99 protein-coding genes and 5 tRNA genes are annotated in these 99,093 nt (G+C 67.2%); 62 read left to right on the top strand and 42 right to left on the bottom strand.

Annotation, left to right across the window (positions count from 1 at the left end; translation table 11 throughout):
• Positions 1 to 104: 104 nt before the first annotated feature.
• Genes ACTIEW_RS11950 through ACTIEW_RS11930 form a run of 5 tightly spaced genes read right to left on the bottom strand, consistent with a single transcriptional unit; the run spans position 105 to position 5,406 of the window.
• Positions 105 to 632 (bottom strand): Pycsar system effector family protein, encoded by a 528-nt coding sequence (locus ACTIEW_RS11950; RefSeq protein ID WP_439478124.1) that lies wholly within the window; start codon positions 630 to 632, stop codon positions 105 to 107.
• Positions 629 to 1,555, bottom strand: coding sequence for a TIR domain-containing protein (locus tag ACTIEW_RS11945; RefSeq protein WP_439478123.1), 927 nt, complete (start codon positions 1,553 to 1,555; stop codon positions 629 to 631). The genes ACTIEW_RS11950 and ACTIEW_RS11945 overlap by 4 nt, the downstream gene beginning before the upstream one ends.
• Before the next feature lie 11 nt (positions 1,556 to 1,566).
• Positions 1,567 to 2,115, bottom strand: a complete 549-nt coding sequence (locus ACTIEW_RS11940) for a Mov34/MPN/PAD-1 family protein (RefSeq protein WP_439478122.1) — start codon at positions 2,113 to 2,115, stop codon at positions 1,567 to 1,569.
• Positions 2,093 to 3,826: a ThiF family adenylyltransferase gene (locus ACTIEW_RS11935; RefSeq protein ID WP_439478121.1), complete on the bottom strand. Its 1,734-nt coding sequence runs from the start codon at positions 3,824 to 3,826 to the stop codon at positions 2,093 to 2,095. The genes ACTIEW_RS11940 and ACTIEW_RS11935 overlap by 23 nt, the downstream gene beginning before the upstream one ends.
• Positions 3,823 to 5,406 (bottom strand): adenylate/guanylate cyclase domain-containing protein, encoded by a 1,584-nt coding sequence (locus ACTIEW_RS11930; protein WP_439478120.1) that lies wholly within the window; start codon positions 5,404 to 5,406, stop codon positions 3,823 to 3,825. Before ACTIEW_RS11930 ends, ACTIEW_RS11935 begins: the two co-directional genes overlap by 4 nt.
• Positions 5,407 to 6,322: 916 nt before the next feature.
• On the opposite strand from ACTIEW_RS11930, the gene ACTIEW_RS11925 reads away from it, so the two are divergent.
• On the top strand, positions 6,323 to 7,168 hold the full coding sequence (locus ACTIEW_RS11925; protein ID WP_439478119.1) for a ParB/RepB/Spo0J family partition protein: 846 nt from the start codon (positions 6,323 to 6,325) through the stop codon (positions 7,166 to 7,168).
• A gap of 213 nt (positions 7,169 to 7,381) precedes the next feature.
• Here ACTIEW_RS11925 and ACTIEW_RS11920 read toward each other — a convergent pair whose 3' ends face one another.
• Positions 7,382 to 8,890: a pyridoxal phosphate-dependent decarboxylase family protein gene (locus tag ACTIEW_RS11920; RefSeq protein WP_439478118.1), complete on the bottom strand. Its 1,509-nt coding sequence runs from the start codon at positions 8,888 to 8,890 to the stop codon at positions 7,382 to 7,384.
• 1 nt (position 8,891) lies between these two features.
• Positions 8,892 to 9,980 carry a PLP-dependent cysteine synthase family protein gene (locus tag ACTIEW_RS11915; RefSeq protein ID WP_439478117.1) on the bottom strand — a complete coding sequence of 363 codons (1,089 nt, stop codon included), beginning with the start codon at positions 9,978 to 9,980 and terminating at the stop codon, positions 8,892 to 8,894.
• Positions 9,981 to 10,068: 88 nt separating this feature from the next.
• Here ACTIEW_RS11915 and ACTIEW_RS11910 point away from each other — a divergent pair, with 88 nt between their 5' ends.
• The 3 genes from ACTIEW_RS11910 to ACTIEW_RS11900 all read left to right on the top strand — a co-directional run bounded on the left by ACTIEW_RS11910 (position 10,069) and on the right by ACTIEW_RS11900 (position 13,341).
• Complete coding sequence (locus tag ACTIEW_RS11910) at positions 10,069 to 12,093, top strand: BTAD domain-containing putative transcriptional regulator (RefSeq protein WP_439478116.1); 2,025 nt, start codon at positions 10,069 to 10,071, stop codon at positions 12,091 to 12,093.
• Between the two features lie 164 nt (positions 12,094 to 12,257).
• Complete coding sequence (locus ACTIEW_RS11905; protein WP_439478115.1) at positions 12,258 to 12,623, top strand: hypothetical protein; 366 nt, start codon at positions 12,258 to 12,260, stop codon at positions 12,621 to 12,623.
• 211 nt (positions 12,624 to 12,834) lie between these two features.
• Positions 12,835 to 13,341, top strand: a complete 507-nt coding sequence (locus ACTIEW_RS11900) for a cupin domain-containing protein (RefSeq protein ID WP_439478114.1) — start codon at positions 12,835 to 12,837, stop codon at positions 13,339 to 13,341.
• 392 nt (positions 13,342 to 13,733) lie between these two features.
• Here the strand turns inward: ACTIEW_RS11900 and ACTIEW_RS11895 are convergent, their stop codons facing one another.
• Positions 13,734 to 15,845, bottom strand: a complete 2,112-nt coding sequence (locus ACTIEW_RS11895; RefSeq protein WP_439478113.1) for an ATP-binding protein — start codon at positions 15,843 to 15,845, stop codon at positions 13,734 to 13,736.
• A gap of 773 nt (positions 15,846 to 16,618) precedes the next feature.
• On the opposite strand from ACTIEW_RS11895, the gene ACTIEW_RS11890 reads away from it, so the two are divergent.
• From ACTIEW_RS11890 to ACTIEW_RS11880, 3 genes are all read left to right on the top strand, one after another.
• Entirely contained in the window at positions 16,619 to 16,876 is a 258-nt protein-coding gene (locus tag ACTIEW_RS11890) for a DUF7662 domain-containing protein (RefSeq protein WP_322259401.1), read from the top strand.
• A 366-nt stretch (positions 16,877 to 17,242) separates the two neighbouring features.
• Complete coding sequence (locus ACTIEW_RS11885; protein ID WP_439478112.1) at positions 17,243 to 17,605, top strand: response regulator; 363 nt, start codon at positions 17,243 to 17,245, stop codon at positions 17,603 to 17,605.
• 11 nt (positions 17,606 to 17,616) lie between these two features.
• Positions 17,617 to 20,868 (top strand): PAS domain S-box protein, encoded by a 3,252-nt coding sequence (locus ACTIEW_RS11880; protein WP_439478126.1) that lies wholly within the window; start codon positions 17,617 to 17,619, stop codon positions 20,866 to 20,868.
• Between the two features lie 112 nt (positions 20,869 to 20,980).
• On the opposite strand, the gene ACTIEW_RS11875 is transcribed toward ACTIEW_RS11880, so the two are convergent.
• Together ACTIEW_RS11875 and ACTIEW_RS11870 are read right to left on the bottom strand one after the other, a co-directional pair.
• A complete protein-coding gene (locus ACTIEW_RS11875; protein WP_300465541.1) occupies positions 20,981 to 21,232 on the bottom strand; it encodes a helix-turn-helix transcriptional regulator in 252 nt (83 codons plus the stop codon).
• A 236-nt stretch (positions 21,233 to 21,468) separates the two neighbouring features.
• Positions 21,469 to 21,543, bottom strand: a tRNA-Asn gene (locus ACTIEW_RS11870).
• A 70-nt stretch (positions 21,544 to 21,613) separates the two neighbouring features.
• Between ACTIEW_RS11870 and ACTIEW_RS11865 the strand changes: the two genes are divergently transcribed.
• Together ACTIEW_RS11865 and ACTIEW_RS11860 are read left to right on the top strand one after the other, a co-directional pair.
• Complete coding sequence (locus tag ACTIEW_RS11865; RefSeq protein ID WP_439478111.1) at positions 21,614 to 22,417, top strand: TrmH family RNA methyltransferase; 804 nt, start codon at positions 21,614 to 21,616, stop codon at positions 22,415 to 22,417.
• A gap of 89 nt (positions 22,418 to 22,506) precedes the next feature.
• Positions 22,507 to 22,629 (top strand): hypothetical protein, encoded by a 123-nt coding sequence (locus tag ACTIEW_RS11860; RefSeq protein WP_284223410.1) that lies wholly within the window; start codon positions 22,507 to 22,509, stop codon positions 22,627 to 22,629.
• A gap of 22 nt (positions 22,630 to 22,651) precedes the next feature.
• Here the strand turns inward: ACTIEW_RS11860 and ACTIEW_RS11855 are convergent, their stop codons facing one another.
• The 4 genes from ACTIEW_RS11855 to ACTIEW_RS11840 all read right to left on the bottom strand — a co-directional run bounded on the left by ACTIEW_RS11855 (position 22,652) and on the right by ACTIEW_RS11840 (position 24,316).
• Positions 22,652 to 23,086 carry a hypothetical protein gene (locus ACTIEW_RS11855; RefSeq protein WP_439478110.1) on the bottom strand — a complete coding sequence of 145 codons (435 nt, stop codon included), beginning with the start codon at positions 23,084 to 23,086 and terminating at the stop codon, positions 22,652 to 22,654.
• Positions 23,087 to 23,103: 17 nt separating this feature from the next.
• Positions 23,104 to 23,451 (bottom strand): hypothetical protein, encoded by a 348-nt coding sequence (locus ACTIEW_RS11850; protein ID WP_439478109.1) that lies wholly within the window; start codon positions 23,449 to 23,451, stop codon positions 23,104 to 23,106.
• Positions 23,452 to 23,482: 31 nt separating this feature from the next.
• Positions 23,483 to 24,115, bottom strand: coding sequence for a LuxR C-terminal-related transcriptional regulator (locus ACTIEW_RS11845; RefSeq protein WP_439478108.1), 633 nt, complete (start codon positions 24,113 to 24,115; stop codon positions 23,483 to 23,485).
• A gap of 127 nt (positions 24,116 to 24,242) precedes the next feature.
• A tRNA-Cys gene (locus ACTIEW_RS11840) sits at positions 24,243 to 24,316 on the bottom strand.
• Between the two features lie 139 nt (positions 24,317 to 24,455).
• On the opposite strand from ACTIEW_RS11840, the gene ACTIEW_RS11835 reads away from it, so the two are divergent.
• The 5 genes from ACTIEW_RS11835 to ACTIEW_RS11815 all read left to right on the top strand — a co-directional run bounded on the left by ACTIEW_RS11835 (position 24,456) and on the right by ACTIEW_RS11815 (position 31,228).
• On the top strand, positions 24,456 to 25,085 hold the full coding sequence (locus ACTIEW_RS11835) for a protein-L-isoaspartate O-methyltransferase family protein (RefSeq protein WP_439478107.1): 630 nt from the start codon (positions 24,456 to 24,458) through the stop codon (positions 25,083 to 25,085).
• 129 nt (positions 25,086 to 25,214) lie between these two features.
• The gene (locus ACTIEW_RS11830) at positions 25,215 to 26,720 is read left to right on the top strand and encodes a TolC family outer membrane protein (RefSeq protein ID WP_439478106.1); all 1,506 of its coding nucleotides are present in this window, start codon (positions 25,215 to 25,217) and stop codon (positions 26,718 to 26,720) included.
• A gap of 175 nt (positions 26,721 to 26,895) precedes the next feature.
• Complete coding sequence (locus tag ACTIEW_RS11825; RefSeq protein ID WP_439478105.1) at positions 26,896 to 27,537, top strand: DUF2497 domain-containing protein; 642 nt, start codon at positions 26,896 to 26,898, stop codon at positions 27,535 to 27,537.
• An 87-nt stretch (positions 27,538 to 27,624) separates the two neighbouring features.
• Positions 27,625 to 30,360 carry a valine--tRNA ligase gene (locus ACTIEW_RS11820; RefSeq protein WP_439478104.1) on the top strand — a complete coding sequence of 912 codons (2,736 nt, stop codon included), beginning with the start codon at positions 27,625 to 27,627 and terminating at the stop codon, positions 30,358 to 30,360.
• A gap of 136 nt (positions 30,361 to 30,496) precedes the next feature.
• Entirely contained in the window at positions 30,497 to 31,228 is a 732-nt protein-coding gene (locus ACTIEW_RS11815; protein WP_439478103.1) for a TlyA family RNA methyltransferase, read from the top strand.
• Between the two features lie 85 nt (positions 31,229 to 31,313).
• Here the strand turns inward: ACTIEW_RS11815 and ACTIEW_RS11810 are convergent, their stop codons facing one another.
• The 3 genes from ACTIEW_RS11810 to ACTIEW_RS11800 all read right to left on the bottom strand — a co-directional run bounded on the left by ACTIEW_RS11810 (position 31,314) and on the right by ACTIEW_RS11800 (position 33,504).
• The gene (locus ACTIEW_RS11810) at positions 31,314 to 31,769 is read right to left on the bottom strand and encodes a DDE-type integrase/transposase/recombinase (RefSeq protein WP_439478102.1); all 456 of its coding nucleotides are present in this window, start codon (positions 31,767 to 31,769) and stop codon (positions 31,314 to 31,316) included.
• A 68-nt stretch (positions 31,770 to 31,837) separates the two neighbouring features.
• Positions 31,838 to 32,554, bottom strand: a complete 717-nt coding sequence (locus ACTIEW_RS11805; RefSeq protein ID WP_439478101.1) for an IS6 family transposase — start codon at positions 32,552 to 32,554, stop codon at positions 31,838 to 31,840.
• 263 nt (positions 32,555 to 32,817) lie between these two features.
• Positions 32,818 to 33,504, bottom strand: coding sequence for a glycine zipper 2TM domain-containing protein (locus ACTIEW_RS11800; RefSeq protein WP_439478100.1), 687 nt, complete (start codon positions 33,502 to 33,504; stop codon positions 32,818 to 32,820).
• A 151-nt stretch (positions 33,505 to 33,655) separates the two neighbouring features.
• Here ACTIEW_RS11800 and ACTIEW_RS11795 point away from each other — a divergent pair, with 151 nt between their 5' ends.
• Positions 33,656 to 34,900, top strand: coding sequence for a class I SAM-dependent RNA methyltransferase (locus ACTIEW_RS11795; protein ID WP_439478099.1), 1,245 nt, complete (start codon positions 33,656 to 33,658; stop codon positions 34,898 to 34,900).
• Positions 34,901 to 34,902: 2 nt separating this feature from the next.
• On the top strand, positions 34,903 to 35,301 hold the full coding sequence (locus tag ACTIEW_RS11790) for a hypothetical protein (RefSeq protein ID WP_439478098.1): 399 nt from the start codon (positions 34,903 to 34,905) through the stop codon (positions 35,299 to 35,301).
• Here ACTIEW_RS11790 and ACTIEW_RS11785 read toward each other — a convergent pair.
• The 3 genes from ACTIEW_RS11785 to ACTIEW_RS11775 all read right to left on the bottom strand — a co-directional run bounded on the left by ACTIEW_RS11785 (position 35,298) and on the right by ACTIEW_RS11775 (position 38,340).
• Complete coding sequence (locus ACTIEW_RS11785) at positions 35,298 to 36,365, bottom strand: PA0069 family radical SAM protein (protein WP_439478097.1); 1,068 nt, start codon at positions 36,363 to 36,365, stop codon at positions 35,298 to 35,300. The two genes, ACTIEW_RS11790 and ACTIEW_RS11785, sit on opposite strands and share 4 nt — an antisense overlap.
• Positions 36,366 to 36,492: 127 nt before the next feature.
• Positions 36,493 to 36,577: transfer RNA gene (locus ACTIEW_RS11780), tRNA-Leu, on the bottom strand.
• Between the two features lie 98 nt (positions 36,578 to 36,675).
• The gene (locus tag ACTIEW_RS11775) at positions 36,676 to 38,340 is read right to left on the bottom strand and encodes an amino acid permease (protein ID WP_439478096.1); all 1,665 of its coding nucleotides are present in this window, start codon (positions 38,338 to 38,340) and stop codon (positions 36,676 to 36,678) included.
• A gap of 157 nt (positions 38,341 to 38,497) precedes the next feature.
• Between ACTIEW_RS11775 and hrpB the strand changes: the two genes are divergently transcribed.
• The 4 genes from hrpB (at position 38,498) to ACTIEW_RS11755 (ending at position 44,926) form a co-directional block, all read left to right on the top strand.
• Positions 38,498 to 40,942 (top strand): ATP-dependent helicase HrpB, encoded by a 2,445-nt coding sequence (hrpB, locus tag ACTIEW_RS11770; protein ID WP_439478095.1) that lies wholly within the window; start codon positions 38,498 to 38,500, stop codon positions 40,940 to 40,942.
• 154 nt (positions 40,943 to 41,096) lie between these two features.
• Positions 41,097 to 42,044 carry a 30S ribosomal protein S2 gene (gene rpsB / locus ACTIEW_RS11765; RefSeq protein WP_439478094.1) on the top strand — a complete coding sequence of 316 codons (948 nt, stop codon included), beginning with the start codon at positions 41,097 to 41,099 and terminating at the stop codon, positions 42,042 to 42,044.
• Positions 42,045 to 42,256: 212 nt separating this feature from the next.
• Positions 42,257 to 43,198: a translation elongation factor Ts gene (tsf, locus tag ACTIEW_RS11760; protein WP_439478093.1), complete on the top strand. Its 942-nt coding sequence runs from the start codon at positions 42,257 to 42,259 to the stop codon at positions 43,196 to 43,198.
• Between the two features lie 126 nt (positions 43,199 to 43,324).
• A complete protein-coding gene (locus ACTIEW_RS11755) occupies positions 43,325 to 44,926 on the top strand; it encodes a M20/M25/M40 family metallo-hydrolase (RefSeq protein ID WP_439478092.1) in 1,602 nt (533 codons plus the stop codon).
• Positions 44,927 to 44,968: 42 nt separating this feature from the next.
• Here ACTIEW_RS11755 and ACTIEW_RS11750 read toward each other — a convergent pair whose 3' ends face one another.
• On the bottom strand, positions 44,969 to 45,778 hold the full coding sequence (locus ACTIEW_RS11750) for a TonB family protein (RefSeq protein WP_439478091.1): 810 nt from the start codon (positions 45,776 to 45,778) through the stop codon (positions 44,969 to 44,971).
• A gap of 145 nt (positions 45,779 to 45,923) precedes the next feature.
• Here ACTIEW_RS11750 and mce point away from each other — a divergent pair, with 145 nt between their 5' ends.
• From mce to ACTIEW_RS11715, 7 genes are all read left to right on the top strand, one after another.
• Positions 45,924 to 46,349: a methylmalonyl-CoA epimerase gene (gene mce / locus ACTIEW_RS11745; protein ID WP_439478090.1), complete on the top strand. Its 426-nt coding sequence runs from the start codon at positions 45,924 to 45,926 to the stop codon at positions 46,347 to 46,349.
• Complete coding sequence (locus tag ACTIEW_RS11740) at positions 46,349 to 46,612, top strand: DUF1467 family protein (RefSeq protein WP_439478089.1); 264 nt, start codon at positions 46,349 to 46,351, stop codon at positions 46,610 to 46,612. Before mce ends, ACTIEW_RS11740 begins: the two co-directional genes overlap by 1 nt.
• The gene (locus ACTIEW_RS11735; RefSeq protein ID WP_439478088.1) at positions 46,609 to 46,947 is read left to right on the top strand and encodes a DUF3088 family protein; all 339 of its coding nucleotides are present in this window, start codon (positions 46,609 to 46,611) and stop codon (positions 46,945 to 46,947) included. The genes ACTIEW_RS11740 and ACTIEW_RS11735 overlap by 4 nt, the downstream gene beginning before the upstream one ends.
• Before the next feature lie 92 nt (positions 46,948 to 47,039).
• Positions 47,040 to 48,356 carry a proline--tRNA ligase gene (proS, locus tag ACTIEW_RS11730; protein ID WP_439478087.1) on the top strand — a complete coding sequence of 439 codons (1,317 nt, stop codon included), beginning with the start codon at positions 47,040 to 47,042 and terminating at the stop codon, positions 48,354 to 48,356.
• The gene (locus ACTIEW_RS11725; protein WP_439478086.1) at positions 48,353 to 49,657 is read left to right on the top strand and encodes a lipoprotein-releasing ABC transporter permease subunit; all 1,305 of its coding nucleotides are present in this window, start codon (positions 48,353 to 48,355) and stop codon (positions 49,655 to 49,657) included. Before proS ends, ACTIEW_RS11725 begins: the two co-directional genes overlap by 4 nt.
• Positions 49,650 to 50,372: an ABC transporter ATP-binding protein gene (locus ACTIEW_RS11720; protein ID WP_439478085.1), complete on the top strand. Its 723-nt coding sequence runs from the start codon at positions 49,650 to 49,652 to the stop codon at positions 50,370 to 50,372. Before ACTIEW_RS11725 ends, ACTIEW_RS11720 begins: the two co-directional genes overlap by 8 nt.
• Before the next feature lie 23 nt (positions 50,373 to 50,395).
• A complete protein-coding gene (locus ACTIEW_RS11715) occupies positions 50,396 to 50,824 on the top strand; it encodes a hypothetical protein (protein ID WP_439478084.1) in 429 nt (142 codons plus the stop codon).
• A 46-nt stretch (positions 50,825 to 50,870) separates the two neighbouring features.
• Here the strand turns inward: ACTIEW_RS11715 and ACTIEW_RS11710 are convergent, their stop codons facing one another.
• A complete protein-coding gene (locus ACTIEW_RS11710; RefSeq protein WP_439478083.1) occupies positions 50,871 to 50,987 on the bottom strand; it encodes a hypothetical protein in 117 nt (38 codons plus the stop codon).
• A 260-nt stretch (positions 50,988 to 51,247) separates the two neighbouring features.
• Between ACTIEW_RS11710 and dnaE the strand changes: the two genes are divergently transcribed.
• Entirely contained in the window at positions 51,248 to 54,730 is a 3,483-nt protein-coding gene (gene dnaE / locus ACTIEW_RS11705) for a DNA polymerase III subunit alpha (RefSeq protein WP_439478082.1), read from the top strand.
• Positions 54,727 to 55,086, top strand: coding sequence for a GFA family protein (locus ACTIEW_RS11700; protein WP_439478081.1), 360 nt, complete (start codon positions 54,727 to 54,729; stop codon positions 55,084 to 55,086). Before dnaE ends, ACTIEW_RS11700 begins: the two co-directional genes overlap by 4 nt.
• Before the next feature lie 3 nt (positions 55,087 to 55,089).
• Here ACTIEW_RS11700 and ACTIEW_RS11695 read toward each other — a convergent pair whose 3' ends face one another.
• The 4 genes from ACTIEW_RS11695 to ACTIEW_RS11680 form a co-directional block, all read right to left on the bottom strand.
• Entirely contained in the window at positions 55,090 to 56,271 is a 1,182-nt protein-coding gene (locus ACTIEW_RS11695; RefSeq protein WP_439478080.1) for a S41 family peptidase, read from the bottom strand.
• 81 nt (positions 56,272 to 56,352) lie between these two features.
• Positions 56,353 to 57,159, bottom strand: coding sequence for a TrmH family RNA methyltransferase (locus tag ACTIEW_RS11690; protein ID WP_439478079.1), 807 nt, complete (start codon positions 57,157 to 57,159; stop codon positions 56,353 to 56,355).
• A complete protein-coding gene (locus ACTIEW_RS11685; protein WP_439478078.1) occupies positions 57,156 to 58,049 on the bottom strand; it encodes a class I SAM-dependent methyltransferase in 894 nt (297 codons plus the stop codon). The genes ACTIEW_RS11690 and ACTIEW_RS11685 overlap by 4 nt, the downstream gene beginning before the upstream one ends.
• Positions 58,021 to 59,526, bottom strand: a complete 1,506-nt coding sequence (locus tag ACTIEW_RS11680; protein ID WP_439478077.1) for a glycosyltransferase family 2 protein — start codon at positions 59,524 to 59,526, stop codon at positions 58,021 to 58,023. Before ACTIEW_RS11680 ends, ACTIEW_RS11685 begins: the two co-directional genes overlap by 29 nt.
• Before the next feature lie 91 nt (positions 59,527 to 59,617).
• Between ACTIEW_RS11680 and ACTIEW_RS11675 the strand changes: the two genes are divergently transcribed.
• The 4 genes from ACTIEW_RS11675 to ACTIEW_RS11660 are packed head-to-tail and all read left to right on the top strand — an operon-like array spanning position 59,618 to position 62,827.
• Positions 59,618 to 60,253 (top strand): TetR/AcrR family transcriptional regulator, encoded by a 636-nt coding sequence (locus ACTIEW_RS11675; RefSeq protein WP_439478076.1) that lies wholly within the window; start codon positions 59,618 to 59,620, stop codon positions 60,251 to 60,253.
• A gap of 26 nt (positions 60,254 to 60,279) precedes the next feature.
• The gene (locus tag ACTIEW_RS11670) at positions 60,280 to 61,047 is read left to right on the top strand and encodes an ABC transporter substrate-binding protein (RefSeq protein ID WP_439478075.1); all 768 of its coding nucleotides are present in this window, start codon (positions 60,280 to 60,282) and stop codon (positions 61,045 to 61,047) included.
• Positions 61,044 to 62,033: a FecCD family ABC transporter permease gene (locus ACTIEW_RS11665; RefSeq protein ID WP_439478074.1), complete on the top strand. Its 990-nt coding sequence runs from the start codon at positions 61,044 to 61,046 to the stop codon at positions 62,031 to 62,033. Before ACTIEW_RS11670 ends, ACTIEW_RS11665 begins: the two co-directional genes overlap by 4 nt.
• The gene (locus ACTIEW_RS11660) at positions 62,021 to 62,827 is read left to right on the top strand and encodes an ABC transporter ATP-binding protein (protein WP_439478073.1); all 807 of its coding nucleotides are present in this window, start codon (positions 62,021 to 62,023) and stop codon (positions 62,825 to 62,827) included. The genes ACTIEW_RS11665 and ACTIEW_RS11660 overlap by 13 nt, the downstream gene beginning before the upstream one ends.
• Here ACTIEW_RS11660 and ACTIEW_RS11655 read toward each other — a convergent pair.
• Positions 62,776 to 64,866 carry a transglycosylase SLT domain-containing protein gene (locus ACTIEW_RS11655; RefSeq protein ID WP_439478072.1) on the bottom strand — a complete coding sequence of 697 codons (2,091 nt, stop codon included), beginning with the start codon at positions 64,864 to 64,866 and terminating at the stop codon, positions 62,776 to 62,778. The genes ACTIEW_RS11660 and ACTIEW_RS11655 overlap by 52 nt on opposite strands.
• Positions 64,867 to 64,981: 115 nt before the next feature.
• On the opposite strand from ACTIEW_RS11655, the gene dapA reads away from it, so the two are divergent.
• Positions 64,982 to 65,866, top strand: coding sequence for a 4-hydroxy-tetrahydrodipicolinate synthase (gene dapA, locus ACTIEW_RS11650; protein WP_439478071.1), 885 nt, complete (start codon positions 64,982 to 64,984; stop codon positions 65,864 to 65,866).
• Complete coding sequence (gene smpB / locus ACTIEW_RS11645; protein WP_439478070.1) at positions 65,866 to 66,336, top strand: SsrA-binding protein SmpB; 471 nt, start codon at positions 65,866 to 65,868, stop codon at positions 66,334 to 66,336. The genes dapA and smpB overlap by 1 nt, the downstream gene beginning before the upstream one ends.
• A gap of 12 nt (positions 66,337 to 66,348) precedes the next feature.
• On the opposite strand, the gene ACTIEW_RS11640 is transcribed toward smpB, so the two are convergent.
• Both ACTIEW_RS11640 and ACTIEW_RS11635 read right to left on the bottom strand, forming a co-directional pair.
• A complete protein-coding gene (locus ACTIEW_RS11640) occupies positions 66,349 to 66,543 on the bottom strand; it encodes a hypothetical protein (protein WP_439478069.1) in 195 nt (64 codons plus the stop codon).
• 130 nt (positions 66,544 to 66,673) lie between these two features.
• Positions 66,674 to 67,315, bottom strand: a complete 642-nt coding sequence (locus ACTIEW_RS11635) for a uracil-DNA glycosylase (protein ID WP_439478068.1) — start codon at positions 67,313 to 67,315, stop codon at positions 66,674 to 66,676.
• 60 nt (positions 67,316 to 67,375) lie between these two features.
• Here ACTIEW_RS11635 and folK point away from each other — a divergent pair, with 60 nt between their 5' ends.
• From folK to acpS, 6 genes are all read left to right on the top strand, one after another.
• On the top strand, positions 67,376 to 67,933 hold the full coding sequence (folK, locus tag ACTIEW_RS11630) for a 2-amino-4-hydroxy-6-hydroxymethyldihydropteridine diphosphokinase (protein WP_439478067.1): 558 nt from the start codon (positions 67,376 to 67,378) through the stop codon (positions 67,931 to 67,933).
• A gap of 84 nt (positions 67,934 to 68,017) precedes the next feature.
• Complete coding sequence (gene rpoZ / locus ACTIEW_RS11625) at positions 68,018 to 68,377, top strand: DNA-directed RNA polymerase subunit omega (RefSeq protein WP_292124797.1); 360 nt, start codon at positions 68,018 to 68,020, stop codon at positions 68,375 to 68,377.
• A 101-nt stretch (positions 68,378 to 68,478) separates the two neighbouring features.
• Positions 68,479 to 70,665, top strand: a complete 2,187-nt coding sequence (locus tag ACTIEW_RS11620; protein ID WP_439478066.1) for a RelA/SpoT family protein — start codon at positions 68,479 to 68,481, stop codon at positions 70,663 to 70,665.
• Between the two features lie 39 nt (positions 70,666 to 70,704).
• Complete coding sequence (pyrE, locus tag ACTIEW_RS11615; protein ID WP_439478065.1) at positions 70,705 to 71,292, top strand: orotate phosphoribosyltransferase; 588 nt, start codon at positions 70,705 to 70,707, stop codon at positions 71,290 to 71,292.
• A 3-nt stretch (positions 71,293 to 71,295) separates the two neighbouring features.
• Positions 71,296 to 72,081, top strand: a complete 786-nt coding sequence (locus tag ACTIEW_RS11610) for a pyridoxine 5'-phosphate synthase (RefSeq protein WP_439478064.1) — start codon at positions 71,296 to 71,298, stop codon at positions 72,079 to 72,081.
• Positions 72,078 to 72,479 (top strand): holo-ACP synthase, encoded by a 402-nt coding sequence (acpS, locus tag ACTIEW_RS11605; protein ID WP_439478063.1) that lies wholly within the window; start codon positions 72,078 to 72,080, stop codon positions 72,477 to 72,479. Before ACTIEW_RS11610 ends, acpS begins: the two co-directional genes overlap by 4 nt.
• A 5-nt stretch (positions 72,480 to 72,484) precedes the next feature.
• Here acpS and ACTIEW_RS11600 read toward each other — a convergent pair whose 3' ends face one another.
• Complete coding sequence (locus ACTIEW_RS11600) at positions 72,485 to 72,961, bottom strand: hypothetical protein (RefSeq protein ID WP_439478062.1); 477 nt, start codon at positions 72,959 to 72,961, stop codon at positions 72,485 to 72,487.
• A 246-nt stretch (positions 72,962 to 73,207) separates the two neighbouring features.
• On the opposite strand from ACTIEW_RS11600, the gene lepB reads away from it, so the two are divergent.
• From lepB to ACTIEW_RS11580, 4 genes are read left to right on the top strand one after another with little or no spacing between them, the layout of a single operon-like run.
• Positions 73,208 to 73,936 (top strand): signal peptidase I, encoded by a 729-nt coding sequence (gene lepB / locus ACTIEW_RS11595; protein ID WP_439478125.1) that lies wholly within the window; start codon positions 73,208 to 73,210, stop codon positions 73,934 to 73,936.
• Positions 73,936 to 74,652 carry a ribonuclease III gene (gene rnc, locus ACTIEW_RS11590; protein WP_439478061.1) on the top strand — a complete coding sequence of 239 codons (717 nt, stop codon included), beginning with the start codon at positions 73,936 to 73,938 and terminating at the stop codon, positions 74,650 to 74,652. The genes lepB and rnc overlap by 1 nt, the downstream gene beginning before the upstream one ends.
• On the top strand, positions 74,649 to 75,596 hold the full coding sequence (gene era / locus ACTIEW_RS11585; RefSeq protein WP_439478060.1) for a GTPase Era: 948 nt from the start codon (positions 74,649 to 74,651) through the stop codon (positions 75,594 to 75,596). Before rnc ends, era begins: the two co-directional genes overlap by 4 nt.
• A gap of 4 nt (positions 75,597 to 75,600) precedes the next feature.
• Positions 75,601 to 76,827 carry a serine hydrolase domain-containing protein gene (locus ACTIEW_RS11580; RefSeq protein WP_439478059.1) on the top strand — a complete coding sequence of 409 codons (1,227 nt, stop codon included), beginning with the start codon at positions 75,601 to 75,603 and terminating at the stop codon, positions 76,825 to 76,827.
• 128 nt (positions 76,828 to 76,955) lie between these two features.
• On the opposite strand, the gene ACTIEW_RS11575 is transcribed toward ACTIEW_RS11580, so the two are convergent.
• The 4 genes from ACTIEW_RS11575 to ACTIEW_RS11560 are packed head-to-tail and all read right to left on the bottom strand — an operon-like array spanning position 76,956 to position 79,011.
• Positions 76,956 to 77,618 (bottom strand): dihydrofolate reductase family protein, encoded by a 663-nt coding sequence (locus ACTIEW_RS11575; RefSeq protein WP_439478058.1) that lies wholly within the window; start codon positions 77,616 to 77,618, stop codon positions 76,956 to 76,958.
• A 5-nt stretch (positions 77,619 to 77,623) separates the two neighbouring features.
• A complete protein-coding gene (locus ACTIEW_RS11570; RefSeq protein ID WP_439478057.1) occupies positions 77,624 to 78,136 on the bottom strand; it encodes an SRPBCC family protein in 513 nt (170 codons plus the stop codon).
• A 40-nt stretch (positions 78,137 to 78,176) separates the two neighbouring features.
• On the bottom strand, positions 78,177 to 78,680 hold the full coding sequence (locus ACTIEW_RS11565; protein WP_439478056.1) for an SRPBCC family protein: 504 nt from the start codon (positions 78,678 to 78,680) through the stop codon (positions 78,177 to 78,179).
• Positions 78,664 to 79,011, bottom strand: coding sequence for an ArsR/SmtB family transcription factor (locus ACTIEW_RS11560; RefSeq protein WP_439478055.1), 348 nt, complete (start codon positions 79,009 to 79,011; stop codon positions 78,664 to 78,666). Before ACTIEW_RS11560 ends, ACTIEW_RS11565 begins: the two co-directional genes overlap by 17 nt.
• Positions 79,012 to 79,127: 116 nt before the next feature.
• On the opposite strand from ACTIEW_RS11560, the gene ACTIEW_RS11555 reads away from it, so the two are divergent.
• Genes ACTIEW_RS11555 through parC form a run of 4 tightly spaced genes read left to right on the top strand, consistent with a single transcriptional unit; the run spans position 79,128 to position 83,484 of the window.
• Entirely contained in the window at positions 79,128 to 80,072 is a 945-nt protein-coding gene (locus ACTIEW_RS11555; RefSeq protein WP_439478054.1) for a nuclear transport factor 2 family protein, read from the top strand.
• A gap of 52 nt (positions 80,073 to 80,124) precedes the next feature.
• Entirely contained in the window at positions 80,125 to 80,856 is a 732-nt protein-coding gene (gene recO / locus ACTIEW_RS11550) for a DNA repair protein RecO (protein ID WP_439478053.1), read from the top strand.
• Between the two features lie 52 nt (positions 80,857 to 80,908).
• Positions 80,909 to 81,235: a hypothetical protein gene (locus tag ACTIEW_RS11545; protein WP_439478052.1), complete on the top strand. Its 327-nt coding sequence runs from the start codon at positions 80,909 to 80,911 to the stop codon at positions 81,233 to 81,235.
• A 47-nt stretch (positions 81,236 to 81,282) separates the two neighbouring features.
• Positions 81,283 to 83,484, top strand: coding sequence for a DNA topoisomerase IV subunit A (parC, locus tag ACTIEW_RS11540; protein ID WP_439478051.1), 2,202 nt, complete (start codon positions 81,283 to 81,285; stop codon positions 83,482 to 83,484).
• Here parC and ACTIEW_RS11535 read toward each other — a convergent pair.
• On the bottom strand, positions 83,468 to 83,887 hold the full coding sequence (locus ACTIEW_RS11535) for a hypothetical protein (protein ID WP_439478050.1): 420 nt from the start codon (positions 83,885 to 83,887) through the stop codon (positions 83,468 to 83,470). The genes parC and ACTIEW_RS11535 overlap by 17 nt on opposite strands.
• Before the next feature lie 149 nt (positions 83,888 to 84,036).
• Between ACTIEW_RS11535 and ACTIEW_RS11530 the strand changes: the two genes are divergently transcribed.
• Both ACTIEW_RS11530 and ACTIEW_RS11525 read left to right on the top strand, forming a co-directional pair.
• A complete protein-coding gene (locus tag ACTIEW_RS11530) occupies positions 84,037 to 84,615 on the top strand; it encodes a LemA family protein (RefSeq protein ID WP_439478049.1) in 579 nt (192 codons plus the stop codon).
• Positions 84,616 to 84,627: 12 nt separating this feature from the next.
• Positions 84,628 to 85,659: a M48 family metallopeptidase gene (locus ACTIEW_RS11525; RefSeq protein ID WP_439478048.1), complete on the top strand. Its 1,032-nt coding sequence runs from the start codon at positions 84,628 to 84,630 to the stop codon at positions 85,657 to 85,659.
• Here ACTIEW_RS11525 and ACTIEW_RS11520 read toward each other — a convergent pair.
• Both ACTIEW_RS11520 and ACTIEW_RS11515 read right to left on the bottom strand, forming a co-directional pair.
• The gene (locus tag ACTIEW_RS11520; protein ID WP_439478047.1) at positions 85,629 to 86,387 is read right to left on the bottom strand and encodes an arginyltransferase; all 759 of its coding nucleotides are present in this window, start codon (positions 86,385 to 86,387) and stop codon (positions 85,629 to 85,631) included. The genes ACTIEW_RS11525 and ACTIEW_RS11520 overlap by 31 nt on opposite strands.
• Positions 86,388 to 86,510: 123 nt before the next feature.
• Complete coding sequence (locus ACTIEW_RS11515) at positions 86,511 to 87,413, bottom strand: flagellar motor protein MotB (protein WP_439478046.1); 903 nt, start codon at positions 87,411 to 87,413, stop codon at positions 86,511 to 86,513.
• Positions 87,414 to 87,526: 113 nt separating this feature from the next.
• On the opposite strand from ACTIEW_RS11515, the gene ACTIEW_RS11510 reads away from it, so the two are divergent.
• Complete coding sequence (locus tag ACTIEW_RS11510; protein WP_439478045.1) at positions 87,527 to 88,024, top strand: flavin reductase family protein; 498 nt, start codon at positions 87,527 to 87,529, stop codon at positions 88,022 to 88,024.
• A complete protein-coding gene (locus ACTIEW_RS11505; RefSeq protein WP_439478044.1) occupies positions 88,021 to 88,890 on the top strand; it encodes an NAD(P)-dependent oxidoreductase in 870 nt (289 codons plus the stop codon). The genes ACTIEW_RS11510 and ACTIEW_RS11505 overlap by 4 nt, the downstream gene beginning before the upstream one ends.
• Before the next feature lie 71 nt (positions 88,891 to 88,961).
• On the opposite strand, the gene ACTIEW_RS11500 is transcribed toward ACTIEW_RS11505, so the two are convergent.
• Positions 88,962 to 89,807 (bottom strand): trypsin-like serine peptidase, encoded by an 846-nt coding sequence (locus tag ACTIEW_RS11500; RefSeq protein ID WP_439478043.1) that lies wholly within the window; start codon positions 89,805 to 89,807, stop codon positions 88,962 to 88,964.
• Between the two features lie 86 nt (positions 89,808 to 89,893).
• Between ACTIEW_RS11500 and ACTIEW_RS11495 the strand changes: the two genes are divergently transcribed.
• Together ACTIEW_RS11495 and ACTIEW_RS11490 are read left to right on the top strand one after the other, a co-directional pair.
• On the top strand, positions 89,894 to 92,074 hold the full coding sequence (locus ACTIEW_RS11495; RefSeq protein ID WP_439478042.1) for a S9 family peptidase: 2,181 nt from the start codon (positions 89,894 to 89,896) through the stop codon (positions 92,072 to 92,074).
• Positions 92,075 to 92,091: 17 nt separating this feature from the next.
• On the top strand, positions 92,092 to 92,217 hold the full coding sequence (locus ACTIEW_RS11490; protein ID WP_439478041.1) for a hypothetical protein: 126 nt from the start codon (positions 92,092 to 92,094) through the stop codon (positions 92,215 to 92,217).
• Between the two features lie 7 nt (positions 92,218 to 92,224).
• Here the strand turns inward: ACTIEW_RS11490 and ACTIEW_RS11485 are convergent, their stop codons facing one another.
• Positions 92,225 to 92,680, bottom strand: a complete 456-nt coding sequence (locus tag ACTIEW_RS11485) for a response regulator (protein ID WP_439478040.1) — start codon at positions 92,678 to 92,680, stop codon at positions 92,225 to 92,227.
• 189 nt (positions 92,681 to 92,869) lie between these two features.
• Positions 92,870 to 92,943, bottom strand: a tRNA-Gln gene (locus ACTIEW_RS11480).
• A 156-nt stretch (positions 92,944 to 93,099) separates the two neighbouring features.
• Between ACTIEW_RS11480 and ACTIEW_RS11475 the strand changes: the two genes are divergently transcribed.
• Positions 93,100 to 93,176 (top strand) — tRNA-Pro (locus ACTIEW_RS11475).
• A gap of 51 nt (positions 93,177 to 93,227) precedes the next feature.
• Here the strand turns inward: ACTIEW_RS11475 and ilvC are convergent.
• Positions 93,228 to 94,244: a ketol-acid reductoisomerase gene (gene ilvC / locus ACTIEW_RS11470; protein WP_439478039.1), complete on the bottom strand. Its 1,017-nt coding sequence runs from the start codon at positions 94,242 to 94,244 to the stop codon at positions 93,228 to 93,230.
• Between ilvC and ACTIEW_RS11465 the strand changes: the two genes are divergently transcribed.
• The gene (locus ACTIEW_RS11465; RefSeq protein WP_439478038.1) at positions 94,243 to 94,791 is read left to right on the top strand and encodes a DUF924 family protein; all 549 of its coding nucleotides are present in this window, start codon (positions 94,243 to 94,245) and stop codon (positions 94,789 to 94,791) included. The two genes, ilvC and ACTIEW_RS11465, sit on opposite strands and share 2 nt — an antisense overlap.
• On the opposite strand, the gene ACTIEW_RS11460 is transcribed toward ACTIEW_RS11465, so the two are convergent.
• Positions 94,781 to 95,590, bottom strand: coding sequence for a hypothetical protein (locus tag ACTIEW_RS11460; protein WP_439478037.1), 810 nt, complete (start codon positions 95,588 to 95,590; stop codon positions 94,781 to 94,783). The two genes, ACTIEW_RS11465 and ACTIEW_RS11460, sit on opposite strands and share 11 nt — an antisense overlap.
• A gap of 365 nt (positions 95,591 to 95,955) precedes the next feature.
• Here ACTIEW_RS11460 and ACTIEW_RS11455 point away from each other — a divergent pair, with 365 nt between their 5' ends.
• The 5 genes from ACTIEW_RS11455 (at position 95,956) to ACTIEW_RS11435 (ending at position 98,989) form a co-directional block, all read left to right on the top strand.
• Positions 95,956 to 96,828, top strand: coding sequence for a thymidylate synthase (locus ACTIEW_RS11455; protein ID WP_439478036.1), 873 nt, complete (start codon positions 95,956 to 95,958; stop codon positions 96,826 to 96,828).
• Between the two features lie 206 nt (positions 96,829 to 97,034).
• Positions 97,035 to 97,349 carry a phosphoribosyl-ATP pyrophosphohydrolase gene (locus tag ACTIEW_RS11450; protein ID WP_439478035.1) on the top strand — a complete coding sequence of 105 codons (315 nt, stop codon included), beginning with the start codon at positions 97,035 to 97,037 and terminating at the stop codon, positions 97,347 to 97,349.
• A 73-nt stretch (positions 97,350 to 97,422) separates the two neighbouring features.
• Positions 97,423 to 98,094 (top strand): aquaporin, encoded by a 672-nt coding sequence (locus ACTIEW_RS11445; protein WP_439478034.1) that lies wholly within the window; start codon positions 97,423 to 97,425, stop codon positions 98,092 to 98,094.
• A gap of 56 nt (positions 98,095 to 98,150) precedes the next feature.
• Complete coding sequence (locus ACTIEW_RS11440) at positions 98,151 to 98,666, top strand: dihydrofolate reductase (protein ID WP_439478033.1); 516 nt, start codon at positions 98,151 to 98,153, stop codon at positions 98,664 to 98,666.
• Between the two features lie 2 nt (positions 98,667 to 98,668).
• On the top strand, positions 98,669 to 98,989 hold the full coding sequence (locus ACTIEW_RS11435; RefSeq protein ID WP_439478032.1) for a YbjQ family protein: 321 nt from the start codon (positions 98,669 to 98,671) through the stop codon (positions 98,987 to 98,989).
• Positions 98,990 to 99,093: the final 104 nt, after the last annotated feature.

The following is a 99,093-nucleotide window of genomic DNA, read 5'->3' as shown; positions in this document are numbered from 1 at the left end:
CAGATCACCACCGATTTGGGAATCCCGATTCCAACAAAACGGGCCACGCTCTAGGAACCGTCCCGCCGCCCTGCGGTGCGAGGTCTATGGGTTGAAGGGCGGCCTTATGCGATCGGCAGTGCCCCGGATCGGGCGACGCTTAGAGCCAGCAAGGCGAGCCAGAAGGGAACCCCAGCGGCCGTGAGGAGAAAGGCCGACCGTGATCGCCTGAACTTCTTCTCCAGAATCTGGGCGTTGCGCCACACCTGACAAAGGGCGTCGTTCGCACGGTCTTCGGGCGAGGCGTCTCTGACCCGCGCCCGATAATCGTCAGCGGTGAGATTGGCGATATCGGCGAAATAAAGCGCGGACGTTTGTGGGTTCGCCAGGTGAGGATAGAAGGCCGCATAGAGGTTCACGGTGCTGAACCCGAGCAGCGCCGCTGCGATCAGACCGCAGATGTTGGCCGGCGACCAGAGCGTCGCGAGCGGTGTGGCCACCGCGACCGAACCGAGCAGAGCGAGATTGATGCCAAGCAGGAATGACGCCTTGCCCTCAACGCGACCGAAGAAGGCCTGCAACCGATCGAGTTGTGCGAGGGCGGAACTGGTGATCTCGGCGTCGGAGATCTTCGGATCAGGCGTCGCCGTCATTTCGCCTCCGCCAAAGACGAACGTACGCCGAGGTCGGCGATCAGGCCGCTGATCTTGTCGATGACCGGGCCGAGCGCGATCGGAAGGTCGCGCGACGTCTTGCCGATTCGGTAGGGCAGGGGCGTCAGCCCCTTGAAGTCCGACGGAAGTCGCACGTCCTCTGCCTGGGGGATCAGCAGCAGGGTGCGATGGCGGCCCAGGCGCGACATGAAGAAACCGAGCTCGAAAATCACATTGTCCCGCGGCGTGGTCGACAGCCGGTCCCGCGAGAGCACCAGGTCGTCCGGTTCGGCGAGAGCGATGCCGAAATCCGCCAGTCCGACCTGCTCATCGAGCGCCTCGATCGGATAGGAGCCGGGCGCGAAGATCTTGTCGTCGCTCCAGATCACCACCTCGGCGTCGTGCTCAAGCCCTACCCGGATCGCCTTGCCGATGGCCAACGCCTCGGCCGAGCAGATGATGAAGACGCGGGGGCGGGCGTTGACGCGATTGACGAACTGATTGCGTTGCTCGACCCGCTCGGCCAGCACCTGGGCGATGCTTCGCCAGATCACCGGATGTTCGGCACCCACCTCCGCCAGACGCTTGTGCGTGACCTTCCACGCCACGGTCGGCTCCGTGGCTTCGATGGTCGCTGAGCGGCTGATGTGCGGGTTGATCGCCGACATTTCGCCGACGGTGCCGCCCTTCTCGCGCGGGTACAGCCGGACCTGGTTGACGACGACGTGAGTCTTGCCGGCCAGCAGGAAGTAGATCTCCCGATCGGATCCGCCCTGTTCGATAATCGTCTTTCCGGGCGCGAACTCGACCAGCTGGCCTTCCGCCGCCAGGGACGCGGCGATCTCCCGGTCCTCGACAATCCGCTGACCCATCAGGGCGTCGATCAGATCGTCGGATTGTTCAAAACGCGATTTCAGGGACATCAGGGTTCCGATCAAATGAAGCGAATGATGGGTTTGGTCGCCGGGCGGCCGAACCAGCGGGACGCCCAGCTACGCGGCCGCGCGGGGTCGCTTTCGGGTCTGTCCGATACGACGAGCGCCGCTTCTTCGACCGTGTCTCCGCGGAACGCCATCGCCCGCAGCGCCAAGCGACGGTCGGCGTCGAGCCGCACGATCATCAGGACGGCGAAGGGCGGAGCCGACGGTCCATCATTGACGATCTCGTGCATCTGCAGAAGGTCAGTGCCGCTGGGCTCCGTCGAAAACGAGGGATGGGAGTGCCATTCGCCGAGATAGTTGAAGCGGTCATAGGCGTCCCCAGTGCTGGAGAAGAACCGGTCAAGAAAGGCTTTGTGGTCTCCCGGCCGGCGCACGAAACAGGCGGTGTCGCCCCCCTGACGCTGGATCGAGAGGTCGGCGATGCGGAAGGTGTTGCGGTCAAGATGTTCGCCGACCAGCACGCCGCCGATTTCCCGGCGGCCCGCCTGGGCCAGTTCCCGCGCCAGCCGCTTGACCGTGTCAGGATGGATCAGCAGCTTCACCCTGGAGCTCCTTGATCATTTGAACCAGCAAGGCGGCGCCGGCGGCTGAAGCCTCGGCGGAGGGCGAGGCGGCGGCGGCTTCGGGTTGGCCGAGATCGATCGCGCGCGTGTCGAACGGCTGAGTGAAGAGCCATCCTTCGCGCAGGCCGATCATATAGGCGGACTGCGGGAACGCCGAGGGCGATGTCTCCGTCAGCAGGTCGAGAGCCATCCGCGCGGCGTGGGCCGCGATAACCGTCACGTCCGCGTCGTCCGCGATCATCGGCTCGGCTTCGCCATTGGCCTCATACGGCCGATCCGCACGCGGCGGCTTGGCGCCGCTCGAAGCGCACCAGGCTTCGATCTTGGCGCGCGCCGTCTGGGGCGACGGGTCGAGCCCGGGCCGCGACCGGGCGACGAGCCCGCCGATGCCGCCGGCGAAGACTTCCAGCCAGATCAGGGGCTTCCGCGCCGCGCTTACCACGCCGGCGAGAAGATTGAACACGGCGGGTTCCGCGGTGGCGTCGATGATGAGATCGCACTGTTGCAGGCTGTGCAGGACGCCGTCGGCGACGCCGCTCGCCTCCTGCGCGGCGAGGCGCTTGATGTGGGTGTCGATCCGGACACCGGGCGCGGCTAGGTCGGCGCGCCGGGCGACCCCGCGCACCTTGTGTTCGCCCATGACCGTCCAGTCGAGATCGTTGCGGACGAGGTTCTCCGGAAGGAGGATATCGTCGTCAACGAGGATCAGATGACCCGCACCCGCACGGGCCAGGCTAACCGCGATCTTGCTCCCGGCCGAGCCGCAGCCGACGAGGCCGACCGTCTTGTCGGCTAGGTCGCTATACCCGCGCGGCAACCGGCTGGCGGGACGCGCCGCGACGACAGTAAAATCGTAGACGTCGTCCGAATCCTTGCTGAACATCCGCAGCCGCGCGCCGGCGTCGTCCCAGGTCAGAAGGAGGTCGAGCGCGAGCTGGCCGTCGTCAGGCGGGGCGCAATATCCATGCGCCGCCATGAAGGCGCGCAGTTCCGGACCGTCGGCCGAAGGCGGCGCCACAACGCCGTCAGGAAGGCGCCAGACCTTGGCCCCGTACAGGGTGTTGTTCGCCCACAGGGCCTGGGGCGTTGATGGGTCCGTCCATTGTTCACCATCCGCCGTGGTCAGGTGAACCGGCGCGAGCGCATGCTGTTTGTCGTTGTCGGTCCAAAGCAGTTTGGCGTTTCGCGTCGAACCGGGTGCAAGGGACCGCATGTGAGCGGCGAAAGTTTCCGTCACCACCAGGCGGAAGGACTTGAAGCGGAGATCCTGACCAAGGGTGGTGTCATGTCGGCTGGGCACCCGCCCGGGGCGTTCCCCCTCGATTGTCGCCTCGCCCGACAGAAGGCGCTCCGCGCTCTCGATCATGTGCGCGCCCGTCAGTTCGGGCGTCCAGTTGTCCGCGCCCCATTCGAGGCACAGCTCACCGCCGGAACCGTATTGGTGGCCGCTCCATGCTTCTGGCGTCTTCGGCACGACCGAAGGCGGCGAGAAGGGGAAGGTGTGTGGGTAGCGCAGCCGCGCGGCATAGCTCCTGCCGGCCGTGGCGATCTCGACATCGATACAGAGGCGCCCGTTCTCGTCCGGTCTCAGCGCGCCGAGCTCAAGCCAGGACTCCCTGCTTTTCAGGGCGAGCAGGGTTTCATGTTCTTCCGCCAGCCGATATGGCGCGCTGAGATACCAGATGGTCACGCAAAGCCCGCGGGCTTGCTCGGCTCCGTCCGACGATTGGCGAAGGCGTAGTCCGCGGCCGGGGCCGCGGTTGTCTGGACGAGGCCGACCGTCGCGCCGGCGGCGATGGACTTGGCGAGAGCCTTCGACGCCTTGGCGGTTTCATCTAGGTGACCAGCGAGTTCGTCCACCGCAATGTCGTAGACGAGGCCCGACCGCTTGCGGCTCGAACCGAACATCGTCTGAACCGCGCTGGTCGCTTCATCGTAAGCGTTCTGTCCAATGGCCGTCTGATCCCCGGCGCAGCGACGCTGCTCCGCCTCGGACGCCAGCACGTTGCGGCCGACTGCGCACCGGATCATGGAGCCCTTTACCCCGAGACGGGTCAGGGCGATCGGGCCGAGCTCAAAACCGATGGCCAGGCCGAGGCCGTGCCCGTCGGAGAGAATGTCGTCGTCTTCCAAGGCCTCGATGGATTGGTCGAAGCTGCTGCGGATGGCGGCGGCGCACAGGACCGCGGTGCTGACGCTTTCCTCGAGGTCGGTGGTTTGGGCCGTGCCTTCGCCGAGAACCCCGTGCACGCAGTCGCCCACGAAGCGAACCTTCCGGCCTCCGAAGTCCTTATCGAGGACAGCGTCCATTTCGCTGCGGAGCACGTGCAGGACGCGGACGACGTTTCGGGCGGCGTCGTCGTCGCAGACACCCGCGGCCACGAAGTCCGTGAAGCCGTCGATGTCGGCGTAGAGCGAGATTGCATCCTGGCGCCGACTGGCGGAGGGCGACAGAAGTTCGAAGTCCAGGTTCGAGAACGGTGGGGTGTGCCCCGAGAAGCCGAACTTCCCGATCGGATTGGCCTCCAGGTCGGCCCGCCAAGCCTTCACGATCTGATCGGCGTTGATCTGCAGCCCGGCGTCGTCCTGGCTTTCTGCCACCTCTTCCACCGAGAGTGGCGTGCGATCTTCCACGACGTCGTCCGCCAGGCCGATGACGGCGCGGGCGGTGTTGGTCAGATAGATGCCCTCGGCGGTCCCGCCGCCGGCGCGTTTCGCCGCCAGATTGGCGGGCGCGCCGAGGAAGAGCGGTTCAGCGTGGCCGCGTCGCCCGTTGCACACAGCAAGCGCCACGCCGCTGTCGATCCCGACCCGCACCTTTGCGGCGGGAATGATCTCGTCGCCTTCCTCGCCCGTCTGGGCCAAGACATCGATGATCAGTTGGGCGGTGGCGACGGCCCGATGGATGCGGCCCATCTCGTCGCCGTAGGGCTTGGCGACGACCGCGTGCAGACGCTGGTTATGGAAGTCGACCTCGATCGCGCCCACGGCGCTCAAGATCCGGTGAACCGCCCGGTAGTGCAGGTTCAGGAATCTCAGCGTCCGCTTGTGGCAGAGGACGCCCTCCACTTCGGTCGTGCCCAGCATGTCATCGAGGTTCTTGATGTCGACGTAGATGTGGACGCCGTTGACCCGGTACGCCTTGGTGCGGGGGAGGGAGGACAGATCCGTCTCGCGGACGTAGTCCTTGATTTCGACAGTTTCGACTTCTTTCAAACGTGCGGCGATGCGCTTTGCTGCGCGCGCGCTGGTCCAAGTGTGGGCCGCCATCGGCTGAACCCCTTTCAGATCATGACATGGGAATGAAAGCGCGCGGACGGGCCGCGGCCATCGAGGCTGGTTGATGGTCGGCTCGCCGACCGGCGTCAGGGATCGATCAGGTCTGCGTCACGTCTTCTCCCCACGTCGGGTGATGAAGACTCGTCAGAGTTGAAACGACCCGGACCCTAGCCTGTGGTGTTGTCGCCCATGGGCGCCACGTCTAAGGATCAGATCGCCGGTCTCGAACGAGTCGGTCCTGGGGGGAGGCGACCTGCCTGCACCGGCAAAGTTCAGCCGGCCGTCTCCCTCCAGCTTCAACAGCCTCAGCTGCCGTACTCCCTGCATCCGATAAACCAGCGAGCGCGCAGGCACCGCTGGGTCGAATTCAGGCACTGTGCGGAAGATCGGGAACAGCCCAAGCGCAGCCGCAAGGTCCTCGCTAGACCGAGTCGCGGCGCGCTGAAAGGACGATTTACACGTCCTATTAACCCATCCCCAGAACTGCCGCGATTCGTCCCCTCCGTCGAGTGAAAAATCCAGATGTTGTGGTCGCACAGCCACGCTATCCCATGATGATGGGGTCGGCGCGGCCGCGTTCAAGGTCCGTCGTCCTTTTTTGCCTGGTCTCGATCCCCCGCTCGATCCGCTCAGGAGCGGACGCCACGCAGGGCGTTGTACGCGAAGGGCTAAGGGCTCCGCCCTCGCGCAGGCCAGGGTGAAGCGGCTCCGCCGCCGGACCGGCCGGTCTCCCCGACCTTCCGCGCCGGCGATGAGAGCCGTGTCGTCATGGATGTCAGGCTTGTGCAGGCCGGGCGATCCCCCTCCGGCCGGTCCGCCCTGGCCTTTGCTACCCCGCTCTCGCCGAGGGGCAGGGTTTCAGGCGCGCAGTTCGCGTGCCTGCAACCCATGCCCAAAGGAGGCAGACATGACTGCTCAATCCACCCAAACCGCCGCGACAGCGGCGACCGCGCCGCAGCATGGCGCGGAGATCATCGTGCCGCTGAATCGGCTCAAGGCCTCGCCGAAGAATGCGCGAAAGACGCCCCATGCGCCCGCGACCATCGAGGCCTTCGCGGCCTCCATCAAGGCCAAGGGGGTGTTGCAGCCGCCCGTGGTCGAGGTCGAGCGGGACGGGGACGGCGCGCCCACCGGGAGCTACCTCGTCACCATCGGCGAGGGGCGCCGTCAGGGTCTGCGGCTGCTGGCCAAGCGCAAGGCGATCAAGCGGACGCATCCTGTCCGGGTGATCGTGGACGCCGAGAACGACCCCCATGAGATCAGCCTCGACGAGAACACGACCCGCGAGGCCATGCACCCCGCCGACCAGTTCGAGGCCTTCCGGCGGCTGGCCGAGGAGAAAGGCTATGGCCCGGAGGAGATCGGCGCCCGGTTCGGGGTGTCCGCCCATGTGGTGCGCCAGCGGCTGCGGCTGGGGGCGGCGGCGCCGGAGTTGATGGCCGCCTATCGGGAGGGGGGGCTGGCGCTCGACCAGTTGACCGCCTTCTGCGTCAGCGAGGATCAGGAGCGGCAACGGCAGGTGCTGGACCAGATCGGTCCCCACACCCCGGCCTACGCCATCCGCCGCGCCATGACCGAGGCCAAGGTGCGCGTCGATGACCGGCGGGTCCGCTTCGTCGGCGTCGAGGCCTATGAGGCGGCGGGCGGGGCGGTGTTGCGCGATCTTGAGAAGGTCTGCTCCAAGCTCAGGGTCAGAACCCGGATCGAGGCTGTCGCTTCCGGCGTACGACAGGGATTGGTCGAGCCGGGATGAGGGAAGGGGGCGGGCCAGGAACTTCTGTGAGGAAGCCCGGCGTTTCGTCGCCGATCGCTGCCGACGTTTGCACGTCCCCTGGCTCTTGATCGACGCCTATCGTTCCCGGAACCCGCCGACCGCCATTCTAAGGCGCTCTGTCGTGTTCGGCGAGGGGGCCGAACCAGATGCCGGTGGCGTACGCCGCCATGGATGGCCGCAGCCGCTGCGTTCTTACACAGCCTCCGTCGCTTTCGCGCTTTGCATCGTTGCCAATAACGCCTTCGCGATATCGCGGACACGGGCGACCATCAGGTCGATGTCCGAGCGGCGGGTCCGGTGGTTTGTGATCGCGACACGCAAGCAATGAGTGCCCTTCACCGTCGTGTCCGATACCGCCGCGACGCCCTCCTCCTGGAGGCGAAGCATGATCTCGACGTTCCAGTGTTTGAGGCCTTCCGCATCGAGATCGATCCGTGGGCGATGCCGGAAGCAGACAATATTGATGCAGGTGGGGGCGGCGATCTCCAACTCCGGCGACTGCCGGATCAGGGCGTCGAGATATTTCGCCTGGGCAATGTTCTGGTCGATCAACCGCCCGAACTTGGCCGCGCCATGTTCCATCAGGGCCATCCAGATCTTCAGGGCCCGGAATCCCCGCGAAGTCTGGGGGCCGAGGTCGTAGAGCCAGGGCGCGGCGGCGAGACCGCGCGCCGTAGGTTCGAGGTATTCCGAGGACTGGGCGTAGCTGCTGCGATGGGCTTTGGCGTCGCGGACCAAGGCGCAACCGGCTTCGAAGGGGGCATGGAGCCATTTATGCGGATCCATGGCGAGGGAATCGGCGCGTTCCAGCCCGAGGATTAGAGGGGCCCCCTCCGGCGCGATGGCGATCAGCGCGCCGATGCAGCCATCGACGTGGAACCACATCCGTTCCGCTGCGGCCAGATCGGCCAATGCGACAAGGTCGTCGATGGCGCCCGTGTTCACGGTTCCGGCAGTGCCGATCAGGCAGGCTGGCTTCAGTCCGGCCGCCTGATCCTCGGCGATAGCAGCGCGCAGCGCGTTCAGATCGATGCGGAAGTCTTCGTTCGTTGGAATCAGGCGAAGCGCCTTCCGGCCCAAGCCGAGCGCCTCCACCGCTTTCAGATGGCAGCCATGGACCTGGTCCGAGGCATAGAAGCGCAGCGGCTGGGGCGCCGTGCCGATACCCTCGGCGCGTACATCGATGCCCGCCATGACGTTGCGGGCGACGGTCAGGCCGATCAGATTGGCCTCCGAACCGCCGCTGACCAGGGTGCCGCTGGCGTCGGCGGGGAAGTGCACCATCTCCTTCAGCCATCCCACGACCTGATCATCCATCCGCGCCGCGGCATGGTTTCCTCCGCCGAGATTCGACCCCTGAACGGCTGCGAGAAACTCGCCGAGGGCGCCGGTCAGATTGCCGGCCCCCATGTACCAAGACCAGAAGCGGGGATGGACGTTGCCCATCGGATAGGCCATCGCCGTGTCGAACACCGCCTGTACGACCTCTGCCAAGGGGGTCGGGCCGTGCGGCAGAGGGGTGGTGAAGCGGGCGCGAATCTCGAGCGGCATGTCACGCCAAACAGGGCGGGACCGGATGTCGCGCAGGTAATCGACCGCTTCGGCGGCGACACGCGTTACGAGGTCCCGCGCCGCGTCCCAGTCGGCCGGGTCCAGGGTTTCCTCGACGGCGGCTATATGCTGGTCCGTCCCGCCCCGCATCTCATTCCGCCGCGAGCTGAGCACCCGGCGTCGAGCGGGATAGGGCCGTTTCGGCTTCGTCCATCTCCGCGGGGATAGCCTCGAAAAGCGGCGTGGTCATGTAGCGTTCCCCGGTGTCGGGCAGCATACAAAGGATCACCGAGCCTTCCGGGGCCTGCTCCGCGATCCGGACGCCCACCGCGAAGGTTGCGCCCCCCGAGATCCCGGTGAGGATGCCCTCCTTCCGCGCGAGTTTGCGGGTCCACTCCATCGCCTCGGCTCCGGAGACCGGCGCGAGGTCGTCGTAGCCATGGGCAGAAATCGCCTGTTGCAGGACCTGCGGGATGAAGTCAGGCGTCCAGCCCTGGATCGGATGCGGCTCGAAGGCGGGGTGGCTGGCGGATGGCACGCCGCCGTCGCCACGTGCCTGCGGCGTGCCGCTGCCAACGAGCTGCGCGTTGGCGGGCTCGGTCAGGACGATCCTGGTGTCCGGTCGCTCGCGGCGCAGAACGGCGGAAACGCCGGCCAGCGTCCCGCCGGTGCCATATCCGGTCACGAACCAGTCCAGACGAGAGCCGGCGAAGTCGGCGATGATCTCGCGCGCCGTGGTGGCCTCGTGGATCGCGGCGTTTTCCGGCGTCTCGAACTGGCGGGCCAGAAACCAGCCATTGGCCTCCGCCAGCTCGACAGCCTTGCGATACATGCCCAGACCCTTTTCGGCGCGGGGAGTCAGGACGACCTGGGCGCCAAACATCCGCATCAATTTGCGCCGTTCGATCGAGAAGCTGTCGGCCATCGTCACCACAAGTGGATAGCCCTTCTGGGCGCAGACCAGCGCGAGACCGATGCCGGTATTGCCGCTCGTCGCCTCGATCACCGTCTGGCCGGGTTTCAGGGCCCCGGACCGCTCCGCCGCCTCGATGATGGCAAGGGCGAGCCGATCCTTGACCGAGCCGCCCGGATTGAAGAACTCAGCTTTTACGTAAAGCGTGACATGGCGTGGGCCGAGGTTGTTGATCCGGACGGTCGGCGTGTCGCCGATGGTGTCGAGGATCGAGTCGTAGAGGCGGCCTCGGCCTTTTGTGGTTCTTGGTTGCCGGTCGTTGGACATGTTACTCATCCTTGTCTGGGCTCGACTTGCGCGGTTCACGTTAGCATTGCCGTAAAGCCCTGACGTGGGAGATGACGTGGGACGCGCCGTGGAAATCGTGCAACCGGCCGAACCGGTCGCAGCACCGGTACTGGAAGTCCTCCTGCTCGGGCCAGTGGTGGTTCGCCGGCACGGACGGCCGGTGGTCCTCGCCCGATCACGCAAGCTGCGGGCGCTGTTGTCGATCCTGGTGATCGAGGGGCGACCGGTTAGCCGAAGGTGGCTCTGCGAGCTCTTGTGGGACCGTCCGAACGATCCGCGTGCCGAGCTTCGCTGGCACCTCAGCAAGCTTCGGCAGATCGTGGACGAGCCGGCACGCGCCCGGGTCCTTTCGGACGACGACGAGATCGGCATCGACCTTGAGGGATGCGTTGTCGATGCCCTCGAAGTCCTGACCGTCGAGCAAGGCCATCCGCCGTCCCTGAAACGACTGACGGAACTGGCGGCGCAGTTCCGGGGACCGTTCCTCGGCGACCTGGAACTTTCCGGCGCACCCGCCGAGCAGTGGCTGACGGCCCAGCGGCGCCGGTTCGCCTCATGCCGGATCGGCCTCCTCAAGCAACTCGCTGCGGCACTGCCAGCCGATTCCGGGGACGTAGAGCCGCACCTGGAGCGATGGCTGGAGCTCGCGCCGTTCGACGTCGCTGCGCATCAACGGCTGCTCGATCATCTGGTCTCACGGGGCCGTATCGCCGAGGCAGACAACCATGTCGCTGCCGTCGAGCGACTGTTCGCCGACGAGGGGGTGTCTGCGGCTGGGCTACGCGAGGCATGGAAGGGGATCCGGTCGCGACGGGCCTCTGCCGCGGTGATTGAGGCCGGCGTCCGGGAAGCACAGCCACTCCTGGGTGAGCCACAGCCTGCGACCGACGGGGCATCCGCGGCCGCTCCGCAACGCTCGGCGCTTGCCGTGATGCCGTTCACGACTGAAAAGAACCATTGCGTCGAACCAGGGATCACCGATGGCCTGACGCAGGACGTCATCACACGATTGGCGAAACTCAGGAGCCTGTCGATCATCGCTCGGGGCTCGGTCTACGCCATGGCGGAGATGTCCCTGTCGAGCGTGGAGGCGGGGCGGCGTCTCGGCGTCGATTACGTGGCCTCGGGTACGATCCGTCGGGACGCCGACCGGCTCAGGGCCCAGATCGAACTCGTGGAGGTCGCGACGGGCAGGATCGTCTGGGCGGAGGACTGTGACGCGCCCGCCGGGAATCTGCTCGAGGCGCTGGACGAACTCGGCGACCGGATCGTCGCGGCCTTGACGGGCGAAATTGAGCAGGCCGAACGTAATCGGGCGGTCTTGCGATCGCCTGCCTCGCTGAACGCCTGGGGCGCTCATCACCGGGGTCTCTGGCACATGTACCGCTTCACCCGGGAGGACAACGCGCAGGCGCAGCATTTTTTCGACAGGGCGGTGACGCTCGACCCGACCTTCTCCCGCGCCCATGCCGGTCTGTCCTTCACCCATTGGCAGAATGCATTCCAGAACTGGTCCGATCCGCGGATGGAGACCGAACGGGCCTATGCCGCCGCCGCGCAAAGCCTGTTCGCGGATGAACAGGACCCGGCGGCGCACTGGGCGATGGGGCGGGCCCTGTGGCTGCGCCAGGAACACGAGCAGGCAGTTCTGGCGCTTCGGGAGTCGGTCGACCTGAGCCCGAACTTCGCCCTCGGTCATTATTCACTCGCCTTCGTAGAGTCCCAGACCGGCGACCCGATGGCGGCGATCAAGGCCTCGGACAAATCGCGCGCGCTCAGCCCCTACGATCCGATGATGTTCGGCATGTTGGGGAGCCGGGCGATGGCGCATCTGCGACTGGGTCAGTTTGAGGAAGCGGCCGCCTGGGCGACGCGGGCGGCGTCCCGCCCGAACGCTCATATCAACATCCTCGGCCTGGCCGCCCTGTGCCTGTCGTTGGCGGGGCGGATCGCAGAGGGGCAGGGTCTTGCGACCACCATTCGGGTGACGCAGCCTGGTTACGGAATCGACGACTTTCTCAGTGCGTTCCACTTTTCGCCGGACAAGGCGAAACTTCTGCGAGCCGCAGCTGTGCAGGTGTCGATGGCCTGAGCGCGCCAGTTCGGAAATTTCCACGATGGTTCCAACGTTTCGAACCGCGCGCCGACCCATGTCCAAACGGCATCAACGGACGCAGCGGTGGAGAACGCCGCACGTCCCCCGGCTCGATCCTCAGGTTCCCGAAGGGACGCGGACCCACAGAGAAAGAAGCCGACATGAACAACTCCATTGAAATCAGACGCTTTGAGGCCCCGGACGACACGCTTGATATGAAGGAGCTTGGCGGCATCAACATCATCAGGATGGCCGACGGGACCACGGGCATGCGGGCCGTTTTCGAGCCTGGTTGGACATGGGAGAACGACGAGAAGCCGCTGCTCGGCTCGCCCGACTCCTGCCCGATGCGCCATACGGGTTACTGCATTGCGGGCCAGCTCGTGGTCCGCATGGTCGACACCGGTGCCGAAACGCCGATCGCCGTGGGTGATTTCTTCGAGATTCCGCCTGGCCATGACGCGTACGTCGCCGGTTCCGACCGGGTCGAACTGATCCTGTTTGGATCGCCGGAGCACCAGCACTGACGCGGACTGGGAACGGGCGCTTCCCTGTGTGCTGGCAAGGCGCAACGAGTGCGCCGCAGGTCGGCGGGGTTAGACGAGCCCGGGCGCACAAATCCAGAATTTCCCTGACCGATCCAACGTTTCGGGCCGGGTCCAGCATGGCCACGCAGGTATCGAAGGACGCGGCAATTCAGAACCGCCGAGACCATCGCTTTCTTGAAAGGAAAGACTAATGAGACGATTTCATGGACCCTCCCGCCTGTCCGGCATCGCGGCCGCACTGGCGCTCACCGCCTGCCTCGGGGCCATCGACCGCCCTCTCGCCGCCGAGCCCGACCACCACAAGGTCGTACCCGCCGGGGAAGTGACCTTCGGGGCCGGTCCGCCGTTCCTGCCGCCGGGCGTCGAGATGGTAGTGCTCGCCGGAAATCCCGGTGTGGCGGGCGTCTTCGTCCTCCGGCTAAAGTTTCCCGCCGGATACGTCATCCCGCCGCACATCCATTCGCAGGACGAGCTGGTGACGGTGATCTCGGGTCAGCTCGGGGTCGCGATGGGCGACACACTCGACCGTGATGCCGCGCACCCCCTGGCCCCAGGGAGCTTCGTCCAGCTGCCGGCGAACATGTCGCACTATGCTTGGGCCGATGAGGAAACAGTGGTCCAGCTTGCTGGCATGGGTCCGTTCGACATCACCTACATCGACGATGCCGACGATCCGCGGATCAACGGCCGCGACTGACGGTTACGGTCGGTCCGGCACCGGGTTTTCTTCGGCGGTGCCGGGCGCAGGCCGTTGCGATCGAGAACGCACTTATGCGGAAAAGGCGGGAGGGCGAGCGGCCCACCGGACAACAGGAGCACCGGATCCGCGAACTCCCATAAGGGCCAGCGTCGGTACGCCGTCGCAGAACAGACCGGACAGATGGCAGCATCGGACTACGTGTCAGAAATTCCCTAATTCACTCTTGCGCTGAAGGGGGCGTCCACAGATGGAAAGCGGACTTTCAACTCTGCGGGCGGCAAATCACCAACGCGATGCGACGCCTCGGGGAGGGCGCTGCAGCGGAATCTCAGGGCCCTAGTGGAGCAAAGGTGGGGATCTTGCTGTGACCGATGTCGCCCTCTTGGTCTTTAGGCGGCGGCTGTTGCATCGGCATCATCGAGGGCCGGCGCGATCAGAGCTGCGATGGCCTCGATCAGGGCGGCGGGGCGGACCGGCTTGGCCAGGTGCAGGTCAGAGCCTGCCTCGAGGCTGCGCCGCACATCGTCGGGCATGGCGTTGGCGGTCAGCGAGATCACCGGAGTGCGCACTCGACCGGACTTCGATTCCAGCTCGCGTATCTTTCGCGTAGCTGTAAGGCCGTCCATGACCGGCATTTGAACGTCCATCAGGATCAGGTCGAAATCGGTCATGGCGGCTTGCTCAAGCGCCAGCTGGCCGTTTTCGACCATGACCAAATCGACGCCCAGAGGCTCCAGGATCATGGACACCACGCGCCGGTTCACGTCGTGGTCGTCAGCGAACAGGATGCGCAGATTGCGGTCGATTGCGGTGTCAGCCTGAGAGGTGGGAGTTGGGATCGACGCCTCGTCCGCCACCTCCACAGCCCGCAGCAAGGGAAGCGTGACCAAGAACAATGTCCCTTTTCCCGCAGATGAGCGCACTCCGATCCGACCGCCCATCAATTCGCAAAAGGAGCGACATATCGAAAGCCCCAAGCCGGTTCCACCGTGGCGACGGCTGACCGATGTGTCGGCCTGCTCGAATCTCTGGAACAGGCGCTTGGCGGTCGATCGGTCGAACCCCGATCCGGTGTCGCGGACACAGATGCGCAGGCCGCTACGCCCTCGCGAAGCGGAGACAATGACACTCCCGCTTTCTGTGAACTTCACAGCGTTACTGATGAGGTTGGAGATCACCTGCCCGACGCGGGTCTGGTCGCCGATGTAGCACCCTGATGTCCCAGGCGTCAGGATCAGTTCCAGCTTCACGTCTTTGATCGCCGCCGCAGCGGCGTGCAGGTCGGTGACACCGGTCAGGACAGCCTCCAGGTTGAAGGGCGCGGACTCGAGCTTCATCTGGCCAGCTTCGATTTTGGCTACATCGAGGATGTCGTTGACCACGTATTCAAGCATATGGCCCGAGGCGATGATGGTTTCCGCCATTGCGCGCGCGCGGTCGTCTGTCTGCAACCCCAGGAGCATGTCGGCCATGGCGATGATGCCGTTGAGCGGTGTACGCAGTTCATGGCTCATGTTGGCGAGGAACTGGGACTTGGCTGCGTTGGCGTTCTCGGCGAGAGTCAACGCCTCGTTCAGCGCCACCCGGCCGGCTTGGCGCTCGGTGACATCCTCGCCAACCGTGACGATGTAAGTCGGCTTTTCATCCTGGAAGACAGCCACCTTCTTGGTCGTGAAGAACTTGGACTTTCCGCAACCGGTCGTTACGGCGAAATTCTCATCGGTAATAACAGACCGGGCCGCAATGACTTCAAGATCTTCATGATCAGACGACAACGCTTCATCCGCGGGAAAGAGGTCGTGAACGGTCTTTCCGACGGACGTGTTTGATACCAATCCCAAGGCGGCCTCGGCTGCGGGATTTATCAATACAAATGATAGATCTACTGCGTTCTTGACCACCAGAAACGTCGGCATCATGCCGATGACTACGCTATAGAAGGCCTCTCGGGCCGCGTGGGCCTCACAGGTATCTCTCAATTCCGTGGTAGCGCGTTCCAGCAGGTCAACCAGGTGCTTTCGCGACAGCGTCAGAGCAACGAGGTGCGCTGCATGCGCAAGTGACTGAACGTGCGCTTCGCTCGGGCGCCTGACGTCACGATGATACAAAGCGAATGTGCCCAGCACCCGGTCTTGTGTGTCGCGGATTGGTTGGGACCAGCATGAACGCAGGCCGGCGTTTTCGGCCAGCGTCCGGAAATCGGTCCAGAGGGGGTCGGCCTGAATGTCTTCGACGATGATCGTGCGGTTGAGGAATGCGGCCGTGCCACAGGAGCCGACATTTGGCCCGATCGCAACGCCATCAATTGCCGCGTTATAGTCGCCCGGCAAACTGGGAGCGGCGCCCACCAGCAGGTGTTCACAGCTCTCATCAAGCAGCAGGATACTGGCCAGAGTGCCGGGCATCTCCATTTCGATGGATTGCACAATGCCGGCCAGAACTTCTGGTAGCGGGCGATCCTCAGCTATGAGCCTGAGTGCTTCTCCTACGGCAGGCGACATATCGAGGCCCCTAGAGTGGTCTGGAACGGGCGGTCACTCTGTGTTTGGGACTGCCAACGCAACGGGTCACACTTGGAATCGGCACCGCCGCCCCCGCGCGCCAACATGGAGCCTGTGGTTACCAGCATGAACAAAGTCTAAATACGAGACCGCGGACCCCTGTAGGGGCGCTGACTGCCCATACTTGGCCGACCGAGCAAGCCCGCCCGATCCGGCTGGAGTCGCCCTGAACGTCCGCAATGTGGTGGGCTCAACTGATCGCTGCAACACACTCAGCGAACTTCTCCGCCGGTGTCGACTCGCTTGTCGTATCGGGTTGCGACGCGGCCGTAGTCCTTGAGCCGGGCCCATAGACGTTCGACGGTGTTGCGGTCTGGTTGCGGATGAACAGGTTGAAGACCGCGCGGCGGAACTGCTGCTCGATGTCGACCGCATCGAGGCCGAGGAGGCGGATCGTCTCGACGGCTGTTCGTACCTCGAGAAGGTCAGCGCCAAACTGAAGGTCCGAACGCGGACCGAGGCCGTCGCCTCGGCGGTCCGCCAGAGCCTGATCGAACCGGGATGAGGGAAGGGGGCGGGCCAGGAACTTCTGTGAGGAAGCCCGGCGTTTCGTCGCCGATCGCTGCCGACGCTTGCACGTCCCCTGGCTCTTGATCGGCAGCTATCGTTCCCGGAACCCGCCAGCGCGCAGTCTAGGCTTTCACCGAAGGTTCGGCGAGGCGCGCGCGAATGGAGGACTTGACCAGCATCAGCACTTCGGGACAACAGCCGTCATGGCAAAGTACGCCCCCCTAACGAGCTATCTTCGGCGCCAGAAACAAGCCGAGCTGGAACTGACCTTCCGAGATATCGAGAGGATCGTCGGGGGCATCTTGCCCAAAGCGGCGAACGACGCTCGATGGTGGCTCGCCGGCGAGAGCGACACTCTGCAGCCCCAGCACATTGCGCTGGCTCAAGCAGGGTTCATCGCCCAGCCTTCGATCCGCTCGGAACGCGTGCGCTTCGTGAAGGCGATGAGCGACCCCGGCTAGTCGCAGGGCTGTGGCAGGTGTCACGACCGGTATCCGTCTTCAATGGTCATGGAGACAGCCGTGGGCGTGGTGGGGCTGCGAGCGGCTTCACGACGCTGACGGGCGCGGATGTGCCGAACGGCGCGGAACATGCCGATCCGATTGTGGCTGGAGTCGCGTCTGCCGAAGCCAGCCCAAATGAATCATATCTCTTCAAGATTTTAGCGCGCAAAGCTTTGCCATGAGTTGTGCGGTCTCCCGTACAGCGCGCTGTTTGGTCGGAATTGCCTGGATTTCCTATTCCATAACAAGAATCCGGTGGCCCGTCGGTGACTTTCTAAAGAGCATGATATCCATGACGACCATCAACTCTCAGTGCTCAACCCGATGGCTGTAATTCTTGTCGTCGAGGACGAGGTTTTTATTCGTCAGAACGCAGAGTGGACGTTGGAAGATCTTGGCCACACGACTCTGCTCGCGTCGGATCTGGGCGAGGCGCTCGCGCACTTGTCGGCGTCCGTCGTCATAGATGCTCTGTTCGTGGACATGCGCCTTAGGGAAATGGCCGGTGGCGGCTATGATGTCGCGAACCAGGCGATCGCCCTGCAGCCCCACCTGCGTGTGCTTTATACCTCGGGAACCCTGCTGACCGCGGACATGTCAGGTCGCTTCGTTCCGGGCGGCCAGTTCCTCCAGAAGCCCTATTCCCCGGAACAACTGGGGATCTCCATGGAACGTCTTCTGAACTGACGACTTAAGTCATTGCTACGCAGGTCGTTCCACGCGCCGAGTCAGGACACCCGATTACAATTTCCGACGCCGAAACGGGCCTGGCGCTCCCGACGGCCGAGGTTGGCGACGGCGGCCCCGGAGTCCAATCCGAAGAATCGATCGTCAAGATCGGCGCGCTGCAGAGCGCGATCTTCAACAGCGCCAACTTCTCCAGCATCGCCACCGACGCCACAGGGGTCATCCAGATCTTCAACGTCGGCGCCGAGCGGATGCTGGGCTATGCGGCCGCCGAAGTGATGAACAAGATCACGCCGGCTGACATCTCCGACCCACTGGAGGTGATCGCGCGCGCGGAAGAACTGAGCGTCGAACTCGGAACGCCGATCACGCCCGGCTTTGAGGCCCTGGTGTTCAAAGCCTCGCGTGGCATCGAGGACATCTATGAGCTGACCTATATCCGCAAGGACGGCACCCGGTTCCCCGCCGTCGTGAACGTCACCGCCCTGCGCGACGCGCAGGACGCCATCATCGGCTATCTGCTCATCGGCACCGACAACACCGCGCGCAAGGAAGCGGAAGAGGCCCTGCTCCAGGCGGGCGCCCTGCAGAACGCGATCTTCAACAGCGCTAACTTCTCCAGCATCGCCACCGACGCCAAAGGGGTCATCCAGATCTTCAACGTCGGCGCCGAACGGATGCTCGGCTACGCGGCCGGCGAGGTGATGAACAAGATCACGCCGGCTGATATTTCCGATCCGCAGGAGCTGATCGCCCGCGCCGAAGCGCTGAGCGTCGAACTCGGCACCCCGATCACGCCCGGCTTCGAGGCCCTGGTGTTCAAGGCGTCGCGCGGCATCGAGGACATCTATGAGCTGACCTATATCCGCAAGGATGGGACCCGGTTCCCCGCGGTCGTGAACGTCACCGCCCTGCGTGACGCGCAGGACGCCATCATCGGCTATCTGCTGATAGGCACCGAACTCAAGGCGGGCGCGCTGCAGAGCGCGATCTTCAACAGCGCCAACTTCTCCAGCATCGCCACCGACGCCACAGGGGTCATCCAGATCTTCAACGTCGGCGCCGAGCGGATGCTGGGCTATGCGGCCGCCGAAGTGATGAACAAGATCACGCCGGCTGACATCTCCGACCCACTGGAGGTGATCGCGCGCGCGGAAGAACTGAGCGTCGAACTCGGAACGCCGATCACGCCCGGCTTTGAGGCCCTGGTGTTCAAAGCCTCGCGTGGCATCGAGGACATCTATGAGCTGACCTATATCCGCAAGGACGGCACCCGGTTCCCCGCCGTCGTGAACGTCACAGCGCTGCGCGACGCGCAGGACGCCATCATCGGCTACCTGCTCATCGGCACCGACAACACCGCGCGCAAACAGGTCGAAGAAGAGCAGAAAAAGTCCGATCAGCGCCTGCGCGACCAGCAATTCTATACCCGCTCGCTGATCGAATCCAACATCGACGCGATCATGACCACCGACCCCTCCGGCGTTATCACCGACGTCAACAAGCAGATGGAGGCGCTCACCGGCTGCACGCGCGACGAACTGATCGGCGCGCCGTTCAAGGACTACTTCACCGATCCGCAGCGGGCCGAAGCCGCGATCAAGCGTGTGCTGCGCGAAAAATCGGTCACCGACTACGAGCTGACGGCGCGGGCCCGCGATGGCACCCAGACTGTGGTGTCCTACAACGCCACCACCTTTTACGACCGGAACCGTAAGCTGGAGGGCGTCTTCGCCGCGGCGCGCGACGTCACGGAGCGCAAACGGGTTGAGGTGGAGTTGCAGCAGGCCAAGGCTGTTGCCGAGAGCGCCAATCGGACCAAGTCGGACTTCCTGGCCAGCATGAGCCATGAGATCCGCACACCGATGAACGCGATCATGGGGATCGCCGACCTGCTGGCCAAGACGGCGCTTACGCCCGAGCAGGACAAGTTCGTTCAGATATTTCGGCGGTCCGGCGACAATCTCCTCAACCTGATCAACGATATCCTCGACCTGTCCAAGGTGGAGTCGTCCCAACTCGATCTGGAGCGGACGGGCTTCTCCTTGGCCGACCATCTGGAAAAAGTGATGGAGATGGTCGCGCCGCGGGCGCAGGAGAAATCCCTGACGCTGGTGTGCGAGATCATGCCCGGCGTGAGCAACGACCTGGTGGGCGATCCCACACGCCTGCGCCAAGTGCTGCTCAACCTGCTCGGCAATGCGATCAAGTTCACCGAGTCGGGCGGCGTCTCACTTCGCGTCGAGCCCGATGCGAACGACGCCGTGCCGACCGCCTTGCGATTCACGGTCACCGACACGGGCATCGGCATCGCCGACGACAAGCTGGATCGCGTGTTCGAACGCTTCACCCAGGCCGATTCCTCGACGACCCGACGGTTTGGCGGGTCTGGCCTAGGGCTGACGATTTCGCGCCGTCTTGTAGAACTGATGGATGGTAAGATTTGGGTGAAAAGCCAGATCGACGGGGGGAGCGTCTTCGCCTTCGCGGTTCCATTCGAAGTCTCCGCCGTGGCCATTCGACCGGTCGCGGTCGCCGTCGGGACCGCCCCGGAGGCGCCGCTGCCGGCCCTGCGCATCCTCATGGCGGAGGACTCGCCGGACAATTGCACCATCGCGCTCGCCTATCTCGAGGACACGCCCTATCGGGTCGACGTCGCCGAAACGGGCGTGCTCGCCTGCGAGATGTTCAAGGCGGAGCGCTATGACCTCGTGCTGATGGACCGCCAGATGCCCGCCATGGACGGGCTGACGGCGACGCGGACCATCCGGGCCTGGGAGAAGGCCAACCACCGGGCGCCCACGCCGATCATCGCGCTGACGGCGGCGGCCCTAAAGGGTGACCGGGAAAGCTGCCTCGCGGCGGGCTGCACCGCCTATCTCACCAAGCCGATAAAGCAGGACGTCCTTCTCCAGGCGATCAAGGACCACTCCTCCCTCTGGATGTCGCACCAGACCCCGGACGCACCGCCATCTCGCGGAGCTCAGAGGTTGGTCGAGCAGACGCCGGCCTATCTGGAGAACTGCCGGCTGAATGTCATCGCCATGCTCGCCGCCCTGGACTGCGGAGACTTCCAGGTGGTGACCATCCTTGGGCACAATCTGCGGGGCTCTGGTGGAGGCTTTGGATTTCAGATGATCACCGATATCGGCGCGGGCCTGGAGCAGGCAGCTGATGCCGCTGACGCGGCCGTATCGCGCAGGTGGCTGGGCGAACTGTCGAGCTATCTCGACCATCTGAAAGCCGGCGGGCGACCACACTAGCGCCGATGCACTGTTGGCCTGTTGCCACGGCTAAGTCGAATAGCCGACTCTCCCATTTCGCCTGCATGGCCCAAGCTGTACGGCGTCAGCCGCCACCCAATTGATGAGCCCGCTAGGGATACTGGCCCTCCGCACGCGGGGCTGCCGGACGCGGCCCTTGCCGCGGGTCCGTCGTCGAGGCGCGAAGGCCGCTGTCGGCCCACTGGGAGAGATCGGCGAGATCATAGACGACTCGACCGCCGAGCTTTCGATAGACGGGTCCGGTGCCGTACGTACGATGCTTCTCGAGCGTGCGGCTCGATAGCCCCAGATAGTCGCTGGCTTCCGGCGTCCGCAGGAATCGCCGCCCTATGCGCTCATCCATGCGAGCCTCCGTTTCAAATGCCGAATCATGAGCGGAGCAGCGACGGCGGGCAACCCGTGAGGCCGCCACCGCAGAAGCACGGGGGATCGCACTCGTTCAAGCGATTGTGAATTGGTTCGGAAATGGCGCTAGAACACTCGCCGAACTCACCGTTCTAAACGCCGTTCTAAACAGCCAAGCTAGAACGGACCCCTGAAGGGGAAGTCTAGATTGTTGAGGGATTTCAAGGCCGAGAGTGGCTCCGCGGGTAGGATTCGAACCTACGACCAGCCGATTAACAGTCGGCTGCTCTACCACTGAGCTACCGCGGAACACTTCCTCTCGGGAAGGCGGGCGCTATAGCAGCGCGAGTCAGACTGACGCAACGGGAAATATCCGATCTTGGCCGTGATCCGCATCGACCAGCCCGACGATCTGCGCATCGCCGGCTTCCGCGACATCCGCGAACGGGACCTCACGGGCAGGCAGGGCCTGTTCGTGGCCGAAGGCGAGGTGGTGTTGAATGTGCTGATGTCGGATCGGTCCCTGTGTCGCCCCGTGGCGTTTTTGCTGGACAGCAAACGGGTTGAAGGGCTGGCGGGGCTGCTCGCCCGGGCGGCGGACGACACGCCGGTCTATGTCGCAAGTCAGCCGGTGCTGGATGCGATAGCCGGGTTTCACCTGCATCGCGGGATCCTGGCGCTGGGTGAGAAGCCGCCGGTCCAGTCCCTGGAGGCGTGCCTGGACCGAACAGATCCGGACGCCGTGGTGGTTGCGGCGTGCGGGATCGGCAATCACGACAATATGGGCGGGGTGTTCCGCAACGCCGCGGCCTTCGGCGCCGGGGCGGTGCTGCTGGACGCGCACTGCTGCGACCCCTTCTATCGCAAGGCCATCCGGGTCTCCGTGGGCGCCGTGCTGCGGACGCCGATGGCGACCGGGCTTGACACATTGGCCATGGTTCAGGGCCTGAAGGCGGCAGGGTTCGAGGTGCTGGCGCTGACGCCGGGCGCGAGCGAGCCGCTGGACCGGGCGCCGCGCGGCGGGCGGGTCGCTATCGTGCTGGGACCCGAGGGCCCTGGCCTGTCGCGGGCGGTCATCGAACGCTGCCGGCCGGTCGGGATCCCGATGTCAGGCGGCTTTGATTCGCTGAATGTTTCGGTCGCCAGTGGAATTGCGCTGCATCATTTCACACGACAGGCGTGAATCGATCACCAAATCGCGATTAACGCTTTGTACACCTTGATGAACCGGCAAAGCTGTGTCGCTGTGGCGGCGTCCGGGGGAGTTCAATCATGTTTGGTGGCGTATTCGTCTTCATTCTCCGCAATGCGCGTATCGCGCTGGCGGTCGGCATCGTCGCAGCGGGCGTCAGCGCCGCCAGCATCATCGGCTGGATCACCGCGCCGGTCGCCTGACCGCCGTCCAGGACCGTTCCGCTCAGTCCATACTCCCGGCGTCCCGTACGACCGTCGGCGAGGCGTTGCGCGCCCGCCAGAGGACGCCGGCGATCAGCGACAGCAGGACCGCGTCGCCCCAGACGTAGTAGGCCGTGACATAGGCCCACTGCTCCAGTTCGTGGAGGCGGACGAAGGCCAGATGGTTGGCCATCAGCAGGAACTGGAACGCGGTCGCCCAGACCGTCCACCGGCGTTTCGAGTACAGGGCGAGATACAGCAGGAACAACATGGTGGCGCCGTCGAGCCCGATCGCGACCCACGGCGGCTCTGTGCGGTTGAAAGGCGCGAGGGCCGTCCCGATCCAGGTCAGGACCAGAACGGCCGCCGTCGCGCGTTCCCACCATCCGCCGCGCCAGAGGGCCAGGGCGGAAGACAGGATCAACAGGCCGAGAGAAACCGCATAGATCGGCGACATCCCCTGGCATCGCCAAATCAGGAAACGAGCGCAAGCCCCGTGGGACGAGGATAGGGTTCGCCGTCCTTCTCCAGACCGCCCATCTGAACCCCCCGGAAGGAGGTGTTCCGCTTCACGTCGGCCAAGGCTTCGTGAAGCACGACCATCGCGCGCTGCGCTCCGATCTGCGCCGTGACCGCATCGGCCAGGGCGTCGAACGCCGCCTGGCCCACGGTGGCCGAAAGGCCGGACTCGCGGCGGCTTCGGGTCAGGGACTGGGCCAGTCGGCCGAGCTGGTTGACGGCTTCATCCTGGCTGGCTTCGGCCTGAAACAGGTCCGTCGCCAGGCGCGCGACAACGGTCGCCGCATGTTCGCTGCGTTTCATTCGCTCACCTATTCTCAAGAAGCGACGCGGATCAGTCGCCGTACCGGATGCCTTGCAGAACGAAGGCGAACCGCTCCGCGCCAATGACGCTCGTCAGCACCAGAGCGGCTACGGCCGCAATGGTGAAGACAAACAGGACGCGTCCGAGGACCTCATGTCCGATTCCGAAGGCTGGAAGCCGGAATCCAGCAGGGCTGCCCCGATGTGCAGGATCTCCCTGAAGGTGGTTTCCGGAGCGAGGAAGGCCGCCTGCTTGCGCGTTCCGCCGACCAGATGATTCACCATCATCTGTTTCACCGGCGTATCGGCCAGTGAGAGAAGCACTGTCTGAAGCTCCGCCCAGCTGATGCTCGGCACCTGTCCTTCGGTATTGGGCATTGATGTCCCCTTTCGCCGGGACAGAAGAGGCCGTGGCGGCGCCGGCGGCGATTGGGACCGGTTCGGATACCGAGTCATTCGGAACGGTCTGTTCAGCCAGAAGGAGGAGGGCGGCGTCGACCCGCCCGGAGGCGTTCAGCTTGCGCGCGGCGTTTTCGCAGTGGCGATCGACCGTCGAAGGCTTGATGCCAAGACGCCGGGCGATCTGCTTGGAGTTCATGTGCGCGTGGACGAGGCGAAGGCATTCGCGCTCGCGGTAGGTCAGTCGATCAGTACGGCTCGGCATGCATCGCCCCCCGGCTCCCGGCGTACCTTAACCATGGAAGGAGGCTGACCGAAACGGGCATTGCGCCGCAACTGCCGCAATCAACGCTTGTCAGCGGTGATCGGAGCGGGGGAGATCGAAATCGCGATGGAGGCCTGACCGAGAATCGAACTCGGGTACACGGATTTGCAATCCGGCGCGTAACCACTCCGCCATCAGGCCCTTGGACCGTTGAAAACGACCACGCCATCGCGAGGGGCGTTCGCTATCAGATCGGATTGTCCCCCGCAACGCACAGACCTATAAGCGCGCCAGATTTCCGGCATCACGCCGGTCGCCCCAGCCGCAGGATCGTTCCTCCATGGATTTCGCCGCCGCCCGCAAGGTCATGGTCGACAGCCAGGTCCGCGTGAACGATGTGACTGACCGCGCCCTGCAGGCCGCCCTTCTGGCTGTGCCGCGCGAGCGGTTCCTGCCGTCTGAACGGGCGTATTCCGCCTATGCCGAGATCGAGCCCGAGATTGCGGGCGGGCGCAGGCTGATGCTGGCGCGCGATCTGTCGAAACTGCTGATGGCCCTGGATGCGCGGCCGGGCGAGACGGCACTGGCCCTGGCGGCGCCCTATGCCGCCGCGGTGCTGGCGCGGCTTGGCCTGCAGGTGACCGCCCAGGAATCGGACGACGCCGTGTTCGAGGTTGTCGGCGCGGTGCTGGCGGAAGAGGGGGTCCGTACGGTGACGGCGCCGCTCAACGCGCCGGCGGATGGCGGCTATGACGTCATCGTCTGCGAAGGCGCGGTTCCTGGAAGGCCGGAGGCCTGGCTGAAGGTGCTGAACGTCGGGGGGCGGATGGCGGTCGTCGAACGGACCGGTCCGGTGGGCAAGGCCGTGCTGTATGTGCGGGGCGAGCAGGGGATGTCCCGCCGCGAACTGTTCAACGCCGCACCGCCGATGCTGGCGGAACTCTCGCTCATCCCTATCTTCGCACTGTAGGATCGCTGACCTCGACGGACTTTCCCGGCGGGCGCGTGAAAAAAACTTAACTGGCGTGGGCGCAAACCGTCCCGCATCAGACCTATGAGATACGAAGGGCGCGCTTCCCCGCGCCAGGCAGGAACAGACATGCTGAAACGTACGCGCGCGCTCGCCTCGGTCGCCGTCATCGCCGTGATCACCGGCATGAGCGCCCCGGCGTGGGCTGAAACGCTGAAGGAAGCACTGGCCCTCGCCTATCAGACCAATCCTTCGCTGCTGGCCCAGCGGGCCAACCAGCGGGCGCTGGATGAGTCCATTGTCCAGGCGCGGGCCGGCCTGCGGCCGTCGTTGGATGTCAGCGTCAGCGCCAACTATAGCCGCACGGACTCGCCCGTCACGGGTACACCGCCTTTCACCTCGGGCGGCGTGGTGGAGAGCGACAGCGGCGGGGTCAGCATCGGCCTGTCCCAGACCCTGTGGTCCGGCGGACGCATCGGTCACGGCGTCTCGGCGGCGGAAGCCAATATTCTCGCCGGACGCGAGGATCTGCGCGACATCGAACAGACCGTTCTCACCTCGGTGATCCAGGCCTATGCCGATGTCATCCGCGACGGTGAAATACTGGCCATCCGTCAGTCCAATCTCAGCGTGCTGCAACGCCAGCTGGAAGAAGCCTCGGCCCGGTTCGAGGTCGGCGAGATCACACGTACGGACGTGGCCCAGTCCGAATCCCGACTGGCCCAGAATGAGGCCGACCTGGCCAACGCCCGGGCCCAGCTGTCGGTGTCGCGTGCGGCCTATGCCGCCGTCGTCGGCCAGTCGCCGGCCGATCTCGAGCCGATGCCGGTGTTGCCGGGGATTCCGACCGACTTCGACAACGCCCTGGATGTCGCCCTTGCTGACAATCCGGCCATCCGCTCGGCCACTTACCGCCAGCGCGCGGCTGAGGCCAATGTGGCGGCGGCCAAGGCGGAATACATGCCGTCCGCGCGTCTGACGGCCTCCTACGGCGGCTCGACCGACGATCTGGACCGCTTGGGCGACATCGCCGACGACACCCGTTTCCAGGCCGGCGCCACGATCTCGGTGCCGCTCTTCACCGGGGGACTGAACAGCTCCCGCGTCGCCCAGGCGCTGGAGCGCGCCAACATCGCCCAGATCAATGTCGAGGGTGAGCGCCGCAACACGCTGCAAGCGGTCAGCTCGGCCTATGCCCAGGCGATCTCGTCCCGCGCCACGCTCCAGGCCGGCGAAGAAGCCGTCCGCGCGGCGACCGTGGCGGCCGAAGGCGTGAGGCAGGAGGCCCAGGTCGGACTGCGCACGACCCTGGACGTGCTGAACCAGGAGTTGGAGCTGCGCAACGCCCAGGTCACCTTGGCCAGCGCCCGCCGCAACGAATACGTCGCCCAGGCCAATCTGCTGGCCGCCATGGGCAGGCTGGAAGGTCAGGATCTGGACGTCGCCATGACCATCTATGATCCGGTCGCCAACTATAACCGGGTGCGCAACCGCGGCGGCTTGCCGTGGGACGGGATCGTGGAGGCTATCGACCGCATCGCTTCACCGGGCATCGTGCCCGCCAATGACGCCGGGGACGCGCCGATCGACGCCCAGCTGAAATCCGAGGTCGTCCAGACGGCTCCCCGCGACTGATGGTCCTCAGGTCGCCTGTCGCGCGACTGCAGGGCGGGTCGGTTAACCTGTGACGCGAAAAACGCCCGTTGATTCCAGCGGGCTGAGATGCGACGACATGGTGTGGGAGGGGTCTCCTCTTCCTTGCCGCAATTGGACTTGATCGTGCGTTCGCCGCGCGCCCCGGGGTTTCGACATGACCGACCAGACCGCCCAGGAACCGACGATGGAGGAAATCCTGGCGTCGATCCGCCGGATCATTTCCGAAGACGACGCTCCGGCTGAGACCGCGCCGGCCGCCGCTGCATCGGCCGAGGCTGCGCCCGCACAGGAAGCCGCGCCGGAGCCTGAGCCCGAACCGGTCGTCTCGTCCGCCCTGATGGACGAGACCCCGTCGATGGAAGAGCCGCATGCCTCCGAAGAGGACGTGCTGGAACTGACCGACGCCTATGAGGCCCCGGCCGCCGAGACCATCGGCGACCTCGATATCTCGGAGTCGGAGCCGTTCCCGAGCGCGTCGGTCGCCGAGTCGGTCTTCGTCGATGAGCCGATCGAGGTCCATGCGCCCGAACCCTCGTCCGCCCCGGCTCCGGCCTATGACAACCTGGTCGGCGACAGCGCCGCGGCCAGCGCCGCCTCGGCCTTCGCCGGTTTCGCCTCCACCATCCGGAAGCCTGAACCCATGGAAGCTTCGACCGGCTCCGGCCCGACCGTCGACGAACTGGCCCGCGCCCTGCTGCGGCCGATGCTGCGGGAATGGCTGGACGCCAACCTGCCGGCCATCGTCGAGGCCCAGGTACGCAAGGAAGTCGAACGCATCGCCCGCAACGCCGGCTGACTTCACCCGCAACCCGATCAAGGCTAGATCATTCCGGGGCGGCTCCAGTCGGGGCCGCCCTTATCTTTTGTCTGAAGACCCTTCCCCATGCTCGACAAGACCTTCGACCCGACCGCCGCCGAACCGCGCCTCTATGCGATGTGGGAGGACAGCGGTCTGTTCGCGCCGCGCGACGCCCGCGCCACTGACGGCGCCGCGGACGCCTATTCGATCGTCATCCCGCCGCCGAACGTAACCGGCTCGCTGCACATCGGTCATGCACTGAACAACACCCTGCAGGACATCCTCGCCCGCTATCATCGGATGCGCGGCAAGGCCGTGTTGTGGCTGCCCGGCACGGACCACGCCGGCATCGCCACCCAGATGGTGGTCGAGCGCCAACTGGCCGCCGCCGGCAACATCAGCCGCCGCGACATGGGCCGCGACGCCTTCGTGGCCAAGGTCTGGGAGTGGAAGGCCGAGTCGGGCGGGACCATCGTCCAGCAACTGCGCCGGCTGGGCGCGTCCTGCGACTGGAGCCGCGAGCGCTTCACCCTGGACGAGGGGCTGAACGCGGCCGTGCGCAAGGTCTTCGTCCAGCTGCACAAGGACGGGCTGATCTATCGCGACAAGCGGCTGGTCAACTGGGACCCACATTTCCAGACCGCGATCTCGGACCTCGAGGTCGAGCAGAGGGAGATGGACGGGTCGTACTGGCATTTCGCCTATCCGCTGGCCGACGGCGTGACCTATCAGCACCCGGTCGCCTACGACGGCGACGGACAGCCGACGGAATACGAGACCCGCGACTACATCGTCGTGGCCACGACGCGGCCCGAGACCATGCTGGGCGATACCGGCGTGGCGGTGCATTCGGACGACGCGCGCTATGCGGGGTTGGTCGGCAAGTTCGTGACCCTTCCGATCGTCGGCCGCCGCATCCCGATCGTGGCCGACGACTACGCCGATCCGACCAAGGGGTCGGGCGCGGTGAAGATCACGCCAGCGCACGACTTCAACGACTTCCAGGTCGGCAAGCGGGCCGGACTGGCGGCGCTGAACATCATGGACGCCTTCGGTCGAATCACCGCCGCCGAGACGCCCGACGTCCCCGTCGAATACGAAGGCATGGACCGCTTCGCTGTGCGCAAGGCCATCGTCGCCCGCGCCGAGGCCGGGGGCTGGCTCAAGGACATCGAGAAAACCCGGCATGTCATCCCGCACGGCGACCGCTCGGGCGTAGTGATCGAGCCGTGGCTGACGGACCAGTGGTACGTCGACGCCCATACGATGGCCCAGCCGGCGATCAAGGCGGTGGAGAAGGGGGATACGGTCTTCGAGCCGAAGAGCTACGAGAAGATCTATTTCGAATGGCTGCGCAACATCGAGCCCTGGTGCATCTCGCGCCAGCTCTGGTGGGGCCACCGCATTCCGGCCTGGTATGACGCGGACGGAAATATCTACGTCGCGGAGAGCGAGGCCGAAGCCATTGCGCAGGCCGGTGGCAAGCCGCTGACGCAGGACGAGGACGTGCTGGACACCTGGTTCAGCTCGGCCCTGTGGCCGTTCTCGACCATGGGCTGGCCGGAGAAGACTGCCGACCTGAAACGCTTCTATCCGACCAGCGATCTGGTGACGGCCGCGGACATCATCTTCTTCTGGGTCGCCCGGATGATGATGATGGGACTTCACTTCATGGATGAAGTTCCGTTCAAGCGGGTCATCATCAACGGCCTGGTCCGGGACGAGAAGGGCCAGAAGATGAGCAAGTCGAAGGGGAACGTCATCGACCCCCTCGGCATCATCGACGAACTGGGAGCCGACCCGCTGCGCTTCACCATGGCCATTCTGTCTGGCACGCGTGACATCAAGTTGTCGAGACAACGCATTGAAGGTTATCGTAACTTCGGCACCAAACTGTGGAACGCGGCGCGCTTCTCGCAGATGAATGAAGCGAAGCGGGTCGAGGGCTTTGATCCCGCGACCGTCGACCAGACCATCAACCGCTGGATCCGCGGCGAGCTGACCAGGGCCGAGCGCGCGGTCAGCGGGGCCATCGAGGGCGGACGTTTCGACGACGCGGCCTCGGCTCTCTACCGCTTCGTCTGGAACGTCTTCTGTGACTGGTATCTGGAGCTGGCCAAGCCGGTGTTCATGGGCGGCGATGAGGCCGCCAAGGCCGAGACCCGGGCCATGACCGCCTGGACGCTCGACCAGACCCTGAAGCTGATGCACCCGATCATGCCCTTCATCACCGAGGAGCTGTGGGACAAGCTGGCCGGCGAAGGCGCGGCGCGGAGCGAGGCGACCCTGATCGGGGCGGCGTGGCCAGACCTGCCGGACGCCTTCATCGACGCCGCCGCGGAAGTCGAGATCGGCTTCCTGATCGAGACCGTCACCACGATCCGTCAGCTGAGGGCTGAGGTGAACCTCGCGCCGGGCGTGCGTCCGCCGCTGATGCTCCACGCGGGAGACGCCGGCGAGTTCGCCGTGATCAGTGGAAACCGCGACCTGATCGCCTCGCTGGCGAGGGTCGAGCTGTCGATCGCGCTCGACGCCGGTCAGTTGCCGGGCAAGGCCGTCCGCTTCGTAGTCGGGGCGACGACGGGGGCGCTGGACCTCGCCGGACTGATCGACGTGGCCGCTGAACGCGCCCGCCTGACCAGGGAGATCGCGGTCTTCGACAGCGACATCGGCCACGTGAACAAGAAGCTGGGCAATCCGAACTTCGTCGATCGCGCCGCTCCCGAGGTGGTCGGCGAACAGCGCGAGAAGCTGGCCGAGGCCGAGGCCGGCAAGGCCAGGCTGCAGGCGGCGCTGGCGCGGCTGGACGCGGTGGGGTGATTTCCACCACCGCTCATCCCGGCGAATGCCGGGACCCGGATCAACGAGCGGATACGCCTGCGCGACGGGACCTGCGTCAATCTCTGATCACCAAGTCTCGGCATCTGGGTCCCGGCATTCGCCGGGATGAGCGGAAATGAAAACACGATTGGACCAGCTGCTGGTCGCGCGCGGACTGGCCGAAAGCCGGGCGCGGGCGAAGGCGGCGATCGAGGCGGGCGGCGTGACGGTGAACGGCGCGCCCGCGAAGGCGGCGTCGCAGGCCGTGGCCGGAGATGCGGTCGTGATCTATGCCGACGCCCATCGCTGGGTCGGACGTGGGGCGTTGAAGCTGGATCACGCCCTGACGCTGTGGCCGGTCGCGGTCGAGGGACGTGTCGTGCTCGATGTCGGCGCCTCGACGGGCGGTTTCACCGAGGTCTGTCTGTCACGCGGCGCGGCGCGGGTGTTTGCGGTGGATGTCGGCTCGGGCCAGTTGCACGCCCGCGTGGCGGCGGATCCGCGTGTGATCAATCTGGAGCAGACCGACGCGCGTGATCTGACGCCGGCGCTGATCCCGGAGGCGCCGCAGCTGATCGTCTGCGACGCCAGCTTCATCGGCCTGGCCAAGGTGCTGCCTGTGGCCCTGTCGCTGGCTGCGCCGAACGGGGATCTGGTCACCCTGGTCAAGCCGCAGTTCGAGGCGGCGGGGCCCGGCGGGACGAAGAAGGGCGTGGTCAGGGACGCCGCCGCGCAACAGGCGGCGCTGACCTCGGCGTCCGACTGGCTGGAAGCCGAGGGTTGGGCGGTGCAGGCGACGACTGAAAGCCCGATCACCGGCGCCGAAGGCAATGTCGAGTTTCTGCTCTGGGCGCGCCGGAAGGGGTGAGACCGGCCCGGTCATATCGACGCATTCGCCCGGCTCGCGCTTGAACCGCCGTGGGTGCTGTCAGTCCAACGACAACTTGTCTCCACTAACCGCAGCTGGGGCAGGGGACGCAGGGCCTATCCGGCGAGCGTCTTCCACTCAGCCAGGGCGGCTGAGCGTTGGGCTTTGTATGTCTCCCTGCTGATGAGGTGGCGGTCCTGATTGAAGTGGTTGTGGAAGGCGGCATGGACGGAGCTGAACTTCTGCAGCGTCTCATCTGCCGGAAGCGGAGCATGGCCCTTTCTCGTCGTCGGAAGGGCAGATGTGAGTTCTCCACCCTGTTGTTGGCCCACCTGCCAACCTCCTGCTTCTCCGCGTTGCCGAGCTCTTTCATGGCGGCCTTGTAGGAGCGCAGACCATCAGTGGTGATGGCCTTGGCGCGGCCGTGCCGCTTCATGAGTTTCTTCATGAACTTCAGAGCGGCCGGCTTGTCCCTGGTCTTGCCGGCAAAGGATTCCAGCACCTCGCCCTCGTGATCCACGGCCCGCCAGAGGTAGTGCATTTCGCGGTGCTGTCAGTCCAACGACAACTTGTCTCCACCGGGCGCAGGTAGGGCAGGGGGCGCAGCGCCTATCCGGCGAGCGTCTTCCACTCAGCCAGGGCGGCTGAGCGTTGGGCCTTGTATGTCTCTCTGCTGATGAGGTGGCGGTCCTGGTTGAAGTGGTTGTGGAAGGCGGCGTGGACGGAGCTGAACTTCTGCAGCGTCTTCATCTGGCGGAAGCGGAGCATGGCCCGTTCTCGTCGTCGGAAGGGCAGGTGTGAGTTCTCAGCGCGGTTGTTGGCCCACCTGCCAACCTCCTGCTTTTCAGCGTTGCCGAGCTCCTTCATCGCGGCCTTGTAGGAGCGCAGCCCGTCGGTGGTGATGGCCTTCGCACGGCCATGCCGCTTCATCAGCTTCTTCATGAACTTCAGCGCCGCCGGCTTATCTCTGGTCTTGCTGGCAAAGGATTCCAGCACCTCACCCTCGTGGTCGACGGCCCGCCAGAGGTAGTGCATCTGGCCGTTGATCTTCACGTAGACCTCGTCGAGGTGCCACCGCCAGTGGGTGTACGCACGCATCTTCTGAACGCGCTTCCTGCGGATCTCCGCGGCGAACATCGGGCCGAACCGGTTCCACCAAAGCCGGACCGTCTCGTGGCAGATGTCGATGCCGCGCTCGGCCAGCAGGTCCTCCACGTTCCGCAGCGACAGCGGGAATTTCACGTACATCATGACAACCGTGCGGATCACTTTCGGCGACGAGTCGAACCAGCGGAACGGGTCGTGGGTCTTTTTCGGACGGGCCATTCTGCCCGACTAAACGCTACGCCTTACCGAGCGGTGCATTTGAGCTGACAGAGCCGTTGCGGCCTATGTGCAGTTCACCCACTTCGCCGAGAACGCCGCCCACCTCACCGAGGCGGGCCCCGGCACACAGCATCGCGAGGCGCCGGCGGCGCACTGACCCCGGTCCGGCCAAGGAAAAACCCCCGGTGGATTGCTCCACCGGGGGTCTCCGTCACGCCGCCGATCGACAGGGGGGCTGAAAAATAATCGGCGACGTAATTCTGTCAGCAGGTCTGCTGGTAGCGGGTGACCGTGCGGCCGTATCTGTCGCGGCTCTGGACGGCGACGGGGCGACAGTCGGACTGGTAGCCGTCGTTCGACTGGTACTGGTAGCCGCGGCCATCGCCGTAGCCCCGGTCGTCGTAGCGGTCATCGTAGCGGTCGTCGTACCGGCCGTAGGTCTGGCTGCTGTAGCCGCGGTCCTCGTAGCGAGAGTCGCCGTAGCCGCGGTCGTCGTACTGCACATGGCCGCTGGAGCCGTTGTTGCAGTTGCGAGCCGAGTCGCCGCCGACGGCCGCGCCGAGGGCGCCGCCGATCACGGCGCCGAGCACGCTGCCTTCAGTGCGGCGGCCACGGGCGCCCAGTTGCGAGCCCAAAACGGCGCCGAAGGTCGCGCCGACGGCGGCGCCAGTCCCCTGACGACTGCGGCGGTCGCTACGGCAATATTGATTGCCGGAGCGGTCGTACGACTGGCCGTAGGAACGGTCGTAGCGATAGTCAGGCTGTTGCCCGTAACCATAGCCGGACTGTTGCTGATAGCCGTACGGCTGGCTGCTGTAGCTGCCATAGGGCTGCGCCGCGCCCTGGTAGCTGTAGGCCTGGGCCGAGGCGGCCGCCGGGGTCAGCATCAGGCCGGCCGCGGCGAGGGCGGCCGCGCCTAAGGCGGTCTTGAGGGGCAGACGGGGGAACATTGGCTTGATCCTGGCTGGAGGGCGGGCGCCGGATGTCGACGCCTGTGTCTGTGGCGACGAGGAATAGGCCAGCGAAACTGAACGGGCATTGATCGGGCCGTTCATCTTCGTTCAGGTTTCGCCGGAAGGCGGGAGCCTCTAGAAGCGGCCGATGACGGAGACGCTGACCATCAGCCGCATGGGCGGGCAGGGCGACGGAATCGCCGAGACGCCGGCCGGACCCGTGTTCGCGCCCCTGACCCTGCCGGGCGAGACGGTCCGGGGCGAGGTGCGTGACGGACGGCTGGAGCGCGCCGAGATCCTGAAGGCGAGCGCCGAGCGGATCGCGCCGGTTTCGCCCCACTATGGCGACTGCGGCGGATGCTCGCTGCAACACTGGGCCGCCGGACCCTATCTGGACTGGAAGCGGGAACAGGTGCGGCACGCCCTGGCGCGGGAGCGGATCGAGACCGAGATCGAGGCGACGGTGGCGGCGCCGCCGGGGACGCGGCGGCGGCTGGCCCTGCATGCGCGGCGCGGCGAGGACGGGCGGGTCGTGCTGGGGTTCAAGGCCCGCAAGAGCTGGCGACTGGTCGAGGTGACTGTCTGTCCGGTGGCCGACCCGCGGCTGGTCGCGGCCTTTCCGGCGCTGGCGCGGGTGGCGGAGGCCTTTCTCGAGCATCCGAAATCGGCCCCGACCTTGCATGTGACGGCGACCCTGACCGGGCTGGATGTCGATGTGACGGGAGTGGAGAGGCGCTCGGGCGGCCTGTCGGCCGACGCCCGGATGCGCGCCATCGAGGCGGCGGCCGCGGCGGGGCTCGCCCGGCTGACTCTGGCGGGCGAGACGCTGATGATGGAGCGACAGCCAAGGGTGGCCTTCGGCCCGGCGACCGTGCCCCTGCCGCCCGGAAGCTTTCTGCAGGCCGTGCCCGAAGCGGAGGCGGCGATGGTCGCCCGCGCGGTCGAGGCGGTGCGCGGCGCCAGGAAGATCGCCGACCTGTTTTGTGGCGCGGGCACCTTCACCTTCCCGCTGGCGACGGTCGCGCCTGTGCTGGCGGCGGACGGATCGGCGGCGGGCATCGCAGCGCTGAAGGCGGGCATCGGCTCGGGACCCGGCATGAAGCCGATCACGGCGGAGGCGCGCGACCTGTTCCGCCGGCCGTTGGCTCCCTATGATTTGCGCGGCTGCGACGCCGTGGTGCTGGACCCCCCGCGCGCGGGAGCGCTGGAGCAGACGCGGCAACTGCCCGGGACAAAGGCGGCGGTCGTGGTCGGGGTGTCGTGCAATCCGGTGACCTTCGCCCGCGACGCCCGTGTATTGACCGACGCCGGCTTCCGGCTGGAGCGGGTCACGCCCGTGGACCAGTTCCTGTGGTCGGCGCATGTGGAGCTGGTGGGGGTGTTCCGGCGATGACGATGAACGACAACCTGCCCGATGAGGACGGCGGCGGCTTTGACGCCGAGGACTGGATCCGGTTGAAGCCCTTCGTCGGCGCCGTGGCGACTTTGGACGACGTGCAGGCGCGCCGGGCGGTCTTCGCCCTGGGCGAGACCGACGACCCGCGCCCCATCGCCATGGACCTGCCGCAGCCGGTGATCTGGTGGGATGAAGACGGCGAACAGGCGGCGGTGGCGGTGCAGGCCGAGACCCATCTGGGACCGGACGGCGAGGAGATGGAGGTCCTTGGTCTGATCCTGCCCGACGGCGGCGGGGCGGTGGCGCTGATGGAGGACGTCGATCTGGTCGACGCCACCGATCCGACCTGGCGGGAACTGGTCACGAACGCGATCGATCCGGCGGCAGCGGACGACTAACCGAACAGCTCCAGCTGCGGTCGGGCGTCCGCGGGCACGCGGAACTGCGTCTCGTCCAGCGGAACGCGGGGCCGGTCAAGACCGTAGCGTTTGATCGCGGCCTTGAACCGGGCGGCGATCAGATCGGCCACGGGTCCAGTTCCCTTCATCCGCTGGGACCAGTTCGGGTCGTAGTCGCGGCCCCCGCGGGTCTGGCGGATCAGGGACATGACGCGGGCGGCGCGATCCGGGCGGGCGTCGGCCAGCCATTCGCGGAACAGGTCCTTGATCTCGAGCGGCAGGCGCAGGGTGACATAGAAGGCGGCGGTCGCGCCCGCCTTCGACGCCGCCTCGAGTACCGATTCCAGTTCGTGGTCGTTGAGGCCGGGAATGACGGGGGCGAATCCGACCGCGACCGGACAGCCGGCGTCGGCCAGTCGCGAAATGGCTTCCAGCCGCTTCGCCGGCGTCGAGGCGCGCGGCTCCATGGCGCGGGCCAGACCGCGGTCGAGGGTGGTGATGGACACACAGGCCGAGGCCAGCCCGGCCTTGCCCATCGGCCCCAGGATGTCCGCATCGCGCCCGATCAACACCGATTTGGTGATGATGCTGAACGGGTGCCGGAACCGCTGCATCACCTCGAGGATCGAGCGGGTCGACCCCAGCTCGCGTTCGACCGGCTGATAGGGGTCGGTGTTGCCGCCTATGTGGATGCGTTTGCAGACGTAGCGGGGCTTGCAGAGTTCCTGCTCCAGCAGACGCGCGGCTTCGGGCTTGAAGAAGAGGCGGCTCTCGAAATCCAGGCCCGGGGATAGGCCCATGAAGGCATGGGACGGACGGGCGTAGCAGTAGATACAGCCATGTTCGCAGCCCTTGTAGGGGTTGATGGACCGGTCGAAACCGATGTCCGGACTGGTGTTCTTCGCGATGATAGTCCGGGCGTGCTCCGGCGTCAGGGTCGTGCGCAGGGGCGCGGCCTCGACATCGTCGCCAGTCCAGCCGTCATCGAAGGCCTCGACCGTCTCCGGTTCGAACCGCCCGGTCGCATTCGACCGCGCACCCCGTCCCTTCGCCGCTTGAGCCATTCAGCGACCGTAGCGGGAAAAGAGAACAAAGCAAGAACTTTGGAGTCATCAAAAAAGCCCGCCAATCGGGCGAGCCACCGGGCCTCAAGTCGCGAGCGACCGCGTCGCAAGCCTAGGCCCCAACAAATGGTGCGGATGAGAGGACTCGAACCTCCACGCCTCGCGGCGCCAGAACCTAAATCTGGTGCGTCTACCAGTTCCGCCACATCCGCCAGGTCCGGTGCAGCGTCTAGGTGAGCCACGACCCTACGGCAACGAAAAAGACCCGGGATCGCTCCCGGGCCTTCGTCTTGTGGGACTAATCCGGAGATCAGTCCTTCTGATTGTCCACGCCGGAGCCCATGGCCTCGGCCGGGGACGACATCGTGGTCTCTTCGGTGATGTCGATGCCCTTGGCGAGCTTGGAGTTCCAGAAGCCGTAGATGATGTAGATCACGGCCCCGACCGCGGCATAGGAGCCGAGGATGGTGAGCGGCAGCGGGTTGCCGTCCATGGCGTGCTGGATCATCGGCCAGAAGTTGAAGCTGGCCAGGGCGAGACAGGCGATGATGCCTGCAACGGCCGTGGCGATGCCGCCGGGAACCCGGAACGGACGCTCCATCTCCGGATGCTTGATGCGCAGGAAGATAACGCTCAGGCAGACGATCGAGAAGGCGACGGCGGTGCCCAGGGACACCAGATCGCCGAGCATCGAGATGGGCAGGAAGGACGCCGCGATGGCGATCAGGATGCCCAGCAGGATGGTGCCGATCCAGGGTGTGCGGAACTTCGGATGGATGATCGCGAAGGCGCGCGGCAGCAAGCCGTCACGGGCCATGGTGTAGAAGATGCGTGTCTGGCCGTAGCACAGCACCAGCATGACCGAGGTCAGGCCGGTAATTGCGCCGATCTTGATCAGGAAGCTGATCAGGTTCAGCGGGCTGCCGTCCGGCGTCAGGAACGGCGTGTCGGCCCATTCCAGACCCATGCGGTCGATGGCGACGGCCACCGGCGCGGGGCTGGCCAGCTCGAGATAGGGCACCACGCCCGTCATGACCGCCGCGACAGCCATATAGATGAGGGTGCAGACGATCAGGGCGCCGAGGATGCCAACGGGGACGTCCTTGGACGGGTTCTTGGCTTCGGCCGCCGCGGTCGAGACCGCTTCGAAACCGACGTAGGCGAAGAAGATGATCGAGGCGCCGCGCAGGATGCCGGTCGCCCCGTACTCGCCGAAGCGGCCGGTTGTGTTCTCGGGGATGAAGGGCGTCCAGTTGGCCGGGTTTATGTACTGGATCCCGACCGCGATGAAGGTCAGCAGGACGACGATCTTGATCATCACGATGATGTTGTTGATCGAGGCCGACTCGCTGACGCCCAGAACCAGCAGGCTGCAGACCGCGGCGATGCCGATGGCGGCGACGAGGTTGAACGTGCCTGTGAGCGGGAAGCTGGCGGCGCCTGCTTCGGACATCACCGACTGGATCAAGGGCGTGGCCCAGGAAGGACCCTCGCCGCCGGCGTACTGGATCATCGGGAAGAGGCTGTCGGCCATACCGAAATCGCGCAGGATGGAGACGACATAGCCGGACCAGCCGACCGCGACGGTCGAGGCGGCGACGCCGTATTCGAGCACCAGCAGCCAGCCCATGATCCAGGCGAAGACCTCGCCCAGGGTGCCATAGGCATAGGTGTAGGCCGAGCCGGATACCGGCATGGTCGAGGCCAGTTCGGCGTAGCAGAGGCCGGCGAGACCGCAGGCGATGCCCGCGACCACGAAGCTCAGCATGATGGCCGGGCCCGCGTTGGCCGCGGCGACCTGGCCGGTGAGGACGAAGATGCCGGCGCCGATGATGGCGCCGATGCCGAGACTCATCAGATTGATCGGGCCGAGCGTGCGTTTCAGCTCGCTCTTGGCCGCTTCCTTCTGGATCTGGGCTACGGATTTCTTGAGGAACAGGCGGTTCCCCTTGGGCCTAAGGCCTTCTGCGGACATCGAGTCTCGCCCCCTGATACACGGCGAGTCCTCCCCGGACCGCCTTCAATGGCGCGGACGCTAGCGGCGCGGGGGGCCGCTGGCAACGCGGTTTCCGAACAGTGAAGACGCGGCGACGCTTTCGTGAACGGGCTCCTGGCGTCTAGAGCCTTGGACGATGCTGCCGATCCACGCCGTTCTTGAGCCGCTGAAGGCCGCCCTCGTGGCAGGCAACGCCGCTGTGCTCGCCGCGCCGCCGGGGGCCGGCAAGACAACCGTCGTGCCGCTGGCGCTGCTGGACGAGGCCTGGCTGGGCGGCGGCAAGATTCTGGTGCTGGAGCCGCGAAGGCTGGCGGCGCGGGCGGCGGCGGAGCGGATGGCGGCGACGCTGGGCGAGGCGACCGCAGAGACGGTCGGCTATCGCACGCGGCTGCAGAGCCGGATCGGGCCGAGGACCCGGATCGAGGTGATCACCGAGGGCGTGTTCACACGGATGATTCTGGACGATCCGGGGCTGGACGGCGTCGGGGCGGTGCTGTTCGACGAATTCCACGAGCGGTCGCTGGACGCCGATCTGGGGCTGGCACTGGCGCGGGAGACCCAAGGCCTGTTGCGCGAAGACCTGCGGCTGCTGGTCATGTCGGCGACGCTGGATATCGGCGGCGTGTCCCGGTTGCTGGATGGCGCACCGGTGATCGAGGCCGAGGGCCGGATGTTTCCGGTCGAGACCCGCTATTCGGGACGCAATCCGGTCGAGCGGATCGAGGACGCCGTGGCGCGGGCGGTTGTGCAGGCCTTGAGCGAGGAGGGCGGTTCGATGCTGGTCTTCCTGCCGGGGCAGGGGGAGATCCATCGCACGGCGCAGCGGCTGGCCGAACGATTGCGCGATCCGGCGGTGGATGTGGTTCCGCTGTATGGCGCGCTGGATCGGGAGACGCAGGACCGGGCCATCCAGCCGGCTGCGGCGGGGCGGCGCAAGGTGGTGCTGGCGACCTCGGTGGCCGAGACCAGTCTGACCATCGAAGGGGTCCGGGTGGTCATCGACGGCGGTCTGTCGCGGGTACCGCGGTTCGAGCCGTCCAGCGGCCTGACCCGGCTGGCGACGGTCAGGGTCAGCCGGTCGTCGGCGGAGCAGAGGCGCGGCCGGGCGGGGCGGGTTGGGCCGGGCGTCTGCTACCGCCTGTGGGACGAGGCGGCGACGCGCGGGCTGGTTCCGCACCAGCGGCCGGAGATCCTGGAGGCGGATCTGACGGGGTTCGCGCTCGATCTGGCGCGTTGGGGCGCACGGTCGACAGAGGCGCTGGCATTGCTGGACCAGCCGCCCGCGGGCGCATTCGGGGAGGCGCGAAAGGTGCTGGCGCGGCTGGGGGCGCTGGACGAGGCCGGGGCGCTGACGGCGCACGGGCGGCGGATGACGCGGATTCCGTTGCCGCCGCGGCTGGCGCATATGGTCGCCGCCGCCAGCGACGCCGGCGATGCGACGCTGGGCGCACGGATCGCCGCAGTGCTGAGCGAGCCGGGGCTGGGCGGCAACGACGTCGATCTGAGAGACCGGTTGCGCGGGCTGGACCGCGACCGGTCGCAGAGGGCGCGGGATGCGGTCAAGCTGGCGGATCGTTGGGCGCGTGCGGCGGGCGGTGGCCAGAACTCCAGCGTGGGGAGCGAAGCCGACGTCGGCGCCCTGCTGGCCGAGGCCTTTCCCGAACGGGTGGCGAAGGCGCGAGGCAAGCCGGGCGAGGTGCTGTTGGCGTCGGGGCGGGGCGCCTTCCTCGATCCGACCGACGCCCTGGCGCGCGAGCCCTGGCTGGCGGTGGCGGAGCTGGGCGGCGGGGATGCCCGGGACCGCATCCGGCTGGCGGTCCCGGTCGACCCGATGGCGCTGGAAAACCGGATCGAGATCGAGGACCGGCTGGCGCGCGAGCCGTCGGGGCGGATGACTCTGCGCCGCCTCCGCCGCATCGGGGCGATCGTGGTCGACGAGAAGATCGTCGGCGCGCCGGACCGGGCGGCGATCACAGCCGCGCTGCGGGCCGAGGTCGAGCGGGACGGGCTGGCGGGACTGCGCTGGAGCGAGCGGTCGTCGGGACTGCGGGCGCGGCTGGCGTTCGTCGCCGGACTGGAAGCGGGCTGGCCGGACGTGTCGGACGCGGGGCTGACGGCGGCGCGGGAGACCTGGCTGTGGCCGCTGCTGGAGACGGTGCAGGGGCTGGAGAAGATCGAGGATGCGGCGTTGGAGGCAGGCCTTCGCACCCTCGTCCCGTGGGACCGGCAGCGGGCGCTCGATGATCTGGCCCCGGCGCGGCTGGCGACGCCGCTGGGGTCGGCGGCCATCGACTATGCGGCGGAGGGCGGGCCGCGGGTGGATATCCGGGTGCAGGAGCTGTTTGGCGCGACCCGCCATCCGACCGTGGGGGGCGGACGGGTTCCACTAACCCTGGCGCTGTTGTCACCTGCACGGCGACCGGTGCAGGTGACGAAGGACCTGCCCGGCTTCTGGGCCGGCAGCTGGGCCGCGGTGCGCAGCGAGATGCGCGGCCGCTACCCCCGGCATCCCTGGCCGGAAGACCCAACCAAGGCTGAGGCGACCAGCCGGGCCAAGCCGCGCGGGACCCAGGACCGCTGACGCCGCTTGCCTTTTGCGCCCAACCCGCCTAGAAGCCCGCCCACTTCACACGCAGGCGTGGCGCTGACGGGGAGAAATCCCGTCTGCTCCGTTCCGAGGGCCAACCGGTCTTTACAGCGCCTGCGGCGGATCAATCGGATAAAGGACTACCCTCATGGCTCTGCCAGAATTCTCCATGCGTTCGCTGCTCGAAGCCGGCGCGCACTTCGGCCACCAGACGCACCGGTGGAACCCGAAGATGGAGCGTTACATCTTCGGATCGCGCTCGAACATCCACATCATCGACCTGTCGCAGTCGATCCCGCTGCTGCACCAGGCGCTGGTCGCCGTGCGCGACGTCGCCGCCAAGGGCGGTCGCGTCCTGTTCGTCGGCACCAAGCGTCAGGCGTCGGATCCGGTGGCCGAGGCCGCCAAGCGCTGCGCCCAATACTATATGAACAACCGCTGGCTCGGCGGCACCCTGACCAACTGGCGCACCGTATCGGGCTCGATCGCCCGCCTGCGCGAGCTGGAAGGCCTGCTGGAAACCGGCGGCGAAGGCCGGGTCAAGAAGGAGCTGCTGAACCTGCAGCGCGAGAAGGAAAAGCTGGAGCTGTCGCTGGGCGGCATCAAGGACATGGGATCGATCCCGGACATTATCTTCGTGATCGACACCAACAAGGAAGCGATCGCGATCCTCGAGGCCCGCAAGCTGAACATCCCGATCATCGCCATCCTCGACACCAACTCGGATCCGGACGGCATCACCTATCCGATCCCGGGCAATGACGACGCCGCCCGCGCCATCCAGACCTATTGCGACCTGATCGCCGACGCCGTCCTCGACGGTCTGGCCGCTGGTCAGGCCTCCGCCGGCGTCGACCTGGGCGCCGCGGTGAACCCGGACGAGCCGATGCTGCGCGAAGCCAAGGCCCCCAAGGCGGCCAAGGTTGAAGCCGAAGTCGCCCCGGCCGAGGCTGAAGCCGTCGCCGAGGAAATGATCGCCGCTGCCGAACCGGCCGCTGAAGTCACCGCGGAAGAGCCCGCCGTGGCCGACGAAGCCGCCCAGGCCGCGACCTCGGAAGCCAACGACGCCGTCGAAACCGAGAAGGCGGCGGTCTAGGTCTCAATCATCCGCTCATCCCGGCGAAAGCCGGGACCCAGTGCTTTGGGCGATCACCGAAAGCCGCGAAGTCGCGGCGACCGGTCCGTAAACGCCAGCGTCAAGCTGGACAGACCTGGGTCCCGGCGTTCGCCGGGATGAGCGGAACTCTATTGAGCCGGACCTGAAAACGGGTCCGGCCGTTCCCGCATACGCATACCAAGGAGATACCCATGGCCGAGATCACAGCCGCCCTCGTGATGGAACTGCGCGCCAAGTCCGGCGTCGGCATGATGGACTGCAAGAAGGCGCTCCAGGAAACCGACGGCGACATCAACGCCGCGATCGACTGGCTGCGCGCCAAGGGCCTGTCCAAGGCCGCCAAGAAGGCTGACCGCGTCGCCGCCGAAGGTCTGGTCGCCGTGGCCTCGAAGGAAGTCGGAGCCGGTGAAGTCGGCGCCGCCATCGAGTTCAACGCCGAAACCGACTTCGTCGCCCGCAACGACCTGTTCCAGAACGCCGCCAAGTCATTCGCCCAGCTGGGTCTGGAGCACGCCACGCTCGAGGGCTTGCACGGCGCCGAGCTGGAAGCCGGCAAGACGGTCCAGGACGAAGTGACCCAGCTGATCGCCACCGTTGGTGAGAACATGCAGCTGCGCCGCGCCGCCCGCCTGTCGGTCGATGAAGGCGTCGTCGCCTCCTACGTCCACAACGCCGTTTCGCCGGGCCTCGGCCGTATCGGCGTGCTGGTCGCCCTGCACGGCGGCGGCGACAAGACCGCCCTGCGCGAACTGGGCCGCAAGATCGCCATGCACGTGGCCGCGACCGCTCCGCTGTCGCTGAACACCGACGATCTGGACCCCGCCGCGATCGAGAAGGAACGTCAGGTCCTGACCGAGAAGGCCAAGGAAGAAGGCAAGCCGGAAGCCATGATCGCCAAGATCGTGGAAGGCCAGATCAACAAGTTCCAGAAGGACGTCGTGCTGATCAAACAGCCCTTCGTCATGAACCCCGACGTGACCATCGAACAGCTGGTCGCCGATGCGGGCAAGGACCTGGGTCACCCCGGCCTGCACCTCGCCGGCTTCGTCCGCCTCGCCCTCGGTGAAGGCGTTGAAAAGGTCGAAGGCCCGGACTTCGCCACCGAAGTCGCCCAGATGTCGGGCGGCCAGTAGGTCCGAGCGATCCACGATCGAAGACAGGGGCCGGCGAGCGATCGTCGGCCCCTTTTTCGTTCCGGGTGATTGCGGATACGGGCGTCTCGGGTCAAATGCGCGTCGATCGATTCAAGGGGTCTGTTCATGAAGCGCCTGCTCGTCGCCGTTTCCGCCATCGCCATCCTCGCCTCCGTTCCGGCTGCCGCCCAGGAGGTGGATCGGGTCGCGATCAACGGCATCATCGATCAGGGGCTGAACCACAGCGAGGTCATGCAGACCGCCGCCTGGCTGACCGACCGGATCGGCGGCCGGATGACCAACTCCCCGCAGATGAGGCAGGCGGAAAACTGGACCGCCCAGCGGTTCCGCAACTGGGGCCTGTCCAACGTCCGCGCTGATCCCTTCGAGTTCGGCCGGGGCTGGTCGATCATTCGGTCGAGCGCGCGCATGACGGCGCCGCGTCCTCTCGACCTTCGCGCCATTCCGATTGCCTGGACGCCATCCACTCCTGGCGTGATCAGCGGCGAAGTGATCGTCGCTCCGATGGCGAACGCCGGCGATTTCGCGAAATGGCGCGGCAAGCTGGCGGGCAAGATCGTGCTGGTCTCGCGCCCAACCGCGGTCACCGACCCGACGCAGCCCGCGTTCCGCCGCCTTACCGAAGAGGACCTGCGCAACGCCAACACCTACAACATGCCCAACCATGCCGAGCCGTCGACCAGCGCGCTCAGTGGGCCTGACTTCGCCCGCCAGCTGGACGCCTTCCTGCAGGAAGAGGGCGCGCTCGCCTGGGTCCGCATGTCCCAGCGGGACGGCGGCCTGCTGCACGGCACCGGTTCGGGCTACCGGATGGACGACCAGCGGCTCACGCCCGGCATGGAGCTTGCGGCCGAGGACTATCGCCGTCTGGCTCGCCTGGCCCTGACCGAAGACGCCAAGCCGACGCTCGAACTGATGAGTGAGGTCCGGTTTCACGAGGAGGACGTCAACGCTTACAACATTCTGGCCGACATCCCGGGCACGGATCGTTCGGGCGAGTATGTGATGGCGGGCGCCCACCTCGACAGCTGGGTGGCCTCGGACGGCGCGGTGGACAACGCCGCCGGCTCGGCCGTGATCATGGAAGCCGCGCGCATCCTGAAGGCCCTGGGCGTGCGTCCCAAGCGCACGATCCGCTTCGCCCTGTGGAACGGCGAGGAGCAGGGCCTGTGGGGTTCGCTGGCCTATGTCGATCGTTACCTCGCGACCCGCGCCCCGCTGGGCGACACCCAGCTGGACGCCCTGCCGAACGGCCGCACCTGGCGTCAGCGCTGGCCGATCCAGCCGCGCGAGGGCTACGGCGATCTGGTCGCCTATTTCAATCTCGACAACGGCTCGGGCAAGATCCGGGGCATCAACGCCGAGGGCAATGTGGCCGCCGCCCCGATCTTCCAGGACTGGCTGGAGCCGTTCAACGCCATGGGGGCCACGACGGTGTCCATGCGGAACGCCGGCGGGACCGATCACGTCTATCTGCAGACCGTCGGCGTTCCGGGCTTCCAGTTCATCCAGGACCCGCTCGACTACAGCGCGCGCCTGCACCACACCTCGATCGACAGCTATGATCACCTGCGCGCCGAAGACCTGCGTCAGGCGGCGATCATCCTGGCCAGCTTCCTGCTGAACGCCGCCAACAGCGACGAACCCCTGCCGCGCATGCCGATCCCGACCCGGCCCACGCCGACGGACCCGTTCCCGGTCCAGTAGGCGGGGCCGCGCCGCCCATCGCGGTGGGCGGCGCGCTCATTCCTACTGGACCTCGATGACCCGATCCTCGTTCCTGAACCGGATCGCAAAGGTGGCGCGCGCCTCGACGGGCTGTCCATCGATGGTCCGGGGGTGGAAGCGATAGGCGCCCTCGGCAGCCAGCGCGGCTTCGCCCAAACCCATGCCTTCAACGGATTCCCGCAGCAGTTGGCACGCTCGCGCCCGACCCTCGACCGTGACGATGCATTCGATATGGGCGGAGCCCTCCCTGAGCAGGTTGCGCGCAGCCGCCGGCATGGCCAGCCGGGGTGTTTCGGCCCAGGTCGGAGGCCTTGAGACAGCGTTCGGCCTCATTGCCCGTTCTGGCGCGGCTGGCGCCCTGAGCGGTTCGATGGCGCGCGGAGGTCTGCCGGGTGCGCGGGCGCTGGCAGGAATGAAGCCGGCCCAGACTCTCTCCGACACAGGCGGCATGTCCGCTTCGACCGCGGGAATCAGGGGTTCAGCATCAACGACCATCGCCCCGGAGTCCGCCACCATGACTTCGCAACGATCGCGGCGGATCGTCCGGGCGTCGGCGCCCTGCGCGCCCTGCTGATAGGACATGAAGAAAATTTGATCGAGAATCGCCTGCCCGCCGGGCTGATCTTCCGGAAGGGCGGAAGGCCTGTCTGCCTCGAACGCCGCGACCTGGTCCGTCGGCATATGCCGGCGGCAGCGTCCGACGCTGGAGCCGAACCGGGACACAGCTTCGAACACACTTTGCTGGTCAGGCGTCAGCTCGATACGTTCGCGCCTCACCTCAACCATGGGCGTCTGCTGGAACGCCGCGACAGCCAGCCACAAGCGAATCATTCGAGGTGTCTCCGGTTCGGGACCGCTCCGAATGGACGTCGACCGGTCCCGCCCAGCGGACAGGGAAATGCAGAGGGCGTCAATCGCTCCGGCGCGGCGAACGGTCCGCCTTCTCCGCGGGCCCGACACCGGCTAAAGCACCCGTATGATCGGAAGACTGAACCACGTCGGCGTCGCCACGCCATCCATCGAGGCCAGCGTCGCGATGTATCGCGACCTGCTCGGCGCGACCAAGGCGCATGCGCCGTTCGACCTGCCGGCGCAGGGGGTGCGGGTCTGTTTCGTCGACCTGCCCAACGCCCAGATCGAGCTGATCGAGCCGCTGGGCGACGACAGCCCGATCCATGGGTTCCTCGCGAAGAACCCCAAGGGCGGGCAGCATCACGTCTGTTTCGAGGTTGAGGACATCCTCGCCGCGCGCGACGCCCTGCGAGCCAAGGGCGCGACGATCCTCGGCACGGGCGAGCCGCGCATCGGGGCCCATGGCACGCTGATCCTCTTTGTCCATCCGAAGGACATGGGCGGAGTGCTGGTTGAACTGATGGAAACGCCCAAAGACGGAGCGCACTGATGCCGATCGGTTGGATCACCATGCTGGGCGTCTACATCATCTGCTGGTGGACGGTGCTGTTCGCGGTCCTGCCGTTGGGGACCTCGCAGGAACGGCATGAGCCGCCGACCGACGGGGCGCAGTGGGGGGCGCCGGACAAGCCGGACCTGAAACGCAAATTCATCACCACGACCTGGGTTTCGGCCCTGCTGTGGGTGCTGGTGATGGCGCTGGTCTATGTCGGCTGGATGCCCTTGCCCGATCTCACGCCGCCGACCGCATGACCGATCGGCTGTTCCTGCTCAATCCCGGCTGGACCGACGATCAGGGCGGGCCGTGGTACTGCCCCGCCGGCGCGGTCGTCGAGGGCGTGCTGTCCTTTCATCCCATGCTGCGCGACCAGCTGGAGATCGTCTATCTCGACCACCCGCGGCCGCGGCCTCCGGTGATCGATCTGGTCGGTGAGGACCATCAGAGTTGCCCGATCCTGGTGCTGGACGGGGTGTTCGACTGGCCCGAAGCGGAGACATCAGAGACGACCGGCCGACGCTTCCTTCAGGACGGCGCCATCATCCCCTATCTGGCTGCCCGATACGGGATTGCTCGCCCGCATCCCTGAGCGGTTCCGCGCGTTTGTGATGACCGCCTAGCTTTCGCCCCTTACGAGCGGCTAAAGCTCGTGTCCCACGCCTCCCACGCCGGATTCTGCCCATGCGCCTGTCGCGCTATTTCCTGCCCACGCTCAAAGAGGCGCCCTCGGACGCCCAGATCGTTTCGCACAAGCTGATGCTGCGCGCCGGCCTGATCAAACAGGAGGCCGCGGGCATCTATGCCTGGCTGCCGCTCGGTCTGCGGGTGCTGAACAGGATCGAGCAGATCGTGCGCGAGGAGCAGGAGCGGGCGGGGGCTGTCGAGCTGCTGATGCCCACCCTGCAACTGGCCGACCTTTGGCGCGAGTCGGGCCGCTATGACGCCTACGGCCCCGAGATGCTGCGCATCACCGACCGGCACGAGCGCGAGCTTCTGTACGGCCCCACCAATGAGGAGATGATCACCGACATCTTCCGCGGCTTCGTGAAGAGCTACAAGGCGCTACCGCTGAACCTGTTTCACATCCAGTGGAAATTCCGCGACGAGCGTCGTCCGCGGTTCGGCGTCATGCGCGGTCGGGAGTTCCTGATGAAGGACGCCTATTCGTTCGACATCGACGAGGCCTCGGCGCGCAAGGCCTATAACCGGATGTTTGTCGCCTATCTGAACACCTTCGCCCGCATGGGGCTGAAGGCGGTGCCGATGCGCGCCGACACCGGGCCGATCGGCGGCGACCTGAGCCACGAGTTCATCGTCCTGGCCGACACCGGCGAGAGCCAGGTGTTCTGCGACCGCAAGCTGGTCGAGATGCCGGCGCCGGGTTCCGGCGTGGACTGGGACGAGTTGCAGGCCATCGTCGACGAGCGGACGGGGCTCTACGCCGCCACCGAGGAAATGCACGACGCCGCCCGTTTCGAGAGCGAGACCCCGGAGGGCGACCGCCTGACCGCGCGCGGTATCGAGGTCGGCCACATCTTCTATTTCGGCACCAAATACTCGGCGCCGATGAAGGCCAGGGTCGCCGGGCCGGACGGCAAGGACACAGACGTCCATATGGGCAGCTATGGCGTCGGCGTCTCGCGCCTGCTGGGCGCCATCATCGAGGCCAGCCACGACGACAGCGGCATCATCTGGCCCGACTCCGTGGCCCCGTTCGACGTGGTGGTCATCAATCTGCGGGCCAATGACGAGGCCGTCTGCGCCGCCTGCGAGGAGGCGGTCGCCAGGCTGGAGGCGCTCGGCAAGGACGTCCTCTACGACGACACCGACGAACGGCCGGGCGGGAAATTCGCCACCGCTGATCTGATCGGCATTCCCTGGCAGCTGACCATCGGTCCCAAGGGCGTGGCCGAGGGTCTGGTTGAGCTGAAGCGCCGCGCGACCGGCGAGAAGGTCTCGATCCCGCTGCACGAGGCGCTGGCGAGGGTGCGCGGATGACGGACGTCCCGGCGGCCCTGAAGCCGACCAAACCCGCCGGTCCCTTCTCGGCCTGGGAGTTCGAGCTGGCGCTGCGCTATCTGCGCGCCCGGCGGAAAGAGGGCGGCATCGCCCTGATCGCCATCATCTCCTATGTCGCCATCGCTCTGGCGGTCATGGCCCTGATCATCGTCATGAGCATCATGGCCGGGTTCAGGAACGAACTGCTCGACCGGATGCTGTCCTTCAACGGTCATATGTACGTCCAGGGACAGGTGTTGGTTGATCCCGACCGCGAGGCCGCCCTTGCGCGCATCGCCGCCGTCCCCGGTGTGGTCAGCGTCTCGCCCCTGACCGAGAACCAGGCGCTTGTGCGGGCCGCCGGCCAGACGACCGGCGCCTTCGTGCGCGGCATCCGTCCGCAGGACCTGGACTCCATGTCCTATGTCTTCGACAGCCTGACGCCCGAGGCGCGTCGCGCCTTCGGCCAGGGCGCATACGGCGGCGACAATATCCTGATCGGCAAGGCGTTGGCCGAGAGCATGGGACTGAGGGTCGGCGACCCGATCACCCTGTACTCGCCCACCGGCGCTGACAGCGCCTTCGGCAATCTGGGCGGGCTGGAGAAGACCTATCGCATCGGCGGGGTGTTCACCTCGGGCACGGCCGACTTCGACCGCGCCTTCCTGTTCATGCCGCTGGAGCAGGCCCAGCTGTTCTTCGGCAAGGAGGGTGTCTGGGACGTCATCGAGCTGAAGGTCGAGGAGCCCGACCGGGTCGGCGACCTGACCCAGGCTGTGCGCGCGGCCTCGGGGCCGAGCGCCATCGTCAGCGACTGGCGCGACCGGCTGGCCGCCTTCTGGGGCGCGCTGAAGGTCGAGCGGGTGGCCATGAGCATCATCCTCGGCCTCGTCGTGGCCATCGCCGCCCTGAACATCATCTCCGGCATCGTCATGCTGGTGAAGAACAAGACCCGCGACATCGCCATCCTGCGGACTGTCGGGGCCAGCCAGTCGTCGATGCTGCGCATCTTCTTCATCGCCGGCGCCGCGATCGGCGTGGCGGGGACGATCACAGGTCTGGTGCTGGGGCTGGTGTTCTGCCTCAACATCGGCGCGATCCAGCATTTCCTCGAGTGGCTATTCCAGGTCCAGCTGTTCAACGCCGACGTCTACATGCTCGACTCTATCCCGGCCGAGGTCGACGCCATGGACGTGGTCTGGGTGACGCTGTGGTCCGTCTTCATGTCGTGCGTGGCCTCGCTGCTGCCGTCGTGGCGGGCCGCGAAAATGGATCCGGTTGAGGCGCTTCGTTATGAGTAAGGCCCCCGTCCACTCGGTGCGCCCCGTCCTTTCCGTAAGGAATGTCACCCGCACCTATGAGACCGCCTCGGGCGGCCTGACCGTGCTGAAGGGCGTCGATCTCGACGTCATGCCCGGCGAGGTCGTCGGCCTGATCGGCCCGTCGGGCTCGGGCAAGTCCAGCCTGCTGCACGCCGCCGGCCTGCTGGAGCGCCCGACCTCGGGCGAAATCCGCATCGACGGCGCGGACGTCGGCGGCCTCGACGAGCGGGCCCGGACCCATATCCGCCTCGCCAGCATCGGCTTTGTCTATCAGTTCCACCATCTGCTGGCCGAGTTCGACGCGCGCGACAACGTCGCCCTGCCGCTGCGTATCGCCGGCGTCGGACAGGTCCAGGCCCGCGAACGGGCCAGCGAGGTGCTGACCGCGCTCGGCCTCGGCGAGCGCCTGACCCACCAGCCGGCCCAGCTGTCGGGAGGGGAGCAGCAGCGTGTCGCCGTGGCCCGCGCCCTGGCCAATCGTCCGCGCCTGCTGCTGGCCGACGAGCCGACCGGCAACCTCGACCCCGCCACCAGCCAGACCGTGTTCGAGGCCCTGCACCGACTGGTCAAGGACACCGGCGTCGCCGCCCTGATCGCCACCCACAACATGGAACTGGCGGGGCATATGGACCGGGTCTTCGCCCTCAAGGACGGCCATCTGGAAGAGCGGCCGGCGGAGAGCCACGCCTACTGAAGCCGGCGTGCTAAGGTCATCCGATGACTGACGCCATCGAAGCCCATCTGACCATGGCGCGGGAAGCCGCAGCCGAGGGCAGGGCGGGGGACGCCCGCAACGCCTATGCCCGCGCCGCCGCCCTCAGCCGCGAGAGCGGGGCGCCCGTGCTTCAGGCCCATGCCCTGCGCCACCTGTCCGATCTCGACCGCGAGGCCGACCATCCGGAACAGGCGCTGGCCCATGCCGAACAGGCGGCGGCCCTTTATGGAGCAAACGGGAAGGGAGCGTCGCTGGACATGGCCAACGCCTTGCGCCTGAAGGCCCTGGCGCTCGACCAGTTGCGGCGCGAGGAGCCAGCGATCGCTGCATGGACGGCGGCGAGGGACCTGTACGCGGCGGTCGAGGTCGCCGCCGGCGTGGCGGAGTGCGAGCAGCGGCTGAGGCGACAGGACGAGGCCTGGCCGCACTGACGTCATCAGTCCCTTCTTCCCCGGTGTGGAGAAGGGCGTCTGAACCCTACTTCTTGCCGGGCGGGGTGGTGAAGGGCGAGCTGCCGACGGACACCGCCGGCTTGGGCTTTTCGGCCTTGGGTTTGCGGGCTTCCTTGTTGCTCTTGACTTGACCCTTGGCCATGACCGGAACTCCTGCGCCGCCTGCCGCCGGGAGGGCGGGTGACTCGGGGCGTTGGTGAAGTGTAGCGCGTCCGGGCCGGATGTGTCGTCTCACATCTGGCCTTGACAGAGAACAAACCCGCAACATAGAACATAGCCAGAACACGCAATCTGGGGACAAGATCATGGCGCGTTGGGTGAGGGATATGCTGTCGCTTGCGTCGTGCGGCGGCTTCGTTTGGATGGCGTGGCAGGCGGCGTTTCTGATCTCGTGAGTCGGGAATGGGCCAGCTCAAAGAGGGTCTGGTCATCTCAACCGCCGCTATAGCCGCGCAATTCATCCATCTGAGGGTCCGCTCAGCCTATTCACTGCTGGAAGGCGCGATCAAGGCGGGCAAGGTCGCGACCCTGGCGGCGGATGCGGGCATGCCGGCGGTGGGCGTGGCGGACCGGGTCAATCTGTTCGGGGCGCTGGAGTTCTCGGAAGCCGCCAAGGCCGCCGGCGTGCAGCCGATCGTGGCCTGCGCCCTGCCGGTGACCGGGATCGGCGGCAAGATCAACGAGCGCTGGGCCAGGGTCCCGACCGTGGTGCTGCTGGTCCAGAACGAGGCCGGGTGGCTGAACCTGTGCGCCCTGTCGTCGTCGGCCTATCTCGGCGCGGGCTCGATGGATGAGCCCGGCGTGCCCTGGTCCATGGTGGCGGAACGGTCCGAGGGCCTGATCCTGCTGTCGGGCGGGCCGGACGGGCCGGTCGACCCCCTGTTCGTCCAGGGCAAGGCGGCCGATGCGAACGCGGCTCTGGACGAAATGGCGCGGGTGTTCGGCGACCGCATGTATGTCGAGCTGCAACGCCACGGCCTGGCCAGCGAGCGGCAGGCGGAGCGGGGGCTGGTGGAGTGGGCCTATGCCCATGACACGCCGCTGGTCGCCACGAACGACGTCCATTACGCCAAGGCGGCGCAGGCGAAGTCGCATGACGCCCTGCTGTGCATCGCCGACGGCGCCTTCACCGGTCAGGAGGATCGGCGGCGGATCACCGGGGAACACTGGTTCAAGCCGGCCGCGGCGATGCGCGAACTGTTCGCCGACCTGCCCGAGGCCTGCGGCACGACGGTGGAGATCGCCCGGCGCTGCGCCTTCCTTGTCCCCACCCGCGCGCCGATCCTGCCGCGGTTCGAGGCCGGGGCCGGGCGGACCGAGCCCGAGGAGTTGATGCATCAGGCCCGCGAGGGGCTGAAGGCGCGGTTACAGGCCGTGACGCCCGTGGCGCCCGAGGCCGAATACTGGACCCGCCTCGAATGGGAGGTCGGGATCATCCAGCAGATGGGCTTCCCCGGCTATTTCCTGATCGTGTCGGACTTCATCAAATGGGCCAAGAACCACGGCATTCCCGTGGGGCCGGGCCGCGGCTCCGGCGCGGGTTCGCTGGTGGCCTGGGCCCTGACCATCACCGACCTCGACCCGCTGCGGTTCGGCCTGCTGTTCGAGCGGTTCCTGAACCCCGAACGGGTCTCCATGCCCGACTTCGACATCGACTTCTGCCAGGAGCGGCGGGAGGAGGTGATCGACTATGTGCAGCAGCGCTACGGCAAGGACCGGGTGGCGCAGATCATCACCTTCGGCACCCTGCAGGCGCGGGCCGTGCTGCGCGACGTCGGCCGGGTGCTGCAGATGCCGCTGGGGCAGGTCGACCGGCTGGCCAAGATGGTGCCGGCCAACCCCGCCAATCCCGTGACCCTCGCCCAAGCCATCGAGATCGAGCCGCGCCTGCGCGAGGCCCGCGATTCCGAGGCGGCGGTGCGCACCCTGCTGGACACGGCGCTGGAGCTGGAGGGGCTGTACCGCAACGCCTCGACCCACGCCGCCGGCATCGTCATCGGCGACCGCCCCCTGACCGAGCTCGTCCCGCTGTACCAGGACCCGCGCTCGACCATCCCGGCCAGCCAATTCAACATGAAATGGGTCGAGGCGGCCGGTCTGGTGAAGTTCGACTTTCTCGGGCTGAAGACCCTGACGGTGCTTGACCGCGCCCGGATCTATCTGGAGCGGCGCGGGGCGGCGGTCGACTGGAACAGCCTGCCGCTGGACGACCCGAAAACCTACGAGCTGATGGCCTCGGGCCAGACGGTCGGGGTGTTTCAGCTGGAATCCCAGGGCATGCGCGACACCCTGCGCAAGATGCACTGTGGCTCGATCGAGGAAATCACCGCGCTGATCTCCCTCTACCGGCCCGGGCCGATGGAGATGATCGACACCTATATCGACCGGAAATTCGGGCGGCAGGAGGTCGATTGCCTGCACCCCTCGTTGGTCGAGGTGCTGACCGAGACCTATGGCGTCATCATCTACCAGGAGCAGGTGATGAAGATCGCCCAGGTCCTGGCCGGCTATTCGCTGGGCGAGGCCGATCTGCTGCGTCGGGCGATGGGCAAGAAGAAGAAGGAGGAGATGGATTTCCAGCGGGCGCGCTTCGTCGAGGGCGCGTCAGGCAAGGGCGTTTCTGAGGAGCAGTCCGGATTCATCTTCGATCTGGTGGCCAAATTCGCCGGCTACGGCTTCAACAAGTCGCACGCCGCCGCCTATGCGCTGATCAGCTTCCAGACCGGCTGGCTGAAGGCCAATCATGCCGTCGAGTTCATGGCCGCATCCATGAGTCTCGATCTCAGTAATACCGACAAACTGGCTGTCTTCTATCAGGATTGCCGACGGTTCGAAGTGCCGGTCAAGGCCCCGGACGTGAACCGGTCCTCGGCCGATTTCGACGTAGCCTGGGACGACGGCGTCGGGTCAGTTCTGTATGCGTTGGGCGCCATCCGCAACGTCGGGCTGGAGGCGATGAAACATCTGGTCGAGGTGCGCGAGACCGGCGGCCGTTTCACCGACATCTTCGACTTCCTCGAACGCGTCGATCCCCGCAGCGTCAACAAGCGGGCGCTTGAGAACCTCGCCCGCGCCGGGGCTTTCGACAGTTTCCACTCGAACCGCCGCCAGTTGGTCGAGCAGGCTGACACCCTGATGGCCTATTGCCAGAGCGTCGCGGCCGAGCGGGCCTCGTCGCAGGTGTCGCTGTTCGGCGGCGACCAGGCCGGCGCCGCGCGGCCGCGGCTGAAGCCGGTCGAGCCCTGGGTCGGGCCGGAGAAGCTGGATCAGGAACTGGCCGCCGTCGGCTTCTATCTGTCCGGCCACCCGCTGGAGGACATGGCCCCGGCCCTGAAGCGCAAGCGCGTCACCTTCGTCGCCGAAGCCACGGCCCTGGCCGAAAGCGGCCACGAAGCCTTCCTCATGGCCGGCGTGGTGCGACGGCGGCAGGAGCGGGCCAGCGCCAAATCCGGCGAGAAATTCGCCTTCGTCACCTTCTCGGACCCTACGGGCGAGTTCGAATGCCTGTTCCCGCCCGAACAACTGCGCAAATGCCGCGAGGTGCTGGAGGTCGGGGCCTCGATCATGGTGCGGGTGCGGGCCAAGTCGGCCGACGGCGAGGTGCGCTTCTTCGGCGACGACGCCTCACGGCTGGACACGCTGATCGACGACGGCGCCATGGGCCTGCGCATCCATGTCTCGGCCAAGGTCGCTGATGCAGAAGCATTGAAGGCCCGGCTCGACCGCGCGAAGGCCGGGGGCAAGGGCGGGGAGGTCTCGCTCATCGCCTCCCTCGACGGCCGCCGGGAGGTCGAACTGAAACTGCCGGGCCGCTACCGGCTGGACGGCGCCCTGAGGGGGGCGCTCAAATCCGCCCCCGGGGTTGTGCTTCTGGAGGATGCGTGACGGCTGGGACGAAAACCCACGAGGGCTCCTGCCGCTGCGGCGCTGTGGCCTATGAGGTCGAGACTGACCTGGAAGGGTTGATCGAGTGCAACTGCTCGCACTGCTACCGCAAGGGGCTGGTGTTGGCCTTCGTCGCGCCGGACGCCTTCCGTCTGACGGCGGACGGCCCGCAGACGGAATATCTGTTCAACACCCACAAGATCGTCCACCTGTTCTGCGAGACCTGTGGTGTTCAGTCGTTCGCGCGCGGCTCGACCGCCGGCGGCAAACAGATGGTCGCGGTCAACATCCGCACCCTGACCGACCTAGAACCGTTCAGCTGGACGGCGCAGCGGGTGGACGGGCGGAGTTTCTGACGGTTACTCCGGCCGCGGCCTGAAGGCTTCGCGCGGCGTGCCACCGACGGCCGATAGCCGCTCGGTCGGCAGTTTGATCACCAGACCTGAGTTGGCCAGGCGATGGTCGTAGATCGCGCCCAACAGGCCGGCCATCGGATCGCCGACCACATCCGCGCCGAGCGCATCGAGGCCGATGGCGAGGCCTTCACCCATGCTGCCGGTCCAGCGTCCGACGCGGACGGTGACGGGGCCGTGGTGGCGCTTGCCGGGGCGGGGGAGGACCTGTTCGATCCACTGGCGCGGCACGCCGGTCTCACGTTCCTCGGCCGGCAGATTGTGAATCTGGTAGGCAGCCGGCGCGTCGACAAACCAGCCCATGATCGAGCGGGCCACGACGGTGTTGCCGCCGCTGGGGGTGTCGGTCAGGTCCAGCACGATGGGCAGATCCGGCCGGGCGCCGGCCATGGCGGCGTCGAAGGCGGCGACCGCGTCGCTGTCGCCGAGCGAGTCGTTGAAGCGGATCACCAGAACGCCGTCGACCTCCTGCGCCGTGATCGGAAGTCGCTCGCCGGGGCCGGCGACATAGAGATTGGGCAGAGTCAGGCGGCGTTCGGCCCCGGTAGCGTCACGGATCGTCAAGTCGCGCGGCCGGTCGCGGCGTCCCGCGGCGAGGACCCGGGCGGCGTAACCGGCGCGGTCTCCGGTCGGCTCCAGGCCCAGATCAGCCCAGAAGGCGGCGACGGCCTGGCCCGTGGGCATTGCGCCGACCAAGACAAGACTGTCGCCGGGGCTCACGCCGGCGCCGGCGGCCGGCGAGGCTTCGCGCACGGCGGTGATGCGCCAGACTTCTCCCTCCCGCTCGATCCAGAGGTCGGAATAGCTGGGGACCAGTCCCCAGCTGTCATTGAAGGAGCCGCCGGTGATGGCGTGATGGTCCGCCAGCGCCGTCACGGCGTGTTCGGCATAGCGCAGCAGGGAGCGGCGGTCGGTCACGGCTTCGGCCTCGGCGCGCAGGACGGGGCTCATCGGCATGGCGGCGTCGGGGAAGCGGTCGAGATAGGCGTACTGCGCGTTGACGAGGGCCTCGATCGACAGGGCGTCCGCACGGAAGCCCTCGGAGAGCGGTTCGGATGGCGGCGTCTGCGCCCGGGCCGAAAGAACACCGCACGTCAGGACGAGCAGGAGGGTCAGGAGTGCGCGCATGAAGGTGCCCGGTGGAGGTCTGATGCTGGCCGGTCGGTTGGCGGACGGCAAGTAAATCCGCTGTCATGCGCCCATCGACGCTCAGGCCTTGTCCGTCACCGCATAGACCATGATCCCCGTCGCCACGGCCAGGTTCAGGCTGTCGGCCCGGCCGCGCATGGGGATCTTGACGTTGACGTCGCAGGCCTCAGCGAGCGCATCCGTCAGGCCGGCCTGTTCGTTGCCCATCAGGATCAGGGCTGGATGCTGGATCGACGCGTCACGATAGCCTTCGATTGCGTCCAGCCGGGTGCCGATGACGCTGCCGGGCCAGGTCTGGCGCCAGGCGATGAACTCGGCGGGTGTGGCGCGGGCGATGGCGACGGCGAAGACCGAGCCCATGGTGGCGCGGACGGCCTCGACCGAAAAGGGATCGACGCAGTCTCCGATCAGGATGACCCCGCCGCAGCCCGCCGCATCCGCGGTGCGGATGATGGTGCCCAGATTGCCGGGGTCGCGAACCTGCTCCAGCGCCACCCAGGCCGGGGCGGTCGCCGGTTCGATGGCCGACAGGGGAGTATAGACCTGGTCGAAGACGCCCAGCACCGTCTGGGGGTTTTCCCGACGGCTGATCTTTTCGAGGATGGCGTGGGTGACGACCACGACCTCACCGCCCGCCGCCCGGGTCGACTCGCGGGCGCGGTCGAGGATCGGATGGGGTCGGGCGTCTTCGCCGATCATCAACAGACGCGGCGCTCTTTGCTGATCGAGCGCCTCACCGATGAATTTGAGCCCCTCGGCGAGGAACCGACCGGTCGCCTCGCGCTCCTTGCGCATATGCAGGGCGCGGACGTTCTTTACCGTGTCATTGGTCAGGGAGGTGATCAGGCGATCTGTCAGCCCGGTCATTTGGCCGACCAGCGCGCGAAGAAACTCAATCCGATAGCGCGACTGTCCGGGCCGTCCTCGGCCAGGGCCAGTTCGCCCCAGTCGATGACGCCACCCCGGTCGGCGGTGGCTTCCGCCATCAGGTGGGCCAACGACAGGCCGGAGACCCGGGCGGCATAGGCGTTGAGCAGGAGGAAGGAGGCGTCGTCCGACAGCAGGGCGGCGCAGTCCCTGAGCAGGGCCGGCATGTCCTCGAACAGCCGCCAGACCTCGCCGGTCGGGCCGCGGCCGTATTTGGGCGGATCGAGAATGATCCCGTCGTATTTCGAGCCGCGGCGGACCTCGCGGGCGACGTATTTGCGGGCGTCCTCAACGATCCAGCGGATCGGACGGTCGGCCATGCCCGAGAGCCCGGCGTTCTCGCGGGCCCAGGCGACCGACTTCTTCGACGCGTCGACATGGGTGACCTCGGCCCCGGCGGCGGCGCAGGCGAGGCTGGCCACCCCGGTGTAGCCGAACAGGTTGAGGATTCGAGGCTGCTTCAGCCGGCGGATCCGCTCGTCCAGCCACTCCCAGTTAGCGGCCTGCTCGGGAAAGAAGGCGAGGTGACGAAACGGCGTGAAGCGGCCGGTGAAGCGCACGTCGCGCCAGGCAAGGGGGAAGCTGTCGATGGGGTTCCCCGCGAACCGCCAGCGGCCCGTCTCGTCCTCGTCGGTCGGATCGAAGACAGCGTCAGCGGCGTCGAAGGCGGCGGGATCGCGCGGCGACCAGAAGCACTGGGGCTCGGGCCGGACCACGGTGTAGCGGCCGTAACGCTCGAGCTTGCGGCCGTCGCCGCTGTCCAGCAGGGCGTAGTCCGCCCAGGCGCGGGTGACGAGGGTCTCAGGCGACGGGTTCAGGCGCGACGGCATGACCCGCTGATAGGCGGAGAGGCGCGGTCGCGTCCAGCGCGTCTTGCGTTTCGACTTCGGACGCGACGGGTGATTCCGCGTCAGGCCGAGCGTCGCGCCGATGAGGTGTCTTGTCCCAGGCGAAGGGGTCGAGAACCAGACGCCACGCAGCGTGGCCGAATGCGAGGGATAGCAGGGCCCAGTAGGCCGGCGCCTTCATCATGTCGCCCGCGTCGTAGGCTGCGCCCGCGCGTCTCGCCCCGATGGCGCAGGACAGCCAGGCCGAGGCCGCGCCGAGCACCAGAACGCAGAGCGCCAGCACCGGCGTTTCCGGCGGCAGGCCGGCCATGGCCGAAACCAGCACCGCCGCCGCCATCCAGGCCAGGGTCAGGCCGTGGATCGCCGCCGAGATGATGCCTGCGCCCACGGTCATCACAAGGGCCAGGACTCCCCGCCAACCCAGTCGCCAGGGCCTGCGGGTATGCGCGCCCCAGGTCTGGAGATAGCCCTTCAGCCACCGGGTTCTCTGCGGCAGCCAGTGCGCCAGCCCGCCGGGCGGCGTCTCCCAGGTCGGGCGGGCCATCACGCCCAGAGTCCAGCCGCAGCTCCACAGCCGAAAGCCGAGATCGGCATCCTCAGTGACATTCCATGCGTCCCAGCCGCCGGCCGCACGAAGGGCGTCGATGCGGAAATGGTTGCTGGTTCCGCCGAGTGGAAAGGGCAGGCGGAGGCGCGCCATGCCGGGGAGGATGGTTTCGAACAGACTTGCATATTCGGCGGCGAACTGCCGATCGACGAAGCGGGAGCCATCGCCGTCCGGGGGCCGGATGCGGAGGGGCGCCTGAAGGCAGGCCAGACGGCCGCTGCGGTCGGCGGCGAACCGTGCGGCGGCTTCGCGAAGCTGATGAGGATCGGGGGCGTCCTCAGCGTCGTAGACGGTCAGAAGCTCGCCTGTGGTCTGGGTCAGGGCGTAGTTCAGGGCACGGGGCTTGGTCTGCGGCCTGCCGGGCGGGGTCACCAGAACGTCCAGCCAGTCCGGACGAGGGGAGGCGAGCGCGGCGGCGATGGTCTCATGGTCATGGGCTTCCAGCACCAGCAAGCCCTGAAGCCGGTCGACCGGGTAGTCGATCCGCGAAAGGCGCTCGACCAGTTGGCTGACGATCTCGGCCTCATCATGCAGCGCCGCCAGGATGGTGTAGCGCGGCCAGGACGACGGGATCGGCGGCTCGGTCAGCGGCGCGGCGCTGAGCAGGATCAGGACGACACGCCAGATCGCGACCGCGAGGAAGGCGAAGGCCGCGAGGGCGACGAGCCAGCCGGCGACATGGCCGGACCAGAACCATAGCGCGAGGGCGAGCCCGGCCGTGAACGCCGTGAGCAGGACGATCTGAAAGGGCGAGAAGCCTCGCATGGCCGCGCTCTGTTCGAGCGGCGGACCGTATCGCGCGGCGTCCCGCCGCCGATCGTCAAGATCGCTGATCTCAGCCCCTTCCACCACCAAGGGTTATCTTGGTGTTTCGCCGACCGCAAGCGATTGGCGTGGGCAGGGGAATGCCGCTATTCAAGGCCTCGACGTCCGGAGCCCTCGCGTGACTGTTCTCGCCACCCCGCTCAACCTGCGCTCACAGCGCAAGCCCAAGGGCGAGGGCCATGCCCGTCGCGCGGAAATCCTCGCCGCGGCCGAACGCATCTTCGTCGAGCATGGCTATGAGGGGGCGACGATCCGCAAGATCGCCGACGAGGTCGGTCTGTCCTCAACCGCGCTCTACATGCATTTCGCCGAGAAGGGCGAGATTCTCCACGAAATCTGCCGCCAGGCGTTCGCGGCCCTGCTGGAAATGAACGAGGCGATCGTGGCCGAGCCCGGCGGGCCCGAGGCGCGGCTGAGGCGCATGCTGCGGGCCTATATCGACTTCGGCTTCGCCAATCCGAACGCCTACCGGCTGATCTATATGACCCGGCCGGTGGAGCTTCGGCACGGAGCCCTTTCGGCGGCGCAGGAGTTGGGCGGCGGCCTGTACCGGTCCTTCGAGGTCGCCGTCGAGGACGCGGAGGCGGCCGGACTGCTGCGCGGCGACGCCCGGACGACGGCCCAGGCTCTGTGGGCCGGGTGCCATGGCGTGGTGTCACTGGTGATCACCAAGCCGTATTTCGACTGGGTCGAGCGGGAGACCCTGGTGACCACCCTGCTCGAGGGGTTGTTCGCAGGCCTGCTCAAACCGTGAAGCGGCTGGCGGGGGCGCTTGCCGGGATGGTGATTCTGGTCGCCGGCGTCGCCGAAGCCCAGCCGTTGCGCGTCATGGCGCTCGATCAGTGCGCCGATCAGTATGTGCTGGCCCTGAGGCCCGACGCCGAACTGGCCCTGTCGCCGCGGGCCGATGATCCCGACGCCTGGATGCGTGAAGCCGCTGCCGGACGGCGGCGGGTGCGTCCGACACTGGAGGCGGCCATCGCCTTCAGGCCCGATGTAGTCGTGCGCTATTGGGGCGGGGAGCCCCGCCTGCTGGCCCGGCTTGAGGCGAGCGGCGTGCGAGTTGTGACCATCGAGGATGCTACGGATTTCAACGGCGTACGGGCGGATATTCGTGCAGTCGCGCGGGGTCTCGGCGTGCCTGGGCGGGGCGAGGCGCTGACGGCGCGGATGGATGCGACATTGCGGCGCGCGGCGCCCGAAACCGCCGCGCGCGGACGGTCGGCCCTGTATCTGACGGCGGGCGGGTTCACGGCAGGCAGGGGCACGCTGGTGGATGCGATCCTGGACGCCGCCGGGTTCGCCAATGCGGCGGCGGGGCCGTTCTTCGCCCCGGTCAGCGTCGAGCGGATCGCCCTGTTCCCGCCGGCGCGGTTCGTGCTGGGCTTCTTTGATCAGGCCCGCGGCGACTGGCGCGGGCCGGGACGGCATCCGGTCGTGCAGCGGGCGGCGAATGGCCGTGTCGCAGCGCGCCTGCCGGCGGCTACCCTGACCTGCCCGGCCTGGTTCGCGGCCGATGCGGCGGCGATGCTGAAGGCCGGAAAATGACGAGGCCTTCACGGCTGACGCTGGTGCTGGCGGGGCTGATTGTGGCGGCGTCAGTCATGGGAATCCTGCTGGGCGAGACCGTTTTCGACATGGCGCAGATGAGCCAGGCGTTTGCCGATCCCGGTTCGGGACCGGCGGAGGTGCTGTGGCAGGTCCGCGCGCCGCGCGTGGCGACGGCCCTGATGGTCGGGGCGGCGCTGGGTCTGTCAGGCGCGGTGATGCAGGGGCTGTTGCGCAATCCGCTGGCTGATCCGGGCGTGCTGGGGGTGTCGGCGTCAGCGGCGCTGGCGGCGGCGGCGGCGATTGTGCTGGGCGCGGCGGCGGTTCCGGGCGTGGTGGAGGTCTCGGCGCTGCTCGGGGCGACGGCGGCGGGGGGCCTGCTGATCCTGTTCTCGGCGCGGGTCCGATCGCCTGAGGCCCTGATCCTGTTCGGGGTGGCGGTGTCCAGTTTTGCGGGGGCGGCCACGGCCCTGATCTTCAACCTGTCGCCGTCTCCGATCGCCACGGCTGAGGTGATGAGCTGGCTGCTGGGTTCGGTGCAGAACCGCAGCTGGATCGACGTGGCCTGGGTGACGCCGGCGGTGCTGGTTGCTGCCGCTCTGGCGGCCTTGGCCGCTCCGGGCCTGCGGATGCTGAGCCTCGGCGAAGAGACGGCGCGGACCTCCGGTCTGCCGATGGCGCGCCTGAGGCTGCTGGCCCTGCTGGCCACGGCGCTGGCGACCGGGGCGGCGGTGGCGGTGGCCGGAGTGATCGGCTTTGTCGGACTGGCGGCGCCGCATCTGGTGCGTAGCGCCGTGCGTGGCGATCCGGGACGGCTGCTGCTGCCCTCGGCGCTGGCGGGCGGGCTGATGCTGGTGGTCGCGGACCTGCTGGCGCGGATGACGCCGACCGATCAGGAACTGAAGCTGGGCGTGTTCACGGCCCTGGTCGGCGCGCCCCTGTTCGCCCTGATCGCCTGGCGGGCGGCGCGGGAGTGGCGGCTGTGAGGGCGCTGGAGCTGATCGGCTCCACGGCCATGTTGGGCGGACGGACGGTGCTGGACGCCGTCAGCCTGTCCGTCGCCGCGGGCGAACTGGTCGCCGTGGTCGGACCGAACGGAGCGGGCAAGTCCAGCGGGATCCGGGCGCTGGCCGGGCTGCTGCCGCTGAACGAAGGGCAGGCGAAGCTGGGCGGAGATGGTGTGACGGGCCTGTCCGCGCGGGCGCGGGCGGAGCGGGCGGCCTACCTGCCGCAGGAGCGGCGCATCGCCTGGAACCTGCCGGCGGTCGAGGTCGCGGCGCTGGGGGCGCCATTCCTGACGGCCGGGGATGCGTTGGCGCGCGCGAGAGCGGCGCTGGACGAGGTCGAGGCCGGGCATCTTGCCGACCGCGGCGTGGCCGAGATGTCGGGGGGCGAACGGGCGCGCGTGCTGCTGGCGCGGGCGCTGGCGACCGGGGCTCAGGCCCTGCTGGCCGATGAGCCGACGGCGGGGCTGGACCCGGAGGCGCAGTTGATGGTGCTGGAGCGGCTGAAGGCGCGGGCGGCGGCGGGGCAGGCGGTGCTGGTCAGCCTGCACGACCTGGCGCTGGCGGCGCGGTTCGCCGACCGGGTGGTGGTGCTGGACGCAGGCCGGGTTGTGGCGGACGACGCGCCCATGGTCGCGCTGACGCCAAGGGTCATGGCGGACACGTTCGGACTGGCGGCGCGCTGGGTCGAGGGGCCCGACGGGCCACTGCTGTCCAGCGGGCGTTATTCCGTCGGCTCGCCCTCGGGCGTGCGGACACTGTCGGCGCCGGCATAGGTATAGGGGCTGGGGCCGGCCGGGGCGCCGCGCCGCAGGTCCGACGTCAGGGTCAGCGGGGCTGAGCCGCCGTTCAGGCGAGCGCGATAAACCTGCATGTTTTCCATGACTCGCATCATATAGTTGCGTGTCTCTGTGAAGGGCGCGCACTCGATGAAGTCGATCGGATCAACGCCGCCGCCGCGCGGGTCGCCGCAGCGAGCGATCCATTGCGGGGGCCGCGCGGGACCGGCGTTGTAGCCGATCGTCGTCAGCAGCATCGAGCCGCCGAAATCACTGGTCAGATCGCCGAGGTGGAAGCTGCCCAACGTCATGTTGAAGTCGCCGTCGTACAGCCGCTCGTCCGAATACGGCAGGCCCAGCTGACGGGCCACCGCGCGGCCGGTGCCGGGCAGGAATTGCATCATCCCCCGGGCGTTGGCGTGCGACCGGGCGCGGGGGTCGAAGCTCGATTCCTGACGCGTGATGGCGAGGGTGAACTCGAGCGGCGCGGCGCCCGGCACGGACGGCGGAATCCGGATCGGATACTGGCGCTCGGGCATCAGGAAGCCGCGCTGGCTGGCGGCGCGGCCCACCATCATGGCGGTGAAGCCTTCGCCGTAGTTGCGCGACAGGTCCATCAGCAGGGCCAGACCGTTGGGCCCGGGCAGGTCGTCGTCCAGCTGATAGGCGAAGACGCGGAACAGGCTGGTTTCGCCGGTCTCGCCGAGGATACGCAGGGCGCGCACCACTTCATTGCTCTCGAAGGCGGCGATGTCGGCGCCGGCCGGAACGGGATCGACGGGGAGGTTGATCGTGGTCATTCCGGCCTTTTCGGCGGCGAGCTGGCCGTAGAAGGTCTGGATGTGGCGGGCGCCATCCCGATAGTACTGGACGGCGGCGGGGGTGTTGCCCTGGGCTTCGGCGGCGCGGCCCAGCCAGTAGAGGGCGCGGCCCTGGGTGATGGGGGTCGAGGACGCCTGACGCAGGGTCTCGAAATGCCGCGCGGCGCGAGCCGGGTCGTTCAGCTTCACCAGCGCGGCCCAGCCGGCGAAGAACTCCGCATCGACCTTGCGCTCGCCGGCCGGGAAGCCGTGGCCGGCCATGGCGTCATAGGCGGCCTGACCGTTGCGGCGCTCAAGCGCGTCGAGGAAATAGTTGCGGCGCTCGCTCCACAGGGTGTTCTGGCCCTCCGTATACGACGGCGCGGCGGGCAGGGCGGCGAGCAGGGCGAAGCCCTCGGACTGTCGGTTCTGCGAGCGCAGGATGCGGACGCGCTCCAGCGCCACGGCCGGATCCATGGCCTGCGAGGGGCTGAGATTGGCGACGATGGCGTCCGGACTGTAGGCCGAGCGCAGGGCCATAACCGCATTGGCGACGGCCTGCCGGTCGGACGGGACCAACTGAACTATGGCGCGGGTCGCCGGGCCGTGCGGACCGAGCAGCAGCATGTTCAGCCGCGCCGTGTGATCGGCCTGGGTCAGGCTGGAACCCCAGCGCGTCAGGATACGGGTCTGGGTCGCGTCGTCGAACGAGCGGGTCCGCCACCAGTCGGCGATCAGACGGCGCGCTTCGTCGGACCGGCCGCGCTGCTCGAGCGCATCGGCGAGGGCGATCGCGCCCTGAACGGTCGTCGGGCCGGCGCGAGCGAAGAGATTGATGGCGGCGTCCGGTCCGGCGTAGGCGCGATCCAGCGCCCGTTCGGCGGCGGCGATGCGGCCCTCGGCGCGCGGCCAGCCGGCGAAGGCGGTGCGGGCGACGGCGAGGTCGCTGAGCGGCATCTGGTCAGCCGAGGTGTCGAGCAGGGCCCATTCGACCAGCCTGCGGGCGACGGGATCGCTGATCTGTGAGGCGGTGTTGCGTGCCCCGGAGATGTCCCGCGAGCGGGCGGCGGCCAGGCCTTGACGGAAAAGAGCCGTGTCCTGATCGTTCAGCAGGCGCGGCTGGTTGCTGACCGGGCCGGCCGAGGCCACGGCGCTGTAGGGCACTTCCTGGGGGACCAGGCTTTCAGGCGCGGGAGCGAGCAGGGCCAGGAGGGCCGCAAGGCTGGTAGCGATCATTGCCTGTCCGATCTCCATGCGTCGCAGTTGCGGTCGGGCGACCGGCAACCTACCCTCCAACGCTTAATATCCGGCGACTGTCGCCCCGATTTTCCACGCAGGACCAACTGTCTCAATGACCGCTCCCTTGTTCAAGGGCGTGATCACCGCCCTGATCACACCACTTCGTGACGGAAAGGTGGACGAAGCCGCCTTCACAGGGCTGCTGGAACGCCAGATCGCCGCCGGGGTTCACGGCGTCGTGCCGATGGGCACCACGGGCGAGAGCGCCTCGCTGTCCCTCGACGAGCACAAGCGGGTGGTGGAGTTATGCGTGCAGGTCGCGGCCGGGCGCGTCCGCGTCATCGCCGGGGCCGGGTCGTCGGCGACGGACAAGGCGATCGAACTGGCCCGCTTCGCCAAGACTGTCGGCGCCGACGGCGCCCTGATCGTCACCCCCTATTACAACCGGCCCTCGCAGGAGGGACTGGCCCGGCATTTCGAGGCGATCGCCGAGGCCGTTCAGCTTCCGGTGCTGCTGTACAATGTCCCGGGCCGTACCGGCGTGGACATGGCCAATGAGACCGTGGCGCGGCTGGCGGCGCATCCCAACATCGTCGGCATCAAGGACGCGACCGGCGACCTGTCGCGGGTCAGCTGGATGCGGGCCCATATCGGCGAGCAGTTCGACCTGATCTCGGGCGACGATCCCAGTTATCTCGGCTACCACGCCCATGGCGGAGTCGGGGTGATCTCGGTGACATCCAATGTCGCGCCCGAGGCCATGGTCGCGATGCATGAGGCCGCGGCGGCGGGCGACTACGCCACGGCGCGCGACTGGCAGGACCGGCTGATCGGTCTGCACAAGGCGCTGTTCCTCGACAACTCGCCGGCGCCGACGAAATACGCCCTGTCGCGCATGCAGCTGTGCGGCGAGGAGATGCGCCTGCCCCTGTCCCTGACCTCCGATGCGGTGAGGCCGGCCATTGACCGCGCCATGGCGGATGCGGGTCTGGGCTGATGGCTTCCACAGCCCCCAAGATGAAGATCATCGCCGAGAACCGGCGGGCGAAGTTCGACTATTTCCTCGAGGATTACATCGAGGCCGGCATCATGTTGCTCGGCACCGAGATCAAGGCGCTGCGCGACGGCCGGGCCAATATCGCCGAGAGCTATGCGGCGGTGGAGGGGCGCGAGATCATGCTCGTGAACGCCGACATCCCGCCCTACAAACAGGCCAATCGCTTCAACCACGAACCGCGCCGGCACCGGAAACTGCTGCTGCACCGCAAGCAGATCGACAAGCTGATCGGCGCCGTCCAGCGCGACGGCCAGACCATCATTCCGGTCAAGCTGTACCTGAACGAGGCGGGCAAGGCGAAGATCGAGATCGCCCTGGCCAAGGGCAAGAAGCTGCACGACAAGCGCGAGGCGACGGCGCAACGCGACTGGCAGAGGGACAAGGCCCGGCTGCTCAAGGACCGGGGTTGAGCGCCGCCTCGATCAGCTGACCGGCTGGGCGTCCAGCACACCCGGCGCCGGCGCCGTCATATAGGCGTCCACCCCCCCGGGGCCGACCGAGGGCTGGCTCCATTGCTGGATCACCATCCCCATGGCGGCGATCAGGCCCGCCATCAGCAGCGCCCACAGCGCCGTCTTTCGTTCCTGGGGCGAGAAGACCCCGTTCGACCTACGCATCACAGCCTCCAAAGCTGATCAATCAACGCAAGGTACGCGGCACTGTTCCTGGAGGATGACGCTACACCCGGCGCCCGCTGATTCGCGTGGCAGGAGAGCCACACTCGCCGGGCACGCGAGTGAAAACCGGTCAGGATTCGATGATTTCGCGGGCGCGCCGGAAGATCGCCTCGAACATGGCGGGGGTCAGCCGGCCGGTGTTCGTGTTGAGGCGCGAGCAGTGATAGCTGTTGAGGATCACATAGCCGCCCAGCGCCGCCTCGACGCCGTGGCCGGGCGGGGCCGCGGAGCCCGGCAAGCCCAGCGCTTTCAGCACATTGCGCCGCGAGACGTCGCCGAGGGTGACGATGACCCTGAGCCGGGGCAGGGCGGCGAGGCGGGCGGTCAGGAAGGGGCGGCAGGTCGCCTCCTCTATGGGCAGGGGCTTGTTGCCGGGCGGGGCGCAGCGGACAGCGTTGGTGATCATGCAGTCGACGAGCCGCAGGGTGTCGTCGGGCCGGGCCTCGTATTGGCCGGTGGCGAAGCCGGTCCTGAGCAGGGTCTCGTAGAGAATCCAGCCCGCGCCGTCGCCGGTGAAGGGCCGGCCGGTGCGATTGGCGCCGGTGCGGCCGGGGGCCAGGCCCGCGACCAGCAGCCGGGCGTCCGGGTCGCCGAAGGAGGGGGCGGGGCCGTTGAACCAGCCGGGGTTCTGGCGCGCGTTCTCGCGGCGGTACTCGACCAGTCTGGGGCAGAGAGGACAGTCGCGGGGCGGTTCGGAGAGGGCGGTCGACAAGCGGGCGAATCCTTCGGCGACGGGCGGGCGCGCCTGCCTTCATTGGTGTAAGAAGAGGGGATGGAAAAGCCCGGCCCGCAGCACAAGGCGCCGCCGCCCGTTCCGCTCGACGGCGGGGCCGGGCTGGACGACGCCGTCGTGGTGGCCCTGGGCTGCAACGACCCGGGGGCGTGGAGCGACTGCCGCGAGGCGCTGGAGGCGGCCTTGGCGCGGTTCCGCGCCGAAGGGATCGATGTGGTGGCGCGATCTTCGTGGTGGCGGTCGGCGGCCTGGCCCGACCCGAACGATCCGCCGTTCCTGAACGGGGTGGTGATCGTCCACACGGCGCATGGCCCGCACGCGCTGATGGCGGCGCTCGGGCGGATCGAGGAGGTCTTTGGACGCCAGCGCGGCGCGGCCAATGCGCCGCGGACCCTGGACCTGGATCTGATCGCCTATGGTCGCACGACCGGCGACCTCGACGGCCTGATCCTGCCTCACCCGCGCGCAGCCGGGCGGTTGTTCGTGATGGGGCCGCTGGCGGAGATCGCGCCGGGGTGGGTGCATCCCGACGGGGAGACGGCCGAGGCGCTGGCCGACCGCGCTCCGATCGGAAAAGACGCGACGCCGCTGCGTTGAAGCCTCATTCCCGCCCATGCGGCGTTGCACAATTCAGTCCAACACTCTATTTTGTGCGGTTCTCCCCCGCGCCCGAGGAATTTCATGGCCCGCGTCACTGTCGAAGACTGCATCGAAAAGGTGCCGAACCGTTTCGGTCTGGTTCTGCTGGCGGGCAATCGCGCCCGCGCCATCGCCAACGGAGCGCCGCTGACCATCGATCGGGACAACGACAAGAACCCCGTCGTGGCCCTGCGCGAACTGGCCGACTCGACGGTCGTGCCGGACGAGCTGCGCGAGACCGTCATCGTTGCGCTGCAACGCGTTGACGAGCGCACCGAAGCCGAGGACGAGGCCGAAATCGTGGGCCTGCTGGCTGAACCCCAGCACATGAACATGGCCGAGGCCGAGCTGATTCGCGCGCTGCAAAGCGACCGCGACGGCGGGCAGGAGGAACGCTACTGACGGCGGATCCCGCCAACGGTATCACCATCCTGCCGGCGCGGCAGCCCGCGCCGTCGCCCGAACCCGCCAATCTGAACGATCCCGGCGGTCCGCGTCCTCATGTGGACCCGGAACCCCATCCCCGCTCAAGGGTGCTGCGCCAGTTCGAACTGGTCGAGGCCGTGCGCGCCTATGATCCCACGGCGGATGAGGCGCTGCTGAACCGGGCCTATGTCTATGCGATGAAGATGCACGGCTCGCAGTTGCGGGCTTCGGGCGATCCGTATTTCGCCCATCCGATCCAGGTCGCGGGCATACTGACCGACTACCGGCTCGACACAGCCACTATCGTCACCGCCCTGCTGCATGACGTGGTCGAGGACACCTCGGCGACACGCGACGACATCGCCGAGCGGTTCGGCGAGGAGGTGGCCTCGCTGGTCGAGGGGGTGACCAAGCTGTCGCGGCTGGAGCTTCAGGCCGAGCACACGCGCCAGGCCGAGAACCTGCGCAAATTCATTCTCGCCATCTCCAAGGACGTCCGCGTCCTGCTGGTGAAGCTGGCTGACCGTCTGCACAACATGCGGACGCTCAAACACGTCAAGCCGGAGAAGCGCGAGCGCATCTCCCGCGAGACGCTGGAGGTCTATGCGCCGTTGGGCCGGTCGATCGGCATCCATTCGATCGCCTCCGAACTGGAAGAACTGGCGTTCGAGCATCTGAACCCTACGGCCCGGACCGCCATCGAGCGGCGGCTGGAGGCGTTGAAGCTGGAGCATGGCCGCGCCATCAATGGCGTCTCCCGCGAGGTAGAGCGCGTGCTGCAGGAGGCCGGGGTCCGGGCCCAGGTGTTCGGCCGGCAGAAGACGCCCTATTCGATCTGGCGCAAGCTGCAGCGCAAGTCCGTCGGCTTTTCGTCGCTGTCGGACATCTACGGCTTCAGGGTCATCGTCGAGGCTGAGGACGACTGCTACCGCGCCCTCGGCGTGATTCACCGCGCCTGGCCGATGGTGCCGGAGCGGTTCAAGGACTTCATCTCCACGCCCAAGTCGAACAATTACCGCTCCCTGCACACGACCGTGGTCGGACCGTCCGGCCTGCGCATCGAGATGCAGATCCGCACCGAGCCGATGGACCGGGTGGCCGAGGACGGGGTGGCGGCGCACTGGGCCTACAAGAACAAGTCCTACGGCTTCGACCGCGAGGCCATGGAGGCGGACGGCGGGCGGGACCCGCTGCAGAACCTGCGCCACCTCGTGCAGGTGATCGAACACGGCGAGGGCGGCGAGGACTGGGTCGAACACGCCAAGCTGGAGATGTACCTCGAGCAGGTGTTCGTCTTCACGCCCAAGGGGTCGCTGATCACCCTGCCGCGCGGCGGTATGGCGCTGGATTTCGCTTATGCGGTCCACACCGAGGTCGGCGACACGGCGGTGGGGGTCAAGATCAACGGCGAACTGAAGCCGATGCGGACCCAGCTGCAGAACGGCGACGTGGTCGAGATCGTGCGCGGCGCCAAGCGCGAGATTCCGGTCGACTGGCGCTCACTGACCATCACCGGTCGGGCGCGGTCGGCGATCCGGCGGCACATCCGTACGTCGGAGCGGGGCGAGTTCCAGAAACTGGGCCGGGCGACGCTGGAACAGACCCTGTCGCGCGCCGGCAAGACCCTGGCGGAGGTGTCGCTGAAGGCCATGCTCGAGACCTTCGTCTTCGCCGCCGAGGAAGACCTGTACGAGGCCATCGGGCGCGGCCGGGTGTCGGCGGCCAAGGTCGGCGAAACCCTGTTCCCGGCGCTGAAGGGGCGGCTGAAGGCCAGCCCGGACCGCAAGCGGATCGGTGACGAACAGGCGCGGCTGTTCGTGCGCGGCGGCGGGCTGACGCCGGGTATCAGCGTCCATTTCGGCCATTGCTGCTCGCCCGTCCCCGGCGACCGCATCGTCGGCATCCTGGAGCCCGAGGCCGGACTGACCGTCCATACGATCGACTGCCAGCAGTTGGCGGACTACGCCGATGACGACTCGGTCTGGCAGGATCTGCAATGGACGCCCCAGGCCGAGCAGGGCGCGGTCGCCGCCGCCCGCATCCGCGCCACCATCAAGAACGCGCCAGGGGTGCTCGGGCAGGTCGCGACCATCATCGGCGAGGCAGGCGGCAACATCCTGAATCTGGTGATGAGCCACCGGCAGCAGGACTTCTTCGACGTCGACATCGACATGGAGGTCGAGGACGCCAAACACGCCACCGCCATCATGGCCGCCCTGCGCACCAATCCGTCGGTGGATACGGTCGAGCGAGCGCGGGGCTAGGGCCTTGCGGCGACGGTTGCGCCCGCTATGACAAGCGGCATGACCTCAGACGACGTTCTCGACGAATTCCGCGGCGCCGGCGCCCTGCGCGAAGGCCATTTCGTGCTGTCCTCGGGGCTGCACAGCCCGGTGTTCCTGCAGAAGAACCTGGTGTTCATGGACGCGGCGCGGTGCGCCCGGCTGTGCAAGGCGCTGGCCGAGAAGATCACGGCGGCGGTCGGACCGGTCGATGTGGCGATCTCGCCGGCCGTCGGCGGCATCATCCCCGGCTATGAGACCGCGCGCTGGCTGGGCGTGCCGTCGATGTATGTCGAGCGTGAAGGCGGCGAATTCAAACTGCGGCGCGGCTTTCATGTCGAGCCCGGACAGAAGGTCGTCATGGTCGAGGACATCGTCACCACCGGCCTGAGCTCGCGCGAATGCATCGCGGCCATCAAGGCGGCTGGCGGCGAGGTGGTCGCCGCGGCCTGTATCGTCGACCGCTCGGGCGGACGGGCCGATGTCGGGGCGCCGCTGGTGGCGCTGGCGACGCTGGACGTCCCGGCATACCCGGCCGACGCCCTGCCGCCCGAACTGGCGGCCCTGCCGGTCGAGGATCCCGGCAGCCGGCGACTGGCCAGGGCCTGAGCGATGGCTGAGCGGCTTCGCCCCCCCGGTCGCTTGAGATTGGGCGTCAACATCGACCACGTGGCGACCGTGCGAAACGCGCGGGGCGGGCAGTATCCCGATCCGGTCCGTGCGGCGGAGGAGGCCTTGGCCGCAGGCGCCGACGGCATCACCGCCCACTTGCGTGAGGACCGACGCCATATCTCGGACGCTGACATCGACAGCTTGTCCGACCTGCTGCGCGACCAGTCGCGGCCGTTGAACCTGGAGATGGCCGTGACGCAGGAGATGCTGGCCATCGCCCTGCATCATCGCCCCCACGCCGTCTGCCTCGTGCCCGAGAAGCGCGAGGAACGGACCACCGAGGGCGGGCTCGACGTCGTCGGCGGCCATAACTGGATCACCCCCTTCGTCGGCAGGCTGAACGAGGCCGGGTCGCGCGTGTCCCTGTTCATCGGGGCCGACCCGGGCCAGATCGACGCCGCCCACCGCACCGGTGCGGCGGTGGTCGAGTTGCACACTGGCGCCTATTGCGACGCCGTGCGCGAAGGCCGGGACCAAGAGGCCGAAACCGAGCTCGCCGCCCTGCGGGCCGGGGCCGCCCGCGCCGCCGCCCTCGGCCTGGAGGTCCACGCGGGTCACGGCATCGACTATGAAACCGTGCAGCCGATCGCCGCCATTCCCCAGGTCGCGGAACTGAACATCGGACACTTCCTGATCGGAGAGGCTATTTTCGTCGGCCTGGGTCCGGCCATCGCCCGCATGCGCGCCCTGATGGACGACGCCCGAGCTCCGGACGCCACGGCGTGATCATCGGCGTCGGCGCGGACCTGTGCGACATTCGCCGGATCCAGACCTCGCTGGACCGGTTCGGGGACCGGTTCACACAGCGCTGTTTCACCGACATCGAGCGCGCCCGGTCGGACCGCAAGCCAGACCCGGCCTGGAGTTACGCCAAGCGGTTCGCAGCCAAGGAAGCCTGCGCCAAGGCGCTGGGCACGGGCATGCGGAGGGATGTGTACTGGCGCGACATGGGGGTGGTGAACATGCGTTCCGGCCAGCCCACCCTGGCCCTGACCGGACATGCCGCAGAGCACCTGGCGAGGCTGACACCGGCCGGTCACGAAGCCCGGATACACCTGACGCTCAGCGACGAACACCCGTATGCGCTCGCCTTCGTGGTGATCGAAGCCTTGCCGACAGCTTAATCACGTTATACCGATTTCGCCGCAAAGACCGCGAACAGCGGCTGGGGGACAGAGTCACAATGAGCGACGAGCACAAGCCGCACGACGATCACGGCGCAGGTCACGGCCACGGCGCGGGTCACGGGCCCGACGCCGGGCACGGTCACGACGGCCCCGACGCCCTTCCGGCCGCCCAGGCCCCCGGCCACGACGACCATGGTCATGCCCCCGACCCTGCCGATCATAGCCATGACGATCACAGTCATGTCGCGCCGGCCGCCACTCACGGCCATGAGGATCACGGAGACACGCCGGCCCATGCCGATCATGGGCATGATGATCATGCCGCCCCGGCTACGCACGGCCATGACGATCATGGTCACGCCGCACACGACGACCACCCGCCGGCCCCGGCGCACGGCGACCACGGTCACGACGATCATGGACACGCCGCCGCTGCGCATGACGATCACGCTCATGAGGCCCCGGTGCACGAGGCGCATGGCCATGACGATCATGACCATGCCGAGCCGGCCGCTCACGACCATGACGACCACGCCGCCCACGACGCCGCCCCGGCGGTAGCCGCCGTCGCCGCGGCAGGCGCCGCCGCCTCCGCCTCGTCCAAACCGCCGGTCTGGAGCGATTCCGGCGACGCGCCCTTCGAGGACGTCGACGCGACCCCGGTCTATGCCCGCGGTTCAGGCGGCAAGAAGCGCAAGTCGAAAGACGGTTCAAGCAGTGAGGGCATGGAGATCTTCAAGACGATCTTTTTCGCTCTGCTGATCGCCCTGGTGCTGCGCGTGGTGCTGTTCCAGCCCTTCACCATTCCATCCGCCTCGATGGAGCCGAACCTCTATGAGGGCGACTACATCGTCGTGTCGAAGTGGACCTACGGCTATTCGAAACACTCGATCCCGTTCAGCCCGCCGATCTTCAATGGCCGCACCATGCTGCCGATGGTCAGCCAGGAGCCCCGGCGCGGCGACATCGTCGTGTTCAAGCTGCCGCGCGACAATGAGACGGACTATATCAAACGCCTGATCGGCCTGCCCGGCGACCGCATCCAGATGATCGACAATGTGCTGTTCATCAACGGCACGGCGGTCCGCGATGTCGAGATGAGCCGCCAGGATGTGCAGAACCTGTACGGAACCCAGGCGGTCATCCAGCTGCGCGAGACCCTGCCGGAAGGCCGTGAGATCAACATCCAGGACTGGGGCCCGGGCAATATCTCCGACAACACCCCGGTGTTCGAGGTGCCCGCGGGTCACTACTTCATGATCGGCGACAATCGGGATAACTCGCAGGACAGCCGTTATGACGAGTCCGCCGGCGTCGGCTATGTCCCGGCCGAGAACCTGATCGGCAAGGCCGAGATCATCCTGTTCTCGTGGTCGCCCGGCGCCTCGCTGTGGAACCCGGTCAGCTGGTTCTCGAAGATCCGTCCGAGCCGGTTCTTCACCGTCCTCGACTGATGGCTGACAGACGGGCCGAGGCTGTTCAGGTGCTGCGGCGCCGCCTCGGCCACGACTTCAGGGATCCGGCGCTGCTGGATCTGGCGCTGACGCACGCCAGCGTGGGGGAGGGTGCCGAGCGCGACGCACGGGGCCGTCCCTTCGCCGACAACCAGCGGCTGGAGTTCCTCGGCGACCGGGTGCTGGGCCTGCTGGTCGCCGACCGGCTGGTGCGCGACTTCCCCGGCTCCAACGAGGGTGAGATGTCCTCGCGCCTTCATGTGCTCGTCGACAAGGCCGCCTGCGCCCGCGTGGCCGAGTCTCTGGGAGTCGGCGACGCCATGCGGCTGTCCCCGGGCGAGACCAAACAGGGCGGCCGCCGCCGCGAAGGCGTGCTGGGCGACGCCATGGAAGCCTTGCTGGCGGCGGTCTGGCTGGACGGCGGCTTCGACGCGGTCCGGGCGGTGTTCGACCAGGCGTGGAAGGACGAGCTGTCCGCCCCACCGCAAAAATCACTGACCAATCCGAAATCAGCGCTGCAGGAATGGGCGCTGGGGCTCGGAAAGCCCCTGCCGGCCTACCGGATCGTGGAACGGAAGGGGTCGGACCACGCTCCCACTTTCACGGTGGAGGCCAGCGTAGCCGGATATCCGCCCTTGACCGCGCACGGCCGTTCGCGTCAGGACGCGGAGAAGGCGGCCGCGATCGGTCTGCTGCAGCGTGAAGGCGTGATTTGACCGATACAGAAACCCAGCGGGCCGGCTTCGCCGCCATCATCGGCGCGCCCAATGCGGGCAAGTCCACGCTGGTCAACCGGCTGACCGGAACCAAGGTCTCTATCGTCACGCAGAAGGTCCAGACCACGCGCTTTCCCGTGCGCGGCATCGCCATAGAGGGCGACGCCCAGATCGTGCTGGTCGATACGCCGGGAATCTTCACGCCGCGGCGCCGGCTGGACCGGGCCATGGTCGCCTCGGCCTGGGGCGGGGCATCGGATGCGGATGTCGTCGTCCACCTGATCGACGCCGCCTCGCACATCGCCGCCGAGGGCAAGGAAGGCCAGGCCGCCGACCGACGCTCGGCTGAGGACACCGAGACCATCATCGCCAATCTGAAGGCGACCAACACACAGGTCATTCTGGCGCTTAACAAGATCGACGGCATGCGCCGTGACACCCTGCTGGCCCTGTCCCACAAGCTGTTCGAAACCGGCGTCTATTCCGAGGTCTATATGATCTCGGCTCTCAGCGGCGACGGGGTCGACGACCTCAAGCAGCGGCTCGCCCGTTCGATGCCCGCGGGGCACTGGCTCTATCCCGAGGACCAGTCCGCCGACGTGCCGATGCGGGTTCTGGCCGCCGAGATCACCCGCGAGAAGGTCTATCTGCGCGTCCACGAGGAGCTGCCCTATTCAGCGGCGGTCGAGACCACGGCCTTCGAGGACAAGGCTGACGGCTCGGCCCGGATCGAACAGATCATCTATGTCGAACGCGAAAGCCAGCGGCCCATCGTGCTGGGCAAGGGCGGCCAGACCCTGAAATGGATCGGCCAGAAGTCGCGTGAAGAGCTGACCGAACTGCTGGATCGCCCCGTGCACCTGTTCATCACGGTCAAGGTCGACCCGAAATGGCAGGATTCCAGAGCCCTCTACGCCCAGTTCGGGCTGGATTTCGACGTCTAGACCCTTGTTCCACGTTCCCAGACAATCCGGCGGCCATCCCCGGCTGGCGATGGTCGCCATCGCCGTGCTGTTCGTGCTGGTCGTCGGGCTGGTCGCCTGGGTCACTGTTCGGCCTGCGCCGACAGCGCCGGAACCGGAGCCACCGCCGCCACGCCCGCCCCTCGTCGTCGTCGAGGCCTTGCCGCAGCTGACGGAGCAGCTGAACCGCTGGAGCGCCTCGGGCCAGTTCACCGGCGGCGTGCTGGTGGCGCGGGGCGACGAAGTGCTGTTCCGGCAGGTTCATGGGTTCGCAAACCGGAAAATGGGGACGCCGCTGGAACTGAATTCCCGCTTCCGACTCGCCTCGGTCAGCAAACAGTTCACCGCCGCCGCCATTCTGAGGCTGCAGGATGAGGACGTGCTGTCGATCGACGATCCGCTGTGCAAATGGATCCAGCCGTGTCCGCCGGCGTGGGCGCCGATCCGGCTGCATCACCTGCTCGGGCACAGCTCGGGCATTCCGGATCTGATGGCGCGGCCCGCCTGGGGTATTCGGCGCGTGACGCCAGCCTCGATGGAAGAATTGACTGCGGAATCCACACAGTATGGCCTCCAGTTCCCGCCGGGAACGAAGGTCCGCTATAACAACGCCGCCTACAACCTGCTGGGCGCCGTTGTCGAGAAGGCCAGCGGAAAGCCGCTGCACCACTATCTGCACACCGCCTTCTTCGAGCCGCTCGGCATGGCCGACACCGGGTATGACGACGGCGCCTCGGATGTGGTCATGGGCTATGCCAACCTGGCCGGCGGCCTGACCGAACAGCCCAACGCCAATGTCAGCATCATCGTCGGGGCGGGGGCCCTCTATTCGACTCTCGACGACCTGCTGGTTTGGCAGCGCGCCCTGCATGGCGGCCATCTGTTGAGCACGCGCAGCCATGCAATGATGCTCGCCGATCACGCCCCGGCGGACACCCCGGACGAACGCGGGCGGCCGCGCCGCAGCTGGGGCTTCGGCGTCTTCGACAACAGCATCGGGCAGCGCGTCTCGCCGTCCTTCCTTGATCGCCAGGTCTTCCATACCGGCAGCTGGTCGGGATTCCGCAACCTGATGAGCTATCAGCCGGACGGGGATGTCACCGTGATCGTCCTGTCCAACAATTTCCACCAGCGCGACGCCGTCTTCCTGCTGTCCCAGCAGGGCATGGCCGAGGCGCTGGGGCGGCCGTTCCCGACGGCGATGGCGCGCTGAACCGACCGATACATCCACGACAAGTGTTATCGGCGATAACCACGACAATTTCCGCGATATGCGCGACATCATCGACAAGTCGGAGAGGGCGCGCGCCGCCATGGGACATCTGACTCACCCGCTGACTCTCAGTCCTCGCGGGCCCACCGCTCCCGCCGCGCCAGTTCAGCCTCGCTGGGCTTGATCTCGCCGAATGAACCCGTCGGCGGCGGCAGATCGGTCCGCTCCCAGGTATTGGCCACGACACCGGACGTGGAATGCCGTGTCTTTGTCAGCGTCCAGGCGCGGGGGTTCGCGGCGCCGTCGAACAGCCGTTTGCCCCCGCCGAGGATGACCGGGAAGGTCAGCAGGGTCAGCTGGTCGATCAGGTCGTGGGCCAGCAGGGTATGGACGACCTCGCTCGATCCCTGGATCAGCAGGTCGCGGCCCTCCGTCGCTTTCAGCGCGCGCACCGCTTCGGCCAGGTCGCCTTCCAGCCGATGGCTGTGAGCCCAGGTCAGGGGTGTTTCCGGCCCGGCCGCGACGTATTTGTTGATGGCGTTGAACGTCCCGGCGATCTCTCCCTCCATCTGCGGCCACCAGGCGGCGAAGATCTCATACGTCCTGCGGCCCAGCAGCAGGTCGTAGTCCTCGCCCATGGCCTCGCCCATCAGCCCGCCGGAGGCCTCGTCGAAATGGGGCCACACCCATCCTCCGAACCCGAAGCCGCCGGTCGCGTCCTCGTCCGGTCCGCCCGGCGCCTGCATGACGCCGTCGAGACTGACGAAGCTCGCGGTTCTGATCTTGCGCATGGTCCTTACTCCTGACGTCCCACGGACGTCCGGGCCGGATGGCCCGCGCCGCCTGTCGCCAGAAAGGCCTCGAGCCGTTCGAAGGTGCTGGTCCAGCCGTGTTTGTGCCCGGTCAGGCTCTGTTCGGACTTCAGTCCCTCATGGGTGAAGTCCATCAGGGTGCCGCCGTCCGGCGCGTCGCCGAGCTGAAGGGTTACAAGCGTATCCACGGGTGGCCCGTCCTCATGGGACTCATCCCATTTGAAGGTGAAGACCAGCCGTTCGTTCGGCACGATCTCGCGATAGACGCCGCCCTGCCACAGGTCCTGACCGGTGTCCGGCGAGCGCAGACAGGCCCGCCATTCTCCGCCGACGCGCAGGTCCTGGGTGGCGCTGACCGCCGGCCATTCGACCGGACCCAGCCACAGCACCATGACCTCGGGGTTGGTCCACGCCCGCCACACCAGCGGCCGCGGCGCATCGAAATGACGCTGCATCTGCAGGGTGGGACGGGTCGCGATACTGTCGACGAAGGTCATCGGGCGGGCTCTTCAGCGGGTCCGGTCGGGCCGGGGAGGGTCAGTGGGTCTTGAGCAGTTCGGCCAGCTGGTCGGCGCACGTTCCCCAGCCCTCATGGAAGCCCATGGCCTCGTGCTGTTTCATCGTCTCGGCGTTCCAGTGACGCGCCGTGGCGACATATTCGGTCCTGCCGTCGGCCATCGGGGTAAGCTCCACGGTGGCGACCATGAACGGTTGGCCGGCCGGCGCCCAGTCAGGCGTGAAGGCGTCGGTCGTGATCCAGCGGCGGTCCGGAATGGCTTCGAGGAAGATGCCGCTGTTCGGAAAGCGTTCGCCGTCGGGTCCATGCATGATGAAGTTGAACACCCCGCCGGGGCGCGGGTCGACCTGCACGTCCGAGATCGTCCAGGGCCGCGGCGCGAACCACTGCTGCAGCAGTTCCGGGGTCATCCAGGCCTTCCAGATTCGCTCCGGCGTGGCGTCGAGAACGCGGCGCAGGACGAGGGCGTGCTGATGGGCGACGCCGTCGGTGTTGCAGGGATTGGTTTCAGTGTCCTGGGCCACGAGGGTCTCCCTTCTGGATTTTCTTCAAATAGGCGTCGAGGCGGTCGAAGCTGGCGTCCCAGTAGCGACGGTAGTGCTCCAGCCAGTCGGCGATGCCCTTCATGCCCATCGGTTCGAGACGGGCGGGCCGCCATTGGGCCTCGCGGCCGCGGCTGATTAGACCGGCCTTCTCGAGCACCTTCAGGTGTTTCGACACCGCCGGCAGGCTCATGTCGAACGGGGCGGCCAGATCGTTGACGCTGGCCTCGCCCTCGCACAGCCGCGCCAGGATGGCCCGACGGGTCGGGTCGGCCAGGGCGGCGAATTTGGCGGAGAGGGGATCGGTCTGCATGGGGTGAGCTTCGTGTGTAACTGGGAGGTTAAATGCAGGGACTGCTCCTGGCTGTCAACCGTTCGGTTAAATGAAGGCCGGACGGGTAAGCAGGGACGACCGTTCCGGAGCCCGCCATGCTGTCTCTCGTCGCCGCCGCCGTAATCATGACCACGCCCGCAGCCGCTAGCGATCCGCCCGAAGCGGCGGCCGCCGCGGCGCTTGAGGCCATGCACGCCGCCGCCGCCCGCTCCGACGGCGCCGCCTGGGCTGATCGCCTCGCGCCCGGCCTCGTCTGGGTCGGCAATGAGACGTCCGAACGCTGGGACCGCGAGGCCTTCCTCGGTTTCGCCGCCCCGGTGTTCGCCCGCGGCGAGGGCTGGGTCTATTCGGCCCGCGATTCGGGCGGTCAGCGCCATGTGACCCTGGCCCCGGACCCCTGCGCCTGCGTGGCCTGGTTCGACGAGGTGCTGGACAGCGTGACCTACGGCACGGCCCGCGGCGAGGGCATGCTGGTCCGCGACGGCGAGACCTGGCGCGTGCTGCGCTACGCTCTCAGCTATCCGATCCCCAATGACCTCGCGAACGGCATGACGACCGAGATCAAGGCCTTCGAAGCAGCCACGCCGATCGTGGACGCACCGGGCGAGGCCGCGGACACGCCGGAGGAGGAGGCCGCCGCCGGGGTGCTGGACGCCCTGCACGAGGCGGCGTCCAGGGCGGACAGCGCGGTGTATTTCGACCTGTTCACGCCCGACGCCACCTATATCGGCACGGATGTCACCGAGCACTGGAGCATCGCGGAGTTCCGGGCCTATGCCGAGCCGTATTTCGCCCGCGGACGCGGCTGGACCTACACGCCGCGGTCCCGCTCCCTGACCCTGGCTCCGCTCGACTGCCGCTGCGTGGTCTGGTTCGACGAAGCGCTGGACAGCCAGTCGTACGGCACCAGCCGGGGCACAGGGGTGCTGGTGCGCGGGGCTGACGGCCGGTGGCGGATCGCGCTGTACGCCCTGACCTTCCCCATTCCCAACGCCCTGGCGCGGGACATGATGGCGCGGATCCGGGCAGCGGCTGAATAGTCGGAAAACGGAACGTATGGCCAACTCCGGCCCGGACCTCTAACACCCACCGATGGATTTCACCGACGACGCCTTCGTCCTGTCCGCCCGCGCCCACGGCGACACCGGCGTGGTGGTCGAACTGCTGACCGAGACCCACGGGCGGCGCCCGGCCTATGTCGCCGGCGGGGCGTCGCGGCGGATGAAGCCTTTCCTGCAGGCCGGCGCGCGCGTGACGGCCGAGTACAAGGCGCGGACCTCGGACCACCTCGGCTCGGCCCGGCTTGAGCCGGTGGGGGAGGGGCCCAGCGCCCTGTTCGACGATCCCCTGGCCCTGACCGGCCTGGCCGCCGCCGCTGCGGTGGCGCAAGGTGCGATCCCGGAACGCGAGCCGCATCCCGGCGCCTTCCTGGCCTTCGAGGCGCTGATGTCGGCCTTCGCCCTGCCGGACGTCTGGCCCGCCATCTTCGTGCGCTTCGAGGCCGGGCTGCTGGAGGATCTCGGCTTCGGCCTCGACCTGAGCCGCTGCGCCGTCACCGGGACCATGGACGACCTGATCTGGGTCAGCCCCCGCACCGGCCGCGCCGTCAGCCGCGAGGCGGGGGAGCCCTATGCTGACAAGCTGCTGAAACTGCCGCCGTTCATGCTGGGGGCGCAGGCGGGGCTCGGCGACGGCGACGTGGGGGCTGGCCTCGACCTGACCGCCCATTTCCTCGAGCAGTTTGTCTTCCACCCCCAGAACAAGCCGATCCCACCGGCGCGAGTGTGGATGATCGACAAGCTGCGCGAGGCGGGACGGCTTTAGCGGGTTGCCCAGCAAGTCCAGGGCGCCCCATAAATCGTAGCGGTGGGGCCTCATGATCTATTTTCTAATTCTTCCGCTCTGGATTCTCGGCCTCCTGGGGTGCGGGCTTCTGGCCCTCTTCAAGCCGGTGCGGGTGCTCGCGGCATATCTGGCGCTGATGGGCACGGCGGGGGTCTGGCTATCGTTGGCGCTTTCGACCCTGGCACTTGTCGTGCCGGCCTGGATTAATCTGCCTTCAGACTCCAACGTCGGCGGGTTTCTGCTGATCGGGGGCTATCTGGCGGGGATGGCGGGCGGCGGTATTCTGGGCGCTGTGCTGGGCGCGCTACTGGCGCAGAAACTGACCGGCAAGCGGCCGATCATTTCGCGACCGGTCTGAGGCGCAGGGGCTAGACTGGCGGATCACAATCCGCGATTCGAAGGCCCATGACCGTTCACACCCCGCCGCCGGAAGGCGGACGCATCGTAGACGAGCCGATGAGCGAGGCGCTGTCGCGCCGCTATCTGGCCTATGCGCTGTCGACCATCACCAACCGGGCCCTGCCGGACGTGCGGGACGGCTTCAAGCCGGTGCACCGGCGCATCATGTACGCCATGCACCAGATGCGGCTGAACCCGCAGGCGGCGGCGCGCAAATGCGCCAAGGTCGTCGGCGAGGTCATGGGCGGCTACCACCCGCATGGCGACGCCTCCATCTATGACGCCCTGGTGCGCCTGGCGCAGGACTTCTCGCAGCGCTATCCGCTGGTCGACGGTCAGGGCAATTTCGGCAATATCGACGGCGATAACGCCGCGGCCATGCGCTACACCGAGTGCAAGCTGACCGCCGCCGCCGTCCTGCTGATGGAGGGCATCGATCAGGACTCGGTGGACTTCAAGGCCACCTATGACGATCAGGACGAGGAGCCGGTCGTCCTGCCCGCCGGCTTCCCCAACCTTCTGGCCAACGGCTCGTCGGGCATCGCTGTCGGCATGGCCACTTCGATCCCGCCGCACAATGTCGGCGAACTGATCGACGCCTGCCACCTGCTGCTGGAGCGCCCCGAGGCGACCACGGAGGAACTGGCGACCATCGTCCCGGGACCCGACTTCCCCACCGGCGGCGTCGCCGTCGAGGGCCACGCCTCCATCCTCGATGCCTATGAGACCGGCCGGGGCGGGGTGCGCCTGCGCGCCCGCTGGGAGACCGAAGACCTCGGCCGCGGCGTCTGGCGCATCATCGTCACCGAGATGCCCTATCAGGTGGGCAAGTCGAAGCTGATCGCCGACCTCGCCGACCTGATCGAGCACAAGAAGGCCCCCCTGCTGGGCGACGTCCGCGACGAGTCGGCCGAAGACATCCGGCTGGTCATCGAGCCGAAGAGCCGTACGGTCGAACCCGAAGTCTTGATGGAAAGCCTGTTCAAGCTCTCTGACCTCGAGATCCGTTTTCCGATCAACATGAACGTGCTGGACGCCGCCGGCACGCCCCGCGTCATGGGGCTGAAGGCCTGTCTGCGGGCCTTCCTCGATCACCGGCGCGAGGTGCTGGTGCGGCGAGCCGGCTGGCGGATCGACCGGGTCGAGAAGCGGCTGCACCTGCTGGAAGGCCTGCGGATCGTCTTCCTCAACATCGACGAGGTCATCCGCATCGTCCGTGAGGAGGAGCAGCCCAAGGCGGTCCTGATCGCCCGCTTCGGCCTTTCGGAACTCCAGGCCGACTTCATCCTCGACACTCGCCTGCGTCAGCTGGCGCGGATTGAGGAAATGACGATCGAGAAGGAATACAAGGCGCTGGCGGACGAACTTGCGGCGCTGCAATCGCTGTCGTCGTCGCCCGCCAAACAGTGGAAACAGGTCGGCAAGGACCTGGAGGCCGTGCGCAAGGCGCTGGTCTCGCCACGTCGGACCACCATCGCCGAGGCGGTGAATGCGTCAGCCTACGTGTCGGTCGAGGCCTTCATCCCGCGCGAGGCCATCACCGTCATCCTGTCCGAACGCGGCTGGATCCGCGCCGCCCGGGGCAAGGTCGAGGACCCGTCCGAGCTGAAGTTCAAGGAGGGCGACAGTCTCGCCTTCCTTGTCCCCGGCTATACGACCGACAAGATCCTGGTCGCGGCCTCCGACGGCCGCATCTTCACCGTCGGCGCCGACAAGCTGGCCTCGGGCCGCGGCCACGGCGAGCCGTTGCGGCTGATGATCGACCTCGATGAGAAGGCCGACATCATCAACCTGCTGACGCACCAGCCGGGCGGAAAATTGCTGGTCGCGTCAAAGGCCGGCTATGGCTTCATCGCGCCCGAGGACGAGCTGCTGGCCCAGAAGCGCGGCGGCAAACAGGTGCTGAACGGCGAGATGCTGGCCGCCATCCGGGTGCACGGCGACCACGTCGCGGCCATCGGCGACAACATCAAGGCCCTTATCTTCCCGCTCGCCGACCTGCCCGAGATGGGTCGAGGCAAGGGGGTCAAGCTGCAGAACTACAAGCAGGGCGGCCTCGCTGATGTGGCGGTATTCGACGGCGCCCATGGTCCCGAATGGGTCGACGGCGGCGGTCGGCGGCGCAACTGGCCCGACTGGAAGGACTGGCTGGGCAAGCGGGCCGGAGCCGGGCGTCAGGGTCCGCGCGGGCTCAGGAAGTTCCGTTAGACTCGGCCATCCAGGCTTGCACCAGCCGCAGGCAGGCATCGTGGTCTGCGTTCAACCGGCCAATCGCCGCGTCGGCGGCGGCCTGATCGCCGCTCCGGGTGATTGAGCCCAGGGCGCGACCCGTGCTGGCAGCGAAGGCCTCGGCCAGCTGGGCCTCGGTCAAGCCAAGCGGCTGGGCGAAGAGAGTCGCCGCACTGATGAAACCTCGCCCGTTCCGATCGGAACTGGCCTGCGCCTCGGCATTGCCGTTGAATGCATGCAGCGATGACGTCGCGGCCATCACCCCGGCGCAGTTCATGGCCTGTTCGTAGCGCTCAGAGGTCGCCGGGGCCGGCGCGGAAGGCGGCGGTGTGTCCTGGGCGGAGGCGAGGAAGAAGGCGAAGGCCAGAAGCGGTGCGAACATGGAGTTCCCTTTGACAGGCGCCAACCTATCCGCCGCGGAGAGGCGCATCAATCAGTTCCGCAAGTTCGCCGAATCCGGGATTGCGCCGATTTCACTATCCGCGCCGCAGGACGCGCGCGATACTCGCCGCCTAGGCCGGAGAAACTGAAATGATCGTCACCCTGATCGTCATCGCCGTCATCGTCGCCCTGGTGTTGTTCCTCGTCGTCGGCGCCTACAACAAGCTGGTCGCCCTGGACCAGCGCGCGGACCAGTCGTTCGCCGACATCGACGTGCAGCTGAAGCAGCGCCAGGACCTGATCCCCAATCTCGTCGAGACCGTGAAGGGCTACGCCTCGCATGAACGCGGCACCCTGGACGCCGTCACCCTGGCCCGGGCGGCCGCAGCCGGCGCGACCTCGGTCAACGACAAGGTCCAGGCCGAGAACATGTTGACCGGCGCGCTTGGCCGTCTGTTCGCGGTCGCCGAGGCCTATCCGGACCTGAAGGCCAACACCAACTATCTGGAGCTGCAGCGCGAGCTGTCGGACATCGAGAACAAGCTGGCCGCCGCCCGCCGCTTCTTCAACAGCGCGGTCTCGGAGTTCAACGCCGTGCGCCGTCAGTTCCCGACCGTCCTGTTCGCCGGAATGGTTGGTTTCGGCGCCGACAAACCCTTCTTCGACGTGGGCGAGGGTGATCGCGCCGCCATGAACGCCGCCCCGCCCAAGGTCAGCTTCACGGCGTAGGGGATCGCTTTGATGGGCGCCGTCGGGCTCCAGACCCACATCTGGGCGAACAACACCCGCTCGATCCTGCTGCTGGTCGCCTTTCCCATCCTGATGGTCGGCATCCTGTACGGGGCGCAGCTGATCCTGATGGGGTTCGGTTTCCTGCCGGGGACCGGCCGGGGGCTCGGCGACGACATGGCGCTGGCGGCGAGCTGGCTGGGCTGGACCGTGCCGATGGCCGGGGTCGCGGCGGCCATCTGGTTCGCCATCGCCTATTTCGGCAGCCAGACCATGGTCGATCTGATGACCGGAGCTCGCAAGGTCGAGCGGCGGACGGAGCCCGACCTCTACAATCTGCTGGAAAACCTCGCGATCTCGCGCGGTCTGCGGACGCCGGCGCTGCGGATCATCGAGAGCGACAGCCTGAACGCCTTCGCCACCGGCCTGCATGAGGGCCAGTACAGCATCACCGTGACCCGCGGCCTGATGACGGCCCTGACCCGCGACGAGCTCGAAGCCGTGCTGGCCCATGAGCTGACCCACGTCATCAACAAGGACGTGCGCACCATGGTGATCGCCTCGATCTTCGCGGGCATCATCAGCGTCATCGCCGAACTGGTCTTCCGGAGCCTGATCTATTCCCGGGGCGGCGGTCGGCGGGACAACAAGAACGCCCTGCCGCTGATCCTGGTCGGCCTTGCCTTCGCCGCCATCGGCTTCGCCCTGGCGATCGTGATCCGGATGATGCTGTCGCGGACGCGGGAGTTTGTCGCCGACGCCGGGGCGGTCGAACTGACCAAGAACCCGGACGCCATGATCTCGGCCCTGCGCAAGGTCGAGGGCCGGTCCAGCCTGAAGGGGCCGGATGAGGTGCAGCAGCTGTTTCTCGACAACCAGCCCGACGGCGTTGGGCTGGAAGGGATGTTCGCCAGCCATCCGCCGATCCAAAAGCGGATCGACGCGCTCGTGAAATTTGGTGGCGGGATTGATCCGGGCGTGTGGTCCGTCGAGGAGACGGCGCCGGCCCAAGCCTACGCGACGTCGACGCCCGTCGCCGGCTGAGCCATCCGCTCCCAACCCAGTTTCGTCAGCTGCTCCATCGGCCGGAACTCGGCCTTGTAGTCCATCTTCTTCGAGCCCCGGACCCAGTAGCCGAGATAGACGAAGGGCAGGCCGACGACCTGCGCCTGGCGCACATGGTCGAGGATGGCGAAACGGCCGAGGCTGCGGGCCTCCAGGGCGGGATCGAAGAAGCTGTAGACCATGGACAGGCCGTCCCCGAGCAGGTCGGTCAGGCAGACGCCGACCAGATCGCCGGGGCCGCCGTCCGACGAGGGGAGACGGTATTCGATCAGATGGGTGCGGACAGCCGTGTCCTCGACCATGGCGATATAGTCCAGCCAGCCCATGCTGCTCATGCCGCCGCCGGGATGGCGGCCATGGAGGTAGCGGCGCAGCAGATCGAACTGCTCCGTCGTGGCTTCAGCTTCGACCAGATCGCGTGACAGGTCGGTGTTTCGTTTCAGTACCTTGCGCTGGGATTTTGAGAAATTGAACCCGGACACGGGCAGGCGGACCGAGACGCAGGCGTCGCAGGATTCACAGGCCGGGCGATAGGCGATGTTCTGGCTGCGGCGGAAGCCGGCCTGGGTCAGTTCGTCATTGACGTGAACCCCCTCGCTGAACGGCAGATTGGCGAACACCTTCCGCTCGGTCTGGCCGGGCAGATAGGGGCAGGGGGCCACGGTCGTCATGTAGAAGCGTAGCTGGCGCTGGGGAACGAAGGTCACGGCCTCAGGTCCGCATCCAATTTCGCCGACAGTGGGGCGCTGGCCGCTTCATGGTCCGATTTGCACCCGCGCCGCAGGGCGGGGCAAGGCCATTCGCCCCACGCAAGCATGCGGGGCGACGGCTCACAGGCTGGTGTCCGTCGGCAGGACCGGGGCCTCGCGCAACAGGACGATGGCGATGCGGCGGTTGCCGGCCAGGGCGGGATCGTCAGGATACAGCGGATCTGAGCCGGCCTTGCCCGATACCTGATAGACCCGGTCCGCATCGACGCCGGCGCTCTGAAGAATCAGGCGCGAGGCGTTTGCGCGGGCCGAAGACAGGGCCCAGTCGGTCGGCAGGGTGGCGCGGTTCGACCCGGGCGCGGCCGAGGTGTGGCCGGTGACCGAGATGCGGTTGGGTAGCTGGTTGATGACCCGCGATATGGTCCGCAACAGCAGTTGGGCGCGGGCGTTCGGGCGGGCGGAGGTCGGCTCGAACATCGAGCGACCCTCCTGGTCGACGAGCTGGATACGCAGTCCCTCGGGGGTCTGGTCGATGATCAGCTGTTTCGACAGTTCGGCCAGTTCGGGCATCGACTGCATCGCCTGACGCAGCGATTCGGCGGCCGAGGCGAATTCGGCGGCCTCGCGGCGGGCGATCTCCTCGCGCAGGGCTTCCTCGCTGGCGGCGGCGAGGTTTGCGTTCTGGCCGACTTCCTGGGGTGCGTTCGCCGGAGCCTCGGGGGCCAGTTCACTGATGACGGCTTGCGAACCCGAGCTCTTGGCGCCGTCATCCCCGAGCGAGGTGCCGCCCAGGATGCCGCCCGAGCCTGACGTGGTCGGCGAGACGCTGGCCGGGGCGAAATATTCAGCGATGCCCTTCTTCTGTTCCGGATCGGTCGTGTTGATCAGCCACATCAGCAGGAAGAAGGCCATCATGGCCGTCACGAAGTCGGCATAGGCGACCTTCCAGGCGCCGCCATGGTGGCCGCCGCCGACGACCTTCTTGATCTTCTTGATGAGGATCGGGCGATCGCTCAGGGACATGGGGACGCGGACCTTTGGCGGGAACTCCGGGGCAGGGTGGGGGCGTCAAGGTTAAGGCCGCGTTTCCCACGTCTCGCCTTGCCCGGACGCAGTCGGTCGCTTAGTCGTCAGACGTGAGCACTGCCGATCCCGACGCCTTTGACCTTGCCGCCTATCGCCGGGCGCTGGGCGGATTCGCGACCGGGGTCTGCGTCGTGACAGCCCATACCCCGGACGGGCCGTACGGGATCACGATCAACTCCTTCACCTCCGTGTCCCTGAAGCCGCCGCTGGTGCTGTGGTGTCTGGACCGGGCGTCGGACCGGCACGACGGTTTTGCGGGCGCCGAACGGTTCGCTGTGCATATGCTGCCGGTCGAGGACCGCGAGATGTCGGACCGCTTTGCCTGGGGGATCTGCCGTCTGTCGTCGGACGAATTCGACAGTTCCAGCGCGGAGCCCCCGATCCTGAAGAACGCGCTGACGCGGCTGGACTGCATCACTACGGAGCGAATTGTCATGGGCGACCACCTGACCATCGTCGGGGCGGTGAAAGGGTTCGAAACCCGGCCGGGAGCGGGCCTGACCTATTTCCGTGGTCGCTACGGGGTCGCCGGGGAGCCGGGCACATGAAGATCGGTTTCGCGGGCCTGGGCGTCATGGGGGGGCCGATGGCCCGGCATCTGGTTCAGGCGGGACATCAGGTGTCCGGCTTCAACCGCTCGCCGGACAAGGCGCGGGCCTGGTCGACAGCGACCGGCGGCCGATACGCAGCTACGGTGGCGGAGGCGGCCGACGGAGCCGAACTGCTGATCCTCTGCGTCGGCAATGACGACGACGTGCGGCAGGTCGTTGCCGAAGCCTTGCCGCATCTGGCCGACGGAGCCGTGATCGTCGACCACACCACGACGTCGGCCCGGGTCGCGCGCGAAATGGCCGCGCTGGCGGCGGGACAGGGGCGGACCTTCATCGACGCGCCGGTCTCCGGCGGTCAGGCCGGGGCCGAGAACGGCCAGCTCAGCGTCATGGCGGGCGGTGACGCGACGGCGCTCGCGCGGGTCGAGCCGACACTGATGGCCTTTTCGAAAGCCGTGAAGCACATGGGGCCGTCGGGGTCGGGCCAGTTGACCAAGATGGTCAACCAGATCGCCATCGCCGGTGTGGTCCAGGGCCTGGCCGAGGCCGTGCATTTCGCCGAGGTCGCGGGTCTCGATACGAACGCGGCCTATGAGGCCATCTCCAGGGGCGCGGCCCAGTCGTGGCAGATGGACAACCGCTGGAAGACCATGGCCGAGGGGAAATTCGACTTCGGTTTCGCCGTCGACTGGATGCGCAAGGATCTGGGACTGGTGCTGGACGAGGCGCGGACCAACGGTGCGCACCTGTCGCTGACAGCGCTGGTGGATCAGTTCTATTCCGAAGTGCAGTCCATGGGCGGGGCGCGCTGGGACACCTCGAGCCTCGCGGCGAGGCTGCAGGACCGGTCACCGAAGCACTGAGGCCTGACCGCATCAATAGTTTCGCATAATATCTCTTATGCGCATTACGGATGTGGGCAAACAGACCCGGGCTAAGGCCCCTGTCCCACTGTCGGCGCGGCGTCCAGCAGGGCAATGGCCTCGCGGACATACACAGCGTGGGCGACCACCCCGATGCCGAGCGGCTCGTCCGACGGCCGCACCTCGGACGTCAGCACCCCGGCGATGAATGGATGATCGGGCTGGATCGTCCCGGGCAGTTTCCGCGCCGCGGGAGTCCAGAACACTGGCCCGCCGGAATTCCCCGGAAAGACCGGGAAATCAAGCAGGAACACCGGGAATCTCTGGACCGGTGTCAGCGGCCATGACGCAATCCGTCCGGTGCGCAGGATCGGAAACCCGGCCGTGTTGGAGGAATAGCCGCGCGGAAACCCGAGGGTCAGCAGTTCGTCGCCCGGCCCGATCTGCCAGCTGTCGAGGTCCGCTCCACTCGCCAGCCAGCCCAACGGAATAGCGGCGCGGGCGAAGGCCGGCGGCGCCGATATCTCCATAACGGCGACGTCGCGGTCCGGATGTTTGGTCCAGACCGGGTCGCCGGAGGCGTTGCGGATGCGCAAGGGATCGGGCGCGAAACGCCACCCCCCGCCTGGCATTTCGCTGCGCCAGCCCACCCGGGCGTCGCGGCCGCCCATGCCGTCAAGCACATGATGGGCGGTCACCAGCACGGTCCGGGGGGTCCCGTCCGGGCGCGGCGCCTCGATCAGGAAGGCCGTGCCGACGCGGCGGGTGCCGTCGCCGTTGTTCTGGTCGATCTGCACCGTGGCCCTGATCAGGCCGAGGGTCAGGTCCCAGGCGGGAGCAGCGAGCTCCGCGATCGGCGGCTCCTGGACCTGCACCTGCTCCCAGGCGGGTTGGGGCGGCGTCTGAAGATCGAACATCGTCCCTGCCTCGGTCACTGGAGTTTGTCATTTGACGGCGGGTGGCCCGCGCGCACAAGGTCCGGCGTCATTTCAGGGGCTTCGACATGAATCGCCGCGACCTTCTCGCCACATCCGCCGCTGTGCTCGCAGCAACCGCCCTTCCCGTCCAAGCCCGCCCATCCGGAGCCTCGATGTCCCAAGGAACACCCGTCCCGCCCGTTGCGAAGAAGATTCCGGTGCGCATCGAGCAGCTGGGGCGCGTCCGCACCGACGACTATCAGTGGATGAAGGACGACAACTGGCAGGCCGTGCTGCGCGATCCGACGCTGATCAAGGCCGACGTCAAGGAACACCTCGAGGCCGAGAACGCCTACCGCGAGGCGATGATGGTCTCGACCCTGCCGCTGCAGGCCGGGATGTTCGAGGAGATGAAGGGGCGGATCAAGGAGGCGGACAGCTCGGTCCCCTCGCCTGACGGCCCCTGGGAATATTACGTCGAATACCAGACCGGGGATCAGCACCCCCGGTACATGCGCAAGCCACGCGGCGGCGGCGGCGAGGCGCAACTGCTCCTCGACGCCAATGCCCTGGCCGAGGGCAAGGCCTATTCGGAAGTTTCGTCTACCGGCCACAGCCCCGACCACGCCCTGTTCGCCTATTCGGAGGACGCACAGGGGTCCGAGGTGCACCAGATTTTCGTCAAGGACCTTGCGACCGGCGCTGTGTTGCCCGATCCGATCGGCTCGGCCATCGGCGACTTCACCTTCTCGCCCGACAGCCAGTGGATGTTCTGGACCAACCGCGACGACAACGGTCGGCCGGACAAGATCTTCCGCCGTCCCGCCCGCGGCGGTGAGGCGACCCTGGTCTATCAGGAGGATGACGACGGGATGTTCATCAGCGTCAGTCGCACCGCCGACGACGCCTTCGTCATCATCTCCGTGGGCAATCAGGAAACGTCGGAAGGCCGGGTGATTCCGGCTGCCACGCCGACCGCGACGCCGATCGTGCTGGAGCCGCGCCACGTCGGGCGACTGTACGAGGCCGACCACTGGGGGGATCGTTGGGTCATCCGAACCAACGCCGACGACTCGATTGACTTCAGGATCGTCGAAGCCCCGACCGCCACGCCGGGCAAGGCGCACTGGACCGACCTCGTCCCGCACACGCCGGGCCGCTACATCGAGGGCATGGCCCTGGTGAAGGACCATATCGGCCGTCAGGAACGGGCTGACGCCAATACGAAGATCGTCATCCGCGATCGTTCGGGCGCCGAGCATGAGATCGCTGTCGATGAACCCGCCTACTCCCTGTCGCTCAGCGGGGCGTCGGAGTTCGACACGACCGTTATGCGCTACGGCTATAACTCGCCGTCCACCCCGACCTCGACGTATGACTACGATCTGGCGACGCGCGAGCGGACCTTGCGCAAGGTGCAGGAGGTGCCGTCGGGCCATGTCATCTCTGACTATGTGGTCGAACGCCTGAACGCCCCTGCCCCGGATGGCGAGCTCGTGCCGGTGACGGTGCTGCGGCGCCGGGACACGCCGATAGATGGTTCGGCTCCGGTGCTGTTGTACGGCTACGGCTCCTACGGCAGTCCGGTCCCCGCCAGCTTCTCGACCAACCGGCTGTCGCTGGTGGACCGTGGCTGGATCTACGCCATCGCCCACGTCCGGGGCGGTTCCGACAAGGGCTGGAACTGGTTCCTGACCGCGCGGCGGATGACCAAGAAGAACACCTTCACCGACTTCATCGCCTCGGCCGAGCACCTGATAGCGCGCGGCTACGCCAAGGCCGGTCATATCGTTGCTGAAGGCCGGTCGGCGGGCGGGATGCTGATGGGGGCGATCAACAATATGCGGCCCGATCTGTGGGCCGGGGTGATCGGCGGGGTGCCGTTCGTCGATGTGATCAACACCATGAGCGACATCAGCCTGCCGCTGACGCCGCCGGAATGGCCGGAATGGGGCAATCCGATCGAGGATCCCGAGGCCTACGACTATATGATGAGCTACAGCCCGTACGACCAGGTCGGGCCGATGGCCTATCCGGCGGTGCTGGCGACCGGCGGCCTGTCGGATCCCCGGGTGACCTATTGGGAGCCGGAGAAATGGGTGGCGAAGCTGCGGCCGGCGACGACCTCGGGCAGGCCGATCCTGCTGAAGATCAATATGGAAGCCGGCCACGCCGGGTCATCGGGGCGGTTCGACTATCTGAAGGAGGTGGCCCACGACTACGCCTTCGCGGTCTGGGCCATCGACAGGGGCTGGGAGCGGGTCTGACCCACTCCCCTGCCGCAATGAGCCCGAACCTTCGAGATGCGGTCGAGGGCGACCTGCGCGCCATCACCGCCCTGTACGCCCGCGAGGTCGAGGGCGGCACCGCGAGCTTCGAGACCACGCCGCCCGGGGCGGCGGCGTCCTGAGGTGAGTTCAGCGCGGCGCGATTCCGGCCGGCTGGGCAGCCAGCCACGGCGCCGGGCTGAAGCGGCGCGGCGGTTCGCCCATGGCGCCATGGCGGATGAACTGGCGGGCGAAGGCCACGACGCCCCGGATGGTGGCTTCGTCGAACGGCTTGGACACCGCCCCCAGCGCGCCCACGAAACCGTCAGGGATCTGTTCCGGATTGGCGGTCAGGAAGACCACGGCCGAGCCGTGTTCCTTGACAAGGCGCCGGGCGATGTCGGGGCCGGTCATGCCGTCCAGCAGGTTGATGTCCACCAGGGCGAGGTCAGGCCGATCACGTTCAGCGATCGCAAGCGCGCCGGTCGTGTCCATGGCGCAGCCGACGACGTCGCAGCCTGACTCGGACAGCACCAGCTCCAGCTCCATGGCGAGCAGAGCCTGGTCTTCAACAATCAGGACCCGAAGGTCGGGTACATCAGACACGGCATTCCCCCGGGCGCTGACCTGCGCATTAACACTGTTGTGTCGGTTAGCGGACACCCAACGCGCGGATGTCCATTCGGTTCACGCCCGGCGGACCAATTCGGCGCCTTTCAATGCAGAAGGGCCCTCACGTCGGGCGTAGGAACACTGGAAGTCTGTCGGAAGGGCTGACGTCGTCAGCGGGGCGGATGGCTGGGGAACAAGGACTCGAACCTTGAATGACGGTACCAAAAACCGGAGTGTTACCATTACACCATTCCCCAGCAGGTCCGGCGCGTCCGGCGCCGAGGCACCGGAAGGCGGTCGAGATACGCGAAGGCCGCGAGCGATGCAAGAACCGGATTCGAGACTATTTCAACGCACCGCAAAACGACGCTTGCGGGCATGAAAGCCCGTGGCTATAAGCCCCCTCCTCAAGTCGGAGTGTGGCTCAGCCTGGTAGAGCACTGCGTTCGGGACGCAGGGGTCGGAGGTTCGAATCCTCTCACTCCGACCATCTTTCCCCGGAAAGAAGAGACAGCCCTTCGGGGCCCTGAGGTTCCCCGCCTCAATCTCCCGCCTTCGCCGCCACCGCGTTCAGATGCGCGCCCACGGCCTCGATCGTGCGGCTGGCCAAGGCCTTGCGCCGCGCCAGCAGGTCGGGCGAGCCGGCGTCATAGTCGGCCATCAGGCGACGCACGAAATCGCCCGAGCGAACCTCGGCCAGGACGGTGTCCATCGCCGCCCGCGACGACTCGCCGATGATGCGTGGGCCAGTCAGATAGGCGCCGTATTCGGCGGTGTTGGAGATGCGGGTGAAGGCTCCGGCGACGCCGCGTTCGAACATCAGGTCGGTGACCAGCTTGACCTCGTAGAAGCATTCGAACCAGGCCACTTCGGACGGATAGCCGGCGTCGACCAGCTTCATGAAGGCGGCGTCGACCAGTTCGGCCAAGCCGCCGCACAGCACCACCTGCTCGCCGAACAGGTCGCTCTCGCATTCGGCGGCGAAGGTGGTCTCGAGGATGCCCTTGCGGCCGCAGCCGAGGGCGGCGGCGTAGGACAGGCCGAGGGCGTGGGCGCCGCCCGAGGCGTCCTGATGCACGCCGAACAGGGCGAAGACCCCCTGCCCCGCTTCGTACAGGTCGCGGATGCGCGGGCCGATGCCCTTGGGCGAGGCGAGGATGACGTCGAGATCGGGACGCGGCTCGACCAGACCGAAGCGGACCGACAGACCGTGAGCGAAGACGAGGGCCGCGCCGGGCTTCATCGCCGGGGCCAGTTCGTCGCGCCACAGGTCGCGATGGGCCTCGTCCGAGACCATGACGGCGACGACGTCGGCGCCGGCGGCGGCCTCGCCGGCGGTCAGGACGGGGAAGCCGTCGGCGAGGGCCTTCGCGCGGGTCGCCGAGCCCGTCTTGAGGCCGACGACGATGTCGTCGACGCCGGAGTCGCGCAGGTTCAGGGCGTGGGTGCGGCCCTGGCTGCCGTAGCCGATGACGGCGACGCGCTTGCCGCGGATGATCGAGCGATCGCAGTCGCGGTCATGGAAGACGGGGAGCGGGGCGCCTAGGTTATCGGTCATGAGCACAGACATAACGCCTTCCGAGGTCATCGCCTTCTGGAAAGACGCCGGCCCTTCAAAGTGGTTCGCCAAGGACGACGCCTTCGACGCCCTGTTCCGCGAGCGGTTCGAGGCCGCTCACTTCGCCGCCGCCCGGCGCGAGCTCGATCACTGGGCGGAGACGCCGGAGGGGTCGCTGGCGCTGCTGATCCTGCTGGACCAGTTCCCGCGCAACAGCTTTCGCGACACCGGCCACGCCTTCGCCACCGATCCGCTGGCGCGGCGTTTCGCGATGATGGCGGTGGACAACGGGCAGGACGGGCGGGTGGAGAACGACCTGCGCCGGTTCTTTTACCTGCCGTTCCAGCACCATGAGGACATGGCCAGCCAGGAGCGCCAACTGGCCCTGTTCCAGCGCATGGAGCGGCCGGACGACGACCGCTGGGCCGAACATCATCACCGGGTGATCGCAGCTTTCGGCCGTTTCCCGCACCGGAACCGGGCGCTGGGCCGCGAGACGACGGTGGAGGAGCAGGCGTTCCTTGACGCCGACGGGTTCAGGGGCTGAGGCCCCTCCCCGCCGCCGCCCGATCCAGCGCCTCCAGGGCCTGATCGAGATCGGACACGCCCAGGCCAAGGTCGAGGCGGCGTTCGCGGGTGCGCAGCAGGGCCTGGCGGTCAGGCGATGAGTCCGCCTCGGCCGGGTCAGAAAAAACAGCGTCCAAAGAGTCCAGAGAGTCCAAAGTTTCATCGGCGTCCGGCTCGCCCGGACCGGGAGCCAGGGCGGCGGCGCGGGCTTCCAGCGCCTCAACCTCGGCCTGGAGGGCGTCGATGTCCGCATCTTCAGTCACCCGGGCGGCGCGGCGCGCGATGGATCCGATCTGACCGGCCACGGTCGTGACTGTTTCGATCGGGTCCGGCTCGGGCGGAGGCGGCGGCGCGGTCGGCGTTCCCTCGGCGACCGCGAGCGCGCAGAGGCGGTCGTGCACCCGAAGCCAGGAGGCGGCCTCGGCGGCGCGGCCGGAGGCGATGGCCCGGCGCAGGCGGAAGCGGGCGCGGTCGGCGAGATCGGCCCAGTCCTCATCCCCGCCGACGGCCCCGGCGTCGGGCGCGGCGTCCTCGGCCCAGCGGTCGGCGTCGGCGGGAAACAGGTCGCTGTCGGCCTGGTCGGCGCGCCGCCAGCCGCCCTCCTTCGCCTTGAGCCGCAGGGTGCTGAGCGCCACCTCATGGCGGTCGCACAGGTCGCGGGCGGGCACGCCGGCCAGATAGGCCTGACGAATGGCTTCCCAGGTCGCGTCGGACCGGGCGTTCCAGGATCGCATGGGATGGTTGGCGGCCAGCAGATGTTCGGGCCAGGCGTTGTCCAATGTTCTGTTCCCCCGCAATGGATCTCGGAGAGTCTAGGGCGGCGGGTTCCTGTGGCGGGCTGGTGACGCTGCTATTTCTGAAAGTCGCGCGGAGTCAGAGGGTTGGGTCCGCGGGATATGCTTACAATCGAGGGATTGTCAGCGCCTGTCTCCTCCCTGTCGCGAAGCGATGGGGAGGTGGCGCGACGCGGCTTCGCGTCGTGACGGAGGGGTAGAAGCGGCGGCGCGGCCCCCCTCCACCACGCTTCGCGTGGTCCCCCTCCCCACTGCGTGGGGAGGAGACAACGGGCGCTACCCACAGCCAGCACGCCAAAGTGTCCACCGTGCGCGTTGGGGATTCGCGAATCAGCGTCCAACGTTTCCCCATGAACGCTGTCGCCACCCTCGCTGACCTGCAGGCCCGCACCGGAGCCGTCGCTGCTGACCACCCGGAGTGGCAGTATCTGAACCTGCTGCGCGACATCCTCGACAACGGGACACAGCGCGACGACCGGACCGGCACGGGGACGCTGGGGGTGTTCGGGCGGCAGATGCGGTTCGACCTGGCCAGGGGGTTCCCGGTCCTGACCACCAAGAAGCTGCACCTGCGCTCGATCATCGTCGAACTGCTGTGGTTCCTGCGCGGCGAGACCAACATCGGCTGGCTCAAGGACAACGGCGTCAGCATCTGGAACGAATGGGCCGACGCCGAGGGCGAGCTGGGGCCGGTTTACGGCAAACAGTGGCGGTCGTGGGCCGCGCCCGCCAAGGACAATGAGGGCCCGCGGGTGATCGACCAGATCACCAAACTGGTCGAGGGGCTGAAGACCAATCCCAACAGCCGCCGCCACATCGTCTCGGCCTGGAACCCGGCCGATGTCGACGACATGGCCCTGCCGCCCTGCCACTGCCTGTTCCAGTTCTTCGTCGCCGACGGCAAGCTGAGCTGCCAGCTGTACCAGCGGTCGGCGGACGTGTTCCTGGGTGTGCCGTTCAACATCGCGTCGTATGCGCTGCTGACCATGATGGTCGCCCAGGTCTGCGGCCTGAAGCCGGGCGAGTTCGTCCACACCTTCGGCGACGCCCACCTGTATCTGAACCATGTGGAACAGGCCGAGACCCAGCTGGCCCGCGCCCCCCTGCCCGCTCCGACCATGACCATCACGCCGCGCGACGACCTGTTCGCCTATACGCTCGAGGACTTCGTGCTCGAGGGGTATGAGGCCTGGCCGCATATCAAGGCGCCGGTCGCGGTGTGACTCTTTGCTATCGTCATTCCGGGCGGAGAGCCGCGCAGTGGCTCGGAGACCCGGAACCCAGCGGCGCCGAAGGCGACCTGTCCCCGCACTCTATTTCGAGCGGCAGCGTCCGCGGCAGGTTCGCGCTCTCGCGCGCCGCTGGGTTCCGGGTCTCCGCTTCGCTTCGCCCGGAATGACGATAGCTTGGAGTAGCCCGGAGGATGTCCTTGAACCTTGCTGACCTGAGCCGCGATGTCCTGCGCATCTCCGACATCTACGCCGCCGAACACGGCATCGAGCGGTCCGGCGACTGGGCCCTGCTGAAGGTGCAGGAGGAGCTGGGCGAGCTGACGGCCGAACATCTGCGCATGAGCGGGCGGGCGCGGGGCGAGGCCGACGCGGGCAAGCTGGGCGACGAGGCGGCGGATGTGCTGGGCATGCTGCTGATCTATTGCGACCGGGCGGGGATCGATCTGGAACAGGCCATGCAGCGGAAATGGCTGCACTGGCTGGACCCGCAAACCGCCGTTCCGCCGGCCTAGCTTCACCGTAAGACTCGGCCCACCCTCCCCTCGACCTCGCGCAAGGCGGGGCCGTAGCAACGGGGAGGTTGCCATGGTGAAGAAGTTTTCGGCCGAGTTCGTCGGCACGATGGTGCTGGTATTGTTCGGGTGCGGGGCGGCGGTGCTCGGCGGGTTCGACCATGTCGGCCAGCTGGGCATCGCCCTGGCGTTCGGTTTCGCCATCGTGGCCATGGCCTATGGCATCGGGCCGATATCGGGATGCCACGTCAATCCGGCGGTCAGTCTGGCGGCCTTTGTGGCCGGGCGGATGTCGCTGAAGGACATGGGCGTCTACTGGCTGGCGCAGTTCCTGGGCGCAGTCGCGGGCGCGGCCATCATCGGGATGATCGCCCAGACGGGCTTCGCCAACCTCGGGGCCAACGGTTTCGACGCAGGGTCGCCGGGCGGCTATGGCCTGCAGGCCGCGTTGATCTTCGAAGTGGTGATGACGGCCATCTTCGTGGTCGTGATCCTCGGCGTCAGCGGCGACGAGAAGCACGGCGCCTTCGCGGGACTGGCTATCGGCATCACCCTGGCCGTGATCCATATCGTCGGCATCCAGGTGACGGGCGTTTCGGTCAATCCGGCCCGCAGCTTCGGCCCCGCCGTGTTGCAGGGCGGAGAGGCGCTGGGTCAGGTCTGGGTCTTCTTCGCCGCGCCGGCCGTCGGTGCGGTGCTGGGCGCGCTGCTGTTCCGCTTCAAGGTGCTGGAACCGGTCGCCTGAGGCTGTAAGAACGGGCGGCGGCCGCATGGGTCGTCGCCTGTTTTTCCGAGGTCCGCTTGGCCCTGCCCCAACTCGTTCTCGTCGTCGCCCGCGCCCGCAACGGCGTGATCGGACGGGACGGCGACCTGCCGTGGCGGCTGCGCAGCGACCTGCAACGGTTCAAGGCCATCACCCTCGGCAAGCCGTGCATCATGGGCCGGCGGACGTGGGAGAGCCTGCCGCTCAAGCCCCTGCCCGGCCGGCTGAACCTGATCCTGTCGCGAGATGAATCGTTCGCGGCGCGCGGGGCCGTGGTCTGCACCACGCTGGACGAGGCGGTCGAGATCGCGCGCGAGACGGCCGAGGAGGACGGGGTCGACGAGATCTGCGTCATCGGCGGGGTCGCCCTGTTCGAAAAGGCCCTGCCGCGGGCGCGGCGACTGTATCTGACCGAGGTCGAGGCCGAGCCCGAAGGCGACGTGCTGTTCCCGGCGTTCGACGAGGGGGCGTGGAAAGAGGTATCCTCCGAGGCCCATCCGGCCGGCGAGAAGGACGACCACGGGTTTGTCTTCCGGGTTCTCGAAAGGAAATGACCATGCTGATCGTGACCACCAACGACGTGCCCGGCTATCGGGTCGTGAAGACGCTCGGACTGGCGCGGGGGATCACGGTGCGATCGAGGAACGCCATCAGCGACGTTGTCGGAGGCCTGCAGTCGATGCTGGGCGGTCGGGTCGGCGCCTATGTCAAATTGGCCGAGGCGTCGCGGGCCGAGGCCTATGAGGAGCTGGTCGCCCACGCGCAGGCGATGGGCGCCAACGCCGTGATCGCCATGCGCTACGAGGCCAATGAGATCATGGAAGGCGTCACCGAGGTGCTGGCCTACGGGACGGCGGTGGTGGTGGAGGACGCGTAGGTTTTAGGTTCCAGGGACTAGGTTTTAGGGAAGAGCCCGAGCTTTGCCCCCTAGAGCGTGGCCCGTTTTGTTGGAATCGGGATTCCCAAATCGGTGGTGATCTG

Source organism: Brevundimonas sp., assembly GCF_051860745.1.
Lineage (GTDB): Bacteria > Pseudomonadota > Alphaproteobacteria > Caulobacterales > Caulobacteraceae > Brevundimonas.
Note: the sequence above shows the minus strand (reverse complement) of the source record. Positions and strands in the feature narration are given on the sequence as shown.

What these genes read in the sequence shown, in the direction of transcription:
- ACTIEW_RS11950 (WP_439478124.1), bottom strand. Translation starts at nt 632, where the DNA reads ATGACGGCGACGCCTGATCCGAAGATCTCCGACGCCGAGATCACCAGT.
- ACTIEW_RS11945 (WP_439478123.1), bottom strand. Translation starts at nt 1,555, where the DNA reads ATGTCCCTGAAATCGCGTTTTGAACAATCCGACGATCTGATCGACGCC.
- ACTIEW_RS11930 (WP_439478120.1), bottom strand. Translation starts at nt 5,406, where the DNA reads ATGGCGGCCCACACTTGGACCAGCGCGCGCGCAGCAAAGCGCATCGCC.
- ACTIEW_RS11925 (WP_439478119.1), top strand. Translation starts at nt 6,323, where the DNA reads ATGACTGCTCAATCCACCCAAACCGCCGCGACAGCGGCGACCGCGCCG.
- ACTIEW_RS11920 (WP_439478118.1), bottom strand. Translation starts at nt 8,890, where the DNA reads ATGCGGGGCGGGACGGACCAGCATATAGCCGCCGTCGAGGAAACCCTG.
- ACTIEW_RS11915 (WP_439478117.1), bottom strand. Translation starts at nt 9,980, where the DNA reads ATGTCCAACGACCGGCAACCAAGAACCACAAAAGGCCGAGGCCGCCTC.
- ACTIEW_RS11905 (WP_439478115.1), top strand. Translation starts at nt 12,258, where the DNA reads ATGAACAACTCCATTGAAATCAGACGCTTTGAGGCCCCGGACGACACG.
- ACTIEW_RS11900 (WP_439478114.1), top strand. Translation starts at nt 12,835, where the DNA reads ATGAGACGATTTCATGGACCCTCCCGCCTGTCCGGCATCGCGGCCGCA.
- ACTIEW_RS11895 (WP_439478113.1), bottom strand. Translation starts at nt 15,845, where the DNA reads ATGTCGCCTGCCGTAGGAGAAGCACTCAGGCTCATAGCTGAGGATCGC.
- ACTIEW_RS11890 (WP_322259401.1), top strand. Translation starts at nt 16,619, where the DNA reads ATGGCAAAGTACGCCCCCCTAACGAGCTATCTTCGGCGCCAGAAACAA.
- ACTIEW_RS11885 (WP_439478112.1), top strand. Translation starts at nt 17,243, where the DNA reads ATGGCTGTAATTCTTGTCGTCGAGGACGAGGTTTTTATTCGTCAGAAC.
- ACTIEW_RS11875 (WP_300465541.1), bottom strand. Translation starts at nt 21,232, where the DNA reads ATGGATGAGCGCATAGGGCGGCGATTCCTGCGGACGCCGGAAGCCAGC.
- ACTIEW_RS11860 (WP_284223410.1), top strand. Translation starts at nt 22,507, where the DNA reads ATGTTTGGTGGCGTATTCGTCTTCATTCTCCGCAATGCGCGTATCGCG.
- ACTIEW_RS11855 (WP_439478110.1), bottom strand. Translation starts at nt 23,086, where the DNA reads ATGTCGCCGATCTATGCGGTTTCTCTCGGCCTGTTGATCCTGTCTTCC.
- ACTIEW_RS11850 (WP_439478109.1), bottom strand. Translation starts at nt 23,451, where the DNA reads ATGAAACGCAGCGAACATGCGGCGACCGTTGTCGCGCGCCTGGCGACG.
- ACTIEW_RS11845 (WP_439478108.1), bottom strand. Translation starts at nt 24,115, where the DNA reads ATGCCGAGCCGTACTGATCGACTGACCTACCGCGAGCGCGAATGCCTT.
- ACTIEW_RS11835 (WP_439478107.1), top strand. Translation starts at nt 24,456, where the DNA reads ATGGATTTCGCCGCCGCCCGCAAGGTCATGGTCGACAGCCAGGTCCGC.
- ACTIEW_RS11830 (WP_439478106.1), top strand. Translation starts at nt 25,215, where the DNA reads ATGCTGAAACGTACGCGCGCGCTCGCCTCGGTCGCCGTCATCGCCGTG.
- ACTIEW_RS11825 (WP_439478105.1), top strand. Translation starts at nt 26,896, where the DNA reads ATGACCGACCAGACCGCCCAGGAACCGACGATGGAGGAAATCCTGGCG.
- ACTIEW_RS11820 (WP_439478104.1), top strand. Translation starts at nt 27,625, where the DNA reads ATGCTCGACAAGACCTTCGACCCGACCGCCGCCGAACCGCGCCTCTAT.
- ACTIEW_RS11815 (WP_439478103.1), top strand. Translation starts at nt 30,497, where the DNA reads ATGAAAACACGATTGGACCAGCTGCTGGTCGCGCGCGGACTGGCCGAA.
- ACTIEW_RS11810 (WP_439478102.1), bottom strand. Translation starts at nt 31,769, where the DNA reads ATGCACTACCTCTGGCGGGCCGTGGATCACGAGGGCGAGGTGCTGGAA.
- ACTIEW_RS11805 (WP_439478101.1), bottom strand. Translation starts at nt 32,554, where the DNA reads ATGGCCCGTCCGAAAAAGACCCACGACCCGTTCCGCTGGTTCGACTCG.
- ACTIEW_RS11800 (WP_439478100.1), bottom strand. Translation starts at nt 33,504, where the DNA reads ATGTTCCCCCGTCTGCCCCTCAAGACCGCCTTAGGCGCGGCCGCCCTC.
- ACTIEW_RS11795 (WP_439478099.1), top strand. Translation starts at nt 33,656, where the DNA reads ATGACGGAGACGCTGACCATCAGCCGCATGGGCGGGCAGGGCGACGGA.
- ACTIEW_RS11790 (WP_439478098.1), top strand. Translation starts at nt 34,903, where the DNA reads ATGAACGACAACCTGCCCGATGAGGACGGCGGCGGCTTTGACGCCGAG.
- ACTIEW_RS11785 (WP_439478097.1), bottom strand. Translation starts at nt 36,365, where the DNA reads ATGGCTCAAGCGGCGAAGGGACGGGGTGCGCGGTCGAATGCGACCGGG.
- ACTIEW_RS11775 (WP_439478096.1), bottom strand. Translation starts at nt 38,340, where the DNA reads ATGTCCGCAGAAGGCCTTAGGCCCAAGGGGAACCGCCTGTTCCTCAAG.
- hrpB (WP_439478095.1), top strand. Translation starts at nt 38,498, where the DNA reads ATGCTGCCGATCCACGCCGTTCTTGAGCCGCTGAAGGCCGCCCTCGTG.
- rpsB (WP_439478094.1), top strand. Translation starts at nt 41,097, where the DNA reads ATGGCTCTGCCAGAATTCTCCATGCGTTCGCTGCTCGAAGCCGGCGCG.
- tsf (WP_439478093.1), top strand. Translation starts at nt 42,257, where the DNA reads ATGGCCGAGATCACAGCCGCCCTCGTGATGGAACTGCGCGCCAAGTCC.
- ACTIEW_RS11755 (WP_439478092.1), top strand. Translation starts at nt 43,325, where the DNA reads ATGAAGCGCCTGCTCGTCGCCGTTTCCGCCATCGCCATCCTCGCCTCC.
- ACTIEW_RS11750 (WP_439478091.1), bottom strand. Translation starts at nt 45,778, where the DNA reads ATGATTCGCTTGTGGCTGGCTGTCGCGGCGTTCCAGCAGACGCCCATG.
- mce (WP_439478090.1), top strand. Translation starts at nt 45,924, where the DNA reads ATGATCGGAAGACTGAACCACGTCGGCGTCGCCACGCCATCCATCGAG.
- ACTIEW_RS11740 (WP_439478089.1), top strand. Translation starts at nt 46,349, where the DNA reads ATGCCGATCGGTTGGATCACCATGCTGGGCGTCTACATCATCTGCTGG.
- ACTIEW_RS11735 (WP_439478088.1), top strand. Translation starts at nt 46,609, where the DNA reads ATGACCGATCGGCTGTTCCTGCTCAATCCCGGCTGGACCGACGATCAG.
- proS (WP_439478087.1), top strand. Translation starts at nt 47,040, where the DNA reads ATGCGCCTGTCGCGCTATTTCCTGCCCACGCTCAAAGAGGCGCCCTCG.
- ACTIEW_RS11725 (WP_439478086.1), top strand. Translation starts at nt 48,353, where the DNA reads ATGACGGACGTCCCGGCGGCCCTGAAGCCGACCAAACCCGCCGGTCCC.
- ACTIEW_RS11720 (WP_439478085.1), top strand. Translation starts at nt 49,650, where the DNA reads ATGAGTAAGGCCCCCGTCCACTCGGTGCGCCCCGTCCTTTCCGTAAGG.
- ACTIEW_RS11715 (WP_439478084.1), top strand. Translation starts at nt 50,396, where the DNA reads ATGACTGACGCCATCGAAGCCCATCTGACCATGGCGCGGGAAGCCGCA.
- ACTIEW_RS11710 (WP_439478083.1), bottom strand. Translation starts at nt 50,987, where the DNA reads ATGGCCAAGGGTCAAGTCAAGAGCAACAAGGAAGCCCGCAAACCCAAG.
- dnaE (WP_439478082.1), top strand. Translation starts at nt 51,248, where the DNA reads ATGGGCCAGCTCAAAGAGGGTCTGGTCATCTCAACCGCCGCTATAGCC.
- ACTIEW_RS11695 (WP_439478080.1), bottom strand. Translation starts at nt 56,271, where the DNA reads ATGCGCGCACTCCTGACCCTCCTGCTCGTCCTGACGTGCGGTGTTCTT.
- ACTIEW_RS11690 (WP_439478079.1), bottom strand. Translation starts at nt 57,159, where the DNA reads ATGACCGGGCTGACAGATCGCCTGATCACCTCCCTGACCAATGACACG.
- ACTIEW_RS11685 (WP_439478078.1), bottom strand. Translation starts at nt 58,049, where the DNA reads ATGCCGTCGCGCCTGAACCCGTCGCCTGAGACCCTCGTCACCCGCGCC.
- ACTIEW_RS11670 (WP_439478075.1), top strand. Translation starts at nt 60,280, where the DNA reads ATGGTGATTCTGGTCGCCGGCGTCGCCGAAGCCCAGCCGTTGCGCGTC.
- ACTIEW_RS11665 (WP_439478074.1), top strand. Translation starts at nt 61,044, where the DNA reads ATGACGAGGCCTTCACGGCTGACGCTGGTGCTGGCGGGGCTGATTGTG.
- ACTIEW_RS11655 (WP_439478072.1), bottom strand. Translation starts at nt 64,866, where the DNA reads ATGATCGCTACCAGCCTTGCGGCCCTCCTGGCCCTGCTCGCTCCCGCG.
- dapA (WP_439478071.1), top strand. Translation starts at nt 64,982, where the DNA reads ATGACCGCTCCCTTGTTCAAGGGCGTGATCACCGCCCTGATCACACCA.
- smpB (WP_439478070.1), top strand. Translation starts at nt 65,866, where the DNA reads ATGGCTTCCACAGCCCCCAAGATGAAGATCATCGCCGAGAACCGGCGG.
- ACTIEW_RS11640 (WP_439478069.1), bottom strand. Translation starts at nt 66,543, where the DNA reads ATGCGTAGGTCGAACGGGGTCTTCTCGCCCCAGGAACGAAAGACGGCG.
- folK (WP_439478067.1), top strand. Translation starts at nt 67,376, where the DNA reads ATGGAAAAGCCCGGCCCGCAGCACAAGGCGCCGCCGCCCGTTCCGCTC.
- rpoZ (WP_292124797.1), top strand. Translation starts at nt 68,018, where the DNA reads ATGGCCCGCGTCACTGTCGAAGACTGCATCGAAAAGGTGCCGAACCGT.
- pyrE (WP_439478065.1), top strand. Translation starts at nt 70,705, where the DNA reads ATGACCTCAGACGACGTTCTCGACGAATTCCGCGGCGCCGGCGCCCTG.
- ACTIEW_RS11610 (WP_439478064.1), top strand. Translation starts at nt 71,296, where the DNA reads ATGGCTGAGCGGCTTCGCCCCCCCGGTCGCTTGAGATTGGGCGTCAAC.
- ACTIEW_RS11600 (WP_439478062.1), bottom strand. Translation starts at nt 72,961, where the DNA reads ATGCGCCTCGTGCACCGGGGCCTCATGAGCGTGATCGTCATGCGCAGC.
- lepB (WP_439478125.1), top strand. Translation starts at nt 73,208, where the DNA reads ATGGAGATCTTCAAGACGATCTTTTTCGCTCTGCTGATCGCCCTGGTG.
- rnc (WP_439478061.1), top strand. Translation starts at nt 73,936, where the DNA reads ATGGCTGACAGACGGGCCGAGGCTGTTCAGGTGCTGCGGCGCCGCCTC.
- ACTIEW_RS11575 (WP_439478058.1), bottom strand. Translation starts at nt 77,618, where the DNA reads ATGCGCAAGATCAGAACCGCGAGCTTCGTCAGTCTCGACGGCGTCATG.
- ACTIEW_RS11570 (WP_439478057.1), bottom strand. Translation starts at nt 78,136, where the DNA reads ATGACCTTCGTCGACAGTATCGCGACCCGTCCCACCCTGCAGATGCAG.
- ACTIEW_RS11560 (WP_439478055.1), bottom strand. Translation starts at nt 79,011, where the DNA reads ATGCAGACCGATCCCCTCTCCGCCAAATTCGCCGCCCTGGCCGACCCG.
- ACTIEW_RS11555 (WP_439478054.1), top strand. Translation starts at nt 79,128, where the DNA reads ATGCTGTCTCTCGTCGCCGCCGCCGTAATCATGACCACGCCCGCAGCC.
- recO (WP_439478053.1), top strand. Translation starts at nt 80,125, where the DNA reads ATGGATTTCACCGACGACGCCTTCGTCCTGTCCGCCCGCGCCCACGGC.
- ACTIEW_RS11545 (WP_439478052.1), top strand. Translation starts at nt 80,909, where the DNA reads ATGATCTATTTTCTAATTCTTCCGCTCTGGATTCTCGGCCTCCTGGGG.
- parC (WP_439478051.1), top strand. Translation starts at nt 81,283, where the DNA reads ATGACCGTTCACACCCCGCCGCCGGAAGGCGGACGCATCGTAGACGAG.
- ACTIEW_RS11535 (WP_439478050.1), bottom strand. Translation starts at nt 83,887, where the DNA reads ATGTTCGCACCGCTTCTGGCCTTCGCCTTCTTCCTCGCCTCCGCCCAG.
- ACTIEW_RS11530 (WP_439478049.1), top strand. Translation starts at nt 84,037, where the DNA reads ATGATCGTCACCCTGATCGTCATCGCCGTCATCGTCGCCCTGGTGTTG.
- ACTIEW_RS11525 (WP_439478048.1), top strand. Translation starts at nt 84,628, where the DNA reads ATGGGCGCCGTCGGGCTCCAGACCCACATCTGGGCGAACAACACCCGC.
- ACTIEW_RS11515 (WP_439478046.1), bottom strand. Translation starts at nt 87,413, where the DNA reads ATGTCCCTGAGCGATCGCCCGATCCTCATCAAGAAGATCAAGAAGGTC.
- ACTIEW_RS11505 (WP_439478044.1), top strand. Translation starts at nt 88,021, where the DNA reads ATGAAGATCGGTTTCGCGGGCCTGGGCGTCATGGGGGGGCCGATGGCC.
- ACTIEW_RS11500 (WP_439478043.1), bottom strand. Translation starts at nt 89,807, where the DNA reads ATGTTCGATCTTCAGACGCCGCCCCAACCCGCCTGGGAGCAGGTGCAG.
- ACTIEW_RS11495 (WP_439478042.1), top strand. Translation starts at nt 89,894, where the DNA reads ATGAATCGCCGCGACCTTCTCGCCACATCCGCCGCTGTGCTCGCAGCA.
- ACTIEW_RS11490 (WP_439478041.1), top strand. Translation starts at nt 92,092, where the DNA reads ATGAGCCCGAACCTTCGAGATGCGGTCGAGGGCGACCTGCGCGCCATC.
- ACTIEW_RS11465 (WP_439478038.1), top strand. Translation starts at nt 94,243, where the DNA reads ATGAGCACAGACATAACGCCTTCCGAGGTCATCGCCTTCTGGAAAGAC.
- ilvC (WP_439478039.1), bottom strand. Translation starts at nt 94,244, where the DNA reads ATGACCGATAACCTAGGCGCCCCGCTCCCCGTCTTCCATGACCGCGAC.
- ACTIEW_RS11455 (WP_439478036.1), top strand. Translation starts at nt 95,956, where the DNA reads ATGAACGCTGTCGCCACCCTCGCTGACCTGCAGGCCCGCACCGGAGCC.
- ACTIEW_RS11445 (WP_439478034.1), top strand. Translation starts at nt 97,423, where the DNA reads ATGGTGAAGAAGTTTTCGGCCGAGTTCGTCGGCACGATGGTGCTGGTA.
- ACTIEW_RS11435 (WP_439478032.1), top strand. Translation starts at nt 98,669, where the DNA reads ATGCTGATCGTGACCACCAACGACGTGCCCGGCTATCGGGTCGTGAAG.